Raw genomic sequence first — 114,540 nt, forward strand, 5'->3', positions numbered from 1 at the left:
CGGCGCGCGCCAAGGCGATCGCGGCCGGGTTGAAGCCGACCATCTACACCCACCCGCTCGGCTACCATGGCCATGCAGCCGGCACCGCGATCGGCTTTTGGGACAAGCAGAGCGGCGACGAGCGCGGCGAGTATCCGATCCACGCCGACACCGCCTGGTCGATCGAGCTGGCCGCTTATGCACCGGTGCCGGAATGGGGCGGACAGGAGGTGCAGTTCCGCGCCGAGGAAAACGCCTTCTACGACGGGCAGCGGGTGCGCTTCCTCGACGGACGACAGACCGAGATCACCCCGATCCCGTCCAAGTAGGGGACGGACACGGGGCGCGTCGACAACAGGGGATGGGGCGATGATGAGACGGTGGGCGGCAGGGGTGACGGCGGCGCTGGTGGCAGCGACACCCGTCATGGCGGACGAGTTCCGGGTCACGTTGCCCGCAAGCGCGGCGGCGGATGGCGTCGACGGCCGGGTGCTGGTGATCCTGACCAAGGAGAAGGCGATCGAGCCGCGCTTTCAGGTGAGGCCCGATTATTTTGGCGCGCAAGTGTTCGGCGTCACCGTCGATGGGCTGCGCCGCGGACAATCCGCGACGGTTGGGGCGGACGTGCTCGGTTTTCCGGCGCTCAGCACGAAGCAGGTGCCCAAAGGGCGTTACTGGGCTCAGCCGGTGCTGCACCGGTACGACACCTACAAGCTGTCGAACGGCCGCACGGTGAAGCTGCCTGCCCCGCGCGGCGCGGGCCAGAACTGGCGGCTTGAGCCAGGCAATTTCTTCGGCACGCTTCGCCAAATCGACTTCGACCCTGCCGGCCGGACGTCGATCCCGCTCGAGCTGGATCAGATGAACCCGCCGATCGCCGAGCCCAAGGACACCGAGTTCGTTCGCCACTTCAAGGTACGCAACGAGCGACTGTCGAAATTCTGGGGTCGCGACATCTATATCCGCGGGCATGTGCTGGTGCCGCGCGACTTCGACAAGCATCCGGAGGCGCGCTATCCGCTGATGATCTTCCACGGACATTTTCCGGACGATTTCGGTGGCTTCCGCACCACGCCGCCCGATCCGAAGCTGACGTGCGAGCCTAGCGAACGATTTAACCTCCCCTGCTACAATCGCGACGAGCAACAAGAGGCTTACGACTTCTATCGCAAGTGGGTGTCCGACAAGTTCCCGCGCTATCTGGTCGTCGAGATCGACCATTCCAACCCGTATTACGATGACAGCTATGCGGTGAACTCGGCCAATCTCGGGCCTTATGGTGACGCCATCACCTACGATTTCATTCCGGAGCTGGAGCGGCGCTACCGCGGGCTCGGGGCGGGCTGGTCACGCTTTCTCTACGGCGGCTCGACCGGCGGCTGGGAGGCGCTGGGCGTCCAGATCAAATATCCCGACCAGTACAACGGCGCCTTCGCCGCCTGCCCCGACCCGATCGACTTCCGTCAGACGATGACGGTGAACATCTACAACGACGCCAACGCCTACCGCTACGATGGCCCGTTCGGCAGCGTCGAGCATCCGGGCAAACGCGACTGGCTGGATCACGTGCCCTATACGATCGAACAGGAAAACCGGCTCGAGCTGGTGCTCGGCGACAAGTCGCGGTCGGGCGGTCAGTGGGACATCTGGGAAGCCGTCTACTCACCGCAGGGTGACGACGGCTATCCGAAGCGGATCTGGGACAAGCGCACCGGTGTGATCGACAAGGATGTGGCCGCCCATTGGCGCGACAATTACGATCTCCGCAACATCCTGCAACGCGATTGGAAAACGCTGGCGCCCAAGCTTCAGGGCAAGATCCACATCTATGTCGGCGATATGGACAATTTTTATCTAAACAACGCCGTCTATCTCATGGAAGATTTCCTGAAAATGACCAAGCCGGCCTATGGCGGAGAAGTGGATTACGGCGACCGTCGCGAACATTGCTGGAACGGTGACCATTCCACGTCGAATGCGATCGGACGACTTCGCTACAACAGCTTCTACTTGCCGAAGATCATGAAGCGTATCGAGGCTAGCGCACCGAAGGGCGCCGACCTCACTAGCTGGCGATACTGAAGACCCACGAACGACGGCCGACAACGGCCGCGATCACCGGAGGAACAGGCGCCCGCCCGCGCGGGGCGGCGCGTCGCGGATAGACGCGCGCCCGCCGCCAGCGCGGCGGTGCCCGCCCAAAAGGGAGACAAGGGACGTGAACAACAGGCATCGCTCAACCCTACTGGCCAGCACGATCATGTGGGGCGTGATCGCGCTCCCCGCTGCGGCGCAGGAGACGTCTTCTGCACCCTCTGTCGAGGCACAGAGCGCCGATCTGGAGAATGAGGCGGCCACGATCGTCGTCACCGGCTCGCGCATCCGCTCCGCCAATGCCACCAGCATCAGCCCCGTAATCCAGGTGACGGGCGAGGAGTTCGTGACCCGCGGTGCGACCCGCAGCGAGGATCTGGTCAACCAGCTGCCGCAGGTGTTCGCGGCACAGGGCTCCGCCAATTCCAACGAGGCGACCGGCACCGCGCAGGTCGACCTGCGCGGGCTGACGCCGGTCCGTACGCTCGTGCTCGTCAATGGAAAGCGGCTGCCCTACGGCAGCCCCAAGGCGGTGCCGTCCGACCTCAACCAGGTGCCCGCCGCGCTGGTGCGCAACGTCGAAGTGCTTACCGGTGGCGCGTCTGCGGTCTATGGCTCGGATGCCATTGCCGGTGTCGTCAATTTCAATCTGATCGACAATTTCGAAGGCGTGAAGCTCAACGCCGGGCTCAGCATGTACCAGCACAGCAATGGCAATCGCCGTCTTCGCGACCTGCTGGACACGAACGACCGAGTGGTGCCCGGTGCCTATCCAAAGCCTGACAAGTCGGTGTGGAACGGCTTCACGCAGGATTATTCGGCCGTCATGGGCACCAACATGGCCGATGGGCGCGGGAACATCACCGCTTATGCCACCTATCGGAAGATCCGCCCGATCCTTCAGGCCGACTATGACTATAGCGCGTGCGCACTGGGGACCGCCGGCAATGGCGGGGACACCTACGCCTGCAGCGGCTCCGGCTTCAACGACCCCGCCAACATCGCCAACACCGGCGCGGTGGCGAACGTGCCGACACAGTTCCGCGTCGACAATGGTCAGTTCGTCGCCGGGCGTCGCACGTATAATTTTGCGCCTGCCAATTACTACCAGCGCCCCGATGAGCGCTATACGCTGGGCGCGATCGGCCACATCGAGCTGAGCGAGCGGGTGATCCCCTATTTCGAGCTGAGCTACATGAACGACCGCTCGACCGCGCAGATCGCACCGGGGACAGTGTCGGGTGGCGTGCTGGGCAGCGGGGGCGGCCTCAACTGCGACAATCCGTTACTCAGTGCGCAGCAGGTTCAGTTCGTTTGCGACGCGGCAGGCCTGTCGACCGCCAGCAACTACAACGCGGCCGGCGCCTATGTCGGGCCGGCGGCGATCGCCCCGGGCATCCTGATCAGCCGACGCAACGTGGAAGGCGGCGCACGCCAGGACGACATTCGCCACTCGACCTTCCGCATCGTCGGCGGCGTGCGCGGCCAGCTCGACCGTGCGTTCAGCTATGACGTTTACGCCAGCTACGCGCGGGTCGACTATCGCAGCCGATTCACCGGTGACGCGAACGTCCAGCGAGTCGCCAATGCGCTGAACGCCGTGGTCGACCGCCGCTCCGGTTCGGCGACCTTCGGTCAGGCGGTGTGCGCCATCAATGCCGACGCGGTCTCAGCCAACGACGATCCGAGCTGCGCGCCGCTGGATTATTTCAGCGGACGGCCGGCCAGCGCCGCTGCGGTTGGCTATATCGCCGAGGCCAAGAGCATCGTCGGCGACACCGGGCTGACCAATATCGTCGCCTCGCTGAACGGCGATCTGGGCAAATACGGCGCGATCCTGCCTTGGGCCGAGAGCGGCATCGGCATCGCGATCGGTGTGGAGTATCGCAAGAACACGCTCGAGCTGCTGCCCGACGAAGTATATCAGAATGCGGTTTCGCCCGAATTCCCGGTCAGCGGCTCGACCACCGCCAAGGAGGTGTTCGGCGAGCTGAACGTGCCGTTCGTCGAGTCACGGCCGTTCTTCCACCTGCTCTCGTTTGAAGGCGCCTATCGTTATTCGGACTATGACACGGGCTTCAAGACGCACACCTACAAGCTGGGGCTGAACTGGGCACCGGTGCGCTCGGCACGGTTCCGCGGCAGCTACCAGCGCGCGGTGCGTGCACCCAACGTGGTCGAGCTGTTCTCCTCCCAGTCGTTGTTCGAGGTGGAACTGACCGAGCTTGCCAATGGGCTCTACGATCCCTGCGCGGGAGAAACTCCCTTCGCTTCCGCCGAGCAATGCGCCCGCACGGGCGTGAGCGCTGCGCAATATGGGCGAATCATCGACAATCCGGCGGGCCAGTTCAACTCCCTGATCGGCGGCAACCGCGATCTCGATCCCGAAAAGGCCGATACTTGGTCGGCCGGCCTGGTGTTCGAGCCGACGTTCGTGCCGCGGCTCTCGCTGTCGGTCGACTATTTCGACATTCGCGTGAAGAACCTGGTGGGCAGCGTGAATCCCAATCTGGCGCTCACCAACTGCCTCGGTACGGGCGATCCGTTCTTCTGTGGCCTGATCAATCGCGGTGCGGGCGGGACGCTGTTCCTTAACGACACCGGCTATTTCCGGCGCTTCAACGTCAATACCGGTTCGCTGAGCACACGCGGGATCGACGTCGCGCTCGACTATCGCATCCCGAGCGGACGGTTCGGCAGCTTCGCGCTCAATCTGGCGGGCACCTATCTGGCGGAATACGAGACCGTGCCGCTGCCGGGCTCACCCGCCTCGGACGTGTACGACTGCAAGGGCCTGTACGGCGGCCTGTGCGGACGCCCGCGCCCCGAGTGGCGGCACCGGATGCTGGCCACCTGGAACACGCCAGGCGGCGTCGGCGTGAACCTGACATGGCGTTATATCTCCGCGGTCAAGATCGCGCAGACCAGCGACCAGCCGGCGCTTGCCGGCAGCTACGCCACGCTCAATAAGCAGCTCAACAGCCGCAGCTATTTCGATCTTGCCTTCACCTTCGATGCCAAGGAGAATATCCGCTTCACGCTCGGCATGAACAACCTGCTGGACAAACAGCCGCCGCTGACGACCACCTCCGCGATCGAGGATGGCGGCAACGGCAACACCTACCCGCAATTCTACGATGCCACCGGACGGTATCTGTTCACCAGCGCCTCGCTGCGCTTCTGATGTGGTTCGACCGGGCGAGGCGCGATCTGCCTCGCCCGTCGGCAAGAAGGACGAGACGTCGATGCTGCGAATAGCGCTTATTTTCTCCGTAGCCGCGGCATCGGTGCCCGCCGCAGCCGCCGGCGGCAAGGTCCCCGCGCCAACGGACGCGGACCGGGCCGAAGCGGTCACGCTACTGAAGCAGCTTGTCGCCATCCCCACCGCCAAGGGCCGCGGCCGCGTTCCCGAGCTGATCGATGTACTCGCGGCAAAACTGACCGAAGCCGGCTTTGCGCCCGATGACATCGTGCGACGGCCGGTCACGGTCGACGGCGAGCAGACGATGGGGTTGATCGTGCGCTACGCCGGGCGAAATCCGTCACTACCGCCGGTGGCACTGCTGGCGCACATGGATGTGGTCGACGCCGTCGCCGCCAATTGGGCGACCGAGCCGTACAAGCCCGTGGAGAAGGACGGCTACCTTTACGGACGCGGCACGCAGGACAACAAATTTGGCGTCGCGGTGCTGGTCGAAACCTTCGTGCGCCTTCGCCGCGCCGGCTGGCGGCCGAACCGGGATCTGCTGCTCGCCTTTTCGGGCGACGAAGAGACGGGAATGCGCTCCACCCGTGCGGTCATCGCACATCCTTGGGTGGCGCGGGCGACCTATGCGCTCAACTCCGACGCAGGGGGCGGGTCGGTGACGGCGGACGGACGCCCGATCGCGTTCGGGATGCAAGCCGCGGAGAAGACCAACGCCACTTTCGCCGTGACGGTCAAGAACCGCGGCGGCCACAGTTCGGTGCCGCGCAACGACAATGCGATCTACGAACTCGCGCGCGCCTTGACGCGGATCGAGGGAACGCGCTTTCCCGTGCAACTCAATAGCGTGACCCGGGCGATGGTCAAACGCGTTGCGGCAGAGCGCGGCGGCGTGTTGGGGGAAGCGTTGACCCGGCTGACCACGGCTCCGGGCGATGCTCAGGCCTTGGACGTCGTGCGCCGCTATCCCGAGGTTTCGAATATCTTATGGACCACCTGCGTCGCAACGATGTTTGAGGCCGGCAACGCACCCAACGCATTGCCGCAGAACGCGACGGCTACCGTCAACTGCCGTATCCTTCCGGGCGTCGCCGTCGAGGAAGTCCGGCAGGTGCTGGCACGCGCGGCGGGGCCGGAAACGGCCATCGCGTTGGTCGGCGAGGCCGTGGAAAGCCCCGTGTCCGAGCCGCGCGCGGAGGTGACCGCGTTGCTGCAGGTCGGCCTGTCGGCCACCTATCCCGGCGCGTCGCTTCATCCGACCATGTCGTCGGGTGGTACGGAGGGGCGCGAGTATCGCCGCGCGGGCATCCCCACCTGGGGTGCAGGCAGCCTTGGGCTGGTGCTGCCTGAAGATAGCCGCGCTCACGGTACCGATGAGCGGATACCGCTTCGTGCCTTCGGGCAGGAGCTCGATTATTGGCAAGAAGTTCTGACGAACATGCAATAGTACGGCTTCTTGATGACCTCACGGGGGCGATAAGACCCACAACTCGACATTCACGCTGCCGATGCCGCTTCCTGGAACTGGAAACTCGTTCAGGTTTCCATTCCAGCATTCTGGCCGTGTCTAGGCTGTCGGTTTCTCGGCGCTCGAACTCCGGCGCGCGAAGGTCGAGATCGGACAATCGTCATCTCCTGTCGCCAACTTTGCCACGGCGGGAGCGGCGCATTGCCACGGCGCCGCTGTTTTCCGCGTCTTCCCGGGCGAGCTTGCGCCATCGTTCGACGCGAGCGGGATCAAGATCGCCTTGCGTCATCGCGACGTGGATAGCGCATCCAGGCTCGTCCGTGTGGGTGCAGTTCGCGAACCGACACTCGAGCGTCACGGCCGTGACGTCGTCAAAAACCTCGGTCACGCCGGAGGCTACTTCGGACATCTGGAGTTCGCGCATGCCGGGCGTGTCCACTAGCCAGCCGCCACCATTTGCGGCAGGGCCGTCCGCGCCACCGGCGAGACGATGCATTTCGCGCACGGTCGTCGTGTGCCGGCCTTTGCCATCATCCTCTCGGACTGGCTGGGTCGCAATGCTCTTCGATCCCTTAAGCGTGTTGACGAGGGTCGATTTGCCGACACCGGACGATCCCACCAGCGCAACCGTCTCCCCGAAGCCGCAATAGCCGGCAAGGTGGCCGGCGCTGGTCGTATAGCGTCCATCGACCAGTTCCACCCGCAACCCCAACTGGAGTGTGCGCGCCTCCTCGACCAAGCGCTCAGGCGCAGGTGACAGGTCGGCCTTCGTGATCACCAGGACAGGACGGACGCCGACTTCGCGCGCGAGCACGAGATAGCGCTCGATGCGCGCAACGTTGAAGTCCTGATCACACGATGAGACGATGAACAGCGTGTCGATGTTCGCGGCGATGAGCTGGACGCGGCGATCGTCGCCCGGCGCAGGCCTCTTGAACAGGTTTGTGCGATCGAGGATACGCTCCAGGCTTCGGCTGCTCCGGTCGATCAGCAGCCAGTCGCCGACAGTGGGCCGGTCCACTGCTCCCTCTGCACGGCCAAGCTCGACGAGATCGAATCCTCGATCCCCTCTCCTAAGACGGTCACCCGTCCACGATGAACCGACATGACCCGCACAGGCTGACAGTTTTGGCTCTGCTCGGCGGAGACCTGCTCGGCGAAGAAGGATCTCCAGCCGAGATGCGCGAGAGTGAGATCGGACGACACAGTCATTGCCTCAGCGGGCTCACGATCCGCCTGATTGATTTGCATCCGGCGTGCCTTGCTCAGCTGCTCGCCTATCCGCCTTGGCTTGCGCCTTCTTCGCGGACTCGGCCGCCTTGGCCTTCTCGCGCTCGCGGCGCTCGAAGTCATAATTTGGTTTGCGTGGTATGTCGGTCGCTCCGGCGCTCGGGATTCCAGCTTGAGCGACGCGCTCAACATGAGAACCTTATTCCAGCTACACTGATCCGCGGTTCGCGACCAGACCCGCGGCAAGGGGCAACGAGGGTGCGTGCTCGAGCCTGACTTGTCCCTAGACCATAACAGGGATTGGATCTCGTCGTGTATGAGAAGACCCAGTTTCGGACATTTTACTCGGCGCGCTCGACGCCCAAGAACTGCCGCTCGTTCATCAGCGGATGCAAAGCCGCTGAATCTTTACAGCCGTTTCAAACCCTGCAGCGTCGCCCGCAGCGCCTCGACGAGCGGCGTTGCCGGCACATCACCGAGGAAGCGGCGCAGCTTGCCGTCGATCAGCCGGAGCGGCCGGCGCCAGAGATAGATCATCTCGCGCATCTCGCGCGCGGTCTCGTAGAACGGCGCCATCGCGTGCACTACCGGCCACGGGAACGGGTAGATCGGCGCGTTCGGCTTGCCCGCCGCCTGGCGGATCGAGTCGGCAAACGCTCGGTTGTCGTCCATCCAGGTGCCGCCAAACTGGAAGCTGTCGAACGCCGCTAGCGCGTCGCGCCGTTCCAGGAGGCGTACCATCGTCTCGGCAAGGTCGGGCAGATAGGCCCAAGCGTGACCAATACCCGCGCGGGCGGGATTGAACACGCGCTTCACTGGTCCGGGCGTTGGCACCATGCCCTGCGCAAACCAGCTATTGCCGCTGCGCGGACCGAAGAAGTCGCCCGCGCGGACAACCAGTGCCTTGGCGCCGTTCCGGCTCGCCTCGCGCAGGCGGCGCTCCATCTCGACGCGGATCGCGCCCTTTCGGGTCACCGGGTTTTCCGGGGTAGCCTCGTCGACAGCCTCGCCGGCGTCTGGCCCGTAATTGTAGACCGTGCCTGGCAGCAACACCCGCGCGCCGGTCGCGGCTGCCGCTGCGATCGTACTGTCGAGCATCGGCAGTACCAGCCCTGCCCAGTTGCGATAGCCCGGCGGGTTCGCGCCATGCACGATCACCGACATGCGGTCGGCAGCGGCGGTGACGGACGCCTTGTCCATGGCATCGCCCTGCACCCACTCCAGCGCCGGGTTGCTCTCCCGGGCCCGCGCCGGATCGCGATGGAGCGCGCGGACCGCCCAGCCGCGGGCGAGCAACGCCCGTGCCACCTCGCCGCCGATGCCGCCGGTCGCGCCGATCACCAGCGCTGTGTTTGTATCCTTGTTCATCGCCACCTCCTCGTTGCGGAGGCAGAGATGGACTCCATCCGGGTTAGCCGAAATTGCGACAATACGCAGAGCAGTTATACAGGATTGTATGGACAGTGGACCCGGATGGGAGTTGTGGCGCACCTTTGACGCCGTCATGCGGGCGGGCAGCCTGTCGGGTGCGGCGCGCGCGCTCGGTCTCACCCAACCGACCGCCGGGCGACATATCGTGGAACTGGAGGCGGCGCTCGGCGCAGGCGCGCTGTTCACGCGCTCGGCGCGCGGGCTGAAGCCGACCGAGACCGCGCTGGCGCTCGCGTCGGAAGCCGAGGCGATGGCTGCCGCCGCGGCAGCGCTGGTGCGAACCGCCTCCGCTCCCGGCGATGTGATCTCCGGCGTCGTCCGGATCAGTGTGAGTGAGGTGATCGGAGCGGAGGTACTGCCGCCGATCCTCGCCGCCCTGCGCGCGCAGCATCCCGGCCTGGTGATCGAGCTGCTGCTCACCAACGCCTCGTCCGACCTGCTGCGGCGTGACGCCGATCTCGCGATCCGGATGACCGAGCCGAGGCAACAGGCGCTGCTCGTCAAGTCAGTGGGCCGCATCCGCCTCGGCTTCTATGCGCACCGCGAGTATCTTGCGCGCGCCGTATCGATCGACAGCGCCGCTGACTTAGAGCGGCATGCGATCATCGGCTTCGACCGGGACGCGGCGTCGATCCGGTCGCTCGAGGCGGCGTGGCCCGACCTGCCCACCTTTGCGCTGCGCACCGACAACCAGTTGGCCCAGATCGCGCTGATCCGCGCCGGCTGCGGGATCGGTGTGATGCAGGGCCCAATAGCTCACCGTGATCCGGCGCTGATCCCGATCCTACCGGAAACCTTCCACGCCCATCTGCCCGTCTGGATCGCCATGCATGAGGACCTGCGCTCGACAAGGCGCATGCGGCTGGTCTTCGACGCACTGGTCGACGGCATGACAGCCTACATCAGAGCGGATTCGGAGCGTCAGCGATGACCCAAATCCGGACGTTCGCGGCCGCTTTCGACCTTCCGAACTTCGGATATTCATTCATGTCCGTTCAAAGTCCGGCGTACTTGAGTGTTCTGCAACTATCTAAGCAGACGAGCAGGAATTCCCGCCACGGCCGCACCAGCGCGAACGTCGCGCGTCACGACACTGCCTGCGCCGACGATCGCATCGTCGCCGACGATGATGCCGAGCAGGATCAGCGCACCACCGCCTATCCAGACATTGCGGCCGATGATGACCGGCCGACCGAACTCAAGCATCCGGCCACGCTGGACCGGATCGCGCGGATGATCGGCCGTTAGAATTTGCACGCCCGGACCGATTTGCGTGCCCGCACCGATCTGCACCGGGACTACGTCGAGCACCGTGCATCCGAAATTAAGAAACGCGCCCTCGCCCAGATGAATGTTATAGCCATAGTCGCATTGAAACGGCGGTCGGATCGTCGCACCGCGCCCCGCGTGACCAAGCCCTTCTACCAACAGCGCATGACGCTCCGCCACGGTAGCTGTCGATGCGCGGTTATAGCGTTCGAGCCACGCGGCAGCGCGCGCCGCGTCCGCGACGAGCTCCGGATCGTCGGCGACGTAGAGCTCGCCCGCCAGCATCCGCTCCTTCTGCGTCATCGCGATCAGCTCAGGTCGTGGAGGTCCTTGCCCAACGGGGCTGTGATGCTCAGGTCTGAGAAGTGCACGTCCAGCCCGGCACGTTCGGGCGTGCAGGCCATCGGTCCGACCTGATAGGCGGGGGCGATCGGAAAGGGCGCCAGTCTGACCAGAGGCCATGTCTTGACGTCCGCCGAGACCTGCAACCGCAGGACGCCCTTGGCGACCGTCGCGCGCATCCAGAAATCTTGTGCGTCGTGCTCGTAGGGGCCGGTTGCCCAGTCGGACTTTCCGTCGGTCAGCACACTGCTCAGCATAGCGCGCCCGTCGGACAACTCGATCCCTGCCTTTACCCAGCGTCGTTCGTCGACCCGCACCATGATGCCGGCCTGGTCGTAGAGTTTCTGATATTGGCCGCGAATGCGCAGTTGTGCGGTAAACGCGGCAGGTGCCGTAAAGCCGAGGAAATGACCGCTGTCACGGGTGAAGCCGTAATGCGTCTCGCGCCAGAAATCGCTGCCCTTGTCGGTGACGAGCGTCAGGTCCCCGCCGGGTGTGACTTTCCAGACCTGAGGCGCGTTCAGCCAGCGGCCGTCCCGGCGCCCAAGCGCCGATGTTGTCGAGCTCTGCGCAGTTGCGACCCCAGCACTGCCCGCGATCGTTAGCGCCGCAGCACCGCCGATCACCGCCCGCCTGCTCACTCGATCCTCCGTCATAGCCGCTGCCTTCCAATCACCTGCAATGTAATGTACATATGTACGCATGCGGAGATCGAGGTAAAGAGGCGATGACCCAACAGTCCCGGCGCAACGATCCGGCACGGCGGCAACGCATCATCGACGCGACCCTGACGGTCATCGCTGATCACGGAACCGCGGCAACCACCCATCGCCGTATCGCGGAGGCGGCGCAGGTGCCGCTCGGCTCGGTCACATATTACTTTGCGACGCTGGAGGACCTGCTCACGGCGGCCTTCCTGCAATTGGCCGCGGACTCCTCGATTGCCTTCCGCACGCGCCTGGACACCGCGACGGACCGCGCAGAGGCGTGTGCGGCAGTCGTCGACATCATCGCGAACCAGATTTGGGCGGAACCGCGCACGTTGTTGCTGAGCTACGAACTCTACGCTTTCGCGGCCCGGCACCCACCGGTCAGCGCGGTCATGCAAGATTGGATGGACAGCAGCCGAGGCGCCCTCGGTCGCTTCTTCGACCCGCTAACGGCACGCGCGCTCGACGCGCTGATCGAGGGTATCGGCATGCACAATTCGATCGATCACGCGCCCCTAGAGCGCGATGCGATCCAGACCATCGTCGAGCGGATTGCCCAGTGTTAGCCGGTCCGATCCGTGAGGGTACCCAGCGCAAATGGCGCGGCGGTCAGGGCCAAGCCGACGCATGCAGTATCACTGCCGCATGACCGCAATCGATGCCCCTTTCATGCGCGCGCCGCTGCAGGCGAATCTCCGGTGCGTAGAAGATTATTCATAAACTAGCGGCGATCGCCCTTCTCTACCAAGCGCTCACACCACCATTGACCGACCGACTGCGAAAGGACGAAAGCCGGGCAGATCTGGCGATCGGGCCGATCGTATGCTCCTCGATCAGCGCGGCGATGACCGCCCGTTGCGGCACCGTTCCGCTCCAGATCTGACCAGCGCTGCTGGCGGACAGCGGCGAGCCGGGCACCGGCTGACGCGACAGGTCGACCGCTAACGTCGCAACCGCAGGTGGTGCCCGACGTTCATCGGACAACGGAGATCACCGATGCTCGTCCTCGTATTTGCCCTTGTCGCCTCCAGCCCGCTCGATCGCTGCCTAAACGCAGGCGAGGCGGCACAGGGCGTGACATCAGCGATGTCGGCCTGTTTCGTCGCAGACTACAAACGGGCAGATGCCCAACTGAATGCGACGTATACCAGGACGATGAGGCGCCTACCTGCTGCCCGGCGGGTCGCCCTCCGGACGTCGCAGCGAGCGTGGATCCGGGAGCGTGACGCGGCCTGTCCGCTTGACGATCGCGACGGTGCCGGCACGATCGAGACGTTGAACCATCCTGCCTGTTTGACGAAACAGACCAACCGCCGGATCGGCTGGCTAACGCGGTATCGCTGACACCGTCGACGCTTCCCCGATGAACAGCTCCAACGACCCAGTTGCGGTCACTCAGTGGCCCTCGACCGGCCACCAGAACCGGACGTCCCTTCACGTCTCCGCATGGCCGATTTCGGGTGAGGTTCTGCGTATACTGCGCGCCTTACCAATGTGGTAGAAAGCGGGCGCGCACCGCTGTTCCCGTGCTATGCTCGCGCACCATTGTGGGAGCAGATGGATGCACAAACGTCTTTGCGAGCTCACGGCAGTTGCAGTCGCGACCAGCACCGTTTGTCCGCAGGTGGGGTCAGCACAGGAGATTGGATCGCTCATCTCGGCGATCCCAGTTGTGGCTGCGCCGGCTGGGATGCGAGCATGGCGTGTGCGGTACTGGACCTCGGACCAGGGCCGACCGATTCAGGTTACCGGGATGGTTGTGGCACCAGTCTCACGATCACCCGGCAAGCCACGATCAGTGATAGCTTGGACGCATGGCCTTATCGGCATCGCACAGCGATGCGCGCCTTCCCAAGGCGCAGCCAACTTTACGGCCATACCTGCTCTTAGGGAAGCAATCCGCCGAGGTTATACGATAGTCGCGCCCGATTATCCGGGGCTTGGCTCCAATATGGTTCATCCCGTATTGGTCGGGCGCAGCGAAGCCATATCGGTCCTTGATGCCGTACGTTCGGCTCGCAAGATACCTGAGGCTGACGCGGGATCGCGCTTTGCCCTATGGGGAGAGTCCCAAGGCGGTCACGCTGCACTATGGGCTGGGCAGTTGGCGACAAGCTATTCACCCGACCTGCAGCTGGTTGGTACTGCGGCTATCGTACCGCCGACGGACCTCGCCCGTAATTTCAGTGAGGGGAAGGACGCTCGCGTTCGCGCCTTGCTGACGTCCTATACTGCGGCAAGCTGGTCACGATACTACAGCGCTCCGATGTCGACGTTCGGATCGCGCCAGGTCCAAAATGTCATGCTGCGCTTGGCAGACAACAACTGTGTCACGCCTGGGAAATCACCGCGGCTAGGCACGATCATTGGCGTGGCGATCGCGCAGAATTCGGTTCGAAAGGTCGACCTTGGACGGACGCAGCCATGGGCACGACTGATGAGCGAGAACAATCCATCGCCGAGCGCCATCCGCGTTCCCACGCTGATCTACACGGGCACGGACGATACGATCGTTGCGCCAGGCGTCGTGCGCGACTTCGCACGCCGCGCGTGCAAGCTAGGCAAGACGATTACGTACAAGATGGTGCCTGGGGGAGAGCACGCGACCGTGGCCCGCATTGAGGCGACTTCGACGTTGAACTGGATCGACGCCCGCTTCGCCGGCAGACGTGCGATCGCTGACTGCCACTCTGCCTGACGCTTGGTTCAACCCAAGTAATTCACGGGCACGTCGGGTTGACCCATATGCGGTCATTCAACGGATCGGCGACTGAACCGATATCAGTCGCTTGTTCATCTCGGCGGCTACGAGCTTCGTGCAGGTGCTCGGCCTTGCACTAGCTAGCCGATCTTCCCGAAGCAGACGATCTGACACCGGCATCCAGCACCGTAGTCTGGCGGCAACGGCAATGACGCGTGACATCACGATGGGACGGTCGTGACACCTGATAAAGCTAAGGCGGAATGTCCAAGTGACATAGCCTGCTGGCGACGGTAGGTCGCCTTCCGTGCACGCCTTCCGGCATCTCATGGCGCAACGCCATCTCGCCGTGCTGATCTGGGCGGCGACGCTGCTGCTGAAGCTGCTGGTTCCCGCCGGCTACATGATCGACAGCGATCATGGCCACATCACTATCACCATCTGTTCGGGCACCGCGGCGCGCACGATGACGATGGAAATGCCGGGCATGCACGGAGACATGCCTGACCACGGCAAATCGAAGGATCACGGCAAGGCGGAGATGCCTTGCGCCTTCGCTGGTCTGTCGGCCGCGATGCTTAGGTCGATCGATCCCGTCCAGCTCGCAGCTCTGATCGCCTTCATCCTGGCCCTCGGCCTGATCGCCACCATCCCGCCGACCCCCTTAGGTCCGGCTTATCTACGGCCCCCCTGCGGGGACCACCAGCCTACCTCTGACCCGTCATTCCACGCCGCTTCATCCGGCGCGATCATGAACCGCGGCCCGCGCCTCAGCGTCGAGCCGGTCAAAGGTATTCCCATGCTTCGAACACATTTTCTGGTGGGCGCGGCTGCCCCATGCCTGCTGCTAGCTGTCCCGGCTGTGGCGCAAACCCACGACACCCCTGACAGCCGCACCGATGCGGCAATCGTCGTCACTGGCCAGCGCGACCAGCTGAAGCTGGACAATCAGGCGCAGGCGAGCAGCCGGCTCGGGCTGTCGATCCGCGAGACGCCGGCGAGCGTCGAGGTGCTGACGCAGGACGATCTCCAGGTCCGCGGCCTGCGCACCGCGCGCGAGACGTTCAATGACGTGGTGGGGGCGATCGCCGGCAACGTGCCGGGCAACCCGGCCGTCGTCTCCTTGCGCGGCTTCGCCGGCAACACCGTCTCGATCCTGCAGGACGGGGTGCGCATATCCACCTCGACGGTCGTCCAGCGCGACAGCAACAACTGGCACTATGATCGGGTCGAGGTGCTGAAGGGATCGGCCTCGGTTCTCTACGGCGAGGGCGCACTGGCCGGCGTCATCAACAAGGTGACGCGCAAGCCGGTGCTGGGCGAACGCCACCTCGACACACTGCTGTCGGTCGGGAGCTTCGACACGGTGTTCGCGGCGGGTGGGGTCAACCTGCCGGTATCGTCCACGATCGCGGTGCGGGCGGATGCCAGCTACCAGCGATCGGACAGCCTCTACGACGTCGATAACAACGACACCTTCTCGGCCGGGCTGACCGCCAGCGCGCTATGGAAGCCGATCGATCGGCTCTCGCTGCTCGTCGCGGTCGATCACTTTGAGGATCGCTACGACGCCACCTATCAGGGTCTACCCCTGATCCCGGGGCAATATGCGCTGCGCCCTACCGATGCCGTGACGAGCGCGAACGGCCTTGTCGCCGATCGCGCGCTGCGTCGCCGCAACTACAATCCCCAAGGAGCCTATTCCAGTGCCGACGAGACGACGGTGCGCTCGCGGCTCGACTGGTCGATCGGCAGCGGGTGGAGCTTCGCGCTCGACCTGACCGGTTACACCGCGAAGCGCGCGTTTCTGCTCGCCGACAGCCAGACCTTCGTCGCGCCCACCGCAGCGTTCCCGAACGGCAGCTTCCGGCAGACCTATCAGGATTTCCGGCACGATCATCAGTTCTGGAATGCGCGCGGGGTGATCGGCAACGATCAATCGATCGCGGGCCTGCGCAACCGCTTCAGCCTTGGCGTCGAACACAACGATACCGATTTCGTCAGCCTGCGCCAAACGGCCCCCACCTCGGCCCTCCCGGCGGTAGACGTGCGCAGCCCGGCCGTCGTGCCGGTGCCTACTGGCACGGCGATCTTCACCGCCGGCAACGTCACGTTCGATTCCAAACTGAAGCAAACCTCCGTGTTCGCGGAGGATGCGCTGAACCTGACGCCCAAATGGCTGCTGGTCGGCGGAGTGCGCTGGGACCACATGGATCTGGACCGCGCGACGATCCAGAACGTGGGCGGCGCGGTCGATCGCAACAGCCCGACCTTCGATCCTGTGTCGTGGCGGGCGGGGACGACATGGGACGTGACGCCGGGCCTGACGCTCTACGCGCAATATACAACCGCGGTATCGCCTGTGTCCTCGATCCTGCTGGCCTCAATCGCCAACAGCCGGTTCCGGCTGACCAAAGGCCGCGCGTACGAAGCCGGGTTCAAGGCGAGTGCATGGGGCGGCCGGGCGAGCGTCACCGGTGCGGCTTACCGGATCGAACAGAAGGACATCCTGACGCGCGATCCGGCCAATCCCGCACTGGCCGTCCAGGGCGGGCGGCAATCCTCGCAAGGCGTCGAACTGTCCGCGGTCGTCTCTCCGGTGAAGGCGCTGCGCCTGTCGGGCGGCGTATCCTATACCGACGCGCAATATGACGAGCTGTCGGAGCTGGTTGGAGGCGTGCGGATCGATCGGAGCGGCAACCGCCCGATCAACGTCCCCTCAACCACGGTCAACGCCTCAGCGCTTTACACCATCGCCGACAAGGTGACGGCGGGCGGCTTCCTGCGGCACGCCAGTGCCTTCTACACCGAGACCGCCAACACCATCCGGGTCGCAGGACATACCGTGCTGGATGCCAGCCTGTCGGTGCCCGTCAGCCGCCAGGCGACCCTGACGCTGCGCGGCCGGAATTTGACCGACGCCTTCTACGGCGAATACTCCGGCTACCCGACCACCAACGTCTATATCGGCGCGCCGCGATCGTTCGAGGTCGCACTGGCGACGCGGTTCTGATGACCGCGCACCGCCGATCGGCAGCATCGCGCGCGCGCATCCTCGTGCGCCGCGTCCATCTCTGGCTGGGGTTGAGCCTGGGGCTGCTGTTCGCAGTGCTGGGCCTCACCGGGTCGGCGCTGGTGTTCTACACCGGCATCGACGCCGCCCTTCATCCCTTGGTCGAGGCCGGGCGGAATGATCACGCGCCCGGCCTTGCGTCGCCCGTCTGGGATCGCGCGCTGGCGACCGGACGCGCCCGCTGGCAGGATCCCGCCGGCAAATGGACCATCGAGGTGACGGACGAGGGCGGCGCTATCCCGGCGCGCTTCTACCCGTCGTCCGGGCACGGCCATCACGCCGATCGGATGATGGTCTGGTTCTCGCCGGACGGTACCCGGATTGTCCGCGCCGAGCCTTGGGGCGGCTATCTGATGAGCTGGCTCTACCAGCTGCACATGGCGCTGCTCGCCGGCGACCTCGGCGGTCAGGTGGTGGGCTGGTCAGGCGTGGCGATGCTGCTGATATTGCTCAGCGGCATCGTGGCGTGGTGGCCGCGTGGAAGCTGGCGCAAGGCCGTCGCCTTCAAGCGCAACACGGTGCCGATCCGCAGGCTGCGCGACCTGCACAAGCTGTCCGGCCTGTGGAGCATGGCGCTCCTCTTCGTGCTGGTCGCGACCGGCGTGCTGCTGGCGCTGCCTGCCGTCACGCAGGCCCTTTGCAGCCAACGGCTGTACCAGCCCCAATGTCCTCCGACGACAGGGGCGGTCAGGTCAGCATCGTTCAGGCGTTCGCGGCAGCGCGCCGGATTCTGCCTGAGGGTCGGATCGTCTTCGTTGATATGCCAAGCGCACAGGATGCGCCGATCCGGGTCCGGCTACAGGTGCCCGGTGATCCGCATCAGCGCTTCCCGGGGAGCTACGTCTTCATTGATCGGTTCTCGGAACAGGTGCTGGCGGTGCATGATGTCCGCCACGCCAGCACCGGAACGACCGTGGTGAGCTGGGTTCGCACGCTGCATGACGGGACAGTCGGAGGCTTGGCGACGCGCATTCTGGCGCTGTTGCTGGGCCTCGTTCCCGCGCTGCTTTTCGCAACCGGCATCCTTCATTGGCTACGCCGTATGAAGGCCTCTCGCTCTGCCGGACCGCCGTCGGCATAGATGTCACAACCGAGCGAGGTTGTTGAAAAACGGCTGCTTGCGACGGTGACGAGGGCGTGATTCACTCCTGCAAGGTAGGGGGATCACGGACATGATGGGTCGGCAGGTGGCGCAGGGTGCGCTGTTCTATGGTTTCCGGCTCGATGAGCATGTGCCGGTCGACCACCTGCTCCGACGCATCGACGGCGTGTTGGACTTCGGCTTCGTGCGCGAGGCGCTGGCATCGAGCTACAGCGCGAGTGGGCGCCCCTCGATCGACCCGGAGCTGATGCTCAGGATGCTGCTGGTTGGCTATCTGTTCGGCATCCGCTCGGAACGCCGCCTGTGCGAGGAGGTGCACCTCAACCTCGCCTATCGTTGGTTCTGCCGGCTCGATCTGGGCGACCGAGTGCCCGACCATTCCACCTTCTCCAAGAACCGGCACGGCCGCTTCCGCGCCTGCGACCTACATCGTCTGCTATTCGAGCAGGTAGTCGCGCGGTGCGCCGCGGCCGGGCTGGTAACGGGGCGCGACCTGGCGGTGGACGGCAGCACGATCATGGCCGACGCCAGCCGCGAGAAGAAGCTGAAGGGGGCCGACGCGGCAGACGAGCTTCGTGCCGGAGAAAGCATATCGCGACTCGTCGCCGAATATCTGGCGGCGCTCGATGCCGCGTTGCCGCCGGACCCCGACGAACCAGCGCCGGTCGATCCGACCAGCATCTCGCCGACCGACCCGCAGGCGGCGCTCACCTGCAAGCACGGACCAGCGCGCTACGCATACGCCATTAACCCCCTACTCGACCTCGACACCGACTGCATCCTCGACGTGGAGGCAACGCCCGCCCGCTTCGCAGCCGAGGTGGCGGCGACCCGGACGCTGGTGTCACGCGCTGGCACCAGGCTGGGCATCGAACCCGCCAGTCTCTCAGCCGATAAGGCGTATGGTAGCGGTCGGCTGCTCGGCTGGCTGATCGACCGGAACATTACGCCATACATCCCGGTCATCGATCGTAGCCGCCAGCGCGGCGCCTTCTTGACCCGGGATGCCTTTCGCTACGATCGCGAGGCCGATGCCTATCGCTGCCCAGCGGACAAGCCGCTCGGCTATTGCGGGACCAAACGCGCAAGCCAGGTTCGCGTATATCGAAGCCATGTCGCCGATTGCGCTGGCTGCGAATTGAAGCCCCGATGCACCGTCAGCCGGAAACGCAGCATCACCCGCCTCGTCAGCGAGGATGCCCGCGATACCGTGCGCGCCCTTGCCGGCACCGACGCTTATGTGCACGCGCGCCGTCGAAGACAGCGGATCGAGCGCGTGTTCGGCCACCTGAAACGTAACCTGGGGCTACGAACGCTCAAGCTGCGGGGCCTCGCCGGAGCAGCCGAAGAGTTCACCATGGCTGCCGCGGCATACAACCTTCAGCTGCTGGCCCGGCAGGCCGCGCCGGCCTGATACGTGGCGCAGGTGCTGTCAGTCTAACGCGAACCGCTCTCCACGTGATGCACGTCGATCTTTGAGCGCGTCGGCTTAGCTGGCGAGCACCTGCCACTCCGCCAGAGCGGCGGAGCGTCGTTCCCGGTAGGTCTGTCGATCGATGAGGTGGCGTTCCAGGCTGAAGTGGTTGTGGACGTTGGCGTGGACGGATGCGAACTTCTGTAGCGTCTTCATCTGCCGGAAACGCTGCATCGCCCGCTCTCGTCGTCGGAACGGCAAATGGCTGTTTTCCACCCGGTTGTTAGCCCAGCGGCCGATCTCCTGACGATCCCGGCAGCCCAGTTCGTCCATGGCAGCACCGTAGCTGCGCAGACCATCGGTGGTGATCGCGTCCGGCGAGCCGTGCCGCTTCAGCGCCTTCTTTATGAAAGCGAGCGCTGCGCCCTTGTCACGGGTCTTGGTGACGTAGCTTTCCAGTACCTCGCCCTCGTGATCCACCGCCCGCCACAGGTAGACCATCTCACCGTTCAGCTTCACGTACATCTCGTCGAGGTGCCACCGCCAATGACGAAAACCTCGCATGCGGCTGACTCGCTGCCGGCGGATGTCCCCGGCGAACAGCGGACCAAACCTGTTCCACCACAGCCGCACCGTCTCGTGACAAATGTCGATGCCGCGTTCGAACAGCAGATCCTCCACGTTGCGCAGCGACAGCGGAAAGCGAACGTACATCAGCACCACCAGCCGGATCACCTCGGGCGACGAGTTGAAACGGCGAAACGGGCTGGGCGGCAACGCTCTCGATTTCCGGCACATCCGTGACCATTATCAGTCCCTGCCCCGCCTGCCACATTGGTTTGACGGAGCCCCACGAAGTGTTGGACAATGGTATCGTCTGGCTTCGCTACCGGGTCGCGAATACCCCAATATCGTAGCGCAACGATGAAGCGCGTTCACTGCTCCATCAACCTCGCCCGGCGTTGTGGGCTGTTCCCCCGCCCCTTAGTTTAGACTCGTACGCAGCTCACCGCTTCCCCGAACCCGGTGATGCCGCGTGTGCCCGGACGACTGCGACGTTCCTCCCCTGGCCTCGCTTCGATCCGGGCGCTTCGAACCACTATAAGGAGAAGCCATCATGACAGGCTTGGCCGCTCCCGCGGCGACCGGCGCCCAGCGCGGCGCAATCGATCAACCGGCCCATTGGGGTGCTGTCTATGCGATGGCGCTGTGCAGCTTCGTGCTCGTAGCATCCGAGTTCATGCCCGTCAGCCTGTTGAGCCCGATCGCTCATACGCTTCAGCTCACCGAGGGACAGGCGGGCCAGGCTATCGCCATCTCCGGCGTGTTCGCCGTGGTGACGAGCCTTTCGCTCTCCTTCATCCTCGGCGATCTGGACCGGCGACTGGTCCTGCTCCTGCTGACCGGGCTGCTGATCGTGTCTGGTGTCATCGTCGCGTTCGCGCCGAGCTACCTGATCTTCATGGGTGGCCGAGCTCTGCTCGGCATCGCCATCGGCGGCTTCTGGTCGATGTCCGCGGCCATCGCGATGCGGCTGGTGCCGGACGCCTCCGTTCCCAAGGCCTTGGCGGTCATCAACGGCGGCAACGCTCTTGCTACCGTGCTTGCTGCCCCTCTCGGCAGCTTCATGGGTAGTCTTATCGGCTGGCGCGGCGCCTTCTTCTGCGTTGTGCCGGTCGCGGCCGCCGCAGTGATCTGGCAGGCTCTCGCCCTTCCCAAGCTGCCTGCTGTCGCGCGACAGGGCGGCAACGGCATGGCCGCGCTGCTGCGCCGCCCGCCGGTCCTATTCGGGCTCGGCACGGTTGCGCTGCTGTTCGTGGGGCAGTTCTCGCTGTTCACCTACCTGCGCCCCTTCCTGGAGCAGGTCACGCACGTCAGCGTGTCGATGCTGTCTATCATGCTCCTGATCGTCGGTGTCTCCGGCTTCATCGGCACGCTGCTGATTGGCCGCGTCCTCGAGCATAGGCTCTACGTGACCCTTGGCGTGCTGCCGGCCGCCATGGCTGCCGTAGCGGTGGCCCTGACACTGTTCGGCGGATCGACGATCGCAACCGCCGCGCTGCTCGCGGTATGGGGCTTTGCCGGAACGGCGGCACCGGTGGCCTGGTGGACCTGGCTCGCGCGCACCGCTCCCGACGAAGCGGAAGCCGGCGGCGGTTTGATGGTGGCGATCGTCCAGCTTGCAATCACCCTCGGGGCCACAATCGGCGGCATCGTGTTCGACACTGCCGGCGCTGTCCCCGAGTTCCTCACCAGCGGTGCGCTCCTCGCCCTCGCAGCGCTGGCCGCCTTCGCGGTGGCACGCATGCACAGCCGCGCTCCGGCTACGCGAGGGACTGCGACCGCGTGAAGCAGGCGCGTTCCATCCTCCATTTCATGCGCGACTGCGCGCACCGGGGAGAACGCGCCGTGCTGGTGACTCTTACCGACGTCACCGGCAGCGCGACCCGCGCGCCGGGCGAGCACATGGCGGTTGCCGAAAGCGGAGCCGTAATAGGATCGTTTTCTGGTGGATGCGTCGAGGCCGCGGTTATCGCCGAAGCGCAAGAGGTGCTGGCGGCGGGACAGCCGCGGCACGTCCGCTATGGCGCAGGATCGCCTTACATCGACATTCGGCTTCCGTGCGGAGGCGGCATCGACCTTCTGTTCCTGCCCGATCCCAACCGCTCGCAGATCGACCTGGCGCTGGACATTCTGGAGCGGCGCCGACCGCTGAAGCTGCGACTTTCACGTAGCGGCACATTCGCCGCCTCCGAAGCTGCGGAAACGGATCGAACGGGTTGGTCTGGGCACGACTTCATCGCGCGGCACGATCCGCAACTGCGCCTCATCGTCCTCGGGCATGGCGCGGAACCGGGCGCCCTTCTGCAGATGGCAGAAGCCTATGGCGCGGAGACGCTGCTATTCAGTCCGCAATCCTCGCTCGTCGACGAGGCGCACGCGAGAGGCAGGCCGGCCCACCTTCTGCGGATCGTCGGGCCTGCGGACAGCTTCTTGCTCGACCCATGGTCCGCGGTCGTTACCTTATTCCATGATCACGACTGGGAGACCGACTTGCTGCTGCAGGCACTCGAGCAGCAACCGCTGTTCATCGGTGCGATGGGCAGCAGGCAAACCCACACCGAGCGGCGAAATCGTTTGTTGGCGGCTGGCGCGGACCCGCTCGCCATCGACCGCGTCGTTGGGCCGGTCGGGATCATTGCCGCCACTCGGGACCCGCAAACGCTCGCCGTTTCGATCCTGGCTCAAGTCGTTCAGGTTTACGAAGAAGTACTCGAGGGGAAAGTAGCCGAAAGGCCACTTGAGTCGGTGTTGAACGCTGCTCACCGCTTCGATGAGCAAAGTGCGAGGGGCGTCCTGCACTTGAAAGCGTTACATTAGGACAAGCGGCAACGTCGCTACCCAAATTCAAGCTCACCGAGACGCAGTCGGAAGAAGAGGAAACGCGGTCCATGGCCGGCATATCGGAAATTGAACTGTCCCGTCGGGGACTGCTTGCCGGAAGCGCCGCGACGGCCGCCATCGTTGCGTCGCCGATCCCTGCTGAGGCAGCACCACTGCCTCCCTCTCCCGCCCCGGCTTCGCTACCTGTATCGTTCGAGGTCAACGGCTCCAGGCGCGAGCTGAAGCTCGATCCGCGCACTACCCTGCTTGATGCGCTGCGCGAGCATCTGCACCTGACCGGATCGAAGAAGGGCTGCGATCACGGCCAGTGCGGTGCCTGCACGGTGATGGTCGACGGTGTGCGCATCAATTCCTGCCTCAGCCTCGCCGTGATGCACGAGGGTGACAAGATCACGACCATCGAAGGCCTGGGCACGCCCGAGAAGCTGCATCCCATGCAGGCGGCGTTCGTAAAGCATGACGGCTACCAGTGCGGCTATTGCACGCCCGGCCAGATATGTTCGGCGGTCGCCGTGCTCGACGAGATCAAGCGCGGGGTGCCGAGCCATGTGCAGGCCGACCTGACCGATCGTCCGCAGGCGACCAACGTCGAGATGCGCGAGCGCATGAGCGGCAACATCTGCCGCTGCGGCGCTTATTCCAACATCGCCGAGGCAATGGCCGAAGTCGCAGGAGCTAAGGCATGAAGGCCTTCACCTATGAGCGCGCCAAGGATCCTGTTGCCGCAGCGCGCGCGGCGGCTCGGCCGGGCGCCCGGTTCATCGCCGGTGGCACAAACCTGCTCGATCTGATGAAGATTGAGGTCGAGACTCCGAGCCATCTGATCGATGTTCAGGATCTCGGCTTCGACAAGATCGAGAAGACCCGCGACGGTGGTCTGCGCATCGGCGCGTTGGTGACCAACACCAACCTCGCCGCGGACGAGCGGGTGCGGCGCGATTACGGCGTGCTCACGCGCGCGATCGTGGCGGGCGCGTCCGGTCAGCTCCGCAACAAGGCGTCCACGGCGGGCAACCTGCTCCAGCGCACCCGCTGCCCGTATTTCTACGACACCAACATGGCGTGCAACAAGCGCAAGCCAGGCTCAGGGTGCTCGGCGATCGGCGGTGTGTCCCGCCAACTCGGCGTGATCGGCGTGTCCGATAAGTGCATCGCGACCTTCCCGGGCGATATGGCGGTAGCGATGCGCGTGCTGGACGCGGTGATCGAGACGGTAGACGCAAACGGTCAGCAGCGATCGATCCCGATCGCTGACTTTCACCGGCTCTGGGGTGATCGCCCGGAGATCGACACCAACCTGCGCGCCGGCGAGCTTATCACCGCCGTGACGCTGCCGCGTCCGCTCGGCGGCAAGCACCTCTACGAAAAGGTGCGCGACCGCGCGTCGTACGCCTACGCACTCGTTTCCGTTGCCGCGGTGATCCAACCTGATGGCACCGGCCGGGTCGCGTTCGGCGGGGTCGCGCCCAAGCCGTGGCGCGTCGAGGCTGCAGAGGCGCTGCTGCCGCGCGGTGCCGCTGCGGTAACTGCCCGCGCCTTCCAGGGCGCGACGCCGACCGAGGACAACAAGTTCAAGCTGCCGCTCGCCACTCGCGCGTTGGCTTCCGTGATCGCGCAAGCCGCCGACCAGAAGGGGCCTGATCCCATGAAGTTCGACACCCCCGCGACGACCAATCCGATCGACCGCATGAAGGTCGTGGGGCGTGCCCACGACCGCATCGACGGGCCGCTCAAGACGACCGGCCAGGCACCCTACGCGTACGAGTTCTACCGCGAGGTTCCGAACGCGGCTTATGGCTACGTGGTCGGCTCGGCCATCGCCAAGGGCCGTATTCGTTCGATGAGCCTCAATGAGGCGCGAGCCGCTCCCGGAGTGCTTGCCATTGTCACTGCAGCCGACGCCGGCAAGTTGGGCAAGGGCAAGTACAACACCGCCAAGCTGTTCGCCGGTCCCGCGGTCGATCATTATCACCAGGCCGTCGCAGTCGTCGTGGCGGAGACCTTCGAGCAGGCGCGCGCCGCGGCGGGGTTGATCCGTGTAGACTATCAGCGCGCCACCGGGCGGTTCGATCTCGACCAGGAGATCAAGACCGCGCCGCTGCACGGCGGCAACAGCGGCGAAGGGAGCGAGTCTCCGCCCGAGCACCGAGTGGGCAAGTTCGAGGCTGCATTCGCCGCTGCCCCGGTGAAGCTCGATCAACGCTACACCACGCCCGATCACAGCCACGCGATGATGGAGCCGTTCGCCTCGATCGCGTCCTGGACCGGTGATGCGCTGACGGTGTGGACGTCGAACCAGATGATCGACTGGGGCCGTACGGATCTCGCGACGACCCTTGGCATCCCCAAGGAGAAGATCACCTTCATGTCGCCATACGTCGGTGGTGGTTTTGGCGGCAAACTGTTCCTGCGCACCGACGCAGTGCTGGCGGCGCTTGGCGCGCGTGCAGCCAAGCGCCCGGTCAAGCTGGCGTTGCAACGCCCCCTCATCGCCAACAACACGACGCATCGCCCTGCCACCCGCCAGCGCATCCGCATCGGCACGACGCGCGACGGCACGATCACGGCGATCGCGCACGAGAGCGGCTCGGGCGATCTGCCCGGCGGCGGCCCCGAAACGGCAGTGAACCAGACCGAATTGCTGTACGCGGGCGCCAATCGGCTCACGTCGCTGCGGCTTGCGGTCATGGATCTGCCCGAGGGCAATGCCATGCGTGCACCGGGTGAGGCGCCGGGCATGATGGCGCTTGAGATCGCGATGGATGAGATGGCCGAGCAGCTCGGCATGGATCCGATCGCCTTTCGCGTGAAGAACGACACGCAGGTCGATCCCAAGGACCCGAAGCGCCACTTCTCACAGCGCCAGCTCGTCCGTTGCCTTGAGGAAGGGGCACAGCGCTTTGGCTGGTCGAAGCGCAACCCCAAGCCCGGTCAGGTGCGCGATGGCCGGTGGCTAGTGGGAATGGGGGTCGCATCCTCGTTTCGCAACCACATGAACATGCCCTCGGGTGCCCGTGTCCGGCTGCGCCGCGACGGTGTCGTGACGGTCGAGACCGACATGACCGACATCGGCACCGGCAGCTACACCATCCTGGCGCAGACTGCGGCCGAGATGATGGGCGTGCCGGCCGAAGCCGTCGTCGTAAAGCTCGGGAGCTCGGCATACCCGGTGTCCGCGGGTTCGGGCGGCCAGTTCGGTGCGGCAAATTCGACCGCGGGTGTCTATGCAGCGTGCGTGAAGCTGCGCGAGCAGGTTGCCCAGCGGCTCGGCGTCAACTCGGTCGACGCGGTGTTCGAAGGTGGCAAGGTCCGGAGCGGCAACCGCACCGCCGACCTGCGTCAGGCGGCGTCTGCCGGCGAGCTAGTGGCCGAGGACAAGATCGAGTTCGATAAACTCGACAAGTCCTACCAGATATCCACCTTCGGATCGCACTTCGTCGAAGTCGGTGTCGATGCCTATACAGGTGCCACCCGCGTGCGCCGGATGCTCGCGGTCTGTGCCGCTGGCCGTATCATCAATCCCAAGTCGGCGCGCAGCCAGATGATCGGCGCGATGACCATGGGCGTGGGCTCGGCGCTGATGGAGGCGCTGGAGGTCGACAAGCGGTTCGGTCTCTTCATCAACCACGATCTCGCCGGATATGAAGTGCCGGTGCACGCCGACATTCCTCACCAAGAGGTCGTGTTCCTCGACGAGGCCGACGACAAGGCCAACCCTATGAAGGCCAAGGGTGTCGGCGAACTCGGGCTTTGCGGCGTGGGCGGCGCAGTGGCGAACGCCGTCTACAATGCCACCGGCGTGCGCATTCGGGACTATCCGCTGACCCTCGACAAGCACTTGGAACGCCTGCCGGCGATCGCTTGATCGATCGTCGCCGACCAAAGGTCGGACATCAGAAATGCAGCCCCTTCCGTCGCCCGGCGGAAGGGAACGACTAGGCTCGCCCTCACGGTTCGAGCCGCCGACGGAGAAGCGCGATGCATCCGAACACGACGGCCCTGTTGCTGATCGAATACCAGAACGACTTCGTAAGCGAGGGCGGTGCACAGCATGAGGCAGTGCAGGCGGTCATGGCCGAAACCGGGATGCTCGCGCACAGCCGGACGGTGGTCGAACAGGCACGAGCGCTCGGGGTGACGGCGATGCACGCCCCGATCAGCTTTGCCGATGGCTATCCCGAGATTCCCTCCGATCCCTACGGCATCTTGGCCGGGATCGTGGCCGCAAAGGCGTTCCGGAAAGAAAGCTGGGGTGCCGAGATTGCCGAGGTGATGGCTCCTCAGACAGGTGACATCATCATCGAGGGCAAGCGCGGGCTTGACTGCTTTGCGAGCACTAACATCGACTTCATCCTGCGCCAACGCGGCATCACCGATCTGGCCATTGCCGGCTTCTTCACCAATTGCTGCGTTGAGTCGACCATGCGCTCCGCCTACGAGCGCGGCTTCCGCGTGGTCACGCTGAGCGACTGTACCGCGACGCTCAGTCCGGAAGAGCAGGACGCGGCCGTCACCAAGAACTTCCCGATGTTCTCGCTGCCGATGACCCACGATGACTTCCTTGCCAAGCTGGAGCCAGCGGCATGAAGTTCGACACACCGGCGGGCACCACCCCGATCGATCGCCAAGCCGTCGTCGGCCGGCCCCATCCGCGGGTCGAGGGTCGGCTCAAGACCACCGGCACCGCCACCTACGCGGCCGAATACCATGACGTCGGCGACGACCTTGCCTACGGCTACATTCTCGGTGCCGCGATCGCGAAAGGTCGGATTTCGCGCCTCGACCTGTCGATCGCGCGCGCCGCGCCGGGCGTCCGCACGATCGTCACCTACGAAACGGCGGGAACGCTCGGTGTCGGTGACTTCTATGTCCAGCGCGTGCTCGCCGGACCGGAAGTGGATCATTATCATCAGGCAGTCGCCGTAGTGGTGGCGGACACGTTCGAACAGGCGCGGGCTGCTGCCGCCCTGATCCGCGTGGACTATGCGCGCAGCAAAGGCGCGTTCGACCTTGCCGCACAGAAGCCGACCGCACCGATTGCGCCGGAAGAGCCGTTCGGCGGTCCAAGCGAGCTCCGCGTCGGCGACTTCGATCGGGCCTTCGCCGCCGCGCCAGTGAAGCTCGACCAGACCTATACCGTGCCCGATCAGGCCCATGCGATGATGGAGCCGCACGCCACCATCGCCCGCTGGAAGGGCGACCAGCTGACCTGTTGGACATCAATCCAGCAAATGAATTGGGGCAAGCGAGATCTCGGCAAAATCATCGGCACGCCCAAGGAGAATATCCACCTGCTCTCGCCGTTCATCGGCGGCGGTTTCGGTGGCAAGGGTACGACCCAGAGCGACCTTGCGCTCGCGGCGCTCGCTGCGGGGGCGGCGGGGCGGCCGGTCAAGCTCGTGCTGCAGCGCCCGATCATGTTCAACAACACGATCCATCGGCCGAAAACGATCCAGCGTATCCGGCTCGGCGCGGACCGCGACGGCCGCATCACTGCGATCGGACACGATGGCTGGTCGGGCAATTTGCGCGGCGGGAGAACCGAGCCGACCACGCTGCCTACCCGGCTGCTCTACCGTGGCGAGAACCGGCTACTTCGCCGCTATCTGACCACACTCGATCTGGCCGAGGGCAATGCGATGCGTGCGCCCGGCGAGGCTCCGGGCATGATGGCGCTCGAGATCGCGATGGACGAGTTGGCGGAAAAGCTGGGCATGGACCCGGTGGCGCTCCGCGTCTCCAACGACACGCAGGTCGATCCGGAGAAGCCTGAACGTCGCTTCTCGACTCGCGCCTTTGTAGACTGTCTGCGCACCGGCGCCGAGCGGTTCGGCTGGAACGCCCGGCCGACCCGGTCCGCCGGTCGGCAGGACGGCAAGTGGCTGATCGGTTACGGCATGGCGAGTGCTATCCGCGGCGCCCCGATCGCCAAGGCGGGTGCGCGCGCTCGGCTCAGCCGCGACGGGATCATCACGGTTGAAACCGACATGACCGACATCGGTACGGGTAGCTATACGATCGTGGCGCAGGTGGCCGCTGAGATGATGGGTGTCCCGTTGAGCCGCGTGGTGGCCAAGCTCGGCGACTCTGCTTTCCCCGAGACGCCCGGCTCCGGCGGACAGATGGGCGCTGCGTCGGTCACTGCCGGAGTCTATGCCGCCTGTGCCGCGTTGCGTGATGCCGTGGCGCAGCGGCTCGGCTTCAACACGACCGATGTCATCTTCGCTGACAGCGAGGTGCGTTCGGGCGGTCGCGCAGTTCCCCTTGCTCGTGCCGCACAGGGCGGGGAGGTGGTGGCCGAGGACAGCATGGAATATGGCGACCTCAGCAAGCAATATGCCCAGCAGACCTTCGGCGCGCACTTCGCGGAGGTCGGCGTCGATCGCTACACGGGTGTCGTCCGCGTCCGACGCATGCTGGCGGTGTGCGCAGCGGGACGCATCCTCAATCCTCTGACCGCACGCAGCCAGGTGATCGGCGGCATGACGATGGGCATCGGTGCTGCGCTGATGGAGGAGATGGCGGTAGACACGCGCTTTGGCTTGTTCGTGAATCACGACCTCGCGGGGTATGAGGTGCCGGTTCACGCCGACGTACCGCATCTCGACGTTGCGTTCATCGATGAGGTCGACGCGACCATGTCGCCGGTCAAAGCGAAGGGCGTCGGCGAACTTGGCTTGAGCGGGGTCGCGCCCGCGATCGCCAACGCCATCTACAACGCGACTGGCGTGCGCGTGCGTGAATATCCGATCACTCTGGAGAAGCACCTTGAGGGGATGCCGGAGCTTACATGACAAGCGCCCGCGAGCTGCTCACGCGCCTGCCGCATCGACTTCGCTCGGCGCTCCTCGTCCTGTCGTTGCTCGGCATTGCGGCTGGAGCGTCGGCTCAGGTCACTGCTCCCGCACTCGGCAGTGCCGTTCCCATCCCGCCTGCCGAGCGCGCGTTGACGACGATCGTCGCCGATCGGCCAATCCGCGTCCCTGGCGCAACCCTGGACCTCGAAGGCCCGGTGTTTCTTCCCAACGGTGATCTCCTGTTCTCCGATGTTCAGGGAAAGCGCGTGATGCGGCTGGACGGGCGTGACCGGCTCACCACGGTAGTCACGCTGGCCAGTCTGATGCCCGGCGGCATGGCGTTCTCACCTGATGGCCGTGTCTTCATCGCGGCGGCGAGCAGCACAGGGGGCGGCGCGATCATCGCGATGCGCACAGACGGCAGCGAGCAGCAGACGATCGTTCCCGAGGCAGGCGGTTTTGCCCCCAACGACATCGCGTTCGACACCAAGGGCGGCTTCTACTTCACCGACGCGCGTGGCACGGTCGGCGAGCCGGCGGGCGGGGTCTGGTATGTCGCGCCAGGCGGCACCTCCCCGGTCCCGGTCGTCCGGAATCTCGCGGTCGCTAACGTCCTCGCTCTGAGTCCGGATGGAAAGCGGTTGTGGGTCGGGGAGTTCGCCATGGGGCGGCTTTATCGGATCGACCTCAAGGACGCGGTCACGCCCGCGCCGTTCGGGGCCACGACCGCGTACCATTTCGTGGGACCTGCGCCAGACTCGATGCGCGTCGACGGGGCTGGCCGCGTCTATGTCGCGCTTTACGGGCAAGGTCGCGTTCTCGTCTTCTCGCCAGACGGTCTGCCGCTGGGACAGATTTTGCTTCCAGGCCGCGATGACGGTCGCAATCTTAACACTACCAGCATGGCGCTCCGCTCCGGCACCCGCGATCTGGTCGTCGTGGCCAGTGACGGCAAACCAGGCGGTTACGCGACCATCTTTCACGCACGCTCTTTCGAGCAGTAGATCGGCAAGGAGAAGAAACATGGATCTGAAGCGCGCAGGATCGCAGCCGTCGCAAGTGGGGCCGGCTAACTGGTTCACAGGCACGGTCCGTATCGACCCGCTGAACAGTCCGCCCGAGCCTGCGCGTCATAGCTGCGCTGCCGTGACGTTCGAGCCAGGTGCCCGCACCAACTGGCATACCCACCCGCTCGGCCAAACGCTGATCGTCACCGCCGGCTGCGGCTGGACGCAATGCGAGGGTGAGAAGGTCGTCGAAATCCGCGCGGGCGACGTGATCTGGTGTCCGCCGGGACACAAGCACTGGCACGGCGCCACCCCGACGACGGCGATGACCCATATCGCGGTCCAAGAGTCGCTGGACGGGCGCCCGGTCGACTGGCTGGAACCGGTTAGCGACGAACAATACCAGCGTTGAACGAAGACGGAGTCGGATCATGAAACATCTTCACGCTATCGCCCTACTCGTCTGCACGGCGTCCACGACCCATGCGCAAACCGTCGTTCGCGCTGGCGAAGCAGCCGCCAGGCCAGGGCCGGTCACGAATTTTACCGGAACGGTGAGCGTCCGTATGATGGCCGAGGTGATTGCGCCCGGACAGGCCGGGGCCGCGCTGGTGAGCTTCCAGCCGGGGGCCGGACCAACTGGCACACGCATCCCGCGGGACAAATCCTCTACGTGACCGAAGGCTGCGGCTGGGTTCAGGAGGATGGCAGCCTGGTAACCCGGATCTGCAAGGGCGATACGATCCACGCGCGGCCGGGCACGAAACATTGGCACGGCGCGACGAACAGGCAGGGCATGAGCCACCTAGCGGTCACCGAGACGATCAACGGTAAGCCGGTCGACTGGCTCGAGCCTGTGACAGCAAGCCAGTATCGTGGGCCCACGGGCTAGGCGATAGCGATTGCGTGCTCGACGTCTAAGATGCACGCTACTCATCAATGTCGAATACTCGATCCAACCTTGCCGACCTGACTTACTTCCTGTCGATCGCACGGCATCGGAGCTTCCGTCTTGCGGGTCTGGAACTCGGCGTCAGCGCTTCTGCCCTGAGCCATGCGCTCAAGGGCTTGGAAGCACGTCTCGGGGTGCGCTTGCTCAACCGCACCAACCGGAGTGTCACGCTGACCGCAGCGGGAGAAGAACTGCGGGACGAGATATCCGAACCCTTCGGGAAGATCGATCAGGCGGTGGAAGGGTTGAACCGCTATCGCGACGCGCCGACTGGCCGAGTACGGCTCAACGTGGTCGCCGAAGCCGCTGCGCTGCTGTTGGCGCCGGTGCTGCCGGTGTTCGCCGAGCGTTATCCGGACATAGAGATCGACATCGCTGCGCGCGATCAGATGGTCGACGTCGTCGATGGCGGTTACGATGCCGGCATCCGACATGGCGGCACCGTTCCAGAGGACATGATCGCACAGCGGCTCTCCGCCGATCTGCGTTGGGTCGTGGCAGGATCGCCCGCCTATCTGGAGAAATTCGGCACGCCTGAAACTCCCGACGATCTTCAGCATCATCATTGCCTTGGCGTTAGGCTCGGGAATGATCGCATCTACCGATGGGAGTTCGAAAGCGCGGACGGCGAGGTCGCTTTCAGCGTGCCCAGCAAAGTCATCGTCGATGAGGGACGTGCGATGCTTGCAATGGCGCTTGCCGGCGCAGGTTTGATGTACGGCATCGAGCCTACCTTCGCCCCTTACGTCGCCCGCGAGGAATTGCGATTGGTACTTGAAGATCACGCCTCCATGGGCCCCGGTTACCACATCTACTACTCAAGTAGGCGGCAGGTGCCGACCGGCCTTCGCTTATTGATCGAGCTTGTGCGCGAGCTTCGTCCCTTGGGGCTCTGAGATCCATTTTGCATCCCGGGTGCTCAATGCTTGGAAAACCTCAGATCATCGTCGACCTCGTTGGTCATTGACTCGCAGCGAAGGTCAGTCCGATGACACGGGGATCGCTCGACGTGGCCATGATCAGGCCCCAGTTGCCAGCCGGAATCGTGACGTTCTGGACAATGTGGTCACCCCGGTTTCCGCTGGAGCAAGATGAGCGAAAGGCCGGTTTTGGGAAAGTGCGGGTCAAGCTGAACGGCAGAGACTGGGTCGGAAACCGACCGGCAGATTGCGGCTGCTCCGACTCACAGTCAGACATTCGCAGACCGTTCCCGGCCTTCAGGTTCGGTCATTCATTCATGTCTGCGGCGGAGGCGATCGCAAAGCGTTGCAAGTGACACGCTCCGTTGGCAAATTCGAGGCCATGACCGAAGTCGCGGAAACCGTCGGAACGACATGTGCGACCATGTTCCCGCTCGAATTTCACCTAACGGCTGTGCCGCTCTCCCTTCAGGCGAGCGGCGCTTCGAAGGAACGGTGGAAAGGGTGCTGTCAGTCTAATGCGAACCGCTCTCCACACGATGCAAATTGGTCTTTGACAGCGACGTTTAGCTGACGAGCGCCTGCCACTCCGCCAGCGCGGCGGAGCGTCGTTCCCGGTAGGTCTGTCGATCGATGAGGTGGCGCTCCAGGCTGAAGTGGTTGTGGACGTTGGCGTGGACAGAGGCGAACTTCTGCAGCGTCTTCATCTGCCGGAACCGCTGCATTGCCCGCTCTCGTCGTCGGAACGGCAGGTGGCTGTTTTCCACCCGGTTGTTCGCCCAGCGAGCGGTCTGCTGCTTCTCGCGATTGCCCAGCTCGTTCATCGCTGCGCCGTAGCTGCGCAGACCATCGGTGGTGATCGCCTCGGGCGAACCATGCCGCTTCAGCGCCTTCTTCATGAACGCGAGTGCAGCTGCCTTGTCGCGGCTTCGGGTGACGTAGCTTTCCAGCACCTCGCCCTCGTGGTCCACCGCCCGCCACAGGTAGACCATCTCGCCGTTCAGCTTCACGTACATCTCGTCCAGGTGCCAGCGCCAGTGACGAAAGCCGCGCATCCGGCTTACCCGCTGGCGACGGATGTCACCGGCAAACAGCGGACCAAACCTGTTCCACCACAACCTGACCGTCTCGTGGCAGATGTCGATCCCGCGCTCGAACAGCAGGTCCTCCACGTTCCGCAGGCTCAGCGGAAACCGCACGTACATGAGCACCACCAGCCGGATCACCTCGGGCGACGAGTTGAAGTAGCGAAATGGCGAGGCTGGCTTGCGCGGACGGGGCATGGCCTTGCCCTACCTCCCTATCGCCCGATTACCAGCCGGTGCATTTGCTTTGACGGTGCCTGTCGGACTCGCATTCGCGGTCGCAGTGTCACCTCTCGGTGAGTTCAGAGCATCTTGGGATGCCGGATTCCTGCTGCCGGTTCTGTGGCTCGGCTTCGTCATTTCGGTCGGCACCACGTTCCTGCTCTACCGACTGATAGCACGCGGCAACCTCGTCAACGTCACCAGCCTGTTCTACCTTGTACCGGGTGTCACTGCGGCGATGGATTGGGCGTTCCTCGGCAATCCCATGTCCGCGCTGATGATGGGCGGCCTTGCTTTGGTCGTCCTTGGTCTGCTGATCGTCTTTCGGTATAGAGCTGGCTGATGCCAGAATACGGCAATACGGGCGTGGCGCAGCCAAGCCCGTATTGCCGTATGGGAACCTATAACCAGAAGCCGCGCCGCGGTCGGCCCCGGCAGCCTCTTGCTGGGAAGCTGCTTTCCCGAAATCTGTTCCCAATTGCAGTTTGCTGAAATTGGCAGATGACGACGGAGAAACGGGGAAGCAGGATCGACCCGCACGAGCAGTTGCCGGAGTCACAGGCGGCCTCCTAAGACATCTATGGTCTGGTTTTTAAGACCACTGGCAGCGTAGCCATCAACTTCTGGAGCAACGGTGATTTCGGAGGCGGCGTCAGCTACGGCGCGGGCTATACCGATGGGGGAACGGTACTGGGCCGTGCCGAAAGCATTCGAGTGGCAGTTGTTCCGGAACCAGCTTCTTGGTCGATGATGATCGTCGGATTTGCCGTTTCGGGCAGCGCGCTGCGCCTTCGCCGTCCACGCCAATTGAACGTCTCATTTGCTTAGGCCAACACAGGAGAAACTGGGGCATGAGCCTCCATCTAACTTAGTGGTGGCTCCTGGCTCGCGCGGGCGAGGCATGTCCCTACCCTACCATCACCCCAGTACCAGCCGGTGCATCTCGACTGACGAAGCCCTATTTCTTCTTGGTGAGCCGGGTTGCAGCTTGTTTCCGGTTCAGCCGTCGGCGACGCGCGGGGCCGCGGCGGCGGTCAGGCCGGCGAGAAGCGGGAAGCCGATAACGCCGTCGAAGGCGGTGACCGCGCTGGTCAGTCCAGCGCGGGTGGCGCGGCGCGCGGCGACGCGACCGATCCCCTCCAGCGAGGCGAAGACCGCCTCGGTCGCGGCGCGCTGCACGTCGATCAACGCCTCCGCCTCCTCGGCATCGATGTCGCCGCTTTCCAGCAATTGCGCGATGGTGGTGAGCGCGCGCGTCAGCTTCTGCGCCTCGTCCCCCGCCAGCGCGCGGATCGTGGCGCTGTCCTTGCGCAGCGACGACAGGAACGCCCCGGCCATGCCAGCGGCGATCAGCGGAATGTCGAGCAGCATCAGCGGTCTCCGCGCGCGCGTTCGAGATCGGCGACCGCCGTGGTGGCGCGCGCCACCGCATCGGCGTCGAGCGCGATCGCCGCGGGCGCCATGCACAGGCCGAAGCGTCCGTCGGTTTGGGCCGACGCGCGCCGATGGCTTTCCGCGGCGCCGTCGATGGTGCGGCGCAATGCGTCGGCGGCGCGGCGCAACGATGCGTCGCGCGGATCGACGGCGGCGCGCGTGGCGATGGCGGTGGCCTGTTGTTGCATGGCCGCATAGCCCGGCTCGTTCGCGGCATAACCACACTCGGGCGCGGTCTTCGCGGGAAGCGCGTCGTAGAAGGACTGCGCCTGCGCGGCGAGTGCCGCATTCAGGCCGACCATCTGCGGATCGGACGCGAACGCCGGGGCGCCGATCTTGCCGCATCCTGCCAGCAGCAACACCGCCAGCGCCGCGGTGCGGCGAAGCTCAACCCTGTGCATGGCGTGCGACCTCCCCGGCGTCGGACAAGGCGTAAAGCGCGGCCTCGGCCTGCCGGCGGCGGACCAGCCCGGGTAGCACCTTGCCGTCGTTGCGCACCCAGCGCGCGAATTCGGCGAGCGCGCCCGGCCAGTCGCCGGCGCGGTGGCGTCTGGTCAGCGTCGCCGAGCCGATCGCGCCGGTGTTGTAGTGGAAGGACACCAGCGCATCGAACTGGTTCTGCGTCGTGGGGGCGCCGGCCAGCGCCTGTCGCACCTGCTCCTCGTAGCGCTGGAGATGCGCGGCGAAGCGATCGTCGCATTGCTGCTGGGTCCAGACCAGCCCCTTGACGATGTCGCTGCCCGTCGTGCCCCAGCCGATCGTCCACGGCCGGCCGTTGCGGCTGCCGGGATCGGGATAAGCCTCGAAATGGCCATCGGAGTTGCGCCGCGCGCAACCCTCGAATTGATGGATCAGCGCAATGCCCTTGGGGGTGATCGTGAGCGCCCCGTCCTCGGCCGCGTCGTTCACCGCGACCGGCGCGATGGCCGGCGGCGCCTGTGCGGCGTCGGTCAGGGCGATCCACGTCTTCGGCCCGCAGATGCCGTCCGGGACCAGCGCATGCGCCAATTGCCACGCGCGCAGCGCCGCCTCGGTCTTCGGGCCAAAGCGCCCGTCAGCGCGGACCTCGAGCATGTCCTGCATCGATTCGACCGCATCGCCTTCCTCGCCGCGGCGCAGCGTCGGGCGGCCCGCCGGATCGGCGAGCAGGATCGGCGGCGGCGGCGCACGACCGAGCAGCCAGCCGCTCACCGCGTCGCGGATGGCGGCCATGTCGAAACACGGATCGACCTTGCGCCCGGCCGGCAGCGCCCATTCCTTGTGCGCGACGCAGAAATCGGACGACGCGCCGATCTGGCGCAGCAGCGCCGCAACGCCGCGTTCATAGGCGTCGCGCTGCACCTCCGGCCACGGGTCGGCGGGGTTGCCGCTATGCTCCGCCTCGATCCCGATGAAGCTGGCGTTGCCGGCGGTGATGTCACGGAAGCGGCCGATGCCGGCGTGGTTCGCGCGTCCGGCGGCGACCAGATAGAAAGTGCCGTCGCGGCCGAGACCGAGGTTCGCCAGCGGCCCGCGCAGATCGGGCCGGCCGTTCAGCAGCACGTTCAGCGTCGGCATGTTGCCGGGCTGCGGCGTCCCGGTGTGGTGGCACATGACGCCGCGCACCGTGCCCATCTCCGCCCGGCCGCGGTCGCGCCAGCCGTCGCATTCCGCCACCTTCAACCCGGCCGCCAGCAACACCTCGGCCATCCATGTCAGATGATATGCCATCGTCACGCCCCCTCCCCGTTCGCTTATGCCCCCAGCCCGCCGACTGCGGCCGGCAGTTCGTCGTCATGCGTCGCCTCGTCGTCGTTCAGGTCGAAGCCGCCCGCGCCGACCTCGACATCGTCGTCGGCGACGGGATTGTCGTTCACCGCCGGCGCGCCGGGCGGCTGCGTCGCGGCCGGGGTCCGCGGCGACGGCGCTGTCGGCAGCAGTGGCGGCGGCGGTTCGCGAAAGTCGCGTTGTGCCCGCGAACCCGCCATCTTCGCATTGAATTCAGCCGTCTTCTCACCGGCCTTTTCCAGCATGTCCGGCACCAGTCGTTCGGAGAAGCCGGCGAAGAAACCCGCGATCAGCGGCGACAGCAGCACATCGGTGCTGAGCTTGAACTGCACCACGCCACCCTTGATGAGCGCGATCAGCACAGCGCCGCCGATCGCACCGATCGTGACGCGCAGCACCGCGTCCATCAGATTGGCGGTGCGCAGAAGGTCCGGCAGCACGGTGCGCCCACGGATCGCCAGCGAGATCGAGAAGAACGCGCCGACCGCGCCGGCCGCGCAGCCGCGCCACATGTCGATGCCAACGCCGTACCCGCCCGCCACCGGCACGCCGGGCGTCTGCGGCCAGATCAGGATCGCGAACAGCGGGATCGCGATCACCGCGAACACCAGCGCGGTGCGCAACACGGTCGTCGGACGGTGTGCGGTGGCCAGCGCCAGCCCGACCGCCCCCGCCATCCCCAGCGCGATTAGCCCGACCGCCGCGCTGCGGCTGACGCCCAGGTCGGCGGTCGACAGGTTGGGCGCGAACCACAGCAGCGTCGCCCAGCCAAGCACCGCGACCAGCGGCACCGCGACCACCGCGAACAACAGGCCGTTGCCGATCCGCGGGGTCCATCGGCCCGCCGCCGCCAGTCCACCACCGATCGCCGCGACCACCAGCAGCAGGACCACCGCCAGCATCCCGCGCCCCTGCAACTTCACGTCGTTGGCGCCGCTGGCCGGCAGCAGCGAGGACAGCAGCCAGGCGGTGAACAGCGCAAACAGCGCGGTGGCGAAGGCGGTCAGCAGATATTCGAAGCGCGCCGCGGCGACGCGCTCACCGACGATGTCGCTCCTGATCTTCTCCAGCAGCAATTGCGCACCGGGCACGTCGTCCTCGAACGCCTGCACCAGCGCGCCGCTGACGCGCCGGTCCTGAAACAGCGCCTTGGCCTCCAGTCGCCGAACATCACGCTCGCCAAACAGCCCATGCGGGGTCGCGTGACGCCATTCCCGCGTCAGCCCGTCGATATCGTCGCGCAGCGGCAACAGCGGGGCGAGCGCACGCCGCTGCTGGTCAGCCCTGGCGAGGTCGTCGGCGAATTGCACCAGCACGCGATTGTCGCTTTGGTAGACGACATATTCGCCGTCCTTGCGCTGATAGATCGTGACGACGGGCAGGCCGCTGGGATCGAGCAGACCGGGGCGGATCGCGGCGACGCGGCCGCCATCAAGCGCGGGCATCTGACGCCTCGACGTGCACGACGCGGGTCAGAAGTTGACGGTTACGGCCGTCCGTTATCGAAAGATATGTCACTCGTCCCACCCCCGATATCAACACGAGGACGACGCAGTTCGGCTGCGCTCGTCGGGCGACCTGACGTGTGGAATGATCCTAACGCCGGGGCTCGTCAATGGACTTCCGCTTACAGTAAGGAATCACCCTTGCAGTCGTAGACAAACAGGCGTCTTTACATTGCCACCCTAGATCGATTTCTACATGTTGCATCTGTCCGATAAGATAACATACTTTATTAAAATACGGTTATCTGGATGGGAGACTCATTGGCTTTCGCTTGGTTTCGGCGTTTCGGGGGTAAACTCTGATCATCAATATCAATATTGTAGATGTGTCGATTTGATGATCTAATTAGCAAACCGGTACCGAGTCGTTGTTGCCACGAACCCGTGGCGATCACGAAACAGCGACAGGCTGCGGTTATATTCGGTTTCGGACGAGCCATGTGCCCGAGCCATTCGGCGCATACGCCTGATCATCGATCCGCCGCCGACCTGATCGTCGCGCTCTTCGTAGCGGCGCGGTGATTGTTGCGCCGTGCGTCCGGGCGACCATTGCGTCGCCCCGAACGGCGAGTTGCACGCGTAACCAACGGTGTGAGGGAGGGGCGGCGATGCCAGTCGCAGTGAGCTATCCGGGCGTCTATATCGCGGAGGTGCCGAGCGGCGTGCGAACGATCACCGGGGTCGCGACTGCGATCGCCGCGTTCGTAGGGCGCACCGTCTCCGGGCCGATCAACACGCCGGTCGTCGTCAACAGCTTCGGCGATTTCGAGCGGCAGTTCGGCGGCCTGGCGGTGGACCGGCCGCTGGGTTACGCGGTGCGCGACTTCTACCTGAACGGTGGCGGACAGGCGTTGATCGTGCGGCTGTATCGCGATCCCGCCGCCGCGACCGACGCGACCGCGACGCTGTCCGTCGACGGACTGACGCTGGCGGCGGCCAGCCCTGGCACCTGGGGCCGCGGGCTGCGCGCCGCCATCGACGCGAACGTGTCGGACGAGGTGCACGCGCGGTTGGGGCTGGCGGCGGGCGACGCGCTGTTCAACCTGACGGTCCGCTACGGTTCGACGACCGAGCGGTTCCTGAACGTGACGGTGGCCGACAGCGCGCGGCGCATCGACCGGGTGCTGGCCGCGGAATCGTCGCTGGTGCGCTGGAGGTCCGATACCGCGCCGGGGGCGGGCGACAAGCTGCCGCTGCTCGGCAAGGCGACCGCCGCGGGCCAGACGCTGGCGGCGGCGCAGGCGGCCACGCCGCCCGTGCCAGCGACGATCGACAAGGCGCGCGACGATCTGGCCGAGGCGACGGCGCTGCTGTCCGACCCGACCACGCAGGCCGAAGCCGATCTGGCCGCGGCGATGAAGACCGGCGACCTGACCAAGGTCGCGACGGCACGCGCCGCGGTGCAGACCGCCGAAGCGGCGATGAAGGGCGATGACGGTCAGCCGCTGAACGACGCGGCCTATATCGGCACGCAGGCGGACCAGACCGGCTTGTACGCGCTGGACCGCGCCGACCTGTTCAACCTGCTGTGCGTCCCGCCCGACGTGCGCGGCACCAGCACGACCGCGCCGGTATGGCAGGCGGCGATGGCCTGTTGCGCGGCGCGGCGCGCGATGTTGCTGGTCGATGCGCCGTTCGAATGGAGCGCCAATCCCGTGACCGCATCCGCGGCGGCGGTGGCGGGGTTGCCCGCGCTGGGGCTGAACGGCGAGGCGGCACGCAATGCCGCGCTGTATTTTCCGCCGCTGCTGGAAGCCGATCCGCTGCGCGACGGGCAGATCGACCAGTTCGTGCCGTGCGGCGCGGTGGCGGGGATCATGGCGCGCACCGACGCGACGCGCGGCGTGTGGAAGGCGCCGGCCGGGCTGGATGCCGCGATCAACGGCGTCCAGGGGTTGCAGTTCAGGCTGAGCGATGCCGAGAACGGGATGCTGAACCCGTTGGGCATCAACGCGCTGCGCGCCTTTCCCACCAGCGGCCGCGTGGTGTGGGGCGCGCGCACGCTGCGCGGTGCCGACCAGCTGGGCGACGAATATAAGTATGTCTCCGTCCGCCGCACCGCGCTGTTCATCGAGGAGAGCCTGTACCGCGGCACGCAATGGGTGGTGTTCGAGCCGAACGACGAACCCTTGTGGTCGCAGATCCGGCTGAACGTCGGCGCGTTCATGAACGGGCTGTTCCGGCAGGGCGCATTCCAGGGGAAGACCCCGGCCGAGGCGTATTTCGTCAAATGCGACAAGGAAACCACGCCGCAGAACGACATCAACCTGGGGATCGTCAACGTCATGGTCGGCTTCGCGCCGCTGAAGCCGGCGGAGTTCGTGATCGTCCGGCTGCAGCAGATCGCCGGCCAGATCCAGCTCTAAGGGGGAGACACCGTCATGGCACAGTTCAGCGTCAACGCAGCGCGGTTCGACCCGTACAAGAACTTCAAGTTCCGCGTGAAATGGGACGGGCGCTACGTCGCGGGGATCAGCAAGGTCACCGGCCTGAAACGCACAACCGAAGTGGTCAAGCATCGCGAGGGCGGCGACCCGTCGAGCAGCCGCAAGTCGCCGGGCCGCACCGAATTCGACGCGATCACGCTGGAACGCGGGGTGACGCACGACGTGGATTTCGAGCAATGGGCCAACAAGATCTGGAACTATGCCTCCGGGCTGGGCGCGGAGACATCGCTGAAGGATTTCCGCAAGGACCTGATCGTCGAGGTCTATAACGAGGCGGGACAGGTCGCGCTGGCGTACAAACTGTTCCGGTGCTGGGTGTCGGAATATCAGGCGCTGCCCGATCTCGACGCCAACGCCAATGCGATCGCGATCCAGCACATCAAGCTGGAAACCGAGGGCTGGGAACGCGATTACGATGTCGCCGAGCCCGCCGAGCCGACCTTCACCGAACCGGCCGCGTAGGCGGCGATGACCCTGCCCGACCCCGCCCGCCTGCTCGACGCCTGGGAGCGCGGCCTGCACCTGCCGGTGCAGCGGCGCGCGGTGGCGCTGCTGGCCGCGCTCACGCCCGACAGCAGCGAGGCGGCGATCGCCGCGCTGCCGCTGGGGGTACGCGATGCCTTGTTGCTGGACCTGCGCGTGGCGTTGTTCGGCGCGGATCTGGCGACGGTGGTGGCGTGCCCGGCATGCGGCGAAACGCTGGAAGCGGGCTTCGCGGTCGACGACGTGCGGGTCGCGACGCCCGCGGCGCCGGTGCCGCCGGTCGCGGTCACGGGTTATCGCATCGCCTATCGCCCGCCGGCGAGCGCGGACCTGTCGGCGATCCCGGCGGGCGCGAATGCGGCGCAGGCGCGCGCCACGCTGCTGGCGCGGTGCGTGACGGTGCACGACGATGCCGGAAACCCGCGCGACATCGCGACGCTGCCCGCGGCGGCGGTGCCGGCGATCGTCGCGGGGATGGCGCAGGCCGATCCGCAGGCGGTGGTCGAATTGAAACTGGACTGTTCGGCGTGCGGGCACGGCTTCGTCGCGATCCTTGACATCGCCGCCTATCTGCTGCGCGAGGTCCATCACTGGGCGGAGCGGATGCTGCGCGACGTCGACCGGCTGGCGCGCGCCTATCACTGGCGCGAGGCCGATATCCTCGCGCTAGGGCCGGTGCGGCGCGCACTGTACCTGGAGCTTGTGGGAGGATGAACGAGCGCGGCGACTTCCTGACGCGGATCGCGGCACGGGCGGTGGGCGACGGCGCGCGGGTGGAGCCGCGGCTGGCGTCGCGGTTCGAGGATGACGGTGGCGGTGCAGTGGTCGAGCAGGTCGCCGAGATGTCGGCGGCGACGCTCGACGGGTCGGCGGAGACGTGGCCCGCGGCGGTGCTGTACCGCGTACCGCCGGCGCCGGCAGCGCGCGATGAAGCCACGGTCGCGCCCACGCGGCCGGCCGTGCACGACGCAGCGCCGGCACCGCGCGGCGCGGCGCCGGCAACCACGACGCCGGCGACAGCGCCGGTTGCGGCACCGCGACCGGCACCCGCCGCACCGGACGCCGCCGCCGCGTCACTGGCGAAGGCCGCGCCGCCGGTCGATGCGCCGGCGCTCGCCGCGCCACGCGCGCCGGATCGGATGCGCGTGGATCGGACGCCGATCATGGCCGGCGTTCGCACCCCCACATCGCCGCCGGCCCCGCCGCGCGCCGGTCACGCACCGGTCGAGCCGCGCATCGTCATGCTCGTGCCGCGGGCGGACGCGGCGCCGATGCCGGGGCTGCACACGCCCGCAAACGCCCGCGGCGCTGCATCGCCCGCGATGCCGGTGTTCGGGATGGCGCGCCACACCGCGGCGACGAGCGCGTCACCCGCGCCGCCGGTCGTCAACATCACGATCGGGCGGATCGACGTGCGCGCGCCCGCCGCAGCGCCCGCTGCGACCCGACCGGCCTCGCCGCGCGCCGCCGCGCCGCAGACGCTCGGCGACTATCTGCGCGGGCGGGACGGCGCGCGGTGAGCAACGCGCGCGCGATCGCCGCGACCACCGCGACGCTGCGCAACCTGTTGCTGGGGCAGGTGCCGCAGATCGACGTCGACCTTGCCGACCTGGACGTGACGACCCAGCCGCCCGATCTGGCGCGCAAGGGCGTGACGAAGGCGCAGCTGAACCTGTTCCTGTTCGAGACGCAGGTGGCGGCGGCGTGGCGCAACCACGACCTGCCCGCGCAGGTACGCGCCGGCGAGACGGGCACACCGCCGCTGGCGCTGAACCTGCACTATCTGCTGACCGCTTACGGGCGCGGCGAATCGGACAATGACGCCACCAGCCACCGCGCGCTGGGCAGTGCGATGGGCCTGCTGCACGATCACGCGCTGCTCGGCAGTGCGGAGATCGCCGCGGCGCTGGCCGGCAATGACCTGGACCGGCAGATCGAGCGCATCCGCATCACGCCGCGCGCGATGAGCATCGAGGAATTGTCGAAGCTCTGGACGATCTTCCAGACGCCGTACCGCATCTCGGTCGCCTATGAGGTGGGCGTCGTGCTGATCGACAGCCGGCGGCCGGTGCGCGCGCCGTTGCCGGTGCTGACGCGCGGGGCGGACGACCGCGGCCCGGTCGCCGCGGCCGGGCTGCTGCCGATGCTGGAGGCGGTGCGGCCGCCCCGCGCGCAGCCCGCGCTGCGGCTGGGCGAGGAAGCGCTGGTGACCGGCGCGAACCTGACCACGCGCGACACGGTGGCGGTGGTCGCCAGCGCGCTGAACGCGGTCGCGATCGAACTGCCGCTGACCGGCGGGGCGGCGGGTGTCGGCGTGCGGATCGACGACGATGCGGCGGCCATGGCGCGCTGGCACCCCGGCTGGCATCTGCTCAGCCTGCGCCAGACGCGCGCAGGGGTGCCGCCGCTGTCCAGCAACGCGCTGCCGCTCGCGATCGCGCCGCGGATCGTGGTCGACCCGCTGACCGCCACCGCCGGCGACGTCGCGCTGACCGTCACCTGTACGCCGCGGCTGCGCGACGGGCAGCGCGCCGTGCTGATCCTCGGCGACCGGCAGGTCGCGCCGGACACGGTGACGACGCCGGCCGATACCACGCAGCCGTCGACGCTGGGCTTCACCGTGCCGCAGGTCGGCGCTGCGGGTTCCTATGTCGTCCGGCTGCGCGTCGACGGCGTAGACAGCATTCCGGTGGTCGCGTCCGGCACGCCGCCGCTGCCGGCGTTCGACCCCGCACAGACGCTGGTGGTGTCATGAGCGAGATCGACCGCTGGTTGTCCGCCAACAACCGCTATCTCGACGGCGAGTTGAAGGCGCTGCGCGCGCGGCTGGCGGCGCGTGCCGACCAGCCGTTGCCAGTGCCGGTCGCCGCGACCGTGCGCCCGTTTTCCGCCACGCTGCAACGCTGGTTCCGCCCGCATGCAACGACGCCGGCCGCCGAGCCGGTCGCCCCCCGGTCGACAGCGTCGCCGGCCCCGTCACCGGCGAGGACGCGCCGGAGGCAAGCGCGAAATATGTGCCCGCGCTGGTGGTGCTGAGCCAGCGACTGGGGCTGAGCGAGTTCGAGCGGCAGGTGCTGCTGATGTGCGCGGCGATGGAATTCGACACCGGTTTCGGCGCGCTATGTTCGCGCACGCTGTCCGGCGCGCAACAGGACGGGCCGACCTTCGCGCTGGCGCTGGCAACGCTAGACGATCCGGCGTGGGACGTGATGTCGCCGGAACGACCGCTGCGCTACTGGCGGTTGATCGACATCCATCAACCGGGCGCAACCGCGCTGGTGACCAGCCCGCTACGCGCCGACGAGCGGATCGTCAATTACATCAAGGGCCTGAACTATCTCGACGATCGGCTGTCGCCGCTGGTCGCGATCGTCGGCGCGGACGACGGGGCGGGCGCGCTGCCGCCCAGCCATGCCGCGACCGCCGATGCGATCGTCGCACAGCTGGCGGACGGCGCGCGGCCGCCGCTGTTCCGGCTGAGCGGGCGCTGTGCGGCGGGCAAGCTGGAGATCGCGCGCAGCGTCGCGACGCAGATGGGGATGACGCTGTACCGGCTGCGCGCGGACGGCATCCCGGCGGCACTGGCCGAGAACCAGACGTTCGTGCGGCTGTGGCAGCGCGAGGCGGCGCTGTTGCCGATCGCGCTATACGTCGATGCCGAGGATGCCGAGGCGGCGCACCTGCCGGCAGTGGCGCGGTTGCTGGACAGTCTGGCCGGGCTGGTGTTCGTCGCGGCGGCCGGCGCGACACCGCCGCTGACGCGGCCGGCGGTATCCCATGCGGTCGACAAGCCGTTGCCCGCGGAACAGCAACAATTGTGGCTCGCCGCGCTGGGCACGGGCGGCGCGACGCAGGCGGCGCTGTTGACCGGGCAGTTCGATCTGGACGGCGCGCGCATCCGGGCGATCGCGGCGGAGGCGGGCGAGGACGAAGCGGCCTTGTGGTCGGCCGCGCTGCACGAGACGCGGCCGGCGCTGGACACGCTGGCGCAGGCGATCGTGCCCAAGGCGCGGTGGGGCGACATCGAATTGCCGGTGCGCGAGCGCGCGCAACTGGCCGAAATCGCCGCGCAGGTCCGCCATCGCAGCGCGGTGTACGACGATTGGGGCTTTCGCGCGCGGCTGAACCGGGGGCTGGGGATCAGCGTGCTGTTCGCGGGCGACAGCGGCACCGGCAAGACGATGGCGGCCGAGGCGCTGGCCGGCGAGCTGAACCTGCTGCTGTATCGCATCGACCTGTCGGGGGTGGTCAGCAAGTTCATCGGCGAAACCGAGAAGAACCTGCGCACGCTGTTCGACGCGGCCGAGGACGGCGGCGCGGTGCTGTTCTTCGACGAGGCCGACGCGCTGTTCGGCAAGCGCAGCGAGGTGAACGACAGCCACGACCGCTATGCCAATATCGAGGTTAATTACCTGTTGCAGCGGATGGAGAGCTATCGCGGGCTGGCGATCCTGACGACCAACATGAAGGCGTCGCTGGATCAGGCGTTCGTGCGGCGGCTGCGCTTCATCGTCAACTTCCCCTTCCCCGGCGCCCCCGAGCGCACGGAAATCTGGCGCAAGGTGTTCCCCGCGGCCGTCGACACGAGCGCGCTGGATTTCGCACGCCTGGCGCGGCTGAACGTGACCGGCGGCAACATCCACAATATCGCGCTGAACGCCGCCTTCGCCGCCGCCGCGGCGGGGGGCGCGCTGACCATGCCGGTGGTGCTGGAGGCGGCGCGGCGCGAGTTCCTGAAGGTCGACAAGCCAATCAACGAGAGCGATTTCCGCTGGCTGGAACCGGTGGAGGACACCGCATGATCGTCAACCTGCACATCGATCGGCTGGTGGTCGAAGCGCATGACGCGCGCGCGCCGGATGATGCGGCAGTGCGGGCGGCGGTAGCGGCGGCGCTGGCGCGGCAGTTGACGGACGACGCGTTGCCGGGGGCGGGAACGCCGGGCGTCGCGACGCCGGCGGACGCGGCGCTGGGCGGGCGGATCGGTGCGGCGATCGTCGCGGAACTCGGCCGATGAAGCGCGCGCACGCCACGGCGACGACGTGGACGCCACCTGCGACGCTGGCGGTGCAGCGCAAATGCGCGTGCGGGACGCATGTGCCGGGTGGCGGACACTGTACGGCGTGCGCGGCGGCCGGTCACGCGGTGCCGCTGCCGTCGGGCGGCGGACGCGCGATCGAGCCGAGGGTGCGCGCGGAGATGGAGGCAGGCTTCGGGCGCAGCTTCGCCGGCGTGCGGGTGCACGACCGCGCGGACAGCCATGCCGCCGCGCGCGACATGGACGCGCGCGCCTTCACGGTCGGGCAGGCGATCCACTTCGCGGCGGGGGAATATGCGCCGTCGCTGCCCGGCGGGAAGCGGCTGCTGGCGCACGAGCTGGCGCATACCGTGCAGCAGCGCGGGCTGTCGGGCGGTGTGCAGCGCGTCGCCGGCCATGTCGCGGATGTCGGCCCTCTGGAGGCCGAGGCGGATCGTGCGGCGGCGCAGGTGCTGGCCGGCGGCACGGCGCAGGTCACCGGCGCGGCGGGGATGCTGGCGCCGCAACGGCAGGCGGGCGGCGCGACGGCCGCGCCGCCGAAGGTCGTCCCGCCGGTCACGCCGACCGCGAAGCAGCAGGGCGTGATCGACACCGCGCGCAAGGCCGCGGCGATCCGCACGCAGATCGCGCGCTTCCGGGCCAGCGGCATCGAGGGCGCGGCGCAGGCGGCGGCGGCGCGCGCGCTGGCGAAGATCAAGTTCGTTTGGGCCGATCCCAACATGGAGCAGATCGACGACATCCTGGCCGGGATGGGCGGCGGGCTGATCAGCGTGTCGGTGCAGGTGGGCGGCGCGGGCGATTCCGAGTGCAGGGCGCGCGGCGGCTATGTCCGCGATCATCGCGCGCCGATCGTGCTGTGCCCGGCGTTCTTCACGTCCGGCCCCGAGCAGCAGATCCGCACGATGATCCACGAGATGGCGCACGTCAAAGGGATCGGCAAGGCGGATGTCACCGAAGGTTATTTCATGACGTTCGACTGTACCGAAAAGGGCGACTTCACCGCGGCGGACAGCTGGGCCAATTACGTCCATTGCCTGAGCGGGCAGACCCCCGACAAGCCCGACGACATCACCGGCAAAGCGCCCGCGAAAGGCGCGACGCCGTGACCGCGCAGCAGCACGCCACACGCACCGCGCCGCCGCCGACGCAGCGCGCGGCGCTGTCGATCCAGCGCAAGTGCGGCGCGTGCGGCACGCACACGCCCGGCGGCGAGGCGTGCACCGACTGCCGCCGCAAGAGGCCGCCGCTGCAACCGCGGCTGGCGATCGGCCCGGTCGACGATCCTTACGAGCGCGAGGCGGACCGCGTCGCGGCGCGGGTGCTCGCCGATCCGGTGTCGCCGCGCGCCGGCCGCGTCGCGCCGCGGATCCAGCGGTTCGCCGGCGCACATGCCGCACCGGCAGCGCAAGCGCCGGCGAGCGTCGACGCGGCGCTGCACGAGGCAGGCAGTGCGCTGGACGGTGCCACGCGCGCCGACATGCAGGCGCGCTTTGGCCACGATTTCTCGGGGGTGCGCGTGCACAGCGGCACGGCGGCGGCACGGTCGGCGGCGGAGATCGGCGCGCTCGCCTATACCGTCGGCAGCGACATCGTGTTCGCCGCCGGGCGCTTCGCACCGGCGACGGCGGACGGGCGCACGCTGCTGGCGCACGAGCTGACGCATGTCGTTCAGCAAGGAGGCGGGCAGCAAGGAGGCGGGCAGCAGGGCGGCGGGCGGATCGTGCAGCGCTCGCTGGACGGCTGCCGCGCCATGCTGGCCGCGCCCAGCCCGGTCAGCCTGATATCGGGAAGCGTGGTACACGCGATCATCGGCCGCGATTTCCAGTCGCGCGTGAAGGGCGCGGTGCAGATCGCCATTCCCGGCGCCTCGGCCGGGGCGCTGCGCTCGCAGGGGATCTGCGGCGGCGACGACAAGGTCATCAAGCCGCAGTTGACCGGCGGCGGCGCCGGGCTGGGGTTTCCCGATCTGGCGGTGCTCGGCCCGACCGGCGTGTTGCAGGTCGCGGAGATCAAACCGGCTGTGGTGCCGTGCCTGATCGACGGCGAGGAACAGCTGCTGCGCTACATCGACCAGGGCAATGCGCGCGACGACGCGCAGGCGGCGTGGCGCGCGGTACAGGGGATCAAGGTGGTGTCGCCGATGCTGCCGGGCAGCTACACGCCGCCGGACCTGGCGCTGGCGCTGCCGAACGGCACCGCGGCGCGGCTGCGCACCAATTGGTGTGCGCCAGGGCTGATGGGCTATACCGTCGAGGTCACCGGGCGAAAGCAGCGCGCCAAGCAGGAACAGAAGAAGAAGGTTCCAGTGCCGGCACCCAGGACGATGCCCGTGCCCAAGACGTTGCCCGTGCCCGTACCGCACGGCGGCAGCCGTCCGGTAGCCGAACCGCAGACCGGGCCCGAACCACAGACCGCGCCGGTGCCCGAGGCGGTGCCGGACGGCAAGATCCTCCCCTTCCCCGCCCCAAACCCGCTGCCGAACCCTCGCCCGAACCGGAGCAGATCCCGCAGGCGGCACGATCGGGGCACAGCATCGAGGGACTGAAGGACTTCCTGCTGAAAGTGGGCGTGCCCGCCGCGCTGATTACCGCGGTGGCCGCGATCGTGATCGTCGCCGTCGCCGACCCCGAGCCGGTTACGAAGCTGGTCGCAGCGGGCGCGGCGGCGCTGGGGATCGGCACCGTCGCGGCGACGGCGCTGGCGCTGGTGATCATGCGCTGGTGGCACAGCCCCGACGCCACCGACGAGGGGCCGAGCGCATGACCGCCTACCCACGCTCTCCGCGGCTTATCAAGGGCGGAATCGTGCTGGTCGATGCGCGATCGGGCGCGGTGCTGCGCGTGGTGGCGCTGCAATACAACCCCGACACGCTGTCGCGCACGCTGGCGGTACAGTCGGCCGGCGGCCAGAGCGGCGACCGGCTGGAGGCGATGCGGCTGACCGGACCGCCGGCGGAGACGATCAAGCTGGAGGCGGAGATCGACGTCACCGACCAGCTGGAACAGCCCGACCGGAACCCCGATGCTCCGCAACTGGGCATCCATCCGCAACTCGCCGCGCTGGAGACGATCATCTATCCGGGCAGCGCCGCGTTGCAGGCCGCCGAGACGCTGGCGCGCGCCGGTACGCTGGAAATCGCGCCGGCCGAGGCGCCGCTGACGCTGTTCGTGTGGAGCAAGGAGCGGGTGCTGCCGGTGCGGATCACCGATTTCGCGATCACCGAGGAAGCGTTCGACCCGAACCTGAACCCGATCCGCGCCAGAGTGTCGCTGGGGATGCGCGTGCTGTCGAGCAGCGATCTGCCCACCGGGCATCGCGGCGCCGGGCTGTTCATGACGCACCTTCAGAACAAGGAACAGCTCGCGCGACGCAGTGCGGGCGCGATGCCGGGCGCACTGCGGATCGGAGCGATCGGATGAGCCTGCCCTTCCCGCCCGCCAGCCGCTATGCCGGCATCGAAACCGCGACGATCGCCGATGCCGATGGCGTGGCCACCGTCTACCTGCGCCGACGCTTCGTGCCCGCGCCGGAGCGGTTCGCGACGATCGGCGAACATGTCGTGACGCAGGGCGAGCGGCTGGACAATGTCACCGCGCGCTACCTCGACGATCCCGAGCAGTTCTGGCGCCTGTGCGACGCCAATCGCGCTTTGCGCCCCGCCGCGTTAGTGGAGACGATCGGGCGGACGCTGCGCATCACCTTGCCCGAAGGCGTGCCGGGGCCCGAGGGGAGGCCGGGGGCGAGCGATGGGTAGCACCAGCCTGACGCTGCTGATCGGGCCGGCGGTGCCCGTCCCCGCCCCGGCGGCGGTGATCGAGGCGCTGACTGGTGTCAGCGTCAGTCACGATGCGACGCGCAGCGGCTTCCAGCTGAGCTTCGCCGTCAGCAAGACCTCGACGTTGCTGACCACCTTGCTGCCGGCCGGATATTTCGATCCGATCGTCACGCGCATCGTCGTCATCGCAACGGCCGGCGGGGTGCCGAACGTGTTGATGGACGGGATCGTGACACAGCAGCAGCTTCAGCCGTCTAGCGAGCCGGGCGGATCGACGCTGACCATCACCGGCGAAGACCTGAGCGTGGCGATGGACGTCGCATCGCTGACCCGCCCGTTCCCGGCGATGGACGAGACCGCGATCGTCAATCTGATCCTGCTGCCCTATCTCGCGCTGGGCATCGTGCCGGTGGTGATCCCGCCGATCGTGCCGATCCTGGAGGCGCCGACCGCCGGGTGGAATACGCAGACCAACCAGACCGACCGCGCCTACATCCGCCAGCTCGCGGACCGCTGCGGCTATGTGTTCTTCGTCCGGCCCGGGCCGTTGCCGCTGCAAAGCGTCGCCTATTTCGGGCCGGACGTCGACGTGCCGGTGCCGCAACCCGCGCTGACCATCAACATGGACGCGCACACCAATGTCGAATCGCTCAGCTTCACGCTGAACGGGCTGGCCAAGAAGATCCGCGTGTTCACGATCTTCGACCCCGTCACGAAGAAGGTGCCGATCCCGATCCCTTTGCCCAACATCAACGCGTTCAAGCCGCCGCTGGGGCTGCGGCCGACGCCGCCGGCGCGGATCGAATTCGACGAGGAGAGCGCGAACCTGACACCCGACAAGGCGGCGCGCAACATCCTCGGCTTCCTGCTCGACCGGAACAATGCGGCGGCGGTGACGGGCAGCGGATCGCTGGACGTGCTGCGCTACGGCCGGTCGCTGGCGCCGCGGATGCTGGTCGGCGTGCGCGGGGCGGGGATCGCCTATGACGGGCTATATTATGTCGACAGCGTGTCGCACGACCTGAAGAGGGGCAGCTACAAACAGAATTTCACGCTGTCGCGCGACGGGTTGATCGCCAACGTGCCGGTGCTGCCGGTATGAGCGGCGCGCCTTTCTGGGGAAAATACCGCGGGACGGTGGTCAACAACATCGACCCGGAGCTGCGCGGGCGGCTGAACTGCCTGGTACCCGACGTGTACGGCGTGGTGCCGTCCAGCTGGGCCGAGCCGTGCGCGCCGCTGGCCGGGCCGACCGGGCCGCCCATGGGGGTCTATATGGTCCCGCCGATCGGCGCGGGCGTATGGATCGAGTTCGAGCATGGCGATCCCGACTATCCGATCTGGGTGGGATGCCGGTTCGGGTCGACCGCCGATGTGCCGCCGCTCGCGCTGGCCGGCCTGCCGGTCAGCCCGAGCATCGTGTTGCAGACCGCCGGGCAGAATATGGTCGTCATCAGCGACCTGCCCGGCCCGGCCGGGGGCATCATGATCCAGTCCGGTGCGTCGATCGTGTCGATCAGCCAGGCCGGCATCACGCTGACCGCGCCGAAGGTGGAAATCACCGCGGCGACGATCAGCCTGACCGGCATCACCGACATCAATCAGGGCGCGCTGAAGATCACTTAGGGAGAAGGACAGGCCGATGCCGGGTTTCATGCTGCACGCGGGCGCCAATGTGCTCTGCCTCCACGCCGGCATCGCGCATCCGACCGCGCCCAACCCGCGCGTGACGGTCGGCGGGCAGCCGATCGTGACCATCGCCGCGCCCTACACGATCGCGGGCTGCACCTTTCCGGCGATGACCGTCGGCGCGCCGCCGTGCACCACCGCGCAATTCGCGACCGCCGCGCTGCGCGTGACCGCGTCGGGGCAGCCGGTGCTGCTGACCGACAGTCAGGCGACGTGCATCCCGACCGGCACCCCGTTGACGATCGTCGCCGCGCAGCCGCGCGTGCGGGCGATGTGAGGGCGGCATGAACATCGCCTTCCCGCTCCGCTTCGACGCGACGGGTCGCACAGCGACCTGTGACGACGCGCGCCACATCCGCGACATGATCGAGGTCTTCCTGTTCACCGCGCCCGGCGAGCGCGTGAACCGCCCCGATTTCGGCAGCGGGCTGTTGCAGATGACGTTCGCGCCCAACAGCCCGGAACTGGCGGCGGCGTTGCACTATACGATCCGCGCCGGGCTGGACCGCTGGCTGGGCGACCTGATCGAGGTCCGCTCGCTGGAGGTGAGCGGCGACGATGCGCAGGTGCTGGTCGATATCGCCTATGCGGTGCGGCGCACCGGCGCGATCGTCGAGACGCGCTTCGACAGGCGCCTGTCGTGAGCGGCGCACGCCGCACGGCGCTGTTCGCCGCCCACGACTGGAACGGGCTGGACTATCTCGAGGTCGCGGACGACCAGCGCTCGCTGTGCGTGCATTTCTTCAACGGCATCCCCGACGGGCTGTCCGTCGCGCACGTCCGCATCGCGGGCGGCAGACGCATCCGCGACATCCGCGTGCTGCGCATCGCGCGCGATCCGTCGCATGACGAGGAGGTCGACGATTGCCTGCGGATCGATCTGGACCGTGCCGGCGACTTCTCGACCTACACATTGTGTTTGATCGACGTGCCGGGCATCGACCCGCGCTTTCGCTGCCTCGACTTCAGCTTCAAGACGCAATGCCCCGGCGATCTCGACTGCGGCGACGCGGCGGCATGTCCGACCGCGCCGGTCGCGGCGATCTACGTGGACTATCTGGCGAAGGATTACGCCAGCTTTCGCCCGCTGCTGCTCGACCGGCTGGCGTTGACGCTGCCTGACTGGCGCGAGCGGCATGTGCCCGATCCGGGGGTCACGCTGGTCGAACTGCTCGCTTATGCCGGCGATCAGTTGAGCTATCAGCAGGATGCGGTGGCGACCGAGGCGTATCTGGCGACGGCGCGGCGGCGGATCTCGGTGCGGCGGCACCTGCGGCTGATCGACTATGCGCTGCACGAGGGGTGCAATGCGCGCGCGTTCGTGACCGTCGCGACCAGCGCCGACTTCACCGTGGCGCGCGCTGGCGACATGACGTTCCTCACGCGGGCGGACGGCGTGGCGACGACGGGCGGGGGATTCGTTGTCGCCGACATGCTGGCGACCCGGTCCGCGCCGGACCATGTCGTGTTCGAGCCGCTGGTGCGCGACGGCGCGGTCACGTTTCGCGCGGCGCATGGCCGGATTGCCTTCCACGACTGGGGCGAGGACGAATGTTGCCTGCCGCGCGGCGCGACCGCTGCGACGCTGGTCGACGGGTACCTGGATGACGCGGCGGCGCGGCTCGGGTTGAGCGTCGGCGACTGGCTGATCTTCGAGGAGGTCGTGGGGCCGACGACCGGCAATCCGGCCGATGCCGATCCCGCGCATCGCCACGTCGTCCGGCTGACCACGGTGACCCCGGGGCGCGACGCGTTGCTGGGCGTGGCGGTGGTCGAGATCGAATGGGCGGCCGAGGATGCGCTGCCGTTCGCGCTGTGCCTGTCGTCGCGCCGCCCCGCCCCCGATTGCGACCGCGTGCGCGAGGTAAGCGTCGCGCGCGGCAATGTGGTGGCGGTCGATCACGGGCAGACCTTCACGCAGGTCCTCGATCCAGTGCCGGGCGTCGACCTGCCGGGCGAATGCGCGTGCGAGGGCAGCGTGATCGAAGTGCGCCGGGCGGCGGGCAGCCATATGCCGGTGCTGTCGCGCGCGTCGCTGACCTTCGCCGAGCCGGTGGCGGCGGGATGCAGTGCGGCGGCGCTGCTGATCCGCGATCCGCGGCGCGCGGTGGCGGCGGTGCGGGTGGATGACGATGGCGGCAGCTGGACGCCGCGCGCCGACCTACTGGCGAGCGACGGCGATGCGCGCGACGTCGTGGTGGAGGTGGACGACGACGGCATCGCGCACCTGCGGTTCGGTGACGGCACGCATGGACGCGCGCCGGATGTCGGCGTCGCCGCGCGTGCGACCGCCCGAGCCGGCAACGGCAGCAGCGGCAACGTCGGGCGCGAGGCGATCGCGCTGCTCGCGCTCAGCGGCGAGCGTGTGGACGGCGTCGAGATCACCGTCCGCAATCCGATCGCGGCAAGCGGCGGAACCGCGGCGGAGGCGATGGGCGAGGCGCGGCTGTTCGCACCCGGCCTGATCCAGGCGCGGCGCGAGCGCGCGATCGTCGCGGACGATTATGCCGAGCTGGCGGTGCGCGAGACGCCGACGCTGCAAGGTGCGGCGGCGACGCTGCGCTGGACGGGCAGCTGGCACGAGGCGCAGGTGGCGATCGATCCGCTGCACCGCGACGACGCCACGCACGCCCTGATCGCCGCGGTGACGGAGGCGCTGCGCGGTTACCGGCGGATCGGGCACGACCTGTCCGTCACCGCGGCGAGGATCGTGCCGCTGCGACTGGCGATGCGCGTCTGCGTGCTGCCGCATTACCGCGCGGCGGCGGTGAAGCGCGCGCTGCTGGAGGTGTTCTCCGCCGGGCTGCGGGGCGATGGACGGCCCGGCTTCTTCCACCCGGACCGGATGCGCTTCGGCGCACCGGTGGCGTCGTCGCAGGTGATCGCGGCGGCGATGGCGGTCGAGGGGATCGAGACGGTGCGCGTCACCGCGCTGGAACGGCTGGACCGGCCGGGAGACACGACCGCGCTGGATACCGGCCAGCTGCTGCTGCGGCCCGGCGAGATCGCGCAACTGGCGAACGATCCGGATTACCCGGAACACGGGCGGCTGGCGTTCGAGATGGGAGGCGGGCGATGAACTGCACGTGCGGATGCTGCGACGGAGTGCGGGCGGTCACGCCGGCGACGATCGAAAACCGTCCGGGGCTGGGCGCGATCGCTGCGCGGATCGGCACCCACTCCAGCTTCCTGGAAGCGATGCGCGCGCGGCTGTCTGCGGCGGACTTCCCCGAGCTGGCCGGGCTGCGCACCCGCGACGCCGCCGATCCGGCGATCGCGCTGCTGGATGGCTGCGCGCTGCTTGCGGACGTGCTGACCTTCTATCAGGAGCGGATCGCCAACGAAGGCTATCTGCGCACCGCGACCGAGCGCCGCTCGCTGGTCGAACTGGCGCGGCTGATCGGCTACGCGCCGCGCCCCGGCGTCGCGGCCAGCGTGTTCCTGGCGTTCGGGATCGAGAAGGATGCGCCGCCGACCGTGATCCCGCGCGGCAGCAAGGCGAACAGCGTGCCGCGCCCGGGCGAGACGATGCAGGCGTTCGAGACGAGCGCCGACCTGCCGGCGCGCTTCGCCTGGAACGCGATCCGCCCGCGGCAGGTGCAGCCGCAGACGCTGGCGACGATCCTGCGCGACGGCATCTTCCTGAGCGGCACCGGGACGCGGCTGACGCCGGGCGACCTGCTGCTGCTGGCGCGGGCGGGCACCGACACCCAGTCGCCCGCCTTCGTCGCCACGGTCGAACCCGACGCGGCGGCGAAGCGGACGCGGGTGACGCTGCGAGGATATGACGAGGCAAGTGACGCCGGCGGGGAGGACGCCCCGTCGTCGTGGCTGGCCGCGCTGCTGACCCCCGCCGCGCAGCCGCCGCTGGGCAGTGCCCAATTGCCGCGTGCCGTGGCGCACAGCTTTGCGCAGGGTGCCGATACGCTGCCGACGTTGCTGACCAGACTGGCGCCGGCGCTGGCGACCTCGCTGTACCCGGCGCTTCGCAACGCCGCCGCGCCGGTGGAGCAGCCGCTGGAGGTGTATGCGATGCGGATCGTCGCGCGGCCGTTCGGGCACAATGCGCCGCTGCGGCTCCAGCAGATCGGCGACCGCGCAACGCCGCCGGAATTCGCGGAATGGACCTTCCACCCCACCGACGACATCACTTATGGGCCGACCACGATCGCGCTGGATGCGGATCACGATGTCGCGCCGGACACGCGGCTGGTGATCGAGCGCGCGGACGGCAAGATGATCGACGTGACGAAGGTCGACGTGATCCGGCATCTGTCGCTGGCGCGCTTCGGCCTTGGCGGGCCATCGGTGCTGCTGTCGTGGAAGGACGACGGCGCGCCGTGGCTGGACAAGGACGACGACTTCGCGATGATCCGCGGATCGCGCGTGTGGCTGGGCAGCGAGCGGCTGGCGCTGGCCGATGCGCCGATCACCGATGCGGTGGCGGGCGACACGATCGATCTGGACGATGTGTACGAAGGGCTGGACACCGGCCGCTGGCTAATCGTCGAGGGCGAGCGCAGCGACGTGCGCGATCCGCGCGGCCGGCCGGTGCCGGGGCTGCGCGCGACCGAACTGGTGATGCTGGCGGGCGTGACGCAGCGCGTGCGCGGCACCGCACCACCGACGGACGACGGCCAGGGCGACGGACAGGGCGATGGCCAGAGCGATGGCACCGGCTCGCCGTCGATGACCGCGACGTCCGGGCCGAAGGACCCCGACGGGCCGCAACCCGGCGACACGGTGCATTCCACGATCACGATCGCGGCGTCCACCGCGACGGGCGCGCCGGGGCTGGCCTATCGCTACAAGCGCGACACGGTGACGATCCACGCGAATGTCGCGCACGCGACCCATGGCGAGACGCGCGCCGAAACGCTGGGCGACGGCAATGCCGCGCAGGCGATGCAACGCTTCGCATTGCGCCAGCCGCCGCTCACCTATGTCTCCGCACGGACACCGGCCGGCGTCGCGAACACGCTGGCGCTGCGCGTCAACGACGTGTTGTGGCACGAGGTCGCGACGCTGGCGACCGCGGGCGCAACCGACCGCAGCTACACGATCGCCACCGACGACGACGGGATGGTCGTGGCGACTTTCGGCAACGGTGTACGCGGGATGCGCGTCCCGAGCGGGCGCGGGAACGTGAAGGCGCGTTATCGCAGCGGGATCGGTGCGGGCGGCAATGTCGCGGCGCGGCAGATCAGCCTGCTGGCCTCGCGGCCGCTGGGCGTGAAGGACGTGGTCAACCCGATCCGTGCCGCCGGCGGCGCGGATCGCGAGGATGGCGAGGCGATCCGCCGCAACGCGCCGATCGCGATCATGGCGCTCGATCGGTTGCTGTCGACCAGCGACTATGCCGACTTCGCGCGTGGCTTCGCCGGGATCGGCAAGGCCGTGGCGACGCTGGTCGGCACGCGCGTGAACGTGGTGATCGCGGGGGTAGACGACGCGCCGATCGATGCCGGTTCCGATCTGTACGCGAACCTGAAGGATGCGCTGCGCCGGTTCGGCGACCCGCTGGTGCCGCTGACCCTGACCGCGTGCCGGCGATCGACCCTGATCGTGCAGGCCGGCGTGCGGATCGACCGCGATTACATGTGGGAGGCGGTGGAGCCGCAGGTGCGCGCGGCGTTGCTGGCGGCGTTCGCCTTCGACCGGCGCGATCCCGGCGCGCCGGCTTTCCTGAGCCACGCGTTTCGCGCGATCCAGAGCGTGCGCGGGGTGGTCTCCGCCGACATCGACGTGTTCGACGCGGTCTCGTTCGAGCAGGTCAGCGACCTGGACGGCGCGGCGCTGGCCGGGCTGTTGACGCAGGCGCGCGCGCGGATCGACGTCGCGCCGGACCGGATCGCCTATCTGTCGCCGGCGGTGCCCGATACGCTGATCCTTCAGGAGCTGCCGTCATGACGCCCGCGCCGCAGACGCTGTACGCCCTGTTGCCCGACCATGCGCGTGGCCGCGATGGCGAGGCCGGCTATCCGCTGCGCGCGCTGCTGGCGGTGATGGACGAGCAGCTCCACGCGATCGGGCGCGACATCGACCGGCAATATGCCGACTGGTTCATCGAGACGTGCGCCGACTGGGTGGTGCCGTACATCGGCGATCTGGTCGGCTATCGGCCCGTGGCGGCGGCAGGGCTGTCGGCCGATCGCGGCACGCCCCGGCTGAACGCGGTGCTGACGCCGCGCGCCGAAGTGGCGAACACGCTGGCCTTTCGCCGCCGCAAGGGCACCGTCGCGTTGCTGGACGAGCTGGCGCGGCGGGTGACGGGCTGGCCGTCGCGGGTGGTGGAAGGCTACACGTTGCTGTCGCGCACGCAGCATATCGACCATGTCCGCGCCGATCGCGGCCGATCGGTCGACCTGCGCGACGGTGCGGCGCTGGCGCGGCTGGGAACGCCGTTCGACACGCTGGCGCACGGCATCGACGTGCGCGGGCACGGGCGCAACGTGCCGGACGTCGTCGACTTCGCATGGCGGCTGAAGACGCGAGGGGTGACCCATGCGCCCGCCTGCTGCGTCGAAAGCGAGGGGACGCAATGCTACACCTTCAGCGTGCTGGGCAACGACGGTCCGCTCTACGCCGCGGCGCTGCCGGGCCATGGGCCGGGCGATGCGCCGGGCGACACGCCGGAGGCCGGCCTGCCGGTGCGCATCCGCCGCGACATGTTCGCCCGGCGGGTGTCGCAGCTCCCCTAACGGTCGAGGCGAACCCCGCACTGTACGGGGCGGTTCGCAGCGTCGCCATCTACGCGCCCGGCTGGCCAGACATGGACGCGCCGCAGCCGGTGCCGGCGGCGCGGATCGTCCCCGCTAACCTGACCGGGTGGCGGCATCGCGCGCCGCGCGGCAAGTTGCTGGTGGATCCCGAGACGGGCCGCATCGTCTTCCCGGTGCGGCAACCCCCGAAACAGGGGGTGTGGGTCGATTATCACACGGCCTTCCCGGCCGATATCGGCGGCGGCGAATATCATCGTCCGCTCGCGCGGCCCGCCGACTATACGCTGTACCGCGTCAGCCGCGAGCGGCCGGGCGACGGGGTGTCCGCTTCGATCAACGCGGCATTGCAGGCGTGGCGCGACGATCCGGCGCACCCGCGCGCGGCGGTGATCGAGATCCTCGACAGCGCCGCCTATAGCGAGCCGCTGGCGATCACGCTGGAGGCGGGCCAGTATCTGCAAGTGCGCGCCGCCGATCGCACGCGCCCGGTGATCAGGCTGCTGGATTACATGGCCGACGCCTCGGACGCCTTCACGGTCGCGGGCAAGCGCGGCAGTCGGCTGGTGCTGGACGGATTGCTGATCGCCGGGCGCGGCCTTCGGGTGGCGGGGCCAAGTCGCGAGGACGAGGAGCGCTTCGCGGCCGGCGACCTGTGCGACGTGACGATCCGGCATTGCACGCTGGTGCCCGGCTGGGGGCTGACGTGCGACTGCGATCCGCGGCGGCCTGGCGAGCCGAGCCTGGAACTGGTCGACTGCACCGCGCGCATCCGCATTCAATGGTCGATCATCGGCGCGATCGAGGTCACCGCGGACGAAACCGCGGTGGACCCGGTCGCGATCACGATCGAGGACAGTATCGTCGATGCCACCGGCACCGCGCGCGCGGCGCTCCGCGCGTCCAACCTGCCGCTCGCCTTCGCCACCGCATCGTTCCTGCGCTGCACGGTGTTCGGCGGCGCGCAGCTGCACGCGATCGCGCTGGCGGAGAACAGCATCTTCACCGGTGCCGTACGCGTCGCGCGGCGGCAGACCGGCTGCATGCGCTACTGCTACGTGCCGCCGGGATCGCGCACGCCGCGCCGCAGCCATTGCCAGCCCGATCCGGCGCGCGCCGACGCCGCGACGCTGGTCCCGCATTTCACCAGCGTCCGCTACGGCAATGCCGCTTACGCACAACTGTCGACGTGGTGCGCGGCGGAGATCCGGCGCGGGGCGGACGACGAATCCGAACCGGGCGTCTTCCACGACCTGTTCCAGCCGCAGCGCGAGGCGAACCTGCGCCAGCGCCTGGCCGAATATTCCCCAGCGTCGACCGATACCGACGTCGTTTTCGCGAATTAGGAGCAGCCAGATGAAGGGCGATTTTTCCCGCGATACCTATCGGCCCGAGCGCCAGTACAGCCGCGTCATGATGCAGCAGGGCCGCGTGCAAATCGACGCCGACTGGAACGAACAGGCCGCGATCCTGCTGGGCTATATGCGCGCGCTGACCCGCGACCTGTTCGGGGCGGCGGCAGGGCCGGCGGACGAATGCGGTTTCCAGATCGTGACCATCGAGAACCGCGCGAGCCTGCCGGCGGAGGTCGCCGCGCAGGTCGACGCCGCGCTGAAGGCGGACAAGGGCGCGCTGGACGACGACGACCTGCTGATCCTGCCGGGGCGCTATTACGTCGGCGGGTTGCCGGTCGAGAGCACGGCGGCGCTGCGATGGCGCGCGCAGCCGGGCTTTCCGTTCGGCGATGCCGACGTGGATGCGCTGAACAAGCACGACTGGATCGCATATCTCGACGTGTGGGAGGAATATGTCGCCGCCGATCAGGCGCCCGACATCCGCGAGACCGCGCTGGGCGGGATCGACACCTGCGGGCGCGCGTCGATCCGCTGGCGGGTTCGGCTGCTGCCCGATGCGAGCGACCGCGCGGCGGTCGAGGCGATGACCGCGACCGGGAGCGGACGGTTGCGCGCACGCGCCAATCCGAGCGAGGCGGCGGACGACCTTTGCTCGATCGCGCCGGACGCGCGCTATCGCGGCGCGGAGAACCAGCTGTACCGCGTCGAGATCCAGTCCGGCGGTGCGGCGGAGGCGAAGGGGACGGGCGCGACCTTCAAATGGTCGCGCGACAATGGCGCGCGGACCTTCCCGATCGTGTCCGGGACCGGCAATCGCGTCACGCTGGCGCATCTGGGTCACGATGCCAACGACACGCTGGTCGAGGGCGATTGGGTGGAGATGACCGACGATGGCGCGGGCGGCAACGGGCTGCTGGCGCAGGTCGAGGCGGTGCGGCGCGACGACCTGATCGTCGAACTGACGCTGCCGGAGGGATCGGCGGCGCTGCCCGCTTATGCGGCGACGGAGGCCGCGGCACGTCATGCGCTGCTGCGGCGGTGGGATCATGCCGGGGACCGGGCAGTCGCGGGCGGGGCGCTGGCGGTGGTGGAGGCGCAGGAGATCGAACTGGAAGACGGCGTGCGGATCACGTTCGAAGCGGGGGGCAGTATCGCGCCGGCGATTACTGGATGATCCCGGCGCGCGTCGCGACCGGGGATGTCGAGTGGCCGGGCGTACCCGACGACCCACGCTACCAGCCGCCCGCCGGGCCGCGCCACTGCTACGCCCCGCTTGCCGCGCGGACGATCGGCGCGGCGGGGGCGCCGGCGCTGACCGACCTGCGATGCCGGATCGCACGGCTGCCGTGCGTCGACCCGGCCGAGGAAGCGCGCGTCGACGGCACCGCCCCGAAGCCGCGACCGCGCCGCCCAATCTGAACCGCGGTCATGTGGTTCGCAGCCGGACTATCGTCGATCCAGATCGCGACCCCGCTGAACGAGGAGCGTATCCCGGGCCCATCAGCGGCAAGGACGGTGCTGTCAGTCTAATGCGAACCCGTCTCTACACGATGCAATTCGGTCTTTGACGGCAAAGTTCAGCTGACGAGCGCCTGCCACTCCGCCAGTGCGGCGGAGCGTCGTTCGCGGTAGGTCTGTCGATCGATGAGGTGGCGCTCCAGGCTGAAGTGGTTGTGGACGTTGGCGTGGACAGAGGCGAACTTCTGCAGCGTCTTCATCTGCCGGAACCGCTGCATTGCCCGCTCTCGTCGTCGGAACGGCAGGTGGCTGTTTTCCACCCGGTTGTTCGCCCAGCGAGCGGTCTGCTGCTTCTCGGCGTTGCCAAGCTCGTTCATCGCTGCGCGGTAGCTGCGCAGACCATCGGTGGTGATCGCCTCGGGCGAACCATGCCGCTTCAGCGCCTTTTTCATGAACGCGAGTGCGGCTGCCTTGTCGCGAGTGCGGGTAACGTAGCTTTCCAGCACCTCACCCTCGTGATCGACAGCGCGCCACAGGTAGACCATCTCGCCGTTCAGCTTCACGTACATCTCGTCCAGGTTCCAGCGCCAGTGACGAAAGCCGCGCATCCGGCTTACCCGCTGCCGGCGGATGTCGCCGGCGAACAGCGGGCCGAACCTGTTCCACCACAACCTGACCGTCTCGTGGCAGATGTCGATCCCGCGCTCGAACAGCAGGTCCTCCACGTTCCGCAGGCTCAGCGGGAAGCGCACGTACATCAGCACCACCAGCCGGATTACCTCCGGCGACGAGTTGAAGTAGCGGAATGGAGAGGCTGGCTTGCGAGGGCGGGGCATGGCCCGCTCTACCCCACCATCATCCGATTACCAGCAGGTGCATTTGGTTTGACGATGCCTTCTCGATGCCTTCTCCCCCAGAATGCCGCAACTACCTCGTCAACTCACGGTATGGGTCAGCTTGATGTCATCCGACTCTAGATCGGGTAGGGTGCAGCCAGAAGGTAGTAAGACGCGGCCTTCGTTCCGATGAGACCGTGGAGGTCAGCTCCCGACCTCTTTCGCCCGTCAGATCATAACGGGCAGGCGGTCTCCGAGGCGAGATATCGGATCAACTGTCGTCCGGGCACGAAGAAATAGCCGCCGCCGCGCAACGTGACAAAGCGCGGCATCGGCTCCAGCGCGACCGGCCCGGTGCGCACCGGAATCGTAAAGCCGTTGCTGCCGACCTGTCCGTTCACCGTGATGGGATCGGTCTCGACATTGAGGCCGTGAAACTTGGTGCTGCCCATCCAGGTTTGCTGGATGAACTCGAACTGGCGTTCGAGATCGCCGTTTAGACACATGAACATCAGGCCGGAATTGCGATCGTCGTGCGCGGAAAAGCCGCGGCCGATGCGTAGGATGCGGTGGCGATTGGTGATCTCGACCTGCTCCATCGAACCGGGGCTGAGGCTGTCCCGCGGGTTGGCGCGGCGGATGTGTGCGCCGTAGGGGCAGCGCGTGCCCTGCGGATCCTCGGTGCCGAACAGGAAATCGTTGTCCGGCTGAATCGGTTTTCCGAATCTCTCGGTTCGGTCGCCCGACTGGACGGGGTGGCGTCGGGCTTTGCCGGGCGCGCGGTCTCGCGCATCGTCGCCGTCGCCTCCGCACCGGAGAGCGCCTTGAGCTTCGTCGCCGACATATAGGGGTTGCGCGCCAGCGAGGAGCCGTCCGGCCAACGCCCCATCATCTTGGCGGCGATGAACTCGGCATCGCAGATCGCAGGTTCGGGGAAGAAAGCCTTGAACGCCGTCGCCTGCCGCTCGCAATACTCCCAAAAGCCGACATGATCCTGTTCGAGCTGGCGGATCACCAGATAACTGCCGTTGAAGCCGATCAGCCGCGGACTGGACTTGATCGCGTCGGTGAAGCCTCGGTTATCGCCCGCGATCGGCAGCATCATCTCCGGGTCGTGCCGCGCATCAAGCAGCGGACCTGGCGGAATTGAGCCGCGATTGTCGGGATAGCCGAGGATGATCTCGCCTGGCTCGACCAGATGGATCGGATCGGCGTTGCGCAGGCCGCGATAGGTGCCGCGGATCGCCGGCTGCGACACGCCGTCGACGAAGCCGAACGGCTCCTTGCGGTCGATCAGCTTGTCGGCCACGCCTGCCAAGTCGATCTGGTCGCAAATCGTGCCGACGCCGGCCAGTCGCTCACCAATCTCGCCGGCAAGCGCTGCGACCGCGTCCTCGGTATCGCCATAAACCAGCAGCGCCGCGTCGACCGGATCGCAGTCCCACCACCAGTCCCGTGCTCCGGGATCGTCACCGAGGATGCGCGCACGCCCCTCGCCGCGCATCCCCACCCGGAACGCCGCCGGAAACGTCTCCAGCGCATCCTCCGGCAGGCCTAGATGCTCCAGCCCGCGCGGCGACAGCGCCAGGGTTACGACTGCCGGCGCGCTGATGTAGCGGCCGTCGTTGAAGGTGAGGGACGGCACTAGATCGCGCAGCAATGCGCGGTTGCGCAGCACGTCGCCGCCCAGCCGGATAGTCATCACCCGGCCCGCCGGCTTGAAGCCTAGGCCACCGAATACGATGCTCTGGATCTGCGTGGTGTCGAGCTTCTCGGGCGGGCGCGGCGTCGACCCCAACAGGGTCAGCCAGGCACTCGCCTCGCTCTCGGTCCGCGCGGCCAGGCCCCTGCGCACCAGCGCGTTGGTGCGGATGTTGGCGGTGGTCAGCGCTGGATACGCGCTGTACCAGAACGGCGTGTAATCCATGCTCTGCCGGGCAAAGCGCTTGAAGCGCTCGCCGTCCGTTGCGCCTTCGAGGAACAAGTTGCTGGTGCGCGGGAAGCCGACCGAGTTGGACCATGCGCCGGTCAGCCCCTCATGGGCCTTAGTGATGAAATCCTCGAGATAGCTTTCCCAGCTTCCCGCGTAATTAGAGAAGAACAGCACATCGCGGGTGCCCGGCAATGTCACCCAGCGGGCAAAATGGATTGTGCCGATATCGCCGAGAAAACCCGGCTTGGGGTTGAACCGGGTCACCCCCGCAATCGCCCAGAACGAGAGCCGGCCGGTGACAAAGCGCAGCAGGCCGGACTTGCGGATCGTGTGCGAGATCATGTGGTTGTGCGCGTAGCCGGGCGCGTTTTCGTGCGCGAACATGCGCTCAGCCTGTTCGAGTGTCGGCGCGCGGTCGGAGGTCGTGTCGCTCTTTTCCGCCTTGCGGAACGCTCTGTAGGCTATGCTTAGCACGATGGCGGTGAACAGCAGGATCAGCCCGATCCACGACAAAGCGAAGCCGAGCACATCGTGTGCGCTAACGGAACGGGCATGCGCCGGCCAGGCGAACCAACCCGCCAGCGGCACCGACACGAGCAGGATCGGCCAGAGGAAGGTCGCGATGAAGGACGGCGCCAGTGCCGCCGCTTTGCCGGCGATGCTCGGATCTTCGGGCGGGGCCGAGGACTCTGACACGAGATCGAAGGCATAACCCCTTGCCGGATCAGCCTGCAGCCCGCGCCGCACCGCCTCCAGGCAGGCGAGCGCCGAGGCATGCTCACCCGGCGCGGCGAGCAATCGGGCGACCTCCGCGGCGAGCGCTTCCTCCTGCTTGATGCGCACCACCGAATGATCGGGTGTACCGGCGAAGACGAGCCCGGCTGGTTTGAACAGGGTTTGTCCGACCGTGACGCTGTGCCGCTTCAGATACGCGCCGAGGCTGGCCGCGGTAATGTTCGGGTCAGCGACCTGGAACACCGGCAGCAGATATTGCCCGGCGCGTTGGGCAAGCTGGTTCAGCGCGGCATCGGCGGTGCCGTCGGCCGACATTTCGAGGACGAGAAAGGCGTAGTTTTCGCGGTGTGAGCGGATAGCGTGCAGGCTGGCGAAGTGCAGGAACTCGCTGCCCGGCGCACCGCCGATCGCGGCGCGAACCGCATCGCTGGCGGGGTTGCCTAGCATGTCTATCAGCCCGCGCGCCTGGTCGACCCGATCGACGGGGATCCGCGACACCATCGTCAACATCGCGTGCGTCATGCTGAGAATCCCCGGTTAGTTGAACTCGACAATGAGCGTGCTGGCGAAGGCGCCGCGCTTCTTCAGGCGCCCCGCGTTGCCCCGCGCGCGCCGCAATCCCGCGCGCTTCAGCAGCGGCTTGATCATCAGGTGCAGGGTCGCGCGGTTGATCTCCAGCCCGAAGCACTGGTGCACGCCGTAACCGAAATGGATATACTGATCCGGCGACCGCCCGGCGTCGAAGCGTTTCGGCTCGGGCAGGCCGCGCTCGTCGCGCATGGCCGAGGCGATGCTGGCCAGCACCGTGCCGCCGGCAGGGATCGTTTGTCCGCCGATCGTCCGCGCGGCGAGCGCGATGCGCGGCATCCACGGCGCGAGCGGATCGAAGCGCATCGCCTCCATCAGATGCGCGGCGAGCCCGCGGTCATCGTCCGATTGTGCCGCCGCCTGCGCCGCCGCCAGCGCGAGCGGACGACGCAGCAACTGCTCCATCGCCTGCGGCACCACCATGGGCGGCTGCGGCGGGCCGCCGACCAAGATGCCGGTCATGCCCGCGACGATCTGCGCGTCGCTGAACCCCGGCTTGCCCGCCGCCTGCGCCGCCATGCAGCGCGCGATCACATCGTTGCGGCCGGCGGGCGCGGCCCGGCAGCGATCAATCTCCTGCTGGATATGGCCGCGCATCAGTGGCGCCATTTCGGAGACCTCGACCTTCAGCGGCGCGTCGCTGCCGACGAACTGATATTCGAACAACCGCGTGCCCCAGCGATACAGTTCCGGGCCTACAGGAGCGGTGAGGCCGAGATAGTGCGCAACGAAATCGAACGCGACCGTACGGACCATCTCAACAACGTCGATCCGCCCCGGCGCCGCTGCGACCATCGCCTCGGTACGCGCAGTCACGTCCGCCGCCAGCATCGCCAAGTCTGCACGCTGCACCACACTGCGCAACGCCGCCAGCGCGGCGCGGTAAGCGTCGCCATCCGGAAGGCCAAGAATGAAGGGCTCACCGTCCATTATGACGTCGAGCTTCTCGCGATAAGGCGTGCCAAAGATCGCATCTTCGGCGAACACCGTGCGCACGTCGTCATGTCGGGTTACGAGATAGGTCTTTCCGATCTTCAGGACTGGCCAATGATCTCGCAGTAAGCCGAATAAAAATGGAAGCAGATTTTGGCTGCGGTCCATCAACCATTGCCCAAGCAACCCCGGTCCGGGGCGTAGAATCGAATCGGCAGCTGGCACTGGCGAGTCCCCCTCACAGCTTCGCTCTAGCGGCAGATCATGTATTTATATCCCATATTCCTGGGTGCGCGCAACGATTATTGTAATTCTTAAAATGCTGCGACTATTTTTACATTTTAACCGTATGGATCTGGCGTGATAACGTGGATCGGAATCCAATCTCTCCGGCATCTTTGTTTTTGGGCGGGGGTTGAATAACTCGCTTGAAAGAGCTGCGACTCACGAGATGACGATTAGGCCGTTGTGCGACCGAAATCGGGTCGCCTTGGTGACGGTCCGTTTCCGGGGGGGGCAAGACGGTGCTGTCAGTCTAATGCGAACCCGTCTCTACACGATGCAATTCGGTCTTTGACGGCAAAGTTCAGCTGACGAGCGCCTGCCACTCCGCCAGTGCGGCGGAGCGTCGTTCGCGGTAGGTCTGTCGATCGATGAGGTGGCGCTCCAGGCTGAAGTGGTTGTGGACGTTGGCGTGGACAGAGGCGAACTTCTGCAGCGTCTTCATCTGCCGGAACGGTGCTGTCAGTCTAATGCGAACCGCTCTCCACACGATGCACTTCGATCTTTGACAGCGACGTTTAGCTGACGAGCGCCTGCCACTCCGCCAGCGCGGCGGAGCGTCGTTCCCGATAGGTCTGTCGATCGATGAGGTGGCGCTCCAAGCTGAAGTGGTTGTGGACGTTGGCGTGGACGGAAGCGAACTTCTGCAGCGTCTTCATCTGCCGGAACCGCTGCATTGCCCGCTCTCGTCGTCGGAACGGCAGGTGGCTGTTTTCCACCCGGTTGTTCGCCCAGCGAGCGGTCTGCTGCTTCTCGGCGTTGCCAAGCTCGTTCATCGCTGCGCGGTAGCTGCGCAGGCCATCGGTGGTGATCGCCTCGGGCGAACCATGCCGCTTCAACGCCTTTTTCATGAACGCGAGTGCGGCTGCCTTGTCGCGGGTCCGGGTAACGTAGCTTTCCAGCACCTCACCCTCGTGATCGACGGCGCGCCACAGGTAGACCATCTCGCCGTTCAGCTTCACGTACAACTCGTCCAGGTGCCAGCGCCAGTGACGAAAGCCGCGCATCCGGCTCACCCGTTGCCGGCGAATGTCACCCGCAAACAGCGGCCCGAACCTGTTCCACCACAGCCGCACCGTCTCATGGCAAATGTCTATTCCGCGCTCGAACAGCAAATCCTCGACGTTACGCAGGCTCAGCGGGAACCGCACGTACATCAGGACCACCAGCCGGATCACCTCGGGTGAGGAGTTGAAATACCGGAAGGGCGAGGCAGGCTTGCGCAGGCGGGACATGCCCCTGCCCTACCCTCACCGGCTTACCAGCCGGTGCATTTGGTTTGACGGAGCCTTCGCTCCGCCACGCTGGAGAAGGACCGCTTCTACGCAGGCGAGATTTGCTACATTCATTTCCCACCAATTTAATGGATGATGAAGCCAGGAGGTAGCTTATGTCTCTCAAGCTTGGCGACGTCGTTCCCGATTTCACGCAGGATTCCACCATCGGTCCGTTCCGCTTTTACGAATGGGCAGGTGCGAACTGGGTGGTGCTGTTCTCGCATCCCAAGGATTTCACCCCGGTCTGCACGACCGAGCTCGGCACGGTCGCCGGGCTCAAGGCGGAGTTCGATCGCCGCGGGGTGAAAGTGGCGGGTCTGTCGGTCGATCCGCTCGACAGCCACGCCCGCTGGGCCGATGACATCGCGGAAAGCCAGGGTCATGCGCTGAACTTCCCGCTGATCGCGGACAGCGACCGTTCCGTGTCGCTGGCCTTGGACCTGATCCATCCCGGCGCATCGGACACCACCACCGTGCGAACGGTTCTCGTCGTCGATCCCGCGAAGAAGCTCCGCCTCACCCTGACCTATCCGGCCTCGACCGGGCGCAACTTCGCCGAGATCCTGCGCGTCATCGACAGTCTGCAACTGACCGACCGGCACAAGGTGGCGACACCGGCGGACTGGCAGCAGGGCGACGACGTCATCATCGTCCCCTCGGTCGACGACGAGGCGGCCCGTGCGCTCTTCCCCGACGGCTGGCAGGCGCCGCTCCCGTATCTGCGCACCGTCAGGCAGCCGGCGTGAGTAGCACGCCACGCGCGGTCGAATGGCCGACCGTGGCGCTGGCCGTCGTCATCTACGGCGGCTGGCTGGCACTGACGGCCTTTCATGCCGTTCTCCCGCTTCCGGTGGTAGTCATCGTCGGTGCGTGGCTGGTGGCATGGCACGGCTCGCTCCAGCACGAAACGATCCACGGCCATCCGACTCATTCGGCGGCCGTCAATGCCGCAATCGGCGCGGTGCCGCTGGCGCTCTGGCTGCCCTATGGCATCTATCGCGACAGCCACATCGCGCACCACCGCAGCCCGCACATCACCGATCCCCGCCACGATCCCGAGTCCCGCTACGTCGCCCCCGGGCGCGCGCGGCGATGGGTTGCCGTGATCCAGTCGACGCTGGCGGGACGATTGCTGTTCGGACCGGCACTGGCGATCGTGTCGCTGGCCGCGACGGAATCGCGTCGGTTGCGCAGCCGACCGGTCGCCGTTCTCCGCGACTGGGCGCCGCACCTCGCCGGCGTCGCGGTGGTGGTCGCATGGCTCGAAGTGACCGGCCTTGGCGCGGTCCGCTATGTCGCGCTGATCGTCTATCCGGCGTTGTCGCTCACGTTGCTGCGCTCCTTTGCGGAGCACCGCGCCGACATCCCCGGGCCGAGCCGCGCCGCCACCGTGGAGCGTGGCGGGCTGCTCGGGCTGCTGTACCTCAACAACCACCTCCATACCGCGCATCACGACCGCCCCGATCTCGCCTGGTATCGCTTGCCCGCACATCAGCGGCGGCACCAGGCGCGATTGGTGGCGCAGGCCGGCGGGGTGCACCGCAGCTATGGTGCGATCGTGCGCCGCTACGCATGGCGCCGCCACGACGTGCTGGTCCACCCCGATCTGGGGGCGCCGCGGTGATCGCGTCGCTCGGAATGTACGATCATCCGGCGCAAGGCTGGGCCAACGATGCGATCTGGTCCGCGATCGCGGCCCGCCTGCGCGCACGCGGCATCGCCGCGCCCGTCGCCCTCGATCGGACACGATCGGTCGAGGATAGCTGGCACGCGCCCGACCTGCTGCTGGCACAATGCTGCGGTTATCCGCTGGTCGCCGACACCAGCCTGGACCTTCGCGTGGTGGCAGTCCCGCATTACGACGTGCCCGGTTGCGCACCCGGTCGCCACGTCAGCTACCTCTTGGTGCGCGACGTGGACGATGCCAAAGATCTCGCGGCGTTCCGCGGCCGGATCGCCGCGATCAACGCGCCGCTGTCGAACACCGGCGCGAACCTGTTTCGCGACATGCTCGCGGACGTGGCGGATGCCGCACCGTTCTTCGCGGCGGTTGTGACCACCGGCTCACACCGGCAAAGTGCGTTTGCAATCCGCGCCGGTGCCGCCGATATCGCCGCGATCGACGCGGTCACCTATGCCGCACTGGGGCGCTACGAACCGGAGGCGCTTACCGGACTACGAACGGTCGCGGTCACGCGCTCCTCCCCGACGCTACCTTTCGTGACGGCGCGCGCCACGCCGATGGAGACGGTCGCGGCGCTCCAGGCGATACTGTCGGACGTAGTAAGAGATCCGCAATTGGCGGCGGCGCGCGCCGCTCTGTTCCTGTCCGACATCGTACCCTCCGGCGGACACCGCTATGCTGCGCTCCTAGGTTTGGCGCGTGACGCGGCATCACGCGGCTATCCCGAACTGCGATGAGTAGGAGCAGCGGATTAGCGCATAGTTTCACCGACAAACCTTTACAAAGCCGTCCATGAAGTGGCTCCGAGAAAGGCCTGACAGCGTCTCGCTCTTGAATAAGATTAGGGCATATGACTAACGGCACGACTACGGGTTACAACGACGGCGAGGTCAGTGGGCGCTTTTGCTTCGACCCACAATCGGTCACTAGGGCTCACCTACCTTCTTCCCACATCTGGCCGCTCGTTCATCTTGAGAGATGCCAGATTATGGGTCAGTCAGGTTGGGAGGATTGCGCCGTTTCGATACGACCCCGAACTCCTACCTCCTTCGCCCACTCGTTCCAAAGTGTCTCAAGGCGCCTCACAACCGCGGCATTGATTGCAGCTATATCCTTTGTCTCAGTGCGATCAATATTGAGATCGTAGAGCTCCCAAGCGCGATACACGGGCGAGCTCGGACCCGGCGCTCGAGCGACCAATTTCCACCGTCCATCGATCACAGCGCGTGAACCCTCGTGCTCGAAGAAAAGCGGTCGCTGACGAGTTACCGCGTGCCCAGTTAACGCAGCCTCGAGAGAGACGCCATCAATGGGCGCGCGGCTTGCCTTCGGCGTGACATGACCCAGCGCCAACAAAGTCGGCGTGACATCGACGACGTGCGCCGCGTCCGTGACGGTCTCACCCTCGCGGTGCGCCATGTGACCGGGCCAGCTCATCATAAAGGGCGTGTGAGTCCCGCCCTGATAAGCTTCTGCCTTCCACCAGCGGAATGGCGTGTTGGCTGCGCTAGCCCAATAGCTCCCGATTGCCGCCATCGTAGTTTCGCCGCCGATCGTCGCCACGTCGGGATACTCTCCATATTGGACACGTCTGCCGTCGCGCGTCTCGCTCCAACGATCGTAATCGGCATAGGTCATGATCTCAGGCGACGCGCCATTGTCGTTGAGAAACATTATGACCGTGTTCTCATACTGCCCGCTAGCCTTCAGCGCTTTGATCAAGCGACCGATCCCTTGGTCCATCACGTCGATCATCGCCGCATGAGTGGCCATCTTGCGGACCTGCACCGCGCGCTCTGCGGCAGTAAGGTTGCTCCAGGCAATGCCAGCGTTATTCTCATATCCTCTGTCGAGCGCCGGCACACGATCGATCGCCGGGTCGACCAGGCCAAGCCGCACCTGTCGCGCGTAGCGGTCTGCGCGCAACCGCTCCCAGCCGCCGACGTAGCGCGGCAGGTACTTCTGGATCACCTTTTCGGGCGCCATCAATGGCCAGTGAGCCGCGGTGTAAGCCACGTACATCATGAAAGGCTGCTTGCCGCCACCGAGCCGCCGCACCTCACCGACCGCATGATCGCTGATCGCGTCGGTAAGGTAGAAGCCCTTCGGGACCGTTTCCACGGGTGTGAAGTCGTCCACCAGGCTGAAGGGATCGTAATAGTCGTCGATCCCCCAGATCGTGCCCCAATGGTGCTCGAAACCGCGCGCGGCGGGGTAGGTCGTGCGGTCGCCAAAGTCGCGATCACGGTAAGCCTGATGGTTGAGCCACTTCAGCTGCTCGGTGCGCTCCTTGAGCGGAACCGCGGCAGTCAGGTGCCACTTGCCAATCATCGTCGTCGCATAGCCTGCGTCCCGAAGTTCCTCAGCTACCGTAGGCACGTCCTTGGACAAGCTGTTGCCGTTCTCGCCCATGTTGACGCGGTGAGGATAACGCCCGGTCAGCAGGCTGGCACGCGAAGGGCAACACCGTGACATGTTGTAGAAGTTGCTGAACTTGAGCGAGTGGCGAGCAAGCTCGTCGAGGTTGGGTGTATCGATCTCGCCGCCGAACGCGCCAATGTCGCTGTACCCGATGTCGTCTCCCATGATCACGATCATATTCGGTCGCTCCGCGGACCGAACGAGCGGCGCTGCCGCCCTGACGACCGTCAATGCGCTTGCTTGGGGATGCGCATCTGCCGTCCCTGGGGCGAAAGAGGCCGCCAGAGCGACGCCGTTGCTGAGTGTTCGCAGCAGTCGCGATCGGGGGCGGGAGGCGTCAGAAGTCATGGTCTTCTACCCTTCGGTCATCGTCTATGCGGATGAGCCCCGGTGTCCGCTTCGATCATGCAGCTTTCCGAAACGGACAGCACCGGGTTGTCACGCAGGTCTCAGAACACGCCACGCACGCCAAAGACGAAGCGCCGGTCGGCAATACGCTCCTGCGTCAAGGGACCATTGATGAAGATGGCGTTCTCTTTGTTGGGCGAGGCCGTGAGGTTGACGCCCGAGAAGGTCACGGCGAACTTTGGGTTGATGTCGATGCTGACAGAGGCGTTCACCTGGCTCCGCTTGTCCTGGTAAAGAGGAAGGTTGTTGGTCACGTCGGTCGCCTCGGTGCGCAAGAAGGGATCGCGGTAGGTGTACCGGACACGGGCGTTGATCCCGTACTTTTCGAAGAACAGGGTAATGTTGTAGTTGTTCTTCGACAGCTCCCTGAGCCCGAACGGTATGGTGACGAGCGCGCCGCCTACGAGCGCCGATGGCACGGTGAAGGGCACCGATCGCTGACCGTCCTGGTAGGTGTAATTGGCGATCACGCCGAAGCCGCTCAACGGGCCTGGCAGGTAGGTGAAGCTATGCTGAAAATCGACCTCGACGCCCTTCAGCGTGGCATCGCCTTGGTTCTGCGGCTGGTTCACGCCAGTGCAGACACCAACGGCGCCGGTCAGATCCACCGCGACCGGATTGAAGATCCCGCCAATGCAATTGGCCTGGTTGAAGAAGCCGACCGCCTCGTCACGAAGCACCGGAGGCTGTGCAATGGTGACGACCAGATCGTGATATTTTTTGTAGAAGCCACCAACCGAGAAGATGCTGTTGCGGTCGAAGTACCATTCGATCGCGGCGTCGAATTGATCAACCGTCTGCGGCTTGAGATCGGGATTACCCACACTGACGTAGTTGTTGACGACTGGGAAGACGGCGCTGGGCGCAAGCTGCGAGAAGTCTGGCCGGCGCAGCGAACGGCCGTAGGATGCGCGCAGCAGCACGGATTGAACGGGCTGCACACTGAGAATCGCGTCCGGGAGAAGATATGAATATTCCTGGGTCGCCACTCTCGGCGTCGACGTGCCGCCAGTCACGAGCAGGCCGGAGGCGGTCTGCTTCGTATGCACGTATCGGGCACCCAGCTCGGCGCGCACGTTCATGCCGAAGGTGTCACCCTCAAGGTTGAGCTTGCCGTATCCCGCATACGTCCGCTCTTTCACTGAGAAGCGAGCGCTGAGATCCTCCGGCGGCGTGGCTGCCAGGCCTACGGCAGCCCGGGCAGCGGCGGGATCGTCGGTCAACGCGCCAGCCACCACGAAGCCGCCAAGATACTGGTCGCCCGTAAAATCGAAGAAGTCGGTTGGCGCCCGGCGATAGAGGCTCGGCTGCGAAGCCGCACTCACGCCGGGGAAGGTCGCTGACACCTGGGTCGTTTTGTCGCGCCGCGAGTCGGTCTGATTGAGGCGCGCACCGATGTCGATCGACTTGAGCACGCCGAAATCTGCCGCCCAGTGCAGATCAGCCCGCTGCGCATTCTCCACGTTGTGGAAGCGGGTATAATTGTCGCGCGCGATGAAGGTGGAGTAATAGGCCGGGTTCGCGAGGTTTGCCGCGAGGGGCTCGACGCGTCGGGGGCCAGGTATAGATCGTCGCGTGTGAGATCGAAGAGAAGCGGTGGGCTGATCCGACCTGGCGCGGTGTTGAAGGCCGCACCAGGATTGGAATACTGCGCCACTAGCTGGAAGTTGGCGTCGAGCGTGTCCGACCCTGCCCGGCTTGCCTCGAACTTGAGCGTGAACGGGCCATGCTCCCACTCGCCGCCGCCCGCGACAAGGTACGACTCGGTGTCGCGCGTTGGGCTCTCGCCCGTGGAGCGGAACTGTACTCCGCTTAGGGTACCCTGGACCATCTGGCGGTAGCTGACGCCGCCCGATTGGCGCGTCTCGAAGCGCGCGTTGGTTAGCGGCAGCTCGGTGAGCGGCGGCTGAAGAAATACGCCGGGCTGATCCCCGTCGTTCTGCTGATTGACATAGGTGCCGTCGACGAAGAGCTTGAGCGCGCTCGTCGCCTGCCACTCGGTTGATCCGTTGACGGTCTTGTTCTCGCGGTGACGACGCAGGAAATATTGCCCCACGAAGTTGGGAGCGAGGTATGGGTCGGCGATCCCGTCGCCGGTAATATCCACACCGGTGCGCGGCGCATAGCGGACGTTCAGCGTGTCTTCGCGCACGTCCTGGGTCTGGTAGCTCCCCGACAGCACGACGCCGATCGCGCCGATGCCCGTGTTAAAGGTCCGGCCGAAGACACCTGAGACAGTGGGGTTGTAGCGATCCGCCTGATCGGCATACTCCATCTGTGCCCGGATGGCCGCCAGCGGCTGCTTGAGTGCCAGACCGCGATAGGTGCGCAGATCGACGATCCCACCAACCGATCCCTCGACCTGGTCGGCCGTGGGCACCTTCGTGACGCGGACCGAAGCGATGATCTCGGCCGGGACGTCGTCGAAACTGATGCCGCCGCGCGCGTCGCCCGAGGGCGTCGTAACACGACCGTTGATCAGCACGAGGTTCTGCGAGGAGCCCCGGATCGACACCGAACTGCCCACGCCGGCAGACCGGTCAATCTGGATGCCGGTGACGTTTTCCAGAACCTCGGCGAGATTTTGGTCAGGAAGTTTCCCCACGTCTTCGGCATTAATGACGTTGACCACGTTGATCGCGTCGCGCTTCTCGCCGATCGCACTTCGGACTGATTGCCGGATGCCGGTCACGACGATGTCGCCGCTGCCCTGTGCCAGCGCCCCCGCACCCACCCGATCGCCGCCCGCCTGATCCACAGCCGTGTCTGCCGCGACCGTTTGTTCTGGAACGTCCGACGCCGTCGCCTGCGCGCCGGCAGCGCTTGCCCACAACGTTGCAAACGCCACGCCAGAAAGTACCCGCGCTCGCGCGGTGGTCTTGATTCGGTTCGTCACATTTTCCCCTTTTCCCTGCCCGGCTCGCGACGGTCACTACAACCCGCGCTTGGTTGCCTCGCTGCCATTCAGATCGGAAAGGGGGAATTCACGGCTAACGTCAACATAAACAACTGAAACTGAGGCATAGCTGAAGTTTAGAGGCTAGGCCTCACGGCGCGGCTATGGCGGCATTGAGGAGTGAAGACATGCCATTCTCGACGACGCGGCGCGCGCTGCTTGCAGGTACGGCCGCGATGGGCATATTCGGCCGGGCCGCCGCGCGCGAAGCGGGCCGCAGCCGCCTGCCGAACGTCGTAATCATCTACGCAGATGATCTCGGTTACGGTGACGTCGGCTGTTACGGCGCAACTGCCGTCAGAACACCGAACATCGATCGTCTTGCCGCGGAGGGCTTGCGCTTCACCAACGGTCATGCGCCGGCGGCCACCTGCACGCCTTCGCGGTACGCGTTGCTGACGGGGCGCTATGCGTGGCGGCAGAATGGCGCACATATCCTGCCGGGAGACGCTCCAGCCCTCATCCGGCCGGGCATGGCGACAATGCCGTCGGTGCTGCGCGACGCCGGTTACCGAACGGGCGTCGTTGGCAAATGGCACCTCGGGCTCGGTGACGGCCACATCGACTGGAACAAGGACATCAAACCGGGACCGCTCGAGATCGGCTTCGACTATTCCTACATCATCCCAGCGACCATCGATCGCGTTCCATGCGTGTATGTGGAGGGCAGACGCGTCGTGGGTCTCGACCAATCCGATCCGATCCAGGTCGATTATCGCCAGAAGGTCGGATCAGATCCGACCGGTCGCGAGAACCCAGACTTGCTGCGGCTGAAGCCTAATGATGGCCATGACGGCACGATCGTCGACGGCGTGAGCCGCATCGGTTTCATGAGCGGCGGCATGAAGGCGCGGTGGAAAGACGAGGAGATGGCAGACCATCTCGCCGGAAAGGCAAGCGCCTTCATCAAGGACAGTGTGCACGCCGACCCGACCAAGCCCTTTTTTCTCTACTTCGCGCCGAACGAGGTGCATGTTCCGCGTCTTCCTGCGGCCCGCTTCCGCGGCGCGACGGCTATGGGCGCGCGCGGTGACGTGATCGCCGAACTTGACTGGTGCGTTGGAGAGGTGCTGAAAGCGCTAGTCGACGCGGGCGTCGAGCGCGACACGCTGGTGGTGTTCAGCAGCGACAACGGCCCTGTGCTGGACGACGGCTACGACGACGAGGCCGTGACAAAAGTCGGCACACACCGTCCGGCGGGACCTTTCCGCAGCGGCAAGTACAGCATCTACGACGGCGGCCTGCGCGTACCCATGATCGTCCGCTGGCCCGCAGGCGTTAAGGCCGGTGGCACGTCGTCGGCACTGATCGATCATGCCGACCTGACGGCCAGCCTCGCGGCACTGACCGGACAGCCGCTGGCGCCTGATGCCGCCGTCGACAGCTTCAACATGCTCGCTCCGCTACTCGGGCGCAGTCGCGAAGGCCGTAGCTTCGTCATTGAGGAGGCGAGCACCGTCGTCTCGGAGAAGGCCACGCTTGCCAAAGGGGCCGGCGGCAGCATCCTGGCGCTGGTGGAGGGCCCGTGGAAGCTGATCCGCGCGAATGGGGGGCGGCGCGCTTCCACGGCAATGAGATCGGTGCCGCGCCGGCTCCACAACTGTTCAATCTTCTTCACGACCCCGACGAGCGTAACGACGTGTCCGCACAGCAGCCGGGGATCGTCAAGGCGATGGAACGCCGTCTAGCGGCCATGGTGGCGGCTGGCCGGACGCGCCCGCGATGAGGAGCCGGCATGCTGGCATGAAGCGCATCCCCGCGGGGGCGTTCGCGATGGGATCAAACGACTTTTACATGGATGAACGTCCAGTTCGGCAGGTAGATGTCGACGGCTTCTGGATCGACGAGACGCCGGTCACCAATGCGCAATTCGCCCGCTTCGTGAAGGCGACCGGCCATGTGACCTTCGCCGAAATCGCGCCTGATCCGGCGGATTACCCGGGCATGGATCCTGCGCTCGCTGCGCCGGGCTCAATCGTGTTCGTGCCGCCAGCACAGCCGGTCGATCTCGAAGGCGACCCGATCTGGTGGCAATTTGTCCTCGGCGCCGATTGGCGGCACCCGCTCGGCCCAGACAGCTCGGTCGAGCAGCTTGCGCGACACCCCGTCGTCCACATCGCGCATTCCGATGCCAAAGCCTACGCAGCTTGGGCAGGCAAATCCCTTCCGACGGAAGCCGAATGGGAGTATGCCGCGCGCGGCGGACTTGCTGGCGCTTCGTACGCTTGGGGTGACGACTTCATGCCAGAAGGCCGTCGAATGGCGCAGACTTGGGACGGACTCTTTCCTTGGCACAACGCGGCGCCACTGGATCGTCAGCGCACAGCGCAGGTGCGGGAATATCCTGAAAATGGATTCGGGCTTTACGATATGATCGGCAATGTCTGGGAGTGGACAGCGGACCGCTACAACGCTGCACACGAGAGCGAGACAGCTCACCGCTGTTGCGGAGGAGCCGCAGTTGACCCAGTAACGGACAGGTATGTGGCCAAAGGCGGGTCGCATTTATGCGCCCCCGAATATTGTCAGCGTTACCGCCCAGCCGCACGCTGGCCTCAACCGAAAGACACCACTGCGTCCCACATGGGTTTTCGCTGCATTATGCGTTAGCAGGATTGAGGATGGAACGTTGACGTCGCGCCGGTGAGAAAGCGGCGCTGAGCCCAATTATTGCCTGCCATTCAGCAAAGCTTTTCGAGTTCCCAACTCTTTTCGTTTGTTCGTTGACAATTGGCGAGGGCATTAACCGCTTTAACGTTAAGACTATTTCCTGGAATTTACCGACGTAGATATCAGGCTGGGCATGAGGTCCCGCCAATCGAGCACTTGCTTCGGCTACCGTTGTGGCATTGCTTCATGTGACTAATCCGTTGATGCGACTGCGTCCGGCAGACCGACCTTGATCTCGATACGCCTGTTCTTGGCGCGTCCCTCCGGGTCGTCGGATCCATCAAGATTGCGGTTCGGCGCGACCGGACGTGCCTCGCCCAGCGCGATGACCGATATCCGATCGGCAGGGACGCCTTTCTTAAGCAGGTAGTCGCGTGCCGCCTCTGCCCGTCGCCGCGACGACAGGAGATTGGCCGCATCCGAGCCGCTCGAATCGCTGTGGCCCCAGATGGTGATTGGGCCACCGAGGCGCAAAACTGGATCGGCGATCAATTCGTCGAGGCGGGCCATGCCCGCCGGATCGACGTCATACCCTTTGGCGGGAAACCCGACAGTCATTTCGGCCGGCTTCGCGGGCGGCGTCGGCGTTGGGGACGGCTCGATATCTGGACGGATGATCGACTTAGTCGCCTCCTCCATGTTACCCTCGACCTGATCGTTGCCGGGCGGCGATCCGTCCTCGACGGTCCGGGCATTTGCCGGCGGTTCCGCGGTGTCGTTCGCCGGCATGCTGGCGGGCTGACAGGCGGCCATGCCTAGGCAGAGCAAGGTCGCCGCACCGATCCGCCGCGCCCGGCTGTTCCACTGCGATACCATCATGCGACACTCACTCCAGCTTGGATGGATGGACTAGCGTTAGGGTCGCCATGCCGCGAGGGTCCGTAGGACACCACGACGTCACCGCTTTGCGGTGCCGGGCGGGCGGCGTGGGTGAAGAAGCGGATGCGACCGTCCTTGCGGAGGACGAACAGCATGTCCGCTTCATTCGGCAAGATCGAGCGGACGTCGTCAAACTTGAACTGCTCGCTGATCCGCGTCTTGCGGAAGGTCCATCCGGCCGCCTCGCGCTGCAGGATGTCGTCCACCCCATGGCCGGCTGTGAACATCGCCCGTCCGCGAAGGGCTTCCGGCAGACTGCGGCGATCCTCGTCGTCACCGCTCGCCCCCAATTGATACACCGAATCCCGCCCGATCTCGTGCGCGAACTCACTGCACACGAGTGCGTTATACGCCTCATTTTCCGTGGTTGCGGCCAAGACCTGGAATTGCGTGAGATCGAGCCGCTCGTCGGTCGCTTCGGCCAAGATCTCGCCATGATAGGTGTCGATCGCCGCCTGCCGTGCACCGGCCAAGCGCTGCCAGCTCGTATCGGCGATCATCACCGGCAGGCCTAGGGACTGGAGTTGCCGCGCCAGCGAGACGCTCCAAGGGGTGCTGCCGACGATCAGCAGCCCCTTCTGGGTCGCACCGGTAACCTTCAACCAGCGTGCGACGTGCCGGATGCTGAAGCCATGGGCGATGATCGTCGCGACGACGACAGCGAAGGAGAGAGTGACCAGGATATTGCCGTTGCCATAGCCGAGCTGCTCAAGCCGCAGCGCGAAGAGCCCGGAGACGGCGACCGCGACGACACCCCGTGGCGCGATCCAGGCGATCAGCAGCCGCTCGTTCCACGGAATTTTGCTGAACGCCAAGGCAAGCAGGACGGTGGCAGGGCGGACGAAGAGCAGCAGGGCAAGCAGAAAGGCCGCGAAGCGCCACTCAAACGAGCGCAACACGCTGAAGTCGAGCGATGCCGACAGCAGGACGAAGACGCCGGAGATCAGCAGGACGGTCACGTTCTCCTTGAACGGATGTATATCGCGCAACGAATCTAGCCGCATATTGGCGACGGCCACGCCCATCACGGTCACCGCAAGCAGGCCGGTTTCCTGTTGGATGAGGTTGGACAGGGTGAAGGTGCCGATCACGGCAACGAGGAGGACCGGCGCCTTCAGATACTCGGGCACATGCCCTCGCGGAAACGCCCATGCGATGGCGCGCGCCATGCCATAACCAATCAGGCCCGACACCATCGCCGCGGCAAGCAGCGCCGCGACGACGGAGAGCAAGGTGCCCCCTTCATCGACTCGTCTCAGATATTCGTAGGTGATGACGGCACAGAGCGCACCAAACGGATCGTTGACGATCGCCTCCCACTTAAGGATCGCGCGTGGTCGCGGAGCGATGTTGCTCTGACGAAGCAAGGGAATGACCACTGTCGGCCCTGTCACCACGAGGATGCCGGCGAACAGTATTGCGACCGGCCAGACCAGCCCGGCGACGTAGTAACACGCCAGTGCGCCCAGGAACCAGCCGACCGGTATGCCGATTGCCATCAAGCGGATCACTGCCCCTTCGGTCTTGCGCAATTCCCGGAAATTGAGGCTTAACCCGCCTTCGAACAGGATCAACGCCACCGCGACCGCGATCATCGGTTCGAGCAATTCGCCGAAGGTATATTTGGGGATGATCAGCCTGGTGACAGGGCCTGCAATGACGCCGGCCGCTAGCATCAGCGCGATTGCCGGCCACCCCGTCCGCCACGCCACCCACTGCGCCCCGATCCCCAAGGCGCCGATCAGCGCGATAACGAGAGCCTGCTGTTCCATAGGGTGGCTTAACCGGAGAGCGCGCGGAAGGTAACCGACAACCGGCATTTAGCGGCTTCGTTCATGACTGCGCCCGTATCTCCACGTTCAGCGATGGAGATACGGAAGCGCAGCAAAACAGCAGTTTTCGAGCTTGCCGTTCGCTCGGCGGCTGCAACCAAGTTGCAAGCCACCGCTCAAGCTAGCGGGCACGGTGACCCACTATCGGCCATTCAGCAGCCTTCTCGCGCTTCCCAACTGCCGTCGTTCGTTCATGTGAATTGGTTGAGCCCCGGGGAACCGTGGAGGCTGGCACGGCACGACGTGGAGTGGGACAAGGCTACCGTTCGCCGTCGCCCGCGAGAACGTCCGGTTGTGCCAAAACTGGTAATTCGTTGCGCTTGACGCTGGCGCTTATAATTGCGGCCAGATACTGTCTATGGCGATGAAAAAGTCTTCGGTCGCTCAGCAACCAAGTTATCCCAGGCTCTCGCAAAATCCACAGGATGAACATGCGTTTTGGGAGCTCGGCTCACGGCGGTTCGAGCAATTTGCGCGCGCACTGCATGCAGCCCAGCCCGACATCCTCAGCACGAACCTATACGGTCCCGATGGACAAGAGCAGTTTGGTGCTGATCATATAGCATTTCATCGAAACGACCCGGCGCCTTATCTCGAAGTGGGTCAATCCAAAGCCGAACGGCGGTTCGGGCAAAGCGACATCCGTGCAGCCGCTGACAAGTTCATTGAACATTGGGACGGTCACTGGCGGGAAAAGGACGTTCGTCATTTCATCCTATTCGTTGGCTGCGCCATCAAAAGCCGTCAGGCGTCTGACGAGATCATCGCCCAAACCCAGAAATTTGCAGCCCTTGGCATCCAATTTTCGGTGTGGGACTCGTCCGAAATCTATGATCGGCTGCCCGGTGCGAATGTCGCAGTTCGAACCTATCTTGGCCAAGACTGGTATGAGCGAATATTCGGCAAGCCCACAGGGCCACTCACCGGCTTGCAGCAGGCTCTCGAGCGCGGTTGGGACCTGAGCGCAGTCAGCCTCCAACATTATGTGACCCGGCTCAATCAAGCTGAGACCGGTGAGATCGCGGAGCTCAAGTGCCGTGCAAGGCGGGGAGAAACGCCTCGCGTTATCGCGGAACTTGAAAGTGCTCTGCGCTCTGAAGGGTGCTGTCAGTCTAATGCGAACCGCTCTCCACACGATGCAAGTCGGCCTTTGACGGCGACGTTCAGCTGACGAGCGCCTGCCACTCCGCCAATGCCGCGGAGCGTCGTTCCCGGTAGGTCGGTCGATCGATAAGGTGGCGTTCCAGGCTAAAATGATTGCAGAGGTGCTGTCAGTCTAATGCGAACCGCTCTCCACACGATGCAAATCGGTCTTTGACAGCGACATTTAGCTGACGAGCGCCTGCCACTCCGCCAGCGCGGCGGAGCGTCGTTCCCGGTACGTCTGTCGATCGATGAGGTGGCGCTCCAGGCTGAAGTGGTTGTGGACGTTGGCGTGGACAGAGGCGAACTTCTGCAGCGTCTTCATCTGCCGAAAACGCTGCATCGCCCGCTCTCGTCGTCGGAACGGCAGGTGGCTGTTCTCCACCCGGTTGTTTGCCCAGCGAGCGGTCTGCTGCTTCTCGCGATTGCCCAGCTCGTTCATCGCTGCGCCGTAGCTGCGCAGACCATCGGTGGTGATCGCCTCGGGCGAACCATGCCGCTTCAGCGCCTTCTTCATGAACGCGAGTGCAGCTGCCTTGTCGCGGCTTCGGGTGACGTAGCTTTCCAGCACCTCGCCCTCGTGGTCCACCGCCCGCCACAGGTAGACCATCTCGCCGTTCAGCTTCACGTACATCTCGTCCAGGTGCCAGCGCCAGTGACGAAAGCCGCGCATCCGGCTTACCCGCTGGCGACGGATGTCACCGGCAAACAGCGGACCAAACCTGTTCCACCATAGCCGCACCGTCTCGTGGCAGATGTCGATTCCGCGCTCGAACAGCAGGTCTTCCACGTTGCGCAGTGACAGCGGGAAGCGAACGTACATCAGCACCACCAGCCGGATCACCTCTGGCGACGAGTTGAAGTAGCGAAACGGTGAAGCTGGCTTGCGCGGGCGGGGCATGGCCTTGCCCTACCTCCCTATCACCCGATTACCAGCCGGTGCATTTGCTTTGACGGTGCCAGCGCACGGCATCACGCATCACAGCTTGATGCCGGCACCCTGGAGCGCAGTATCGATGCGTTCATCGACTTCCCGCTTCGTCTCGGCCCAAGCCGGCACCGTCGCGAGCAATCGCTGCTGCCAGGCAACGAGATTGGGATATTCATCGAACGGCACCTTGGTTCGCTCGTTCTGCGAGAAGGGTGCAGCGATATCGATGTCGGCCAAGGTCAGCTTACCGCCGACGATAAAGGGGCTGTCCGCCAAGTGAGCATCGAGGACGGCGGCTGCCGCCCGGATCTTGGCGAACGTCAGCGCGGTGATGCTCTCATCCTCGGGCTGACCCATAAAGCGCTTGCCGATGCGCTCATCGAACGTGAGGGTCGCAAAGACGCGCCACTGCTCGCCCGACCAAAACATCCATTGTAGCACCTCGTAGCGTTCGCGCGGCGTGGCGCCGAGCAGCTGGCTGCCCGCTTTGTCTGCAAGGTAGAGGTTGATCGCGGAGGCTTCGTACAGGACGACATCGCCGTCGACCATGACGGGGGACAGTCCATGAGGGTTCAGCTCCAGGAAGTCGGCCGTGTGGCTCTCGCCCTTGAACAGGTCGATGTTCACCCGCTCGATGGGAACGTTCATGATCGCCGCGGCGGAGGTGACACGGCGCAGGCTGCCCGAACCGGGATCGCCATAGATCTTGATCGACATAGGAGACATTCCTTAGGAGAGAGGCAGATACGATCGGCGGCGCGGGTGCATCGGGTCACACATCGAAAAATGGGCACTGGCTATCCGACCGGTCTGCCTCCCAGCTATGTTATCCGCGAACGTTTGTGTACGGGTCACTTGCGGACAACATATATCCGGAATTCGAATGAATAATCGTTGGCAGGAGATGGCCGTGTTTGCCCGAGTGGCCGAATGCGGCAGCCTTTCGCGCGCAGCGCGTGAACTCAGCCTCTCGCAGCCGTCGGTATCTCGGATCGTCAGTGCGTTGGAGGCGCGGCTGAGCACGACGCTGCTGTTGCGGACTACACGCAGCGTCTCCCTGACGGATGCTGGCGCCCTGTATATGGAGCGAGCGCGACGTCTGCTTGCAGAAATGGAGGAGGCCGAGCAGGCGACCCGTGGATTGGATTCGCTGCACGGGGTCATCCGCCTTGCGATGCCCGTGTTGTACGGCACGCGGGCGATCATCCCGGCCATGGCACCGTTTCTAGCAAGGCATCCCGACCTTCGCGTCGAGATTGTAATGAGCGACACACGCCAGAACCTCGTCACGGACGGTGTCGATATTGCCATACGGGTAGGCGTCGGACCGCTGGATAATTCCAGCTTCGGTGCCCGCAGATTGGCCTTGGTCGAACGGCTGGTGGTTGCGGCACCGTCGTATCTGCATATTCACGGTTCGCCAGCCGATCCGGTCGAACTCACGAGACATGCCTGCATCATCCAGCACGGCCTGTTCGGTCGCGAGAGCTGGCGCTTCACGCATGGTCAAACTGTTGCTGCCGTTGACGTTTCCGCAAAGCTCTCGATCAGCTCAGCGCCGGGCGTGCTGGCAGCGGCAGTTGCGGGCATGGGTATCGCGCTCGCGACCCGCATCATGGCCGGCGAGGAACTGCGAACCGGGCAGCTCACCCAATTGCTCGAAGCCTGGCAGCTCGCGCCAGCCGAGGTCCATGCCATCTTCCCGGCTGGTCCAAAGCTTTCAGCAAAGGTCAGGGCGATCGTAGATCACCTCGGCGAGGCACTAAGCAAACCATAGTGCCTCGGCGAGATGCCGCCTTTCCTGAAATAGCATCGTTTGCGGGAAGGCGCCTATCGGGCAGCGCGGTTTGAAAGGCTCGTCGTAGTCCACCACTTAGCGCAATCCAATTGTCGCAAAAATGCCGACATTTGAGACGTCCGAAACTTAGAACATTCGCGACATGTCGGCTGCCCCGTTACCCCGTCACTCTTGGTCAGTTTCGGGAAAGAGCAATTAAGAACTGGTTTTGAGAATGGCCATAATGGAGGCAGTGAGCCCCTGCCCTAACTGGCCGGCTTTCTCGCTCGACCTTCCCAATCGGAAAAGGCAGCCGCCCCGCGCAATGTCGGCTATCGCAGTCCACCTCACCGGAAGCGGCCCTTCCGCTGTCGCCCCACTTCCGGCCATTATCAATGCCGGACGATGGCCAGCATCAAACCGATGAGGATCATAATCACAAGTAGAGTGGTTCTGCGGTAAGGCACCATCAGCCGATTATCACCCGGGGCGTTTGGCTTGCGGCTGCCGCTGCTGCGCTTGCCGACACGACAGCCCGAAGCTACCTTCCGGCTGTCGAGTAGCGGGCTTATAAGAGATGGTTGTGGCGCAGGAAGGGCCGGTGCCGCATCCCAGATACGACAAAACAAGTTAGCGCCTGCCAAGCCTCACCAGCTCTAAGCTAGATTTAGTCGCTGCCTTCATCGGGATCGATGTCGCGACCAGCCTTGGTCAACTTTTCCGTTTTATGCGGATCATCATTACCGACCGACTCGTCCGCGCCGCTGCCTGCGCTTGGGATCGGCTTCTGATCCTCGTGCAGATGATCGTCCTTCCCGTCATGCGAGGTGCTTGCCTCATCTTCACCGCCGTCTGGATTGAACGGCCGTGCCGCGGATGCGTCAGCGGCCTGATCACGCTGGTTCTTCTCGTCATCGTTGGTCATTTGTCTTCTCCGATGATCATCAACGCCCCGCACCGCCCAAAGTGACCCCACTGTTTTACATCAGCCAATCGCTCGCGAACCGGCGATACCCTGCGGTGTGGTGCGACGAAGCCAGCTTCAGTCACTTCAGCCGCCAAATATTATGAACAAAAATAGCCCGGCTGATGAGGCCGGGCTGAAGGTCGAGGTGCCCCTAACAGGGCCCCTGGGTCGCACGATGGGCTTACACCGACGCAAACTGCACATCTTGTTGCATGTTAAGATCTCTTGCATTTAGATGTCAGAACCAAGGTTTTTAGGCGTTAGGATCGCGCCTTGTAGGCTCGGTCATCAATCCAGTCGCCGATTGCCACCCGAGTTGTTGTGCGCTTCTGGGAAGCCGCAAATGTTCTAACCGATCTTATCACAGGTTTATCAAGCGGTCTGTGTTTTGAATAGGATGCCCTGGTAGAAGAGGATCCAGCAGCTCCTATGACCGGTATGCAAGGCCACGAGAGCGAGGCGCTCAAACCCGATGCTAGTTCCGCAGGCCTTAGCAAAGGCGAGGCCTGGTTGCTGGCGCTCGTAGAGGGCATGCCGCAGATGATTTGGCGATCAGCCGCACGAGGGACGTGGACCTGGTCGAGTCCTCAATGGGCGCGATACACAGGTCAGGCCACCGACGAGAGCAATGGTGGCGGGTGGCTCTCCGCGTTGCATCCCGATGATCAATCAATTGCGAGAGAAGCGTGGATGTTAGCGGCTGAGGCTGGCGAATATCACGCCGAGATGAGAATTCGTCGACATGATGGTAGCTATCGATGGTTCCAGACGCGAGGTGAAGCACTTCGCGACAACGATGGCGCCATCCTCGAGTGGATCGGCACCTCGACCGATGTTGATGATTTGCGCCAGCTACAATCTCAACAAAAGGTACTCGTTGCCGAATTGCAGCACCGCACTCGAAACCTGATTGCGGTCGTTCACTCAATCGCCAGTCAAACACTGCAGCGAGCCGGGACGCTTGACGCGTTTCGCGACCGGTTCGAAGAACGGCTGGCAGCCTTAAGTCGAGTCCAAGGGCTACTATCAACGTCCGAGCATACACCCATCACGATTCGACGGTTGCTTGAACTGGAACTAGGCGCCTTGGCAGAGGATCACATCCAGGAGCGCGTGGAAACAGTCGGGCCGAACACGATTGTCCGAAACTCGACCGCGCAAACGCTCGCTTTAGCGGTCCACGAGCTGTCGACCAACGCTTTGAAATACGGTGCACTCGCGTCGCCAAATGGAAGGCTGACCGTTCAGTGGCACGAGCATATCAGGAATAATAATCGATGGCTTCGGCTAGAGTGGCGTGAGACCGGCCTTCTGACGCGAAGAACTCCATCAACCAAGCTTGGGTATGGCCGCATTCTCATCGAGCAGGCGCTACCGCGTCAGCTCGGCGCAGAGACCCGCCTTGATCTCGGTTCAGGCTACATGGCCTGCACCATCGATCTTCCTCTGCGGCATAGCCACCAGGGAGACCATCATGGCTGAGCTTGCACACTGTTTGATGGATCGCACCGTCCTTATCGTTGAGGATGATGCTCTGATTGCGATTGGATTGACCTCATATCTAGAAAGTCTCGGTAGCAAGGTTCGATGGGAAACCAACGTCGCTTCGGCCCTCAGCTACATGGCGAAGGGCAATGCGATAGATATTGCGATCGTAGACCTGAACCTTGATGGGATCATGAGCGACCCGGTATTGGATTCATTGATTGCAGAGGGCGTCTTCACCATCGTCTGCACCGGGTATGAGGAGGGTAGCATCGAGGAGAGATTTCGCTCTCTTCCAAGATCGGAAAAGCCATTTACGCGCGCGAAGATCCGACAGCTTATCACATCAGGAGTGCGACGGCAGGTGGCGCATTAACCTAGATCCCCTCATCAGCCCGCCGCTACCCGCATGCGTCGGTGCAGATAGCCGTCGTCAAAGCCGGCAATCCTGGCGAGCTTATCGGGGTCGATGATCTGAAGGCTCCCGCGGCTGAGCGTCATCGCGCCGGCGAGCCGCAACTCCTTCAACACCCTGTTGATATGAACGCTGGTCATGCCCAGCGCGTCGGCCAGAAGGATCTGGGAGAGAGGCAACGACAACGACGTCTCGCCGCTGATGGAGATATCGCGAGCTCGGAGATAGAGCTCACACATAAGATGGGCTACGCGTTCGATGCTGGCTCGCCGCCCCATGCTCGTGATCCAGGCTCGCATCGTTCCTTCGTCAACCAGCTGCGCGATGTACATCGCTCTGGCGATTGCCGGTCGTGCCGCCATCAGTGTGTCCATATCCACGCGCTCGACCATCACCACCTTTGCAGGCGTGATCGTCTGAATGCTGTGATCCATCTGGGCGAGCAGCCCGATATGGAGGTCGCATGCATCTCCTGGCATCAGGAATGCAAGCACCTGCCGGGTTCCGCTCGGCAGCACCTTGTAGCGATAGGCCCAACCTTCGATCATCACGAATACGGGTCCGGGCCGATCACCATCCCGGATGAGATCGTGCCGCGCCTTGATCAGTCGTGATCGTGCGGTGAGCCGCGTAAGCTGTTCGATATCAGCCTCATCGAGCGGTACATAGCCGCGGAGCTTTTCGATGAAGCGGTTGGTCATCTCGCACCATCTCACACCGCTAAAACGATAGATATTGTCGAATGTTATCGTTTGTTATCAATCTCAATGCAGGGTAATGCCGAAAATGCTGGTACGATAAGGTCATCGTCGACCCATCATCAGGCTCCGGCGGCTGCGAGATCGACGCTCGCGCCTGACTGGAGTGCCGGTAATGATTGACGATGCAACGCGCTGGCAGGCAACACCTGCAGTCCGACCTGCAGAACCGGACCCGCACGGCCACGCGGCAATCCTGCTTGTAGAAAGCCTGATACATGCCCTTGTCGCCCGCTCGGTCATCAGCCGCGGCGACGCAGTTAACCTGATTTCGATCGCAATGGACGCAAAGATCGAGATTTCGGCAGACCAGGGCGTGATCAATGACAAAGGTGACCGGTCACTCGCGTTACTCTCCGCAATCTTGGTTAGTTTAGAGAGTGACGAGGCACCCGCCAAAGAAAAAGGTTCCTCACGTGCATAGGAGATTGGGCATGTCTCGCAGGCTCATAAAGACTGCAGGGATAGCCTTGTGTTAGCGCGTATCCGGGGAATGCGATATGAGCTCTGATAGTACCGCGGCACACCCGTGGCCCATTGACCATCTGCGCCTTGCCGTTGAAGCCGCCGGCGTAGCCCTCTGGTCCTGGAATGTTGATACAGATGCGTTCACCATGGACGAACGCGGGTTCGAGCTTTGGGCGCTCCCGTGGAGCAGGACAGTCACGTTCAGAGAGCTGTCGGTGCACATCCACCCTGCTGATCGCGACCGCGTAAGTGCCGCGTTTGCCGCTACGCGTACCATCTTGGGGGCGTATGAAACAGACTTTCGGATCATGGTCGGAGACGACGTTCGCTGGATCGCTTCTCGCGGCCAGGGAAATGATGCCGGAATCGTGGAGCGAACCATGTTCGGCATCTTTCTGGACGTAACCGGCCGCAAGCTAGCCGAGGAAAGCAGTGAACTCCTCGCCGGCGAGATGAGCCACCGGGTGAAAAACCTTCTGACGATCGCAGCCGGCCTGACGCAGATCACATCTCGTGCAACCGACACGACGCGGGACATGGCACGTGAGTTGACCGAGCGTCTCGCGGCGCTGGGACGTGCTCACAACCTTGTTCGGCCGGTGGCTGGCACCTCAGGAGCGGCAACACTGCTGGGAGACCTTCTCTCCGTGCTTTTGGCGCCGTACGACGCGGGGAGCGCATACAACAACAGGATTCGTATAGCCGTCGAGCGCATTGGCGTTGGAGAGGAAACTGGCACCGGGCTCGCTCTTATCATCCACGAGCTAGCGACGAACTCGATGAAATATGGCGCCCTGTCTGCACCAGGCGGTACTCTCGATATCTCAAGCGTCACTGCCAATGGTGAAATCGCCCTGCGATGGCTCGAGAGCGGCGGCCCGACGATTACAGAACGCAGCGAGCCGGAAGGTTTTGGAAGCAGGCTGGTTCGACGCAGTGTGACCGGTCAGCTCGGTGGCTCGATCAGCTATGACTGGGCGCCGGATGGATTGATCGTAACGCTGCGCATGACGCAAAAGCGCCTTGCGCTATGAAGGTAGAATGTATCAGCCTAACACGAAATAATTGTTGGTGGCCGGACTTATGCAAACAACGAAGGCCGCAATAATATTTTATCATCCGCCGCCTTAACCGAATCCAGGCGTTCTATCGATATGAGCCACGACCATCCCCTTCCCGTTCTAGTCGTCGAGGACGAGATTTTCATCCGCATGGTAGCGGTCGATTCTCTTGAAGATCGCGGTTATTCAATCCTCGAAGCGGCCGATGCCGAGGAGGCTATCGCGCTTCTGGAGACAAATTCGGCGATTTCGCTGCTTTTTACCGACATCAACATGCCTGGGGACACAGACGGGCTTGGCCTCGCGGCCGAGGTTGCGCGCCGTTGGCCGCATATCGAGATCATTGTAACGTCCGGAGCAGTCAACATGGTCGACGACGACATACCGGATTCTGGGAGGTTTTTGCCCAAACCTTATACCGCAGAAAATTTGGAGCGCCTCATCCAGGAGCAACTGACGCACGCAAGCGACCGGCCTGCCGGAAAATAACCACCGCGCAATGCTTCAAGCCATTGGTGCTTCACGTTTTCGTCGGGTCGGTACCAGCTGGATCTTGTCCGTTCTCCGCCTCCGTCACGCGATCAAAAAAGTGATGGTGGAGGTCGGGAGCAAAACCTTCGAGGCGGCGCCGTAGCCGCCACAGGGTATCATCCGAGCTACTACCCGGTTCGAGCCGCTCCATACTCCAGTAAGCAAAGTCACGCTCGACCACCACATGATCGCTGATCACTGTCACGTCCGTATGCCACGGATCAGAACGAATTCTCTCAAACGCTGCAACAACGCTGGTCTCCGGACCTTCCAACACCTGCAGGAAAGATCCCCGGCTGAAAAACAGCACCCCGGTAATACCGTCGAGTCCGTTATTTCGTTTGGATGCGCTGAGTATCGCGTCGATATCGATCCCGGTGACTGCCCGGCTATGATAGAAGATTTGGCGTAACGGGTTGGTCTCCACCTTATGAAGGCTACTAGGGTGTCGAGCCGTGCGCAAGGCACGCGGCGGCGTGCCTGCAACGAGAGCCGTTCACACAGAACGATAGGCTGGCTGGAGCCGGTCGAAATTGCTGCTGCCGCAGCCAAGATCGGCTCTGAATGAACGTCGGACGCTCATCCTCGGCTGTTGTCTTGCCTTGGCGCGTTAGCGAAGTGGTGTCCACAGTACCCAGCGAATGTGCGCACCGCGACAGAGGCGAACGCCCATAAGCGGGTTATTCAACTGGTCTGTCAGTCTGACGGCGATGACCTTCCCCGGCACCTGCCCAGGCATCATGCCAAGAGATGCGAACTCTCGGCTCTGTGGCCCGTCTCGCGGAGTTGCAGCTGGTGTGCAGTCACCGATGCCTTGCAGACCACTACGGCTTGCGGCTCCAGCGCGTGCACAATCTGTGACCATCGTTCCCGAACCATCCCAGAACCGAGATCCCGCTGTGATGCAGCGACGGCGATCGCACGCGTTCCGAAGGCAGCCGCAAAGGCATCCACAAAGCTGGTCAGGTGCAGCGGTTCATCAACCATCATCTTCTCTTACACGTTCGCACTGCGTGTGAGCTGCATATCGTTGGAAATCTAAATGAACGCTTACGGCGAAGAGGGCCTCGAATCCGCTGCGAGTAGGGTCTGGATCTCCCAAGCCAATATCAATGGGTTAAATGGCTTGGCGAACACACCTATCGCGCCGGCCGCAATGAAGCGGGCGCGATCTGCGTCCCTGATGGAGGCTGTCAGGAAAGCGAAGCGGACTTCTCCATGCCCCGCTTGGCGCATCGCTGCGACCAGTGAGATACCGTCGGTGTCGGGCAGATGGTCGTCGATCAGCACGAGGTCGGGGGCCGGCCCGTCGGCGAGGCACCGCAATGCCTCCGCGCCACTTCCAACGACAATGGCTCTTACATCTGCATCAAGTTCGAGAGCCAGCAAAATGACCATCCCGATGTCGGGATCGTCTTCAACTGCAAGTACGCGTGTGAAATGTCGGCTCATGCTCCCTCCTGCCGCTATCGCGCCAGCATGAGAGGGTACACGACGCCGCCACTCAGCGGCCTCATTAAAATACGTTGATATACATAAGCAATTTACGCGCTCGCTTGCGGTTGGAAAGCCATTGCTGATGCTTGGCTCAGAACGCGTGTTCGAGCTGCTCCAAACCCGTCCGGACCGCCAGAAGACGCAGGCTGGCGCAGCAGGTCTGCCCCCTTTGCATCGCGACGATGTGCGCCGCAGGTGGACGGTTGCACACTAACTCGCCCTCAATTTATCGATGATCCCAAATCGGGACTATTCCGAGACTTAACAGGATTGCCCGACGTGTAATTTCGTTCACAGGCCGGCCATGGCGGCCTTTGCAATCGTTATCATGGACGGGAACACCTTTACCGCGATCGAGGAATTCCCCTCCATGAGCGCAGCACGAGACGCAGTTACGCGATCAGCCCTCCAGATGCTCCTTGAGGAGCAAACCTCCGAGAGCAAGCGCGTCGCGGAATGTCGCATTGAAGAGATTGAAAGCCGACGTGAGGTCTCATTCCAGGTAAGTCTCGAAATTACCGATTTCATCTGACAACCGAGGGCAAGGTATCCTCCTTCGAGGTCGTTGGCGGCACGATGTCCGCCCCGCCCTTCTTCGCCGTTCCGGGTGCAATCGGGCGGGAAAGCGGACTGGCCGGAAGCGCCCAAGGCCGACATCGAGGTGGAGGGGGCACCGCCTCTCTTGCCGATGACGCGTTATCCGCTAGCGCCCGGGGCAAGGATCCAAATTTCGGCAAGTCATGAAGTCGTCACGAATCGCGCTCAGAGGAAGCCGCGGGATGTGTCCCCATTCTCCTAACTAGCGAGCGCGGGCTCGCTATTTTTTTGCCAGCGCAGCTCTCGAGTGGTGCTGTCAAAGCAACTGCACATGACCGACAGAAGGCGAGCTTCTTGCCCTTTTGCCTGCTACTTAGCGGGCAAAAGGGCGCTGACCTCGGGAAATACCAAGCAAGCTCGCAGCACTGACAGCCCGGCCTGCATAGCTCAGGGGACGAAAAACACCAACCCTGCCCGGCTCTCGAGCAAGCCGGTACGTTGGTTTGACAGTACCCTCCTGGTCGCTACCGGCGCTGACCGGATCCAAGTTCAATCTCGCCAATGTCAGCCACAAAATCGATGCGCTGGCATCGGGCCCGATGAGCTTGTTCGACTATATCGGCGGCCAGTTCGACCGATCTGTTGGCTGGCGCGATGTCGAGTGGCTTGCACGCGAATGGAACGGTCCGCTCGCGATCAAAGGCGTGATGACGCCCGAAGATGCGCGAAGATCAATCGCCTCGGGCGCAAGCGGGGTCATCATCTCCAATCATGGCGGGCGCCAGCTAGACGGTGCGCCCGCTCCGATCGACCAGATCGAAGCGGTACGCACCATTATCGGCGATGCGGCTGATGTGATCTGTGACGGTGGCATCAGGCGTGGCTCCGACGTGGTGAAGGCGCTTGCTCAAGGGGCGACTGCCTGCTCGATCGGGCGTCCCTACCTCTATGGTCTGGCGGCAGGAGGCGCGCCGGGCGTCGATCGCCTGCTGACCATTCTGCGAGCGGAGTTCGAGCGCACTTTGAGGCTGGCGGGGATCAACGATATAGCCGCCATATCACGTCGCCACATCCGCAACCGGCTAAGTAGCCCCATTATCGGCTGACGAGCAACACCGGCTTACGCTGCGACTGACCGACCCTCGCCACTCTACGTTTGATTGCAAGAATTGAATTCCGGTAGTTTGTGGCACTATCGAGCTCCCCGAACCGCTCGTCCATGCAAGCCACGGCAACTCCACGACACACCCAGTCGCTTTGACACCGATCCGGGCGGGTTGATGTCGTCACCGAATGTGTTCACTTATCGATTTAGGATCGGGAGATCGACGATGTCGGTGAAGGTAGTTGCGTTCGTATCGGTGAAGCCCGGACAGGAAGACGCCTTCGTCGAAGTGGCCAGCGTCTGCGTTGCCGCTTCACGCGCTGAAGCTGGCGTGCTGCACTATGACCTTTGGCGCGAAACCGAAGGCGAACAGCGCTACGTTTTTGACGAGCTCTATGTCGATGATGCCGCCGTTGTGGCCCACATGAATTCGGATCACTTCAAGGCATTTGGCTTGGCCGCACGCGACCTAGCAGCAGCGCGACCGCTCATCATCAAGACGCACGCCATTGACGTTGCAGATTGATTTAGACTTTTCGTCACACTGCCGGAAAAAGACCTACAATACGACATTCACGCTGCCGATGCCGCTTCCTGGAACTGGACGCTCGTTCAGGATTCAAATTCCAGCATTCTGGCCGTGTCAAAGCTGTCGGCTTTTCGGCGCTCGGACGCCGGCGCGCGAACGTCGAGATCGGACAATCGTCATCTCCTGTCGCCAACTTTGCCACGCCGGGAGCGGCGCATTGCCACGGCGCCGCTGTTTTCCGCGTCTTCCCGGGCGAGCTTGCGCCATCGTTCGACGCGAGCGGGATCAAGATCGCCTTGCGTCATCGCGACGTGGATAGCGCATCCAGGCTCGTCCGTGTGGGTGCAGTTCGCGAACCGACACTCGAGCGTCACGGCCGTGACGTCGTCAAAAACCTCGGTCACGCCGGAGGCTACTTCGGACATCTGGAGTTCGCGCATGCCGGGCGTGTCCACTAGCCAGCCGCCACCATCTGCGGCAGGGCCGTCCGCACCACCGGCGAGTCGATGCATTTCGCGCACGGTCGTCGTGTGCCGGCCTTTGCCATCATCCTCTCGGACTGGCTGGGTTGCAATGCTCTCCGATCCCTTCAGCGTGTTGACGAGGGTCGACTTGCCGACGCCGGACGATCCCACCAGCGCAACCGTCTCCCCGAGGCCGCAATAGCCGGCAAGGTGGCCGGCGCTGGTCGTATAGCGTCCGTCGACCAGTTCCACCCGCAACCCCGACTGGAGTGCGCGCGCCTCCTCGACCAAGCGCTCAGGCGCAGGTGACAGGTCGGCTTTCGTGAGCACCAGGACAGGACGGACGCCGACTTCGCGCGCGAGCACGAGATAGCGCTCGATGCGCGCAACGTTGAAGTCCTGATCACACGATGAGACGATGAACAGCGTGTCGATGTTCGCGGCGATGAGCTGGACGCGGCGACCGTCGCCCGGCGCAGGCCTCTTGAACAGGTTTGTGCGATCGAGGATACGCACCAGGCTTCGGCTGCTCCGGTCGATCAGCAGCCAGTCGCCGACAGTGGGCCGGTCCGCTGCTCCCCTCTGCACGGTCAAGCTCGACGAGATCGAATCCTCGATCCCCTCTCCTAAGACGGTCACCTGTCCACGATGAACCGACATGACCCGCACAGGCTGACAGTTTTGGCTCTGCTCGGCGGAGACCTGCTCGGCGAAGAAAGATCTCCAGCCGAGATGTGCGAGAGTGAGATCGGACGACACCGTCATTGCCTCAGCGGACTCACGATCCGCCTGATTGATCTGCATCCGGCGTGCCTTGCTCAGCTGCTCGCCTAGCCGCCTTGGCTTGCGCCTTCTTCGCAGACTCGGCCGCCTTGGCCTTCTCGCGCTCGCGGCGCTCGAAGTCGTAATTTGGTTTGCGTGGTATGTCAGTCGCTCCGGCGCTCGGGATTCCAGCTTGAGCGACGCGCTCAACATGAGAACCTTATTCCAGCTACACTGATCCGCGGTTCGCGACCAGACCCGCGGCAAGGGGCAGCGAGGGTGCGTGCTCGAGCCTGACTTGTCCCTAGACCATAACAGGGATGGATCTCGTCGTGTATGAGAAGACCCAAAATCCGCCGCTCAGCCGGCTTGAACGCCTTCCACGTTTCGGTCCTTCGTTCAGGTGGGAAGCGCTCCCTTTTGCCGCTTAATGGTGCTACTAATAAGCGGGCTGGCGGGGGCGTCTTATGCGAAAGTGGATCTGGGGCGGCATCGTGTTAGTCATCGTCGGGCTCGGCATCGCGGCTTGGCCGTACGCCCGCTTTGCTTATCTTTGGCACTTCTACGGTCCGTCCGCCCTCGAGCGCATGGCGGTGAGCGCTCCGACCGATACTGTCCGCTACGGGCCGGCACCGAAGCAATACGCCGATCTGCGCGTGCCGCCCGGCAAAGGCCCCTTCCCGATCGCCGTGATCATCCATGGTGGTTGCTGGGACGTCAGCTTCGGTAGTAGCGGAACGATTGCACCCATTGCCGATGCACTGACCAGGCGAGGCATCGCTACCCTGAACGTGCAGTACCGCGTCGTCGGCGATGCCGGTGGTGGATGGCCCGGAACGATGCGCGACGTGGGCACAGCGATCGATGCGCTGAGGCAGCTTGCTCGGCGTTACCGGCTCGACCTGAATCGAATGGTGGTCGCCGGGCACTCGGCAGGCGCGCAACTCGCACTCTGGAGCGCGATGCGCGACCGGCTATCGCCCGGCAGCCAGATAGCGTTGCCCGATCCGTTGCTGCCAAGGGCGGTGGTGGCGATCGACGGGCCGGGCGCGCTGGCCGAATTCATTGGCCAGGATGCGGACGCCTGCGGCAAGCCAGTGATCGTGCCCTTCATGGGCGGCACACCGGCTCAGGTGCCGCAGCGCTACCGTGACGCTTCTCCCCAGGATCACCTGCCGCTGCACGTGCCTCAGTATCTCGCTCAGGCGGCGTTCGCCGACCTCATGCAGCCTTATATCGACAAGGCCCGTCGATCAGGCGATCCGGTCACTGCTTACCGTCCGACTAACACCGGCCACTTCAGCATCATCAATCCGACCTTGCCGCAGGGCCAAGGAACGGTGGCACTGATAACAGATGCGGTCCGAAAGCTGCCAAAATAGGCCGGCCAGCGTGTGCCGGATAGGAGGTTGACCCGCCTGAGCATACCATTCGGCAAGTAAGTTGCGTCAGCTAGCGCAGTGTGACAGCCTTCGTTTGCCATTGAGGGGGCAACGCCGTTGGCTACCTTGCGCGATGCAGATGCACTGCCAAACTCCAGGCTTAACGCCGGTTGGGTCGATAAGGCTTTGCGCTGGTCCGCCAAAAGCCTGGTCGCCATCGTCTGGGTCAGCTCGGGCATCTTCGCAGCGTTCATTCTGGCGCTGTACGTCGGTGGCGCGGTGGCCGGGACGTATCAGGATTGGAATGACGGCTTTCCGGGTCTGTACGCTCAAGGTTCACTGTCTGCGAGCATCGGCATTGGCCTACACTTCGGCTTTGGCGCCGTGCTGCTTCTATTGGGACCGATCCAACTGATGGCTGGGGTTCGACAGCGCCACCCCGTTCTGCATCGCTGGACTGGCAGGGTATATGCGACGGCGGCCTTAGTGACAGGCATCGGAGGCCTGGTTTACATCGTGTTCCGCGGCACCGTTGGCGGACCGGTAATGAGTGCCGGCTTTGCACTCTACGGCGCGTTGATAACGGTCGCCGCCGAAGAGACTGTCCGGCATGCTATGGCGCGACGTCTAGTTCAGCATCGGGCTTGGGCCATCCGGTTGTTCGCGCTAGCAATCGGCTCCTGGCTTTACCGGATGGACTATGGCTTCTGGCGCTTGCTGGCCGGCGGCGTTGGACATACGAAGAGGTTCGATGGTTGGTTCGACATGATCATGGTCTTCTGGTTCTACCTGCCAAACCTGGCCGTGGCAGAGTTCTTCATCCAGGGGCGGCAACGCAACGCCTCTGCGTCGACCAAAATCGTAGCGACTGCGCTGTTAGGCACGGTGGCGGTCTGCCTTCTGCTCGCAACGACAATGATCACCTTTCTGGGATGGGGTCCTGCCATCCTTTGGCGCCTTGGCATACTGGAAGGTTAAATACGCGCGCTCTTAAGCTAACGATCGAGCTTTGTCCTGGTAGACCCACTTCCAGACGTCCAGTTACTACGAGCAACTCCCCGATTTCAGCCACTCGTTCATGCCGACGGCTGACGGTAGCGCCGCGTCCAAACGAGTGCCGAGCAGGCTAGCCTTTCTCCGTCAGCGTGTGTGCCACCACCGCATTGGCATGGCCGTGTCCCATCCCGTGCTCGTCCTTCAGCATGGCCACCAACTCCATGTGCTTGGCGGGCAGACGGTCTCGGACGATCTGCTGCCATTCGGCGATGGCTTGCCATACTTCTTCTCGATGGAGGGGAAATAGGACGCGGGTCCCTTCACCGGTTCACTTGCCATCGACGTCATCCTTCAACTCGTAAGAGGCTCCGGCATCCTCAAGCTGTTCGCGGGCAAGTGCAAGCCAGGTAGCCCTCGAGCTGATTGCGTCAGGCCGTCTCGGCGACCCAGAGGAGGTCGATCCGGACGCCCTGCCGCATCTCGATACCGTTCGTTCGTATCGGCGTTCGAGGCTTCTAAGCGGTCCGAAAAGCCGTTTCGTTGGTCTGGTTGGCAGATAGTCGAACGAGGTTCCGCGGGGACGCTGACGGCGAGCCCGACACGAGGGGCTCGCTCCTTCCGACAGCCATTGTGTTTCCGAAGCGCGAGAGGCCCGAAGCCGATGTTGTAGGTCGACGCGAGCGGCTCACAGGCCTACCCCTACCCTTCCTGCTGACCAGACAGGAGCGAACCTAGCGCATCGAGCCGCCTGTCCCATGCTGATCGTCGCGCGCTCAACCATTGCTCCACGATCTTCAAACCATCATGATCGAGCTGGCAGGATCGGACACGGCCTAGCTTGCTACTGGTGACAAGACCTGCCTCCTCAAGAACTCGGATGTGCTGGCCGACAGCTGTGAGCGTGATTCCGGACAGCTCAGCCAACGCCGAGACGGCATGCGGGCGCTCGCCCAGCCGTTCGATCATGCGACGTCGTGTCGGATCACCCAGCGCATGGAGCAGCAGATCAATCGGCTCACCGTCGACCTTCCGGCGTGGCCGCGCCACGTCAGTCCGCCAGGAAGCGAGCGAGCCGATCCAGCAGGTCGCTCCAGCCGTGCTCACGCATAACAGGACCGTCGGAGCCCTCGAAGAACACACCTTGGAACGTGCAAGTGAGCGCCGTCCCTCCGTCCGCCTCCGCGATCTCGATTGTCTCTAGGGCGACCGAGATAGGCCTGCCCGCGATTGCCATACGAGACGATATGATGATGCGCTGTCCGTCCACGATGTCATGGAAGACGCCGTCATTCGTCAGCACGACGCCGGGAAAGGGTGTCTCCGGTCCGAACGTATAGATGAGCCGCTCGGCGCCGCCGACGCGAAAGTCACTCTCGAATGCCTTGATCTCGTGCGTGTGACTCTCCGCATACCAGCTCTTCTTGATCGCGGGATCGGCGCACGCGGCGAACACCTTGGAGGGCGCTACCGGGTAGCGCCGCTCGATTGTGAAGTTGCCGTGCACGGCGGCAGGGTTGGTCATGTCCAGCTCCTCACTACGGTAATGGCTTCACTATGCAAGGCGCCCTCGCCTTAGTCAAGTATCAACCTCAGTCTTAGTTAACGAGATATCCGGTCACCCGAGTAGGTCAGGCTAGGGTGCGTGCGACTTTTCCTTCGTGGCAAGGACCCATCAGCGAAAGGCGGCGACGCGCCGCTTTTCAGCGGGCTCGTCCTTGGTTAGCTTCGGGTGATGTCGCTCCGTCACGCCGATAGCATCGCATTCGAGACCCCTGAGGATCTTGCCGGCTGGCTTGCCGAGCACCACGCCACAAGCGGAGAGCTATGGGTGCGCATCTACAAGGAGGGCTCTGGACAGCGGTCTGTTACGTGGACCGACTGCGTCGTGGAGGCGATCCGTTTCGGCTGGATCGACGGCCTAAAAAGATCTGCGGACGAGCGCTCGTACCTCCAGCGCCTCACGCCACGCCGGTCAGGATCCAACTGGTCAGCCAGGAACCGCGATCATGCCGAGCGGCTGATAGCTGAAGGTCGCATAACACCGGCTGGCCTTGCCCATGTCCAGGCCGCGCGGGCAGAGGGACGTTGGGACACGGCCTATGAGGGCTCGGCCACAATGGTCATACCGCAAGATTTCCTGGATGCGCTAGCGGCCCGGCCGGAGGCAGAAGCGTTCTTCCATACTCTAGATCGTAAGAACCTATACCCGATTTACTACCGCCTTCAGACGGCCAAGCGGCCGGAGACCCGGGTTCGCAGGATGCAGCAGATTCTCGCGCAACTCGCGCGCGGTGAGCGCTTTCATTGACCTGACCCACTAGCCGCCATTCAGCTCGTTTGGCCGATTTCCCGATTTCCACCTTCCGTTCAGCTAGCTTTCCCGCATCACGGGCGCGCGCGCCAGCGCACCCTCTGGGTCGCCGGGGCGTTCTCCTGAGCAGGGGATCTCAGCTCATGAATGGAAACTTTCGGTCCCTCGCCAACACGCTGGATGATCTTACGCAGATGGGCGATCTCCGACGCGAGCACCCGGTCGACAGCGCGTCGACAAGATCATGCCCCGCTTGCAAGCGCTCAATCGCTGCGCCGATCGTCACCTTTCGGCTTCGAGCAGCGTCTTCAACGCTCCCAGATCTCCCTTCACCATACGCGCGTCGCGCTTGAAGTCGGCGTCGGTCATGCCCGGCTGGCGGAACAGGACGAGCTGCACCTCGGTGCCGTCGCCGTTCGGGACCATGCGCATCGGCACCACCACGTCGGGTTTGCCGTTCAGCACGACGCGGTGATCCAGCACCCCAAATACGTTGGGCTCACTGAAGTGGATCAGCGCCTCGCCCTCAGGTGTGTCGGCAACCCAGCCGCGCTCCGTAGGTCGAAGGCTGTCGGCCAGTCCGGCCGCCCAACGCGGGAAGTTCTCCGGCCGATGCACGAAAGCATAGGCCCTCTCTATCGGCACGTGAATGGTGACGTGTATAATGCGCACTTCGCTGGTCGTCATGATCTCTTCATCCGCAGCATCGCTTGCTTTTCTCGCCCGAACCGCAGAGGCACGGGTCGTTGCGACCGACCTTGGCAGCGCGTCCGCCAGTCGGCGGGCTTACCGGAGAGCCGGTGTTCTGCATACGCGCAGCGTGAAGCTGCAGAACTCCATCGATGATTCTCGATGGTGCCTGATCCTCCAGCGCGTTGATCTGCATGCTGTCGAGATCGCTCTCGTTCCTAGCGACCGCGATCAGGGTCGACATGCTTGAGATGGCCGTCTTAACATCGGCATCTCCGCTCGCATTCAGCGCCGCCCACGCCTTTGGCCGCAGCTCCATCGCTTCGGCGAAGCCGTCGATCCACATTTCCCAGAGCACGTCGCCGTTGCGCTCGTCGACGTCGAAGATTGGCTGGAGCTTGCCGCGACCGAGATCGCGAACGATCTCGTTGTATCGGGCCAGAACGGCATCGGCGAACCACTGCACGTCGACGGGGTCGTCGAAGGGTGCGGTTCCGCTCTCGTCCGAGCCCCAGACGCTCTGGAGCCATTCGGCGGGCATAATGAGCTCGGGAGAGACGAGGACGCCGGTGAGGAAGCCATCCAGCTCAGTCAGTAGCATCGGTTCATCAAGCGGGAGATCGGCCAGCGCATCGTCCAGGCGGCGGAGTCGGGAGGGGAGCTGTCTCATGTCGATCGGCAATGGCTACCTGCGATGGCTACTGGGGCGGCGTCCTATCTTATCAGGCCGAAGAAGCTACCTCGACAGTCGGCCCCGCGGTAACGCCGTGACTGGGCGAATTGGCTGCGGACCGGTCGCGTGGCTACCGGAAGACCCACAATCGGTCATCGTGGGCTGCCTTCCGCCTCCGAACTTCAGACATTCGTTCAGATGCACTAGCTCGGCCGTTAATTGAGCCGCGCCGGTAATGTCTAAGCTAGCCGCCAGTTCTGTATTACTCGTAGCGCAAGCGGACGTATCAGGCAGGGGTCAGCAAACTCGCCAACTTACGAGAGCAACATCGATCAATCACTGGATCTACGATCCGCTTCCCGCCCAACGATCCGCATCACCGCGAGATCGGCTGTGACGTTCCCTAGGGTTCTAAAAATATCAGGAACCGTTTCAATGGCGAGTAAGAGCGGCAGCAGGGTCACTGGCACCCCCATGGTCAAACATATCGGCGCGATCACCGCGAAAAACGAAACTTGAGCAGGCAGTCCCACCGCAGCAACGCTCACCGCCGCACCAACGATCGCACCGACAACGAGCGTCGACGCGCCAAGCGTCACTCCGTGAACGGCGGCGAGATACGTCGCCACCGCGACATTGGCGGCAGCGGTGGTCGCGCGAAATAGCGACACCGCTAATGGCAGGACGACCGACGCCGCCTCGTTGCGCACCCGCAATGCCGGCGCCGCCGCGACCATCGCCGGCAACGAAGCGAGCGACGATTGCGTGCTCACTGCGATCACCTGAGCCGGTAGCGCCGCACGCGCGAATGCCAGCGGGCTAATCGCGCCCAGTAGCGCCGCTGCGACATAGGCGAGCACGATCGTCGCCATCGCAGCGCCGACGATCACCGCGACATAATGCGCCAGCACGCCCGCTGCGCCGCCGCCCAACACAAGCCCAACGCCGATTGCCAGAGCAAAGACGCCCAGCGGCGCGATCCACAACACCCAACCGACGATCCGGAGCATGGTCTGCGCCACGCCGTCGAGCACGCGGGTCAGCGCACTGCGGGCTATCGGCTCAATTCCGCTCGCAGCCAGCCCGAACAACAGCGCGAAGACTACGAGCGGCACCATCGCGCTCTCCGCCGCGGCGCGGATCGGATTGGTAGGGATGACATTGTCGAGCCAATTAGTCGCAGCAGGCAGGACCGGCATGGCACCAGCGACGCGCGGTAGTGCGCTGGCGGAGGCGGGTAACGGCGACAGGTCGAGCAGCAAAGTCGTCACTCCCGCGCCGACAAGCGCCGCCGCGACGAGCAGGACGGCGAACCAGCCAAGCGCACGCGCCGCCAGTCGTCCCCCTGCCGCTTGTGCGGCCGCGCGCATTACGCCGGTGACGAGCAGCGAGAAGACCAGCGGCACCACCGTCATCGTCAATGAGTCGAGCCATAACTTGCCGATCGGTCGCGCGACCGGTGCGACGATCACGGCCATTCCGTCGGACATCAGCGCCCCGAATATCACGCCGAGCAACAGGCCAGCGAGGATGCGCACAGACGCTCCGTTCAGCACGAAGCGGCGCCAGATGCGGGCGAATAATTAATCGTCATCGATGGGCCGGTTTCTAAGCATCGCCGCGGCCAGCCCCGGGTCGGGATGATTGGAGACGATCTCGGCGAACGTTGCAGCGCTCTCGTCCTGCCCTAGCTTGAACTGCGGCTCACACGAGAGAATCTGCGCGCGAAATGCGACGACGTGCGGCGAGAGCTGATCGAAGCGCTCGCCCATCTGCTCGGGGCGCCAGCCACCCGCGGGCTCGAGTCGGGCGGCGAGACGGCGCAGCGCATCCTCGGTCTCGTCGGGCACGAAGGTCAGCGTCGCGACGATCCGGACCGCGGCATAGTTCCATGTCGCGCCCCACGTCGGGTTCGACACCAGCGTTGGCGAGACATAGCCCTGCGACCCGGTAAACAGGATCAGCGCGTGCGGGTCGCGGGTAAAGGCAGCGACCTGCGGGTTGCGGCGCGGATAATGGCCGACCAGCGCCACCGGCGTCCCGTACGCGTCGCATTCGACGATCAATGGGAGCAGGGTCGCATCAAGGTCGCGCGATGCGACCCAGGCGAGCGGATGGTCGCGGATCAGCGCGGCGATCTCGCCCAGCGTGCGCGGAACGAAGCTCATGCCGGCGCGCGCCGCAGGGTCGCCGCGAGCCAGCGCGCGGCCTCGTCGAACGCTGCATCCGCCAGTGATGACACCGACACCGCTTCCAGGAAGCTATGCGTCGCGCCGGCATAGAGCCGCAGCTCGACCGGCACACCGGCGGCACCGAGCCGCTCCGCCATCACGCGATTGGCGTCGGCGAGGATGTCGCATTCGGGCACGGCGAGGAAGCTCGGCGGCAGCCCGGTCAGGTCGGCGCGCAGCGGCGCGACGAGCGGATCGTCGAGCGTCGCGGGATCGCCGGCATAGTCGCGCCAGAAGCCGTCCATCTCCGCGACGGTCAGCATATAGGCGGGACCGTCATAGCGCGCATAGCTGGCGGTCGGCGCCGGATCGAACGCGCCGTAATTGAGCAGCATCGCCGCCGGCGGCCGCTCCCCGGCGTCGCGCAGCCGCAGGCTGGCGGCAACGGCGAGATTGCCGCCCGCCGAGTCCCCGCCGATCGCAATCGCCGCCGGTGCGAGCCCGAAGTCGCCCGCCTCGTCTCGCAGCGCCCGGTATACCTTGACGATCTCATCGAGCGCGACCGGGTAACGCACCTCGGGCGACAGGCTGTAATCGATGCCGACCACCACCACGCCGGCGCGGGCCGCATATTCGCGCATCAGCCGGTCATGCGTATCGATGCTGAACATCGTCCAGCCGCCGCCATGGATGTAGAGCAGCGCCGGTTGCAACGCGTCGGATCGCTGCGGATAGTGGAAACGGGCGCGGCATCCGGCGAGCTCGGCCGTGACCGTCTTCGCCATCACCGGCCCACCCGCGCGCCACGGCGCACGTACGATCTCGGCCGCAGCGCGACGTTCGGGCAGCGGCAGCGCGGCAAAGTCGGAGAATTGCCCGTACCCATGATTGAGCGCGACGACGAAGCGCCTGATCTCGGGATCGACGTCGTCGTGCGCGACCAGCGCCTCGGTGGTCCGTGTCATGCGTCCTGCTCCTCGCGCGGGCGATGCCGGCCCGTCTCGCTGCTGCGTCCTCGCATCCACCTGTGGCATGGAAAGGCGCTGGCCTGCCCCGCGCGGCCGGGCCGATCACTGCCGCGCGCGGGCCGCGTCACGGCAGCGCGTACAGGCTGGGCGGCACCCCATAAGCGCGGCGGAACATCGCGGTGAACGCGCTGGGACTGTCGTAACCGACATCGAAGGCGATCGTCGTCACCGGGCGGCCGGCCGCCATCAGCGACAGCGCTTCCATTAAACGCACCTGCTGGCGCCACACCGCCAGGCTTATGCCGGTTTCGCGCTTGAACGCGCGCGTGAAAGTGCGCCGCCCCATCCCCGCCACGCACGCCCAGTCGTCGACGTCGCGATCGTCGGCGGGCTGCGCCAGGATCGCACGGCAGACCCGCAACAGGCGCGGGTCGCCCGGCATCACCGCGCCGTAAGGCGCCACAGGCATCGCCGCAATCTCGTCAAGAAGCACCGTGACCACCCGGCCGGCATGGCCAAGCGGGTCATACTCGGCACCGAAGGATACGGTCTTCAGGATCAGCGCCTTGAGGAAATCGCTCACCTCGATAACGCGGCATGGCGGCGGGTCGGGATAGAGCGCCGGGTCGACATAGAGCGTGCGGAGCGACACCGGCCCGCGGCACGACACCTCGTGACGCTGTCCGGCGGGCAACCACAGCGCGCGCTGCGGCGGCACGACGAAGCTGGTCGACGGGGTCACTACCGACATCACCCCTGAACAGGCGTACAGCACCTGGATCCAGTCGTGCGCGTGCATTGGATCGACGAAACCTGCGCCATATTCATCGGTCAGCCCGCGCACCGACGGTCGGAGGCACCCGGAGGTATCGCTTGGCCCAATCACGATGCTTGCCACGTCATTGTCGCGACGATGGCAGCCTGCCGGCCGCCCGACAAGTCTACGCCTTGCCGGGTTAAATGGCGTCGCATCGGGGCGGTGTATCAGCGGCACTACGACGCTCACCGTAGCGCGAAGCGCAAGCTCGCGCCGATCGTGCGCGGCCGGGTGACACTGCCCGCGAACGAGAAAGGCGCGTTGAGGATGCCGTAGGCATCGAACAGATTCTTAGCGAACACGCCCGCCTCCACACCATCGGTGATCTGGATCGCCGCGTTGAGATCGACGAGGCTGTAGTCGCCCTTCTGCAACGTCGCGCCGAACGCCACCGGTGCCGCCGACAGATAGCGATGCGCGATCCCGATCCGCGGGCGCAGCGGCGAGCTGCGCAGCTCCCAGTCGAGTTGGTTCGCAATGATCCAGTCGGACGCGCCCGGCAGCTGCGTTCCGGCAGCATAGCCACCGCCCGGCGCGCTGCTGTCGGGAAGCAGCCCGGACAGTCGCGCGTCATTATAGGTCACATTCGCGGAATAGGTCAGGTTGCGGCTCGGGCGGAAAACGAGCGACAATTCGACGCCATCGATTTTCGCTCCGCCTCCGTTCACCGTATAGGCGTCGAAGGTGACCGGCGTGAACAGCCGCGACTGGATATCGTTCCACTTGATGTGGAACGCGGCAATGTCGAACGACATTGCGCCGGGCACCAGTTCGAACTTCGCGCCTACCTCGTAATTCTGCGTGCTGTCGCTGCCGAACGTCAGCGGGGTTCCGGTCGCGGCGCTGTAGACATTGACCCCGCCGATCCGGAAGCCTTCCGAGTACAGGCCGTACAGGGTGAAGCGACTGGTCGGCTTCCACGCAAGCGACACCTTGGGAACGAAGCCCGATTCCTTCTGCGAGCCGGGCTGATAGTCGAACGGCGCGATCAATGCGGCGTTTGGAAGAAACTGCAGCCGCGGTCGCGATTCATACTGGAAGACGCGCCCTCCGAGCGTCAGCGTCAACGTGTCGAGGAAGGTGTAGCCCAGTTCGCCGAACGCCGCGATCTCGCGCACGCGGTTGGTGCTGACGGTGCGTCGCAGCAGATCGCCCGGCGCGATGACGCTGCTCGGCTGTCCGCCGAAATCGCCGGGGTTGGCGTCAATATAACCGCCGATGCCGGCGAGCCGCGCCCCATCGGTCGAGTCCGAGCGGAGCTTGGTAAAGTTGGTGCCGAGCAACCAGGTGAACGGCCCGTCCCCCTTCGAGGCAAGCCGCATTTCGCCGTAGTAGGTCGTGGACTTGCCGGTCGAGCTGGACAGCTGCGGCGTGCCCGTGCGCGTGTCGATCCCGAGGAAGATCGAGTCATCGAACGCCAGATCGGCCTTCTTCTGCGTATAACTTCCGATCGCGGTGAAGTTCGCGAAGCCGAGTTCCTGATCGAGCCGCAGGCTGTACAGCTGGATCTCGGTATCCTGATATTCGTCGACGTTGGTGTTGCGCTCGAACGTCTTCGGCGTGTCGCCGAACAGCACATAGGTCTGATCGGCGAGATCATATTGCTGATACATCGCCAGCGCGGCCAGCTTGGTCGTCTCGCCCGGTTGCCACACCACCGAGCCGCGCAGCCCGCGCACGCGCAGATCGTTGCTGCCTTTCTCGCCCGTGCCGACATTGTCGAGATAGCCGGCGTCGTAGCGTTGCAGCGCGACCAGCCGCACGGCGAGCTTGTCGTTGACCACCGGCACGTTGATCATCGCCTTGGCGGCATAGCTCGCATCACCGGCGCGGCGCGTGCTGGAGAGGATCCCCTCAGCCCCTGCGTCGATCCGGGTCGGATCCGCCTCGTTGACGACGTAATTGACCGCACCGCCCAGCGACGAGGAACCGAACAGCGTGCCCTGCGGGCCGCGCAGCACCTCGACCTGCTTGACGTCGAACGCGTCGATGTCGGGGATGACGAGCGGAAAGCCCGGCTCCACCAGCGGGATCTGGTTGATGTAATAGCCGGTCGTCGCCTGGTTCGCCTCGTGGTAGGTGGTCGAGGCGACGCCGCGGATCACCACCTCCGACACGCCGGGCTGGTAATCGTTGAAGACCACGCCCGGCACGCGCGTGATATAGTCGGAAAGACTTTGCGCGTTGAGCCGCTGGAGGTCGTCCTGCGTCACCGCCGACACCGATCCGGCGAGATCGCTGACGCTCTCGTCGCGCTTGGTGGCGGTGACGACGATGTCGCGGTCGCTTCCGGCCTCCGGCGGCGCATTGGGCGCGGTCTGCGCCGTCGCTGCGCCACTCGCGAGCATCATCGCGATCGCCAGGATGCTCGCCTCGATGCGATGTGAAAGGATCTTGCGCATTGTCGCCCCCGCCTTCCCTGCAATATCATCAACATGCGTATTTGACGCGCATTCTTGCGGCGTGACCGCGCGGACAGGGCCGATCGCCATCGCGATCGGGCCATTTCGCGCCTGGTGATTGCGAGCCGGCGCGGCGCGGCTCTAACGTCGGGGTCACCTCATCGAACGAGGATCGACGACCGCCATGCCCGCCGACCACCTGCCTTGCGCCCGTCGCCGTTTTCTTGTCGGGGCGAGCACCGCCGCGCTCTTCGTGGCGGTCAGGCGGCCGGTCAGCGCCACCGGGCCTGCATTGCCCCGCGCGCCGCAGACACCACGCATCCCGCTGATCCGCCGCCAACTCGGGCGCACCCGCGACGATCCCTATGCCTGGCTCAAATATGTCCCGCCCGCTGGACAGCGCGACATCGCCACCATGCCGCCGATGGTTCGCGATCATCTGCGTGCCGAGAACGCCTATGCCACCAGCGTCATGGAGCGCGTCGCCGAGCAGGAGCGCCGGTTCCTCGCTGCGCTCGCCGCGCGCGTGCCACTGGAGGGCGGCGAGCCCGCGGTGACGCGCGGTGGCTGGACCTATGTCACCGATGACAGCAGCGGCGCGCATCCGCGTTATCTGCGCCGCCGCGGGCCGGATGGCGCGACCGAACTGCTCCTGGACGAGAACGAACGCGCGCGCGGCCACGCATATTATCGCACGACCGGACAACAGGTCAGCCCCGACAGCCGGCTCTATGCCTGGGCGGAGGATATCGGCGGCAACGATCGCCATCGGCTGTGCGTCCGCGATCTCGCCACCGGCACGATCAGCGTCGTCGTCGACACCGACGCTTATGGCTATAGCGGGCTGGTCTTCTCGCCCTCGTCGCGCTGGCTGTTCTGGATCTGGCGCGACGCGCGCAACCGGCCGACGCGCGTATATCGCACCCCGGTGACCGGCGGCGCGCCGCAACTGGTCTATGAGGAGCGCGACCCGGCGATCTTTATGGCGCTCCGGCGCACCGCCGCGGACGGCTTCGTCGCGATCACGCTCTCCGGTCCCGACACGAGCGAGGTTCGCCTGGTCGCCGCAGCGGCGGAGGATCGCGCGCCGGCGATCGTCTGGCCGCGGGAGCCGGGCCGCCGCTACGAGATCGATGAATGGGACGGCAATCTGATCGCGCTGGTCGAGGACAAGCAGGCCCTCGACGGTCGTATCGCCCGGCTCGACCGCCGCAGCTTCGCCGAGACGCGCACGTTGGTGCCACACCGTGCCGGCACGCAAATCCTCCAAGTGGTGCCGTTCCGTCGCGCGCTCGCCTGGGTCGAGCGGCGCGACACGCTGCCGCGGCTGATGCTGCTTTCGCCGCGTGGCGCGGTGCGCGAAGCGCGCTTCGCCGGCGATGCCTATGCGCTCACCGTCCCGGCCGAGCAGGATTATGCCGCCGTATCATGCCGCGTGATGATCGAGACGCCCGCCGATCCGCCGCGCTGGATCGCAGTCGATTGTGACGACGCGCGGACGACCACGCTGACGACGCAACGCTTTGCCGGCTATGATCCGGCGCGGTTCAGCATCCGGCGGCTCTACGCCACCGCGCCGGATGGCGAGCAGGTGCCGATCACCTTGCTCACGCGACGCGACGCGCGCGCCGATGGCCGCACGCCGCTGCTCCTCTATGGCTATGGCGCTTATGGCGTATCGAGCGAGGCGTTGTTCGATGTCGCGCCGACCGTGCTGGTCGAACGGGGCTGGAACTATGCGATCGCGCATGTCCGCGGCGGTTCCGAAAAGGGGCGGCGTTGGTTCCTCGAAGGGCGGCAGCGCCGCAAGCACAACAGCTTCGGCGACTTCGTCGCCTGCGCGCGCCACCTTGCCGAAACCGGCCATGCAGCGCGCGATCGGATCGTCTCCTACGGACTGTCCGCGGGCGGGCTGCTGGTCGGCGGCGCGATGAACATGGCGCCCGACGTCTGGGCGGGTGTGATCGCCACGGTGCCGTTCGTCGACATGCTCAACACGATGAGCGACCCGGACCATCCGCTCGTCCCGCTGTTCCGCCCCGATTGGGGCGATCCGCTGTCGAGCGTCGCGGACTATGATTACATGCTCGGCATTTCCCCCTACGAGAACGTCCACCGCGCTGCCTATCCGCCGCTCTACACCACCGCTGGGCTGAAGGACGATCGCGTCGGTTATTGGGAACCGGCCAAGCTGGTTGCCGCGGTGCGCGCGGCCTCGACCTCCGCCTCACCGGCGCTGCTGACGACCGACCTGACGGCGGGGCATCAGGGGAGCGCCGGTCGGGAAGCGGTCAATCACAAGATGGCGCGCCTCTATGCCTTTGCGCAAGGATGCGTCGACGGGAGCTTCGCATGACGATCGTGTTCGACCCGCGGCAACTCGCCCATGTCCCCGCCCGCGAGCTGCATAACGGCGACTGGACGGCTTACAACGAATCTCCCGCGCGCGCCGAGGCGATCCGCGCGGCGCTCGGCCCGGCCGTTGCGGCAGCCGACTTCGGGATGGCGCCATTGCAGCGGGTCCATGATGCCGAGTATCTGGCGTTCCTGCAGGTGGCGCATCGCGACTGGGTCGCAGCGGCCCGAAGCGGCGACGCGATCGGCTATACCTGGCCGGTGGTGCGGCGGCGGGCGCTCGATCTGACCCGGATCGATGCGCGGCTGGGTCGCTACAGCTACGACGCCGCGACCCCGATCGCCGCCGGAACGTGGGAAGGTGCCTATTGGTCGGCGCAGACCGCGCTCACCGCGCTCGATCAGGTCGCGACAGGCGTGACGCGACGGGCGTTTGCGCTCTGCCGCCCGCCGGGTCATCATGCCGGCCGCGATTATCTCGGCGGCTATTGCTACCTCAACAACGCCGCGATCGTCGCCGCGGAGGCCCGACAGCGCGGGCTTGGCCCGGTCGCGATCCTCGACGTCGATTATCACCACGGCAATGGCACGCAGGACATCTTCTACGATGACGCCGAGATGCTGTTCGTGTCTATCCACGCCGATCCGGCGACCGACTATCCGTTTTTCTGGGGACATGCCGACGAGAAGGGCGTGGGAGCGGGCCTCGGAACGACCCTAAATCTGCCGTTGCCGCGTGGTACCGGCTGGGACGCATATGCGCCGGTGTTGGACGAGGCCCTGAAGGCCATCACCGATTATGGCACCCGTCTGCTCGTATTGTCGTTCGGCGCAGATATCTATGCGGGCGATCCGATCTCGCACTTCACTTTCGCGCGCGAGGATATCGCCGATCTCGGTAAACGGATCGCCGCTACCGGCCTCCCCATCGTGACTATCATGGAAGGCGGCTATGCCACGGACGAACTGGGGTACAACGTGAAAGTGATCACTGATGCGCTCCTCAACGAGGATAGTCCCACCACGGTTCGCCATTCGTAGGTCTTCGCTAAAAAGCGCGCGGTAAATACTGTTTATCAAGGCCAGTGCCATCCTAGTCTAAGCACCAAGACAACGTTCGTGCCATTAACACAGGGGAGCGGGAAAGACCCACTTTCAGCCGTTCAGCGCTCCCGATGCAGCACCCGAAACTTGCCATCCGTTCATGTAAGCAGACGACCGCTCGCCCCCCCAGCCAAGCGATCGCTTCTTACGGTCTATCAAAAGCGACTGTTCGTTCAGCCGCCTTCGCTCCAAGCCCTCACGTCGCTGCCGCCAAAAATACGATCGCGCGGCAGGTCGAAAATGAAGTAGGGATTGAGCTGCGGCGGTGCTCCTGCCGCATCGAGCCGCTGCTGCTGATCGGACGCTAACACGACATCGAGTGATGCGATGTTCTCTCGGACCTGCTCAGGCCGGCTCGCGCCCATCAGCACCGACGAGACACCCGGCCGATTGACCACCCACGCGAGCGCGACCTGAGCCATGGGGCGGTCTACTTCCTCGGCAACGGCACGCAGCGCGTCGACGATGCCGAAGTTCGCCTCTGTAAACAGCATGCCGCCATAGGGATTGTCGCCGTTGAGGCGCCCGTCGCTGCCGCCGCCATGCCCGCCACCCTTGTTCGGCAGGCTACCCGCAGGACCGAATTGGGCCAGCTTATCGCGACCGTACTTCCCCGTCAGCATGCCGAAGCTGAGTGGGCTCCACGCAACAAGGCCAAGACCGAGCGCGCGTCCGGCCGGCACGAGATCCAACTCAACGCCGCGATCAAGCAGCGAGTAGCTGTACTGGAGCCCGACCGGCTCGGGCAGACCGTGCGCACGGGCGAGCGTCGCGATCTGCGCGGCGTACCAGGCAGGCGCGTTGGAGAAGCCATAGTAGAGGATGTCACCGCGTCGCACCGCATCGGTCAGCGCCCGCAGCACCTCCTCGGCCGGCGTCGTGCGATCCCATACGTGCGTCCAGTACATGTCGATGTAATCGGTGCCGAGCCGCTTCAGCGAGCCGTTCAGCCCGTCGCGGATGTTGCGCGCCGAGTTGCCGCCGGCGAGGGGGTTGCCCTCGCCGCGCGGGAACCCCGACTTGGTCGCAACCACCATCCGGTCGCGGGTCCCGCGCTCGCGCAGGAAGCGGCCGAGCATCGCCTCGCTCTCACCGCCGGAGTAGACGTCCGCGGTGTCGACGAAATTGCCACCCGCGTCGACATAGGCGTCGAAGATGGCGCGCGAACCGACTTCATCCACACCCCAGCGGCCCGCACCGAAAGTCATGGTGCCGAGCGCCAGTGGGCTGACGGCCAGTCCCGACCGGCCAAGCGTGCGATAGTTGGTTAGGTCCATGTCGCTTCACTCCTCTTTCGATTTCACACGTAATGCGCCAATGACCCCCGGATTAGCCGTTGCGGACCGCAAGGGCTTGTGAGCATGATGCAGCAATGCGCCGCGGCGACCTCGACGATCTTGCGGCGTTTGCCAGTGTTGCCCGTGCCCGCAGCTTCACGCGCGCAGCGGCCGAGCTCGGGCTTTCGCCCTCCGCGCTAAGCCATGCTATGAAGGCGCTGGAGAAGCGGCTTGGCGTCCGACTCCTTGCGCGCACCACGCGCTCAGTCGCGCCTACCGCCGCAGGCGAGCAATTGTTGCACTCGCTTGACCCTGCCTTAGAGCAGGTGACACAAGGGCTAGCGTCGCTCGCCGATTGGCGGGACGCGCCGTCTGGCACGGTGCGGCTGACCACCTTCGGCTATGCGGCGCGAACCATCCTGGCACCCCGTCTGCCGCAGTTCCTGCTCGATCACCCGGACGTGTCGGTGGAGGTCATTGTCGAGGATCGGCTGGTCGACCTGGTCGCCGGCGGCTTCGACGCCGGCATCCGTCTGAACGAAGCGGTTGAGAGGGACATGGTGACCGTGCCGGTCGGACCCGATCTTCGCACCGTCGTGGTCGGCACGCCCGCTTACTTCTCCCGCCACGCCCCACCCGAGACGCCGTCCGACCTCTATCAGCACGTCTGCGTCAACTACCGTCTCCTCGGGGTGGAGGGCTTCTGCCGTGGGAGTTCGAGGAAGCAGGCCGAAACCTCCGAATGCGGGTTTCGGGGCAGCTCATCGTCAATGATGAGGTGCTGGCAGCAGCGGCCGTCCGCGCCGGCGCTGGCCTTGGCTACATGATGGAGCACGACGTTGCGGATGAGATCGCGGACGGTCGGCTGCTCCAAGTGCTTGCACCGTGGTGCACAACCTATCCCGGATGCTGCCTTTACTACCCCGACCGCCGAGTCACTCCCGCGCTTCGAGCGTTGATCAGCGCACTTCGTCTGTGACCCAATATCGGCCACTCAGGGCCGCCTGTCGGTACCCCAACTTCGGACGCTTGTTCATCTCGGCGTTCGGGCTTTCCGGGCGTCCCCCACAGCTGTCCCGCTGGCCTGATCGGCAGAAAAGCGGCTTGCCCGCTCTTGATCAGGCAGATGGCGTTAGCGAACATCGCTTTGCGCTGCGGCTTTACCTCAAAGGATGGTGGAGTGGTGAAGCTGCCGAAGGCCCGTTAACGAGCCAGCTGCTGCATAAGCTCTATCGTTATATGATCGGGGCCTGAAACGTAGGCCACCAACGTTCCCTTCCGTGGACCACCCGGGATTTGCAGCGGACTACCCTTTGCTTTCCATCCTGCTGCCTCGACGCAGTCAATGGCGGCATCAATATCCTTTACGGTCAGAGCGAGGTGGGCCGCTCCGATCGATCCCGCGTTGTTGGGTACCGAGCCGTTCTGGGGCCCGTTTGAATATTGCAACAATT

At 65.2% G+C, this 114,540-nt stretch carries 104 protein-coding genes and 7 pseudogenes (2 of these 111 running past the window's edge); 69 read left to right on the top strand and 42 right to left on the bottom strand.

What is annotated here, in order from left to right:
* The 4 genes from QP166_RS13140 to QP166_RS13155 form a co-directional block, all read left to right on the top strand.
* Positions 1 to 308 carry the final stretch of a M24 family metallopeptidase gene (locus QP166_RS13140; RefSeq protein WP_333916308.1) on the top strand. Its footprint begins 1,006 nt before the window's first position, so the window shows 308 of its 1,314 coding nt (coding positions 1,007-1,314); its start codon lies off the left edge, out of view; it ends in the stop codon at positions 306 to 308.
* Positions 309 to 348: 40 nt separating this feature from the next.
* Positions 349 to 2,061, top strand: a complete 1,713-nt coding sequence (locus tag QP166_RS13145) for a hypothetical protein (RefSeq protein ID WP_333916309.1) — start codon at positions 349 to 351, stop codon at positions 2,059 to 2,061.
* A gap of 136 nt (positions 2,062 to 2,197) precedes the next feature.
* Positions 2,198 to 5,257, top strand: a complete 3,060-nt coding sequence (locus QP166_RS13150; protein WP_333916310.1) for a TonB-dependent receptor domain-containing protein — start codon at positions 2,198 to 2,200, stop codon at positions 5,255 to 5,257.
* Positions 5,175 to 6,725, top strand: a complete 1,551-nt coding sequence (locus QP166_RS13155) for a M20/M25/M40 family metallo-hydrolase (protein ID WP_333916311.1) — start codon at positions 5,175 to 5,177, stop codon at positions 6,723 to 6,725. Before QP166_RS13150 ends, QP166_RS13155 begins: the two co-directional genes overlap by 83 nt.
* Positions 6,726 to 6,906: 181 nt before the next feature.
* Here QP166_RS13155 and rsgA (QP166_RS13160) read toward each other — a convergent pair whose 3' ends face one another.
* On the bottom strand, positions 6,907 to 7,767 hold the full coding sequence (rsgA, locus tag QP166_RS13160) for a ribosome small subunit-dependent GTPase A (RefSeq protein WP_333916312.1): 861 nt from the start codon (positions 7,765 to 7,767) through the stop codon (positions 6,907 to 6,909).
* 617 nt (positions 7,768 to 8,384) lie between these two features.
* The gene (locus QP166_RS13165) at positions 8,385 to 9,344 is read right to left on the bottom strand and encodes an NAD-dependent epimerase/dehydratase family protein (RefSeq protein ID WP_333916313.1); all 960 of its coding nucleotides are present in this window, start codon (positions 9,342 to 9,344) and stop codon (positions 8,385 to 8,387) included.
* 112 nt (positions 9,345 to 9,456) lie between these two features.
* Between QP166_RS13165 and QP166_RS13170 the strand changes: the two genes are divergently transcribed.
* Positions 9,457 to 10,338, top strand: a complete 882-nt coding sequence (locus QP166_RS13170) for a LysR family transcriptional regulator (protein ID WP_333916315.1) — start codon at positions 9,457 to 9,459, stop codon at positions 10,336 to 10,338.
* Positions 10,339 to 10,433: 95 nt separating this feature from the next.
* Here QP166_RS13170 and QP166_RS13175 read toward each other — a convergent pair whose 3' ends face one another.
* Both QP166_RS13175 and QP166_RS13180 read right to left on the bottom strand, forming a co-directional pair.
* Positions 10,434 to 10,979, bottom strand: a complete 546-nt coding sequence (locus QP166_RS13175) for a sugar O-acetyltransferase (protein WP_333916316.1) — start codon at positions 10,977 to 10,979, stop codon at positions 10,434 to 10,436.
* Between the two features lie 5 nt (positions 10,980 to 10,984).
* Positions 10,985 to 11,659 (bottom strand): DUF1349 domain-containing protein, encoded by a 675-nt coding sequence (locus QP166_RS13180; RefSeq protein WP_333916317.1) that lies wholly within the window; start codon positions 11,657 to 11,659, stop codon positions 10,985 to 10,987.
* Between the two features lie 86 nt (positions 11,660 to 11,745).
* On the opposite strand from QP166_RS13180, the gene QP166_RS13185 reads away from it, so the two are divergent.
* The 7 genes and pseudogenes from QP166_RS13185 (at position 11,746) to QP166_RS13210 (ending at position 20,018) form a co-directional block, all read left to right on the top strand.
* Entirely contained in the window at positions 11,746 to 12,294 is a 549-nt protein-coding gene (locus QP166_RS13185; protein ID WP_333916318.1) for a TetR/AcrR family transcriptional regulator, read from the top strand.
* Positions 12,295 to 12,724: 430 nt separating this feature from the next.
* Positions 12,725 to 13,072, top strand: a complete 348-nt coding sequence (locus tag QP166_RS13190) for a lysozyme inhibitor LprI family protein (protein ID WP_333916319.1) — start codon at positions 12,725 to 12,727, stop codon at positions 13,070 to 13,072.
* A 409-nt stretch (positions 13,073 to 13,481) separates the two neighbouring features.
* A complete protein-coding gene (locus QP166_RS13195; protein WP_333917345.1) occupies positions 13,482 to 14,426 on the top strand; it encodes an alpha/beta fold hydrolase in 945 nt (314 codons plus the stop codon).
* 331 nt (positions 14,427 to 14,757) lie between these two features.
* Positions 14,758 to 17,442 (top strand): TonB-dependent receptor, encoded by a 2,685-nt coding sequence (locus tag QP166_RS13200; protein WP_333916320.1) that lies wholly within the window; start codon positions 14,758 to 14,760, stop codon positions 17,440 to 17,442.
* Positions 17,442 to 17,989 (top strand): annotated as a pseudogene (locus tag QP166_RS19030) (PepSY domain-containing protein); the annotation flags it as partial. The gene QP166_RS13200 and the pseudogene QP166_RS19030, both read left to right, overlap by 1 nt.
* A gap of 75 nt (positions 17,990 to 18,064) precedes the next feature.
* On the top strand, positions 18,065 to 18,583 hold the full coding sequence (locus QP166_RS19035) for a PepSY domain-containing protein (RefSeq protein ID WP_443027253.1): 519 nt from the start codon (positions 18,065 to 18,067) through the stop codon (positions 18,581 to 18,583).
* Positions 18,584 to 18,674: 91 nt separating this feature from the next.
* A complete protein-coding gene (locus QP166_RS13210) occupies positions 18,675 to 20,018 on the top strand; it encodes an IS1182 family transposase (RefSeq protein WP_333916322.1) in 1,344 nt (447 codons plus the stop codon).
* Positions 20,019 to 20,093: 75 nt separating this feature from the next.
* On the opposite strand, the gene QP166_RS13215 is transcribed toward QP166_RS13210, so the two are convergent.
* Positions 20,094 to 20,795 (bottom strand): IS6 family transposase, encoded by a 702-nt coding sequence (locus QP166_RS13215; RefSeq protein WP_333916323.1) that lies wholly within the window; start codon positions 20,793 to 20,795, stop codon positions 20,094 to 20,096.
* Positions 20,796 to 21,135: 340 nt separating this feature from the next.
* On the opposite strand from QP166_RS13215, the gene QP166_RS13220 reads away from it, so the two are divergent.
* From QP166_RS13220 to QP166_RS13270, 11 genes and pseudogenes are all read left to right on the top strand, one after another.
* A complete protein-coding gene (locus QP166_RS13220) occupies positions 21,136 to 22,368 on the top strand; it encodes an MFS transporter (protein ID WP_333916324.1) in 1,233 nt (410 codons plus the stop codon).
* On the top strand, positions 22,365 to 23,399 hold the full coding sequence (locus QP166_RS13225) for an XdhC family protein (RefSeq protein WP_333916325.1): 1,035 nt from the start codon (positions 22,365 to 22,367) through the stop codon (positions 23,397 to 23,399). Before QP166_RS13220 ends, QP166_RS13225 begins: the two co-directional genes overlap by 4 nt.
* Before the next feature lie 71 nt (positions 23,400 to 23,470).
* Positions 23,471 to 24,109 carry an aldehyde dehydrogenase iron-sulfur subunit PaoA gene (paoA, locus tag QP166_RS13230; RefSeq protein WP_192093508.1) on the top strand — a complete coding sequence of 213 codons (639 nt, stop codon included), beginning with the start codon at positions 23,471 to 23,473 and terminating at the stop codon, positions 24,107 to 24,109.
* Positions 24,106 to 24,750 (top strand): annotated as a pseudogene (locus QP166_RS13235) (FAD binding domain-containing protein); the annotation flags it as partial. The gene paoA and the pseudogene QP166_RS13235, both read left to right, overlap by 4 nt.
* 318 nt (positions 24,751 to 25,068) lie before the next feature.
* Entirely contained in the window at positions 25,069 to 27,288 is a 2,220-nt protein-coding gene (gene paoC / locus QP166_RS13240; RefSeq protein ID WP_333917346.1) for an aldehyde oxidoreductase molybdenum-binding subunit PaoC, read from the top strand.
* 113 nt (positions 27,289 to 27,401) lie between these two features.
* Positions 27,402 to 28,010: a cysteine hydrolase gene (locus QP166_RS13245; RefSeq protein WP_333916326.1), complete on the top strand. Its 609-nt coding sequence runs from the start codon at positions 27,402 to 27,404 to the stop codon at positions 28,008 to 28,010.
* On the top strand, positions 28,007 to 30,217 hold the full coding sequence (gene paoC / locus QP166_RS13250) for an aldehyde oxidoreductase molybdenum-binding subunit PaoC (RefSeq protein ID WP_333916327.1): 2,211 nt from the start codon (positions 28,007 to 28,009) through the stop codon (positions 30,215 to 30,217). Before QP166_RS13245 ends, paoC (QP166_RS13250) begins: the two co-directional genes overlap by 4 nt.
* Positions 30,214 to 31,224 (top strand): SMP-30/gluconolactonase/LRE family protein, encoded by a 1,011-nt coding sequence (locus tag QP166_RS13255; protein WP_333916328.1) that lies wholly within the window; start codon positions 30,214 to 30,216, stop codon positions 31,222 to 31,224. The genes paoC (QP166_RS13250) and QP166_RS13255 overlap by 4 nt, the downstream gene beginning before the upstream one ends.
* A 19-nt stretch (positions 31,225 to 31,243) precedes the next feature.
* A complete protein-coding gene (locus QP166_RS13260; RefSeq protein WP_333916329.1) occupies positions 31,244 to 31,639 on the top strand; it encodes a (R)-mandelonitrile lyase in 396 nt (131 codons plus the stop codon).
* 51 nt (positions 31,640 to 31,690) lie between these two features.
* Positions 31,691 to 32,119, top strand: coding sequence for a cupin domain-containing protein (locus QP166_RS13265; RefSeq protein ID WP_333917347.1), 429 nt, complete (start codon positions 31,691 to 31,693; stop codon positions 32,117 to 32,119).
* Between the two features lie 47 nt (positions 32,120 to 32,166).
* Positions 32,167 to 33,075, top strand: coding sequence for a LysR family transcriptional regulator (locus QP166_RS13270; RefSeq protein ID WP_333916330.1), 909 nt, complete (start codon positions 32,167 to 32,169; stop codon positions 33,073 to 33,075).
* Between the two features lie 590 nt (positions 33,076 to 33,665).
* Here the strand turns inward: QP166_RS13270 and QP166_RS13275 are convergent.
* The gene (locus QP166_RS13275; RefSeq protein ID WP_333916331.1) at positions 33,666 to 34,382 is read right to left on the bottom strand and encodes an IS6 family transposase; all 717 of its coding nucleotides are present in this window, start codon (positions 34,380 to 34,382) and stop codon (positions 33,666 to 33,668) included.
* Between QP166_RS13275 and QP166_RS13280 the strand changes: the two genes are divergently transcribed.
* Both QP166_RS13280 and QP166_RS19040 read left to right on the top strand, forming a co-directional pair.
* Positions 34,381 to 34,749: an EamA family transporter gene (locus QP166_RS13280; RefSeq protein WP_333916332.1), complete on the top strand. Its 369-nt coding sequence runs from the start codon at positions 34,381 to 34,383 to the stop codon at positions 34,747 to 34,749. The genes QP166_RS13275 and QP166_RS13280 overlap by 2 nt on opposite strands.
* Positions 34,750 to 35,117: 368 nt before the next feature.
* A pseudogene (locus tag QP166_RS19040) lies at positions 35,118 to 35,234 on the top strand (PEPxxWA-CTERM sorting domain-containing protein); the annotation flags it as partial.
* A gap of 171 nt (positions 35,235 to 35,405) precedes the next feature.
* On the opposite strand, the gene QP166_RS13285 reads toward QP166_RS19040, so the two are convergent.
* The 4 genes from QP166_RS13285 to QP166_RS13300 are packed head-to-tail and all read right to left on the bottom strand — an operon-like array spanning position 35,406 to position 39,052.
* Positions 35,406 to 35,777, bottom strand: coding sequence for a hypothetical protein (locus QP166_RS13285; protein ID WP_333916333.1), 372 nt, complete (start codon positions 35,775 to 35,777; stop codon positions 35,406 to 35,408).
* A complete protein-coding gene (locus QP166_RS13290) occupies positions 35,777 to 36,202 on the bottom strand; it encodes a hypothetical protein (RefSeq protein ID WP_333916334.1) in 426 nt (141 codons plus the stop codon). The genes QP166_RS13285 and QP166_RS13290 overlap by 1 nt, the downstream gene beginning before the upstream one ends.
* Positions 36,203 to 36,227: 25 nt before the next feature.
* Positions 36,228 to 37,550 (bottom strand): glycoside hydrolase family protein, encoded by a 1,323-nt coding sequence (locus QP166_RS13295; RefSeq protein WP_333917348.1) that lies wholly within the window; start codon positions 37,548 to 37,550, stop codon positions 36,228 to 36,230.
* 23 nt (positions 37,551 to 37,573) lie between these two features.
* Entirely contained in the window at positions 37,574 to 39,052 is a 1,479-nt protein-coding gene (locus QP166_RS13300) for a hypothetical protein (protein ID WP_333916335.1), read from the bottom strand.
* A gap of 668 nt (positions 39,053 to 39,720) precedes the next feature.
* Here QP166_RS13300 and QP166_RS13305 point away from each other — a divergent pair.
* The 23 genes from QP166_RS13305 to QP166_RS13415 all read left to right on the top strand — a co-directional run bounded on the left by QP166_RS13305 (position 39,721) and on the right by QP166_RS13415 (position 62,037).
* Positions 39,721 to 41,478 (top strand): phage tail sheath family protein, encoded by a 1,758-nt coding sequence (locus tag QP166_RS13305; RefSeq protein WP_333916336.1) that lies wholly within the window; start codon positions 39,721 to 39,723, stop codon positions 41,476 to 41,478.
* A gap of 15 nt (positions 41,479 to 41,493) precedes the next feature.
* Positions 41,494 to 42,021 carry a phage tail protein gene (locus tag QP166_RS13310; RefSeq protein WP_333916337.1) on the top strand — a complete coding sequence of 176 codons (528 nt, stop codon included), beginning with the start codon at positions 41,494 to 41,496 and terminating at the stop codon, positions 42,019 to 42,021.
* A gap of 6 nt (positions 42,022 to 42,027) precedes the next feature.
* Positions 42,028 to 42,756 (top strand): T4 family baseplate hub assembly chaperone, encoded by a 729-nt coding sequence (locus QP166_RS13315; RefSeq protein WP_333916338.1) that lies wholly within the window; start codon positions 42,028 to 42,030, stop codon positions 42,754 to 42,756.
* Positions 42,753 to 43,562, top strand: a complete 810-nt coding sequence (locus QP166_RS13320) for a hypothetical protein (RefSeq protein WP_333916339.1) — start codon at positions 42,753 to 42,755, stop codon at positions 43,560 to 43,562. Before QP166_RS13315 ends, QP166_RS13320 begins: the two co-directional genes overlap by 4 nt.
* Entirely contained in the window at positions 43,559 to 44,797 is a 1,239-nt protein-coding gene (locus QP166_RS13325) for a DUF4255 domain-containing protein (RefSeq protein ID WP_333916340.1), read from the top strand. The genes QP166_RS13320 and QP166_RS13325 overlap by 4 nt, the downstream gene beginning before the upstream one ends.
* Positions 44,794 to 45,078 (top strand): hypothetical protein, encoded by a 285-nt coding sequence (locus tag QP166_RS13330; protein WP_333916341.1) that lies wholly within the window; start codon positions 44,794 to 44,796, stop codon positions 45,076 to 45,078. The genes QP166_RS13325 and QP166_RS13330 overlap by 4 nt, the downstream gene beginning before the upstream one ends.
* Positions 45,057 to 46,844, top strand: a complete 1,788-nt coding sequence (locus tag QP166_RS13335) for an ATP-binding protein (protein WP_333916342.1) — start codon at positions 45,057 to 45,059, stop codon at positions 46,842 to 46,844. The genes QP166_RS13330 and QP166_RS13335 overlap by 22 nt, the downstream gene beginning before the upstream one ends.
* A complete protein-coding gene (locus tag QP166_RS13340) occupies positions 46,841 to 47,059 on the top strand; it encodes a hypothetical protein (protein WP_333916343.1) in 219 nt (72 codons plus the stop codon). The genes QP166_RS13335 and QP166_RS13340 overlap by 4 nt, the downstream gene beginning before the upstream one ends.
* Positions 47,056 to 48,186, top strand: a complete 1,131-nt coding sequence (locus QP166_RS13345; protein ID WP_333916344.1) for an eCIS core domain-containing protein — start codon at positions 47,056 to 47,058, stop codon at positions 48,184 to 48,186. The genes QP166_RS13340 and QP166_RS13345 overlap by 4 nt, the downstream gene beginning before the upstream one ends.
* The gene (locus QP166_RS13350) at positions 48,183 to 49,625 is read left to right on the top strand and encodes an eCIS core domain-containing protein (protein WP_333916345.1); all 1,443 of its coding nucleotides are present in this window, start codon (positions 48,183 to 48,185) and stop codon (positions 49,623 to 49,625) included. The genes QP166_RS13345 and QP166_RS13350 overlap by 4 nt, the downstream gene beginning before the upstream one ends.
* Before the next feature lie 23 nt (positions 49,626 to 49,648).
* Positions 49,649 to 49,843 (top strand): hypothetical protein, encoded by a 195-nt coding sequence (locus tag QP166_RS13355; RefSeq protein ID WP_333916346.1) that lies wholly within the window; start codon positions 49,649 to 49,651, stop codon positions 49,841 to 49,843.
* Entirely contained in the window at positions 49,840 to 50,499 is a 660-nt protein-coding gene (locus tag QP166_RS13360) for a hypothetical protein (protein ID WP_333916347.1), read from the top strand. The genes QP166_RS13355 and QP166_RS13360 overlap by 4 nt, the downstream gene beginning before the upstream one ends.
* Positions 50,496 to 50,834, top strand: coding sequence for a hypothetical protein (locus QP166_RS13365; RefSeq protein ID WP_333916348.1), 339 nt, complete (start codon positions 50,496 to 50,498; stop codon positions 50,832 to 50,834). The genes QP166_RS13360 and QP166_RS13365 overlap by 4 nt, the downstream gene beginning before the upstream one ends.
* Positions 50,827 to 51,957, top strand: a complete 1,131-nt coding sequence (locus tag QP166_RS13370) for a hypothetical protein (protein ID WP_333916349.1) — start codon at positions 50,827 to 50,829, stop codon at positions 51,955 to 51,957. Before QP166_RS13365 ends, QP166_RS13370 begins: the two co-directional genes overlap by 8 nt.
* Complete coding sequence (locus QP166_RS13375; RefSeq protein ID WP_333916350.1) at positions 51,954 to 52,481, top strand: phage baseplate assembly protein V; 528 nt, start codon at positions 51,954 to 51,956, stop codon at positions 52,479 to 52,481. The genes QP166_RS13370 and QP166_RS13375 overlap by 4 nt, the downstream gene beginning before the upstream one ends.
* 16 nt (positions 52,482 to 52,497) lie before the next feature.
* The gene (locus tag QP166_RS13380; RefSeq protein ID WP_333916351.1) at positions 52,498 to 52,821 is read left to right on the top strand and encodes a hypothetical protein; all 324 of its coding nucleotides are present in this window, start codon (positions 52,498 to 52,500) and stop codon (positions 52,819 to 52,821) included.
* Positions 52,822 to 52,828: 7 nt separating this feature from the next.
* Positions 52,829 to 53,188, top strand: a complete 360-nt coding sequence (locus tag QP166_RS13385) for a GPW/gp25 family protein (RefSeq protein ID WP_333916352.1) — start codon at positions 52,829 to 52,831, stop codon at positions 53,186 to 53,188.
* Positions 53,185 to 55,623 (top strand): hypothetical protein, encoded by a 2,439-nt coding sequence (locus QP166_RS13390; protein WP_333916353.1) that lies wholly within the window; start codon positions 53,185 to 53,187, stop codon positions 55,621 to 55,623. Before QP166_RS13385 ends, QP166_RS13390 begins: the two co-directional genes overlap by 4 nt.
* Positions 55,620 to 58,454 carry a baseplate J/gp47 family protein gene (locus tag QP166_RS13395; protein ID WP_333916354.1) on the top strand — a complete coding sequence of 945 codons (2,835 nt, stop codon included), beginning with the start codon at positions 55,620 to 55,622 and terminating at the stop codon, positions 58,452 to 58,454. Before QP166_RS13390 ends, QP166_RS13395 begins: the two co-directional genes overlap by 4 nt.
* Positions 58,451 to 59,245, top strand: coding sequence for a hypothetical protein (locus QP166_RS13400; protein WP_333916355.1), 795 nt, complete (start codon positions 58,451 to 58,453; stop codon positions 59,243 to 59,245). The genes QP166_RS13395 and QP166_RS13400 overlap by 4 nt, the downstream gene beginning before the upstream one ends.
* 71 nt (positions 59,246 to 59,316) lie before the next feature.
* The gene (locus QP166_RS13405) at positions 59,317 to 60,609 is read left to right on the top strand and encodes a hypothetical protein (RefSeq protein WP_333916356.1); all 1,293 of its coding nucleotides are present in this window, start codon (positions 59,317 to 59,319) and stop codon (positions 60,607 to 60,609) included.
* Positions 60,610 to 60,619: 10 nt separating this feature from the next.
* Entirely contained in the window at positions 60,620 to 61,792 is a 1,173-nt protein-coding gene (locus QP166_RS13410; protein WP_333916357.1) for a DUF6519 domain-containing protein, read from the top strand.
* Positions 61,789 to 62,037, top strand: coding sequence for a hypothetical protein (locus tag QP166_RS13415; RefSeq protein ID WP_333916358.1), 249 nt, complete (start codon positions 61,789 to 61,791; stop codon positions 62,035 to 62,037). Before QP166_RS13410 ends, QP166_RS13415 begins: the two co-directional genes overlap by 4 nt.
* A gap of 158 nt (positions 62,038 to 62,195) precedes the next feature.
* Here QP166_RS13415 and QP166_RS13420 read toward each other — a convergent pair whose 3' ends face one another.
* The 6 genes and pseudogenes from QP166_RS13420 to QP166_RS13445 form a co-directional block, all read right to left on the bottom strand.
* The gene (locus QP166_RS13420; RefSeq protein WP_333916359.1) at positions 62,196 to 62,912 is read right to left on the bottom strand and encodes an IS6 family transposase; all 717 of its coding nucleotides are present in this window, start codon (positions 62,910 to 62,912) and stop codon (positions 62,196 to 62,198) included.
* 233 nt (positions 62,913 to 63,145) lie between these two features.
* Positions 63,146 to 63,511, bottom strand: a complete 366-nt coding sequence (locus QP166_RS13425; protein WP_333916360.1) for a hypothetical protein — start codon at positions 63,509 to 63,511, stop codon at positions 63,146 to 63,148.
* Positions 63,424 to 66,102 carry a hypothetical protein gene (locus tag QP166_RS13430; RefSeq protein ID WP_333916361.1) on the bottom strand — a complete coding sequence of 893 codons (2,679 nt, stop codon included), beginning with the start codon at positions 66,100 to 66,102 and terminating at the stop codon, positions 63,424 to 63,426. The genes QP166_RS13425 and QP166_RS13430 overlap by 88 nt, the downstream gene beginning before the upstream one ends.
* Before the next feature lie 15 nt (positions 66,103 to 66,117).
* Entirely contained in the window at positions 66,118 to 67,155 is a 1,038-nt protein-coding gene (locus QP166_RS13435; RefSeq protein ID WP_333916362.1) for a cytochrome P450, read from the bottom strand.
* A gap of 532 nt (positions 67,156 to 67,687) precedes the next feature.
* Positions 67,688 to 67,843, bottom strand: a pseudogene (locus tag QP166_RS13440) (IS6 family transposase); the annotation flags it as partial.
* 58 nt (positions 67,844 to 67,901) lie between these two features.
* Positions 67,902 to 68,618 carry an IS6 family transposase gene (locus QP166_RS13445; RefSeq protein ID WP_333916364.1) on the bottom strand — a complete coding sequence of 239 codons (717 nt, stop codon included), beginning with the start codon at positions 68,616 to 68,618 and terminating at the stop codon, positions 67,902 to 67,904.
* Between the two features lie 155 nt (positions 68,619 to 68,773).
* Here QP166_RS13445 and QP166_RS13450 point away from each other — a divergent pair, with 155 nt between their 5' ends.
* Genes QP166_RS13450 through QP166_RS13460 form a run of 3 tightly spaced genes read left to right on the top strand, consistent with a single transcriptional unit; the run spans position 68,774 to position 71,081 of the window.
* Positions 68,774 to 69,406: a peroxiredoxin gene (locus QP166_RS13450; RefSeq protein ID WP_333916365.1), complete on the top strand. Its 633-nt coding sequence runs from the start codon at positions 68,774 to 68,776 to the stop codon at positions 69,404 to 69,406.
* Complete coding sequence (locus tag QP166_RS13455) at positions 69,403 to 70,284, top strand: fatty acid desaturase (RefSeq protein ID WP_333916366.1); 882 nt, start codon at positions 69,403 to 69,405, stop codon at positions 70,282 to 70,284. Before QP166_RS13450 ends, QP166_RS13455 begins: the two co-directional genes overlap by 4 nt.
* Positions 70,281 to 71,081, top strand: coding sequence for a PhnD/SsuA/transferrin family substrate-binding protein (locus QP166_RS13460; RefSeq protein WP_333916367.1), 801 nt, complete (start codon positions 70,281 to 70,283; stop codon positions 71,079 to 71,081). Before QP166_RS13455 ends, QP166_RS13460 begins: the two co-directional genes overlap by 4 nt.
* 256 nt (positions 71,082 to 71,337) lie before the next feature.
* Here the strand turns inward: QP166_RS13460 and QP166_RS13465 are convergent, their stop codons facing one another.
* From QP166_RS13465 to QP166_RS13475, 3 genes and pseudogenes are all read right to left on the bottom strand, one after another.
* Positions 71,338 to 72,942, bottom strand: coding sequence for an arylsulfatase (locus QP166_RS13465; RefSeq protein ID WP_333916368.1), 1,605 nt, complete (start codon positions 72,940 to 72,942; stop codon positions 71,338 to 71,340).
* Positions 72,943 to 73,214: 272 nt separating this feature from the next.
* Entirely contained in the window at positions 73,215 to 75,170 is a 1,956-nt protein-coding gene (locus QP166_RS13470) for a TonB-dependent receptor domain-containing protein (RefSeq protein WP_333916369.1), read from the bottom strand.
* A gap of 353 nt (positions 75,171 to 75,523) precedes the next feature.
* Positions 75,524 to 76,069: pseudogene (locus QP166_RS13475) on the bottom strand (TonB-dependent receptor plug domain-containing protein); the annotation flags it as partial.
* Positions 76,070 to 76,257: 188 nt separating this feature from the next.
* Here QP166_RS13475 and QP166_RS13480 point away from each other — a divergent pair.
* Together QP166_RS13480 and QP166_RS13485 are read left to right on the top strand one after the other, a co-directional pair.
* Positions 76,258 to 77,817: a sulfatase family protein gene (locus QP166_RS13480; RefSeq protein WP_333916370.1), complete on the top strand. Its 1,560-nt coding sequence runs from the start codon at positions 76,258 to 76,260 to the stop codon at positions 77,815 to 77,817.
* 55 nt (positions 77,818 to 77,872) lie between these two features.
* Positions 77,873 to 78,739 (top strand): formylglycine-generating enzyme family protein, encoded by an 867-nt coding sequence (locus tag QP166_RS13485; protein ID WP_333916371.1) that lies wholly within the window; start codon positions 77,873 to 77,875, stop codon positions 78,737 to 78,739.
* 252 nt (positions 78,740 to 78,991) lie between these two features.
* Here QP166_RS13485 and QP166_RS13490 read toward each other — a convergent pair whose 3' ends face one another.
* The gene (locus QP166_RS13490; RefSeq protein WP_333916372.1) at positions 78,992 to 79,615 is read right to left on the bottom strand and encodes an OmpA family protein; all 624 of its coding nucleotides are present in this window, start codon (positions 79,613 to 79,615) and stop codon (positions 78,992 to 78,994) included.
* Positions 79,615 to 81,450, bottom strand: a complete 1,836-nt coding sequence (locus QP166_RS13495) for a cation:proton antiporter (protein ID WP_333916373.1) — start codon at positions 81,448 to 81,450, stop codon at positions 79,615 to 79,617. The genes QP166_RS13490 and QP166_RS13495 overlap by 1 nt, the downstream gene beginning before the upstream one ends.
* A 418-nt stretch (positions 81,451 to 81,868) precedes the next feature.
* Between QP166_RS13495 and QP166_RS13500 the strand changes: the two genes are divergently transcribed.
* Positions 81,869 to 82,681, top strand: a complete 813-nt coding sequence (locus QP166_RS13500; protein ID WP_333916374.1) for a hypothetical protein — start codon at positions 81,869 to 81,871, stop codon at positions 82,679 to 82,681.
* Here the strand turns inward: QP166_RS13500 and QP166_RS19045 are convergent.
* The 3 genes and pseudogenes from QP166_RS19045 to QP166_RS13510 form a co-directional block, all read right to left on the bottom strand.
* Positions 82,674 to 82,775 (bottom strand): annotated as a pseudogene (locus tag QP166_RS19045) (IS6 family transposase); the annotation flags it as partial. The gene QP166_RS13500 and the pseudogene QP166_RS19045 overlap by 8 nt on opposite strands.
* A gap of 62 nt (positions 82,776 to 82,837) precedes the next feature.
* Positions 82,838 to 83,554 carry an IS6 family transposase gene (locus QP166_RS13505; RefSeq protein ID WP_333916331.1) on the bottom strand — a complete coding sequence of 239 codons (717 nt, stop codon included), beginning with the start codon at positions 83,552 to 83,554 and terminating at the stop codon, positions 82,838 to 82,840.
* 78 nt (positions 83,555 to 83,632) lie between these two features.
* Entirely contained in the window at positions 83,633 to 84,301 is a 669-nt protein-coding gene (locus tag QP166_RS13510; protein WP_333916375.1) for a glutathione S-transferase family protein, read from the bottom strand.
* 166 nt (positions 84,302 to 84,467) lie between these two features.
* Between QP166_RS13510 and QP166_RS13515 the strand changes: the two genes are divergently transcribed.
* Positions 84,468 to 85,361, top strand: a complete 894-nt coding sequence (locus QP166_RS13515) for a LysR family transcriptional regulator (protein ID WP_333916376.1) — start codon at positions 84,468 to 84,470, stop codon at positions 85,359 to 85,361.
* A 667-nt stretch (positions 85,362 to 86,028) separates the two neighbouring features.
* Here QP166_RS13515 and QP166_RS13520 read toward each other — a convergent pair.
* Complete coding sequence (locus QP166_RS13520) at positions 86,029 to 86,286, bottom strand: hypothetical protein (protein WP_333916377.1); 258 nt, start codon at positions 86,284 to 86,286, stop codon at positions 86,029 to 86,031.
* 471 nt (positions 86,287 to 86,757) lie between these two features.
* Between QP166_RS13520 and QP166_RS13525 the strand changes: the two genes are divergently transcribed.
* Both QP166_RS13525 and QP166_RS13530 read left to right on the top strand, forming a co-directional pair.
* The gene (locus QP166_RS13525; RefSeq protein ID WP_333916378.1) at positions 86,758 to 87,810 is read left to right on the top strand and encodes a sensor histidine kinase; all 1,053 of its coding nucleotides are present in this window, start codon (positions 86,758 to 86,760) and stop codon (positions 87,808 to 87,810) included.
* Positions 87,803 to 88,189, top strand: a complete 387-nt coding sequence (locus QP166_RS13530) for a response regulator (protein WP_333916379.1) — start codon at positions 87,803 to 87,805, stop codon at positions 88,187 to 88,189. Before QP166_RS13525 ends, QP166_RS13530 begins: the two co-directional genes overlap by 8 nt.
* A 14-nt stretch (positions 88,190 to 88,203) precedes the next feature.
* Here the strand turns inward: QP166_RS13530 and QP166_RS13535 are convergent, their stop codons facing one another.
* Positions 88,204 to 88,929, bottom strand: a complete 726-nt coding sequence (locus tag QP166_RS13535; RefSeq protein WP_333916380.1) for a Crp/Fnr family transcriptional regulator — start codon at positions 88,927 to 88,929, stop codon at positions 88,204 to 88,206.
* 172 nt (positions 88,930 to 89,101) lie between these two features.
* On the opposite strand from QP166_RS13535, the gene QP166_RS13540 reads away from it, so the two are divergent.
* The 3 genes from QP166_RS13540 (at position 89,102) to QP166_RS13550 (ending at position 91,004) form a co-directional block, all read left to right on the top strand.
* Positions 89,102 to 89,410: a hypothetical protein gene (locus QP166_RS13540; protein ID WP_333916381.1), complete on the top strand. Its 309-nt coding sequence runs from the start codon at positions 89,102 to 89,104 to the stop codon at positions 89,408 to 89,410.
* Between the two features lie 76 nt (positions 89,411 to 89,486).
* Entirely contained in the window at positions 89,487 to 90,488 is a 1,002-nt protein-coding gene (locus tag QP166_RS13545) for a sensor histidine kinase (RefSeq protein WP_333916382.1), read from the top strand.
* Positions 90,489 to 90,608: 120 nt separating this feature from the next.
* The gene (locus QP166_RS13550; RefSeq protein ID WP_333916383.1) at positions 90,609 to 91,004 is read left to right on the top strand and encodes a response regulator; all 396 of its coding nucleotides are present in this window, start codon (positions 90,609 to 90,611) and stop codon (positions 91,002 to 91,004) included.
* 31 nt (positions 91,005 to 91,035) lie between these two features.
* Here the strand turns inward: QP166_RS13550 and QP166_RS13555 are convergent, their stop codons facing one another.
* From QP166_RS13555 to QP166_RS13565, 3 genes are all read right to left on the bottom strand, one after another.
* Positions 91,036 to 91,473, bottom strand: a complete 438-nt coding sequence (locus QP166_RS13555) for a BLUF domain-containing protein (RefSeq protein ID WP_333916384.1) — start codon at positions 91,471 to 91,473, stop codon at positions 91,036 to 91,038.
* Positions 91,474 to 91,784: 311 nt separating this feature from the next.
* Positions 91,785 to 92,033, bottom strand: coding sequence for a hypothetical protein (locus QP166_RS13560; RefSeq protein ID WP_333916385.1), 249 nt, complete (start codon positions 92,031 to 92,033; stop codon positions 91,785 to 91,787).
* Between the two features lie 63 nt (positions 92,034 to 92,096).
* Complete coding sequence (locus QP166_RS13565) at positions 92,097 to 92,498, bottom strand: response regulator (protein WP_333916386.1); 402 nt, start codon at positions 92,496 to 92,498, stop codon at positions 92,097 to 92,099.
* A 349-nt stretch (positions 92,499 to 92,847) separates the two neighbouring features.
* Between QP166_RS13565 and QP166_RS13570 the strand changes: the two genes are divergently transcribed.
* The 3 genes from QP166_RS13570 to QP166_RS13580 all read left to right on the top strand — a co-directional run bounded on the left by QP166_RS13570 (position 92,848) and on the right by QP166_RS13580 (position 94,711).
* Positions 92,848 to 93,075, top strand: coding sequence for a hypothetical protein (locus tag QP166_RS13570; RefSeq protein ID WP_333916387.1), 228 nt, complete (start codon positions 92,848 to 92,850; stop codon positions 93,073 to 93,075).
* 508 nt (positions 93,076 to 93,583) lie between these two features.
* On the top strand, positions 93,584 to 94,186 hold the full coding sequence (locus QP166_RS13575; protein ID WP_333916388.1) for an alpha-hydroxy acid oxidase: 603 nt from the start codon (positions 93,584 to 93,586) through the stop codon (positions 94,184 to 94,186).
* A 225-nt stretch (positions 94,187 to 94,411) separates the two neighbouring features.
* Positions 94,412 to 94,711, top strand: a complete 300-nt coding sequence (locus QP166_RS13580) for a putative quinol monooxygenase (protein WP_333916389.1) — start codon at positions 94,412 to 94,414, stop codon at positions 94,709 to 94,711.
* A gap of 179 nt (positions 94,712 to 94,890) precedes the next feature.
* On the opposite strand, the gene rsgA (QP166_RS13585) is transcribed toward QP166_RS13580, so the two are convergent.
* Positions 94,891 to 95,982, bottom strand: a complete 1,092-nt coding sequence (rsgA, locus tag QP166_RS13585) for a ribosome small subunit-dependent GTPase A (protein ID WP_333916390.1) — start codon at positions 95,980 to 95,982, stop codon at positions 94,891 to 94,893.
* Positions 95,983 to 96,407: 425 nt separating this feature from the next.
* On the opposite strand from rsgA (QP166_RS13585), the gene QP166_RS13590 reads away from it, so the two are divergent.
* On the top strand, positions 96,408 to 97,322 hold the full coding sequence (locus QP166_RS13590) for an alpha/beta hydrolase (protein WP_333916391.1): 915 nt from the start codon (positions 96,408 to 96,410) through the stop codon (positions 97,320 to 97,322).
* A gap of 117 nt (positions 97,323 to 97,439) precedes the next feature.
* Positions 97,440 to 98,300, top strand: coding sequence for a DUF2306 domain-containing protein (locus QP166_RS13595; protein ID WP_333916392.1), 861 nt, complete (start codon positions 97,440 to 97,442; stop codon positions 98,298 to 98,300).
* 148 nt (positions 98,301 to 98,448) lie between these two features.
* On the opposite strand, the gene QP166_RS13600 is transcribed toward QP166_RS13595, so the two are convergent.
* The 3 genes from QP166_RS13600 to QP166_RS13610 all read right to left on the bottom strand — a co-directional run bounded on the left by QP166_RS13600 (position 98,449) and on the right by QP166_RS13610 (position 99,840).
* Positions 98,449 to 98,541 carry a DUF4287 domain-containing protein gene (locus QP166_RS13600; protein WP_333916393.1) on the bottom strand — a complete coding sequence of 31 codons (93 nt, stop codon included), beginning with the start codon at positions 98,539 to 98,541 and terminating at the stop codon, positions 98,449 to 98,451.
* Between the two features lie 476 nt (positions 98,542 to 99,017).
* Complete coding sequence (locus QP166_RS13605) at positions 99,018 to 99,365, bottom strand: ArsR/SmtB family transcription factor (protein WP_333916394.1); 348 nt, start codon at positions 99,363 to 99,365, stop codon at positions 99,018 to 99,020.
* A 1-nt stretch (position 99,366) separates the two neighbouring features.
* A complete protein-coding gene (locus tag QP166_RS13610) occupies positions 99,367 to 99,840 on the bottom strand; it encodes an SRPBCC domain-containing protein (protein ID WP_333916395.1) in 474 nt (157 codons plus the stop codon).
* A gap of 210 nt (positions 99,841 to 100,050) precedes the next feature.
* Between QP166_RS13610 and QP166_RS13615 the strand changes: the two genes are divergently transcribed.
* Positions 100,051 to 100,626, top strand: coding sequence for a YdeI/OmpD-associated family protein (locus QP166_RS13615; protein WP_333916396.1), 576 nt, complete (start codon positions 100,051 to 100,053; stop codon positions 100,624 to 100,626).
* Between the two features lie 285 nt (positions 100,627 to 100,911).
* Here QP166_RS13615 and QP166_RS13620 read toward each other — a convergent pair whose 3' ends face one another.
* The 7 genes from QP166_RS13620 to QP166_RS13650 all read right to left on the bottom strand — a co-directional run bounded on the left by QP166_RS13620 (position 100,912) and on the right by QP166_RS13650 (position 108,350).
* On the bottom strand, positions 100,912 to 101,316 hold the full coding sequence (locus QP166_RS13620) for an SRPBCC family protein (protein ID WP_333916397.1): 405 nt from the start codon (positions 101,314 to 101,316) through the stop codon (positions 100,912 to 100,914).
* Between the two features lie 7 nt (positions 101,317 to 101,323).
* Positions 101,324 to 102,001 carry a UPF0149 family protein gene (locus tag QP166_RS13625; RefSeq protein ID WP_333916398.1) on the bottom strand — a complete coding sequence of 226 codons (678 nt, stop codon included), beginning with the start codon at positions 101,999 to 102,001 and terminating at the stop codon, positions 101,324 to 101,326.
* Between the two features lie 323 nt (positions 102,002 to 102,324).
* Positions 102,325 to 103,530 (bottom strand): dicarboxylate/amino acid:cation symporter, encoded by a 1,206-nt coding sequence (locus QP166_RS13630; RefSeq protein WP_333916399.1) that lies wholly within the window; start codon positions 103,528 to 103,530, stop codon positions 102,325 to 102,327.
* Between the two features lie 45 nt (positions 103,531 to 103,575).
* Complete coding sequence (locus QP166_RS13635) at positions 103,576 to 104,160, bottom strand: FMN-binding negative transcriptional regulator (RefSeq protein ID WP_333916400.1); 585 nt, start codon at positions 104,158 to 104,160, stop codon at positions 103,576 to 103,578.
* On the bottom strand, positions 104,157 to 105,128 hold the full coding sequence (locus QP166_RS13640) for an alpha/beta hydrolase (RefSeq protein WP_333916401.1): 972 nt from the start codon (positions 105,126 to 105,128) through the stop codon (positions 104,157 to 104,159). The genes QP166_RS13635 and QP166_RS13640 overlap by 4 nt, the downstream gene beginning before the upstream one ends.
* A 127-nt stretch (positions 105,129 to 105,255) precedes the next feature.
* On the bottom strand, positions 105,256 to 105,975 hold the full coding sequence (locus QP166_RS13645) for an AraC family transcriptional regulator (RefSeq protein ID WP_333916402.1): 720 nt from the start codon (positions 105,973 to 105,975) through the stop codon (positions 105,256 to 105,258).
* A gap of 158 nt (positions 105,976 to 106,133) precedes the next feature.
* Positions 106,134 to 108,350 carry a TonB-dependent receptor gene (locus QP166_RS13650; protein ID WP_333916403.1) on the bottom strand — a complete coding sequence of 739 codons (2,217 nt, stop codon included), beginning with the start codon at positions 108,348 to 108,350 and terminating at the stop codon, positions 106,134 to 106,136.
* A gap of 184 nt (positions 108,351 to 108,534) precedes the next feature.
* On the opposite strand from QP166_RS13650, the gene QP166_RS13655 reads away from it, so the two are divergent.
* Positions 108,535 to 110,706, top strand: coding sequence for a prolyl oligopeptidase family serine peptidase (locus tag QP166_RS13655; protein ID WP_333916404.1), 2,172 nt, complete (start codon positions 108,535 to 108,537; stop codon positions 110,704 to 110,706).
* Positions 110,703 to 111,746 (top strand): histone deacetylase family protein, encoded by a 1,044-nt coding sequence (locus QP166_RS13660; protein ID WP_333916406.1) that lies wholly within the window; start codon positions 110,703 to 110,705, stop codon positions 111,744 to 111,746. The genes QP166_RS13655 and QP166_RS13660 overlap by 4 nt, the downstream gene beginning before the upstream one ends.
* A 236-nt stretch (positions 111,747 to 111,982) precedes the next feature.
* Here the strand turns inward: QP166_RS13660 and QP166_RS13665 are convergent, their stop codons facing one another.
* Complete coding sequence (locus QP166_RS13665) at positions 111,983 to 113,086, bottom strand: aldo/keto reductase (RefSeq protein WP_333916407.1); 1,104 nt, start codon at positions 113,084 to 113,086, stop codon at positions 111,983 to 111,985.
* A 95-nt stretch (positions 113,087 to 113,181) separates the two neighbouring features.
* Here QP166_RS13665 and QP166_RS13670 point away from each other — a divergent pair.
* Positions 113,182 to 114,065, top strand: a pseudogene (locus QP166_RS13670) (LysR family transcriptional regulator).
* 224 nt (positions 114,066 to 114,289) lie between these two features.
* On the opposite strand, the gene QP166_RS13675 reads toward QP166_RS13670, so the two are convergent.
* Positions 114,290 to 114,540, bottom strand: partial view of a VOC family protein gene (locus tag QP166_RS13675; RefSeq protein ID WP_333916408.1) — the 3' portion only. 211 nt of this gene lie beyond the right edge of the window; the window shows 251 of its 462 coding nt (coding positions 212-462); its start codon lies off the right edge, out of view; it ends in the stop codon at positions 114,290 to 114,292.

Origin of the sequence: Sphingomonas sp. LR60, from assembly GCF_036855935.1 — a bacterium.
Lineage (GTDB): Bacteria > Pseudomonadota > Alphaproteobacteria > Sphingomonadales > Sphingomonadaceae > Sphingomonas.

What these genes read in the sequence shown, in the direction of transcription:
- QP166_RS13550 (WP_333916383.1), top strand. Translation starts at nt 90,609, where the DNA reads ATGAGCCACGACCATCCCCTTCCCGTTCTAGTCGTCGAGGACGAGATT.
- QP166_RS13305 (WP_333916336.1), top strand. Translation starts at nt 39,721, where the DNA reads ATGCCAGTCGCAGTGAGCTATCCGGGCGTCTATATCGCGGAGGTGCCG.
- QP166_RS13665 (WP_333916407.1), bottom strand. Translation starts at nt 113,086, where the DNA reads ATGGACCTAACCAACTATCGCACGCTTGGCCGGTCGGGACTGGCCGTC.
- QP166_RS13570 (WP_333916387.1), top strand. Translation starts at nt 92,848, where the DNA reads ATGGCGGCCTTTGCAATCGTTATCATGGACGGGAACACCTTTACCGCG.
- QP166_RS13425 (WP_333916360.1), bottom strand. Translation starts at nt 63,511, where the DNA reads ATGGAGCAGGTCGAGATCACCAATCGCCACCGCATCCTACGCATCGGC.
- QP166_RS13270 (WP_333916330.1), top strand. Translation starts at nt 32,167, where the DNA reads ATGTCGAATACTCGATCCAACCTTGCCGACCTGACTTACTTCCTGTCG.
- QP166_RS13385 (WP_333916352.1), top strand. Translation starts at nt 52,829, where the DNA reads ATGAACATCGCCTTCCCGCTCCGCTTCGACGCGACGGGTCGCACAGCG.
- QP166_RS13535 (WP_333916380.1), bottom strand. Translation starts at nt 88,929, where the DNA reads ATGACCAACCGCTTCATCGAAAAGCTCCGCGGCTATGTACCGCTCGAT.
- QP166_RS13520 (WP_333916377.1), bottom strand. Translation starts at nt 86,286, where the DNA reads ATGACCAACGATGACGAGAAGAACCAGCGTGATCAGGCCGCTGACGCA.
- QP166_RS13450 (WP_333916365.1), top strand. Translation starts at nt 68,774, where the DNA reads ATGTCTCTCAAGCTTGGCGACGTCGTTCCCGATTTCACGCAGGATTCC.
- QP166_RS13660 (WP_333916406.1), top strand. Translation starts at nt 110,703, where the DNA reads ATGACGATCGTGTTCGACCCGCGGCAACTCGCCCATGTCCCCGCCCGC.
- QP166_RS13400 (WP_333916355.1), top strand. Translation starts at nt 58,451, where the DNA reads ATGACGCCCGCGCCGCAGACGCTGTACGCCCTGTTGCCCGACCATGCG.
- QP166_RS13490 (WP_333916372.1), bottom strand. Translation starts at nt 79,615, where the DNA reads ATGGTATCGCAGTGGAACAGCCGGGCGCGGCGGATCGGTGCGGCGACC.
- QP166_RS13345 (WP_333916344.1), top strand. Translation starts at nt 47,056, where the DNA reads ATGAAGCGCGCGCACGCCACGGCGACGACGTGGACGCCACCTGCGACG.
- QP166_RS13260 (WP_333916329.1), top strand. Translation starts at nt 31,244, where the DNA reads ATGGATCTGAAGCGCGCAGGATCGCAGCCGTCGCAAGTGGGGCCGGCT.
- QP166_RS13190 (WP_333916319.1), top strand. Translation starts at nt 12,725, where the DNA reads ATGCTCGTCCTCGTATTTGCCCTTGTCGCCTCCAGCCCGCTCGATCGC.
- QP166_RS13200 (WP_333916320.1), top strand. Translation starts at nt 14,758, where the DNA reads ATGGCGCAACGCCATCTCGCCGTGCTGATCTGGGCGGCGACGCTGCTG.
- QP166_RS13405 (WP_333916356.1), top strand. Translation starts at nt 59,317, where the DNA reads ATGGACGCGCCGCAGCCGGTGCCGGCGGCGCGGATCGTCCCCGCTAAC.
- QP166_RS13445 (WP_333916364.1), bottom strand. Translation starts at nt 68,618, where the DNA reads ATGTCCCGCCTGCGCAAGCCTGCCTCGCCCTTCCGGTATTTCAACTCC.
- QP166_RS13330 (WP_333916341.1), top strand. Translation starts at nt 44,794, where the DNA reads ATGAGCGAGATCGACCGCTGGTTGTCCGCCAACAACCGCTATCTCGAC.
- QP166_RS13395 (WP_333916354.1), top strand. Translation starts at nt 55,620, where the DNA reads ATGAACTGCACGTGCGGATGCTGCGACGGAGTGCGGGCGGTCACGCCG.
- QP166_RS13145 (WP_333916309.1), top strand. Translation starts at nt 349, where the DNA reads ATGATGAGACGGTGGGCGGCAGGGGTGACGGCGGCGCTGGTGGCAGCG.
- QP166_RS13655 (WP_333916404.1), top strand. Translation starts at nt 108,535, where the DNA reads ATGCCCGCCGACCACCTGCCTTGCGCCCGTCGCCGTTTTCTTGTCGGG.
- QP166_RS13590 (WP_333916391.1), top strand. Translation starts at nt 96,408, where the DNA reads ATGCGAAAGTGGATCTGGGGCGGCATCGTGTTAGTCATCGTCGGGCTC.
- QP166_RS13600 (WP_333916393.1), bottom strand. Translation starts at nt 98,541, where the DNA reads ATGGAGTTGGTGGCCATGCTGAAGGACGAGCACGGGATGGGACACGGC.
- QP166_RS13195 (WP_333917345.1), top strand. Translation starts at nt 13,482, where the DNA reads ATGGTTGTGGCACCAGTCTCACGATCACCCGGCAAGCCACGATCAGTG.
- QP166_RS13295 (WP_333917348.1), bottom strand. Translation starts at nt 37,550, where the DNA reads ATGGCATATCATCTGACATGGATGGCCGAGGTGTTGCTGGCGGCCGGG.
- QP166_RS13515 (WP_333916376.1), top strand. Translation starts at nt 84,468, where the DNA reads ATGAATAATCGTTGGCAGGAGATGGCCGTGTTTGCCCGAGTGGCCGAA.
- QP166_RS13635 (WP_333916400.1), bottom strand. Translation starts at nt 104,160, where the DNA reads ATGAGCTTCGTTCCGCGCACGCTGGGCGAGATCGCCGCGCTGATCCGC.
- rsgA (WP_333916390.1), bottom strand. Translation starts at nt 95,982, where the DNA reads ATGCAGATCAATCAGGCGGATCGTGAGTCCGCTGAGGCAATGACGGTG.
- QP166_RS13155 (WP_333916311.1), top strand. Translation starts at nt 5,175, where the DNA reads ATGGCGGCAACGGCAACACCTACCCGCAATTCTACGATGCCACCGGAC.
- QP166_RS13610 (WP_333916395.1), bottom strand. Translation starts at nt 99,840, where the DNA reads ATGACCAACCCTGCCGCCGTGCACGGCAACTTCACAATCGAGCGGCGC.
- QP166_RS13495 (WP_333916373.1), bottom strand. Translation starts at nt 81,450, where the DNA reads ATGGAACAGCAGGCTCTCGTTATCGCGCTGATCGGCGCCTTGGGGATC.
- QP166_RS13380 (WP_333916351.1), top strand. Translation starts at nt 52,498, where the DNA reads ATGCCGGGTTTCATGCTGCACGCGGGCGCCAATGTGCTCTGCCTCCAC.
- QP166_RS13315 (WP_333916338.1), top strand. Translation starts at nt 42,028, where the DNA reads ATGACCCTGCCCGACCCCGCCCGCCTGCTCGACGCCTGGGAGCGCGGC.
- QP166_RS13580 (WP_333916389.1), top strand. Translation starts at nt 94,412, where the DNA reads ATGTCGGTGAAGGTAGTTGCGTTCGTATCGGTGAAGCCCGGACAGGAA.
- QP166_RS13505 (WP_333916331.1), bottom strand. Translation starts at nt 83,554, where the DNA reads ATGCCCCGCCCGCGCAAGCCAGCTTCACCGTTTCGCTACTTCAACTCG.
- QP166_RS13560 (WP_333916385.1), bottom strand. Translation starts at nt 92,033, where the DNA reads ATGGTTGATGAACCGCTGCACCTGACCAGCTTTGTGGATGCCTTTGCG.
- QP166_RS13510 (WP_333916375.1), bottom strand. Translation starts at nt 84,301, where the DNA reads ATGTCGATCAAGATCTATGGCGATCCCGGTTCGGGCAGCCTGCGCCGT.
- QP166_RS13340 (WP_333916343.1), top strand. Translation starts at nt 46,841, where the DNA reads ATGATCGTCAACCTGCACATCGATCGGCTGGTGGTCGAAGCGCATGAC.
- QP166_RS13220 (WP_333916324.1), top strand. Translation starts at nt 21,136, where the DNA reads ATGACAGGCTTGGCCGCTCCCGCGGCGACCGGCGCCCAGCGCGGCGCA.
- QP166_RS13245 (WP_333916326.1), top strand. Translation starts at nt 27,402, where the DNA reads ATGCATCCGAACACGACGGCCCTGTTGCTGATCGAATACCAGAACGAC.
- QP166_RS13285 (WP_333916333.1), bottom strand. Translation starts at nt 35,777, where the DNA reads ATGCTGCTCGACATTCCGCTGATCGCCGCTGGCATGGCCGGGGCGTTC.
- QP166_RS13465 (WP_333916368.1), bottom strand. Translation starts at nt 72,942, where the DNA reads ATGATCGTGATCATGGGAGACGACATCGGGTACAGCGACATTGGCGCG.
- QP166_RS13545 (WP_333916382.1), top strand. Translation starts at nt 89,487, where the DNA reads ATGAGCTCTGATAGTACCGCGGCACACCCGTGGCCCATTGACCATCTG.
- QP166_RS13310 (WP_333916337.1), top strand. Translation starts at nt 41,494, where the DNA reads ATGGCACAGTTCAGCGTCAACGCAGCGCGGTTCGACCCGTACAAGAAC.
- QP166_RS13375 (WP_333916350.1), top strand. Translation starts at nt 51,954, where the DNA reads ATGAGCGGCGCGCCTTTCTGGGGAAAATACCGCGGGACGGTGGTCAAC.
- QP166_RS13410 (WP_333916357.1), top strand. Translation starts at nt 60,620, where the DNA reads ATGAAGGGCGATTTTTCCCGCGATACCTATCGGCCCGAGCGCCAGTAC.
- QP166_RS13415 (WP_333916358.1), top strand. Translation starts at nt 61,789, where the DNA reads ATGATCCCGGCGCGCGTCGCGACCGGGGATGTCGAGTGGCCGGGCGTA.
- QP166_RS13430 (WP_333916361.1), bottom strand. Translation starts at nt 66,102, where the DNA reads ATGACGCACGCGATGTTGACGATGGTGTCGCGGATCCCCGTCGATCGG.
- QP166_RS13565 (WP_333916386.1), bottom strand. Translation starts at nt 92,498, where the DNA reads ATGAGCCGACATTTCACACGCGTACTTGCAGTTGAAGACGATCCCGAC.
- QP166_RS13530 (WP_333916379.1), top strand. Translation starts at nt 87,803, where the DNA reads ATGGCTGAGCTTGCACACTGTTTGATGGATCGCACCGTCCTTATCGTT.
- QP166_RS13365 (WP_333916348.1), top strand. Translation starts at nt 50,496, where the DNA reads ATGAGCCTGCCCTTCCCGCCCGCCAGCCGCTATGCCGGCATCGAAACC.
- QP166_RS13370 (WP_333916349.1), top strand. Translation starts at nt 50,827, where the DNA reads ATGGGTAGCACCAGCCTGACGCTGCTGATCGGGCCGGCGGTGCCCGTC.
- QP166_RS13165 (WP_333916313.1), bottom strand. Translation starts at nt 9,344, where the DNA reads ATGAACAAGGATACAAACACAGCGCTGGTGATCGGCGCGACCGGCGGC.
- paoA (WP_192093508.1), top strand. Translation starts at nt 23,471, where the DNA reads ATGGCCGGCATATCGGAAATTGAACTGTCCCGTCGGGGACTGCTTGCC.
- QP166_RS13275 (WP_333916331.1), bottom strand. Translation starts at nt 34,382, where the DNA reads ATGCCCCGTCCGCGCAAGCCAGCCTCGCCATTTCGCTACTTCAACTCG.
- QP166_RS13255 (WP_333916328.1), top strand. Translation starts at nt 30,214, where the DNA reads ATGACAAGCGCCCGCGAGCTGCTCACGCGCCTGCCGCATCGACTTCGC.
- QP166_RS13640 (WP_333916401.1), bottom strand. Translation starts at nt 105,128, where the DNA reads ATGACACGGACCACCGAGGCGCTGGTCGCGCACGACGACGTCGATCCC.
- paoC (WP_333916327.1), top strand. Translation starts at nt 28,007, where the DNA reads ATGAAGTTCGACACACCGGCGGGCACCACCCCGATCGATCGCCAAGCC.
- QP166_RS13420 (WP_333916359.1), bottom strand. Translation starts at nt 62,912, where the DNA reads ATGCCCCGCCCTCGCAAGCCAGCCTCTCCATTCCGCTACTTCAACTCG.
- QP166_RS13360 (WP_333916347.1), top strand. Translation starts at nt 49,840, where the DNA reads ATGACCGCCTACCCACGCTCTCCGCGGCTTATCAAGGGCGGAATCGTG.
- QP166_RS13280 (WP_333916332.1), top strand. Translation starts at nt 34,381, where the DNA reads ATGGCCTTGCCCTACCTCCCTATCGCCCGATTACCAGCCGGTGCATTT.
- QP166_RS13480 (WP_333916370.1), top strand. Translation starts at nt 76,258, where the DNA reads ATGCCATTCTCGACGACGCGGCGCGCGCTGCTTGCAGGTACGGCCGCG.
- QP166_RS13525 (WP_333916378.1), top strand. Translation starts at nt 86,758, where the DNA reads ATGACCGGTATGCAAGGCCACGAGAGCGAGGCGCTCAAACCCGATGCT.
- QP166_RS13210 (WP_333916322.1), top strand. Translation starts at nt 18,675, where the DNA reads ATGATGGGTCGGCAGGTGGCGCAGGGTGCGCTGTTCTATGGTTTCCGG.
- QP166_RS13320 (WP_333916339.1), top strand. Translation starts at nt 42,753, where the DNA reads ATGAACGAGCGCGGCGACTTCCTGACGCGGATCGCGGCACGGGCGGTG.
- QP166_RS13185 (WP_333916318.1), top strand. Translation starts at nt 11,746, where the DNA reads ATGACCCAACAGTCCCGGCGCAACGATCCGGCACGGCGGCAACGCATC.
- paoC (WP_333917346.1), top strand. Translation starts at nt 25,069, where the DNA reads ATGAAGTTCGACACCCCCGCGACGACCAATCCGATCGACCGCATGAAG.
- QP166_RS13485 (WP_333916371.1), top strand. Translation starts at nt 77,873, where the DNA reads ATGAAGCGCATCCCCGCGGGGGCGTTCGCGATGGGATCAAACGACTTT.
- QP166_RS13540 (WP_333916381.1), top strand. Translation starts at nt 89,102, where the DNA reads ATGATTGACGATGCAACGCGCTGGCAGGCAACACCTGCAGTCCGACCT.
- QP166_RS13615 (WP_333916396.1), top strand. Translation starts at nt 100,051, where the DNA reads ATGTCGCTCCGTCACGCCGATAGCATCGCATTCGAGACCCCTGAGGAT.
- QP166_RS13300 (WP_333916335.1), bottom strand. Translation starts at nt 39,052, where the DNA reads ATGCCCGCGCTTGATGGCGGCCGCGTCGCCGCGATCCGCCCCGGTCTG.
- QP166_RS13500 (WP_333916374.1), top strand. Translation starts at nt 81,869, where the DNA reads ATGGCGATGAAAAAGTCTTCGGTCGCTCAGCAACCAAGTTATCCCAGG.
- QP166_RS13650 (WP_333916403.1), bottom strand. Translation starts at nt 108,350, where the DNA reads ATGCGCAAGATCCTTTCACATCGCATCGAGGCGAGCATCCTGGCGATC.
- QP166_RS13175 (WP_333916316.1), bottom strand. Translation starts at nt 10,979, where the DNA reads ATGACGCAGAAGGAGCGGATGCTGGCGGGCGAGCTCTACGTCGCCGAC.
- QP166_RS13620 (WP_333916397.1), bottom strand. Translation starts at nt 101,316, where the DNA reads ATGACGACCAGCGAAGTGCGCATTATACACGTCACCATTCACGTGCCG.